General features: G+C 64.2%; 108 protein-coding genes, 1 tRNA gene and 1 pseudogene (1 of these 110 only partly in view). 83 read left to right on the forward strand and 27 right to left on the reverse strand.

Annotated elements, in window-relative coordinates; translation table 11 throughout:
* The 3 genes in view from nirB to P6U30_RS15520 are tightly spaced (at most 10 nt apart) and all read left to right on the forward strand, a layout consistent with a single transcriptional unit that may run on beyond the window.
* Positions 1-2,217 carry the 3' portion of a nitrite reductase large subunit NirB gene (gene nirB, locus P6U30_RS15510; RefSeq protein WP_407169828.1) on the forward strand. The gene continues 243 nt to the left of window position 1, outside the view, so 2,217 of the gene's 2,460 nt are visible here — the last part of the coding sequence; its start codon lies beyond the left edge, outside the window; it ends in the stop codon at positions 2,215-2,217.
* Entirely contained in the window at positions 2,214-2,543 is a 330-nt protein-coding gene (nirD, locus tag P6U30_RS15515; protein WP_407169829.1) for a nitrite reductase small subunit NirD, read from the forward strand. Before nirB ends, nirD begins: the two co-directional genes overlap by 4 nt.
* Before the next feature lie 10 nt (positions 2,544-2,553).
* Positions 2,554-5,217 carry a molybdopterin-dependent oxidoreductase gene (locus P6U30_RS15520; protein ID WP_407169830.1) on the forward strand — a complete coding sequence of 888 codons (2,664 nt, stop codon included), beginning with the start codon at positions 2,554-2,556 and terminating at the stop codon, positions 5,215-5,217.
* A gap of 103 nt (positions 5,218-5,320) precedes the next feature.
* Here the strand turns inward: P6U30_RS15520 and P6U30_RS15525 are convergent, their stop codons facing one another.
* The gene (locus tag P6U30_RS15525) at positions 5,321-5,578 is read right to left on the reverse strand and encodes a hypothetical protein (protein ID WP_407169831.1); all 258 of its coding nucleotides are present in this window, start codon (positions 5,576-5,578) and stop codon (positions 5,321-5,323) included.
* Positions 5,579-5,830: 252 nt separating this feature from the next.
* Between P6U30_RS15525 and P6U30_RS15530 the strand changes: the two genes are divergently transcribed.
* A complete protein-coding gene (locus P6U30_RS15530; RefSeq protein ID WP_407169832.1) occupies positions 5,831-7,057 on the forward strand; it encodes a CaiB/BaiF CoA transferase family protein in 1,227 nt (408 codons plus the stop codon).
* Between the two features lie 242 nt (positions 7,058-7,299).
* Positions 7,300-7,695 carry a RidA family protein gene (locus tag P6U30_RS15535; protein ID WP_407169833.1) on the forward strand — a complete coding sequence of 132 codons (396 nt, stop codon included), beginning with the start codon at positions 7,300-7,302 and terminating at the stop codon, positions 7,693-7,695.
* Between the two features lie 110 nt (positions 7,696-7,805).
* On the opposite strand, the gene P6U30_RS15540 is transcribed toward P6U30_RS15535, so the two are convergent.
* Positions 7,806-8,501 (reverse strand): TetR/AcrR family transcriptional regulator, encoded by a 696-nt coding sequence (locus P6U30_RS15540; protein WP_407169834.1) that lies wholly within the window; start codon positions 8,499-8,501, stop codon positions 7,806-7,808.
* A 294-nt stretch (positions 8,502-8,795) separates the two neighbouring features.
* Here P6U30_RS15540 and P6U30_RS15545 point away from each other — a divergent pair, with 294 nt between their 5' ends.
* The 3 genes from P6U30_RS15545 to P6U30_RS15555 all read left to right on the forward strand — a co-directional run bounded on the left by P6U30_RS15545 (position 8,796) and on the right by P6U30_RS15555 (position 12,422).
* Positions 8,796-10,028, forward strand: a complete 1,233-nt coding sequence (locus tag P6U30_RS15545; protein ID WP_407169835.1) for an acyl-CoA dehydrogenase family protein — start codon at positions 8,796-8,798, stop codon at positions 10,026-10,028.
* Between the two features lie 165 nt (positions 10,029-10,193).
* Positions 10,194-11,252, forward strand: a complete 1,059-nt coding sequence (locus P6U30_RS15550; RefSeq protein WP_407169836.1) for a phosphotransferase family protein — start codon at positions 10,194-10,196, stop codon at positions 11,250-11,252.
* A 303-nt stretch (positions 11,253-11,555) separates the two neighbouring features.
* Positions 11,556-12,422: a DMT family transporter gene (locus P6U30_RS15555; RefSeq protein WP_407169837.1), complete on the forward strand. Its 867-nt coding sequence runs from the start codon at positions 11,556-11,558 to the stop codon at positions 12,420-12,422.
* 141 nt (positions 12,423-12,563) lie between these two features.
* On the opposite strand, the gene P6U30_RS15560 is transcribed toward P6U30_RS15555, so the two are convergent.
* Positions 12,564-13,316: an SDR family NAD(P)-dependent oxidoreductase gene (locus P6U30_RS15560; RefSeq protein WP_407169838.1), complete on the reverse strand. Its 753-nt coding sequence runs from the start codon at positions 13,314-13,316 to the stop codon at positions 12,564-12,566.
* A gap of 98 nt (positions 13,317-13,414) precedes the next feature.
* On the opposite strand from P6U30_RS15560, the gene P6U30_RS15565 reads away from it, so the two are divergent.
* On the forward strand, positions 13,415-13,732 hold the full coding sequence (locus P6U30_RS15565; RefSeq protein WP_407169839.1) for an ArsR/SmtB family transcription factor: 318 nt from the start codon (positions 13,415-13,417) through the stop codon (positions 13,730-13,732).
* Positions 13,733-13,775: 43 nt separating this feature from the next.
* On the opposite strand, the gene argE is transcribed toward P6U30_RS15565, so the two are convergent.
* Together argE and P6U30_RS15575 are read right to left on the reverse strand one after the other, a co-directional pair.
* Positions 13,776-14,945: an acetylornithine deacetylase gene (gene argE, locus P6U30_RS15570; protein WP_407169840.1), complete on the reverse strand. Its 1,170-nt coding sequence runs from the start codon at positions 14,943-14,945 to the stop codon at positions 13,776-13,778.
* 441 nt (positions 14,946-15,386) lie between these two features.
* Positions 15,387-16,172 (reverse strand): SDR family NAD(P)-dependent oxidoreductase, encoded by a 786-nt coding sequence (locus P6U30_RS15575; protein WP_407169842.1) that lies wholly within the window; start codon positions 16,170-16,172, stop codon positions 15,387-15,389.
* A gap of 137 nt (positions 16,173-16,309) precedes the next feature.
* Here P6U30_RS15575 and P6U30_RS15580 point away from each other — a divergent pair, with 137 nt between their 5' ends.
* The gene (locus tag P6U30_RS15580; protein ID WP_407169843.1) at positions 16,310-17,017 is read left to right on the forward strand and encodes a histidine phosphatase family protein; all 708 of its coding nucleotides are present in this window, start codon (positions 16,310-16,312) and stop codon (positions 17,015-17,017) included.
* 73 nt (positions 17,018-17,090) lie between these two features.
* Positions 17,091-17,858 carry an SDR family NAD(P)-dependent oxidoreductase gene (locus P6U30_RS15585; RefSeq protein ID WP_280977333.1) on the forward strand — a complete coding sequence of 256 codons (768 nt, stop codon included), beginning with the start codon at positions 17,091-17,093 and terminating at the stop codon, positions 17,856-17,858.
* A 168-nt stretch (positions 17,859-18,026) separates the two neighbouring features.
* Here the strand turns inward: P6U30_RS15585 and P6U30_RS15590 are convergent, their stop codons facing one another.
* A complete protein-coding gene (locus P6U30_RS15590) occupies positions 18,027-19,250 on the reverse strand; it encodes a serine hydrolase domain-containing protein (protein ID WP_407169844.1) in 1,224 nt (407 codons plus the stop codon).
* A 172-nt stretch (positions 19,251-19,422) separates the two neighbouring features.
* Between P6U30_RS15590 and P6U30_RS15595 the strand changes: the two genes are divergently transcribed.
* Positions 19,423-19,498 (forward strand) — tRNA-Trp (locus P6U30_RS15595).
* Positions 19,499-19,562: 64 nt separating this feature from the next.
* Here P6U30_RS15595 and P6U30_RS15600 read toward each other — a convergent pair.
* Positions 19,563-20,768: an ABC transporter substrate-binding protein gene (locus P6U30_RS15600; protein WP_407169845.1), complete on the reverse strand. Its 1,206-nt coding sequence runs from the start codon at positions 20,766-20,768 to the stop codon at positions 19,563-19,565.
* A gap of 174 nt (positions 20,769-20,942) precedes the next feature.
* Between P6U30_RS15600 and P6U30_RS15605 the strand changes: the two genes are divergently transcribed.
* Together P6U30_RS15605 and P6U30_RS15610 are read left to right on the forward strand one after the other, a co-directional pair.
* Positions 20,943-21,707: a FadR/GntR family transcriptional regulator gene (locus P6U30_RS15605; protein ID WP_407169846.1), complete on the forward strand. Its 765-nt coding sequence runs from the start codon at positions 20,943-20,945 to the stop codon at positions 21,705-21,707.
* A 52-nt stretch (positions 21,708-21,759) separates the two neighbouring features.
* Positions 21,760-23,373, forward strand: a complete 1,614-nt coding sequence (locus P6U30_RS15610) for an acyl-CoA synthetase (RefSeq protein WP_407169847.1) — start codon at positions 21,760-21,762, stop codon at positions 23,371-23,373.
* Positions 23,374-23,378: 5 nt separating this feature from the next.
* Here P6U30_RS15610 and P6U30_RS15615 read toward each other — a convergent pair whose 3' ends face one another.
* On the reverse strand, positions 23,379-24,287 hold the full coding sequence (locus P6U30_RS15615) for a DUF3313 domain-containing protein (protein ID WP_407169848.1): 909 nt from the start codon (positions 24,285-24,287) through the stop codon (positions 23,379-23,381).
* Between the two features lie 206 nt (positions 24,288-24,493).
* Between P6U30_RS15615 and P6U30_RS15620 the strand changes: the two genes are divergently transcribed.
* The 12 genes from P6U30_RS15620 to P6U30_RS15675 all read left to right on the forward strand — a co-directional run bounded on the left by P6U30_RS15620 (position 24,494) and on the right by P6U30_RS15675 (position 43,948).
* Positions 24,494-25,240, forward strand: a complete 747-nt coding sequence (locus tag P6U30_RS15620) for a response regulator (RefSeq protein WP_407169849.1) — start codon at positions 24,494-24,496, stop codon at positions 25,238-25,240.
* Entirely contained in the window at positions 25,240-26,574 is a 1,335-nt protein-coding gene (locus P6U30_RS15625) for an ATP-binding protein (protein ID WP_407169850.1), read from the forward strand. Before P6U30_RS15620 ends, P6U30_RS15625 begins: the two co-directional genes overlap by 1 nt.
* Positions 26,575-26,912: 338 nt before the next feature.
* Positions 26,913-27,104, forward strand: a complete 192-nt coding sequence (gene secE, locus P6U30_RS15630) for a preprotein translocase subunit SecE (protein ID WP_407151920.1) — start codon at positions 26,913-26,915, stop codon at positions 27,102-27,104.
* A 20-nt stretch (positions 27,105-27,124) separates the two neighbouring features.
* Positions 27,125-27,658, forward strand: coding sequence for a transcription termination/antitermination protein NusG (nusG, locus tag P6U30_RS15635; protein ID WP_016840553.1), 534 nt, complete (start codon positions 27,125-27,127; stop codon positions 27,656-27,658).
* A 128-nt stretch (positions 27,659-27,786) separates the two neighbouring features.
* Positions 27,787-28,215, forward strand: coding sequence for a 50S ribosomal protein L11 (gene rplK, locus P6U30_RS15640; RefSeq protein ID WP_027583240.1), 429 nt, complete (start codon positions 27,787-27,789; stop codon positions 28,213-28,215).
* 6 nt (positions 28,216-28,221) lie between these two features.
* A complete protein-coding gene (gene rplA / locus P6U30_RS15645; RefSeq protein ID WP_407151921.1) occupies positions 28,222-28,914 on the forward strand; it encodes a 50S ribosomal protein L1 in 693 nt (230 codons plus the stop codon).
* A 614-nt stretch (positions 28,915-29,528) separates the two neighbouring features.
* A complete protein-coding gene (rplJ, locus tag P6U30_RS15650) occupies positions 29,529-30,047 on the forward strand; it encodes a 50S ribosomal protein L10 (protein ID WP_407151922.1) in 519 nt (172 codons plus the stop codon).
* A 54-nt stretch (positions 30,048-30,101) separates the two neighbouring features.
* Positions 30,102-30,479, forward strand: coding sequence for a 50S ribosomal protein L7/L12 (gene rplL / locus P6U30_RS15655; RefSeq protein WP_016847588.1), 378 nt, complete (start codon positions 30,102-30,104; stop codon positions 30,477-30,479).
* A gap of 555 nt (positions 30,480-31,034) precedes the next feature.
* Positions 31,035-35,153 (forward strand): DNA-directed RNA polymerase subunit beta, encoded by a 4,119-nt coding sequence (gene rpoB, locus P6U30_RS15660; RefSeq protein ID WP_407169851.1) that lies wholly within the window; start codon positions 31,035-31,037, stop codon positions 35,151-35,153.
* A 127-nt stretch (positions 35,154-35,280) separates the two neighbouring features.
* Positions 35,281-39,483, forward strand: a complete 4,203-nt coding sequence (gene rpoC / locus P6U30_RS15665; RefSeq protein WP_407151924.1) for a DNA-directed RNA polymerase subunit beta' — start codon at positions 35,281-35,283, stop codon at positions 39,481-39,483.
* A 181-nt stretch (positions 39,484-39,664) separates the two neighbouring features.
* On the forward strand, positions 39,665-41,722 hold the full coding sequence (locus P6U30_RS15670) for an FAD-dependent oxidoreductase (protein WP_407169852.1): 2,058 nt from the start codon (positions 39,665-39,667) through the stop codon (positions 41,720-41,722).
* Between the two features lie 207 nt (positions 41,723-41,929).
* Positions 41,930-43,948: an ABC transporter ATP-binding protein gene (locus P6U30_RS15675; RefSeq protein ID WP_407169853.1), complete on the forward strand. Its 2,019-nt coding sequence runs from the start codon at positions 41,930-41,932 to the stop codon at positions 43,946-43,948.
* A gap of 158 nt (positions 43,949-44,106) precedes the next feature.
* Here P6U30_RS15675 and P6U30_RS15680 read toward each other — a convergent pair whose 3' ends face one another.
* On the reverse strand, positions 44,107-45,294 hold the full coding sequence (locus tag P6U30_RS15680; protein ID WP_407169854.1) for an FAD-dependent oxidoreductase: 1,188 nt from the start codon (positions 45,292-45,294) through the stop codon (positions 44,107-44,109).
* A 692-nt stretch (positions 45,295-45,986) separates the two neighbouring features.
* On the opposite strand from P6U30_RS15680, the gene rpsL reads away from it, so the two are divergent.
* From rpsL to P6U30_RS15845, 33 genes and pseudogenes are all read left to right on the forward strand, one after another.
* On the forward strand, positions 45,987-46,358 hold the full coding sequence (rpsL, locus tag P6U30_RS15685) for a 30S ribosomal protein S12 (protein ID WP_006611834.1): 372 nt from the start codon (positions 45,987-45,989) through the stop codon (positions 46,356-46,358).
* A gap of 15 nt (positions 46,359-46,373) precedes the next feature.
* Entirely contained in the window at positions 46,374-46,844 is a 471-nt protein-coding gene (gene rpsG, locus P6U30_RS15690) for a 30S ribosomal protein S7 (protein WP_280977347.1), read from the forward strand.
* A 30-nt stretch (positions 46,845-46,874) separates the two neighbouring features.
* Positions 46,875-48,947: an elongation factor G gene (gene fusA / locus P6U30_RS15695; RefSeq protein ID WP_407169855.1), complete on the forward strand. Its 2,073-nt coding sequence runs from the start codon at positions 46,875-46,877 to the stop codon at positions 48,945-48,947.
* A 39-nt stretch (positions 48,948-48,986) separates the two neighbouring features.
* The gene (tuf, locus tag P6U30_RS15700) at positions 48,987-50,177 is read left to right on the forward strand and encodes an elongation factor Tu (RefSeq protein WP_407151929.1); all 1,191 of its coding nucleotides are present in this window, start codon (positions 48,987-48,989) and stop codon (positions 50,175-50,177) included.
* An 86-nt stretch (positions 50,178-50,263) separates the two neighbouring features.
* Positions 50,264-50,572, forward strand: coding sequence for a 30S ribosomal protein S10 (gene rpsJ, locus P6U30_RS15705; protein ID WP_002712302.1), 309 nt, complete (start codon positions 50,264-50,266; stop codon positions 50,570-50,572).
* 54 nt (positions 50,573-50,626) lie between these two features.
* On the forward strand, positions 50,627-51,346 hold the full coding sequence (gene rplC, locus P6U30_RS15710) for a 50S ribosomal protein L3 (RefSeq protein ID WP_407151930.1): 720 nt from the start codon (positions 50,627-50,629) through the stop codon (positions 51,344-51,346).
* A gap of 1 nt (position 51,347) precedes the next feature.
* Positions 51,348-51,968, forward strand: a complete 621-nt coding sequence (gene rplD, locus P6U30_RS15715; RefSeq protein ID WP_407151931.1) for a 50S ribosomal protein L4 — start codon at positions 51,348-51,350, stop codon at positions 51,966-51,968.
* Positions 51,965-52,264 (forward strand): 50S ribosomal protein L23, encoded by a 300-nt coding sequence (locus tag P6U30_RS15720; protein WP_044538543.1) that lies wholly within the window; start codon positions 51,965-51,967, stop codon positions 52,262-52,264. The genes rplD and P6U30_RS15720 overlap by 4 nt, the downstream gene beginning before the upstream one ends.
* A 12-nt stretch (positions 52,265-52,276) precedes the next feature.
* Positions 52,277-53,110 carry a 50S ribosomal protein L2 gene (gene rplB / locus P6U30_RS15725; protein WP_407151932.1) on the forward strand — a complete coding sequence of 278 codons (834 nt, stop codon included), beginning with the start codon at positions 52,277-52,279 and terminating at the stop codon, positions 53,108-53,110.
* 12 nt (positions 53,111-53,122) lie between these two features.
* Positions 53,123-53,401, forward strand: a complete 279-nt coding sequence (gene rpsS, locus P6U30_RS15730; protein WP_008136357.1) for a 30S ribosomal protein S19 — start codon at positions 53,123-53,125, stop codon at positions 53,399-53,401.
* Between the two features lie 10 nt (positions 53,402-53,411).
* Positions 53,412-53,798: a 50S ribosomal protein L22 gene (gene rplV, locus P6U30_RS15735; RefSeq protein ID WP_280977354.1), complete on the forward strand. Its 387-nt coding sequence runs from the start codon at positions 53,412-53,414 to the stop codon at positions 53,796-53,798.
* 17 nt (positions 53,799-53,815) lie between these two features.
* On the forward strand, positions 53,816-54,520 hold the full coding sequence (gene rpsC / locus P6U30_RS15740) for a 30S ribosomal protein S3 (RefSeq protein ID WP_280977355.1): 705 nt from the start codon (positions 53,816-53,818) through the stop codon (positions 54,518-54,520).
* A gap of 30 nt (positions 54,521-54,550) precedes the next feature.
* Positions 54,551-54,964: a 50S ribosomal protein L16 gene (rplP, locus tag P6U30_RS15745; RefSeq protein ID WP_407169856.1), complete on the forward strand. Its 414-nt coding sequence runs from the start codon at positions 54,551-54,553 to the stop codon at positions 54,962-54,964.
* A 5-nt stretch (positions 54,965-54,969) separates the two neighbouring features.
* A complete protein-coding gene (gene rpmC / locus P6U30_RS15750) occupies positions 54,970-55,176 on the forward strand; it encodes a 50S ribosomal protein L29 (protein WP_407151933.1) in 207 nt (68 codons plus the stop codon).
* A 10-nt stretch (positions 55,177-55,186) separates the two neighbouring features.
* Complete coding sequence (rpsQ, locus tag P6U30_RS15755; protein ID WP_407169857.1) at positions 55,187-55,435, forward strand: 30S ribosomal protein S17; 249 nt, start codon at positions 55,187-55,189, stop codon at positions 55,433-55,435.
* Positions 55,436-55,510: 75 nt separating this feature from the next.
* Positions 55,511-55,879 (forward strand): 50S ribosomal protein L14, encoded by a 369-nt coding sequence (gene rplN, locus P6U30_RS15760; protein WP_006611848.1) that lies wholly within the window; start codon positions 55,511-55,513, stop codon positions 55,877-55,879.
* Entirely contained in the window at positions 55,879-56,193 is a 315-nt protein-coding gene (gene rplX, locus P6U30_RS15765) for a 50S ribosomal protein L24 (protein ID WP_407169858.1), read from the forward strand. Before rplN ends, rplX begins: the two co-directional genes overlap by 1 nt.
* Complete coding sequence (gene rplE / locus P6U30_RS15770; RefSeq protein ID WP_407169859.1) at positions 56,186-56,743, forward strand: 50S ribosomal protein L5; 558 nt, start codon at positions 56,186-56,188, stop codon at positions 56,741-56,743. Before rplX ends, rplE begins: the two co-directional genes overlap by 8 nt.
* Before the next feature lie 46 nt (positions 56,744-56,789).
* Entirely contained in the window at positions 56,790-57,095 is a 306-nt protein-coding gene (rpsN, locus tag P6U30_RS15775) for a 30S ribosomal protein S14 (protein ID WP_280977360.1), read from the forward strand.
* Between the two features lie 15 nt (positions 57,096-57,110).
* Complete coding sequence (rpsH, locus tag P6U30_RS15780; RefSeq protein ID WP_280977361.1) at positions 57,111-57,509, forward strand: 30S ribosomal protein S8; 399 nt, start codon at positions 57,111-57,113, stop codon at positions 57,507-57,509.
* Positions 57,510-57,524: 15 nt separating this feature from the next.
* Positions 57,525-58,058 (forward strand): 50S ribosomal protein L6, encoded by a 534-nt coding sequence (gene rplF / locus P6U30_RS15785; RefSeq protein WP_407151936.1) that lies wholly within the window; start codon positions 57,525-57,527, stop codon positions 58,056-58,058.
* 11 nt (positions 58,059-58,069) lie between these two features.
* Positions 58,070-58,429, forward strand: a complete 360-nt coding sequence (rplR, locus tag P6U30_RS15790) for a 50S ribosomal protein L18 (protein WP_407151937.1) — start codon at positions 58,070-58,072, stop codon at positions 58,427-58,429.
* Between the two features lie 57 nt (positions 58,430-58,486).
* Entirely contained in the window at positions 58,487-59,062 is a 576-nt protein-coding gene (rpsE, locus tag P6U30_RS15795) for a 30S ribosomal protein S5 (RefSeq protein ID WP_016843761.1), read from the forward strand.
* 39 nt (positions 59,063-59,101) lie between these two features.
* Positions 59,102-59,293: a 50S ribosomal protein L30 gene (rpmD, locus tag P6U30_RS15800; protein ID WP_028335461.1), complete on the forward strand. Its 192-nt coding sequence runs from the start codon at positions 59,102-59,104 to the stop codon at positions 59,291-59,293.
* 22 nt (positions 59,294-59,315) lie between these two features.
* Positions 59,316-59,804: a 50S ribosomal protein L15 gene (gene rplO / locus P6U30_RS15805; protein ID WP_407151938.1), complete on the forward strand. Its 489-nt coding sequence runs from the start codon at positions 59,316-59,318 to the stop codon at positions 59,802-59,804.
* 161 nt (positions 59,805-59,965) lie between these two features.
* Complete coding sequence (secY, locus tag P6U30_RS15810) at positions 59,966-61,297, forward strand: preprotein translocase subunit SecY (RefSeq protein ID WP_407169860.1); 1,332 nt, start codon at positions 59,966-59,968, stop codon at positions 61,295-61,297.
* A 76-nt stretch (positions 61,298-61,373) separates the two neighbouring features.
* Positions 61,374-62,237: an adenylate kinase gene (locus P6U30_RS15815; protein ID WP_407170462.1), complete on the forward strand. Its 864-nt coding sequence runs from the start codon at positions 61,374-61,376 to the stop codon at positions 62,235-62,237.
* A gap of 190 nt (positions 62,238-62,427) precedes the next feature.
* Positions 62,428-62,796, forward strand: coding sequence for a 30S ribosomal protein S13 (gene rpsM, locus P6U30_RS15820; protein ID WP_137483446.1), 369 nt, complete (start codon positions 62,428-62,430; stop codon positions 62,794-62,796).
* Positions 62,797-62,919: 123 nt separating this feature from the next.
* The gene (gene rpsK / locus P6U30_RS15825; protein ID WP_006021048.1) at positions 62,920-63,309 is read left to right on the forward strand and encodes a 30S ribosomal protein S11; all 390 of its coding nucleotides are present in this window, start codon (positions 62,920-62,922) and stop codon (positions 63,307-63,309) included.
* A 101-nt stretch (positions 63,310-63,410) separates the two neighbouring features.
* Positions 63,411-64,442 carry a DNA-directed RNA polymerase subunit alpha gene (locus P6U30_RS15830; protein ID WP_407169861.1) on the forward strand — a complete coding sequence of 344 codons (1,032 nt, stop codon included), beginning with the start codon at positions 63,411-63,413 and terminating at the stop codon, positions 64,440-64,442.
* 140 nt (positions 64,443-64,582) lie between these two features.
* Positions 64,583-64,999, forward strand: coding sequence for a 50S ribosomal protein L17 (rplQ, locus tag P6U30_RS15835; RefSeq protein WP_280977368.1), 417 nt, complete (start codon positions 64,583-64,585; stop codon positions 64,997-64,999).
* Between the two features lie 135 nt (positions 65,000-65,134).
* On the forward strand, positions 65,135-65,929 hold the full coding sequence (locus tag P6U30_RS15840) for an SDR family NAD(P)-dependent oxidoreductase (protein ID WP_407169862.1): 795 nt from the start codon (positions 65,135-65,137) through the stop codon (positions 65,927-65,929).
* 6 nt (positions 65,930-65,935) lie between these two features.
* Positions 65,936-66,228, forward strand: a pseudogene (locus P6U30_RS15845) (DUF1330 domain-containing protein).
* Positions 66,229-66,268: 40 nt separating this feature from the next.
* On the opposite strand, the gene P6U30_RS15850 reads toward P6U30_RS15845, so the two are convergent.
* The 4 genes from P6U30_RS15850 to P6U30_RS15865 all read right to left on the reverse strand — a co-directional run bounded on the left by P6U30_RS15850 (position 66,269) and on the right by P6U30_RS15865 (position 71,413).
* Positions 66,269-67,396: a hypothetical protein gene (locus P6U30_RS15850; protein WP_407169863.1), complete on the reverse strand. Its 1,128-nt coding sequence runs from the start codon at positions 67,394-67,396 to the stop codon at positions 66,269-66,271.
* 71 nt (positions 67,397-67,467) lie between these two features.
* A complete protein-coding gene (locus tag P6U30_RS15855) occupies positions 67,468-68,547 on the reverse strand; it encodes a phosphotransferase (protein ID WP_407169864.1) in 1,080 nt (359 codons plus the stop codon).
* Positions 68,548-68,893: 346 nt separating this feature from the next.
* On the reverse strand, positions 68,894-70,225 hold the full coding sequence (locus tag P6U30_RS15860) for an IS1182 family transposase (RefSeq protein ID WP_407165344.1): 1,332 nt from the start codon (positions 70,223-70,225) through the stop codon (positions 68,894-68,896).
* A gap of 174 nt (positions 70,226-70,399) precedes the next feature.
* Positions 70,400-71,413 carry a zinc-binding alcohol dehydrogenase family protein gene (locus tag P6U30_RS15865; RefSeq protein WP_407169865.1) on the reverse strand — a complete coding sequence of 338 codons (1,014 nt, stop codon included), beginning with the start codon at positions 71,411-71,413 and terminating at the stop codon, positions 70,400-70,402.
* A 120-nt stretch (positions 71,414-71,533) separates the two neighbouring features.
* Between P6U30_RS15865 and P6U30_RS15870 the strand changes: the two genes are divergently transcribed.
* Positions 71,534-71,911 (forward strand): winged helix-turn-helix transcriptional regulator, encoded by a 378-nt coding sequence (locus P6U30_RS15870; RefSeq protein ID WP_407169866.1) that lies wholly within the window; start codon positions 71,534-71,536, stop codon positions 71,909-71,911.
* 84 nt (positions 71,912-71,995) lie between these two features.
* Here P6U30_RS15870 and P6U30_RS15875 read toward each other — a convergent pair whose 3' ends face one another.
* Positions 71,996-73,588, reverse strand: coding sequence for an OprO/OprP family phosphate-selective porin (locus P6U30_RS15875; protein ID WP_407169867.1), 1,593 nt, complete (start codon positions 73,586-73,588; stop codon positions 71,996-71,998).
* Positions 73,589-73,895: 307 nt separating this feature from the next.
* On the opposite strand from P6U30_RS15875, the gene P6U30_RS15880 reads away from it, so the two are divergent.
* Both P6U30_RS15880 and P6U30_RS15885 read left to right on the forward strand, forming a co-directional pair.
* The gene (locus P6U30_RS15880) at positions 73,896-75,308 is read left to right on the forward strand and encodes a DegQ family serine endoprotease (RefSeq protein WP_407169868.1); all 1,413 of its coding nucleotides are present in this window, start codon (positions 73,896-73,898) and stop codon (positions 75,306-75,308) included.
* A complete protein-coding gene (locus tag P6U30_RS15885) occupies positions 75,305-76,639 on the forward strand; it encodes a replication-associated recombination protein A (protein WP_407169869.1) in 1,335 nt (444 codons plus the stop codon). Before P6U30_RS15880 ends, P6U30_RS15885 begins: the two co-directional genes overlap by 4 nt.
* A gap of 557 nt (positions 76,640-77,196) precedes the next feature.
* Here the strand turns inward: P6U30_RS15885 and P6U30_RS15890 are convergent.
* The gene (locus P6U30_RS15890) at positions 77,197-78,135 is read right to left on the reverse strand and encodes an alpha/beta hydrolase (RefSeq protein WP_407169870.1); all 939 of its coding nucleotides are present in this window, start codon (positions 78,133-78,135) and stop codon (positions 77,197-77,199) included.
* Positions 78,136-78,267: 132 nt separating this feature from the next.
* On the opposite strand from P6U30_RS15890, the gene P6U30_RS15895 reads away from it, so the two are divergent.
* From P6U30_RS15895 to P6U30_RS15905, 3 genes are all read left to right on the forward strand, one after another.
* The gene (locus P6U30_RS15895) at positions 78,268-79,542 is read left to right on the forward strand and encodes an RluA family pseudouridine synthase (protein WP_407169871.1); all 1,275 of its coding nucleotides are present in this window, start codon (positions 78,268-78,270) and stop codon (positions 79,540-79,542) included.
* A gap of 131 nt (positions 79,543-79,673) precedes the next feature.
* On the forward strand, positions 79,674-80,894 hold the full coding sequence (locus P6U30_RS15900; RefSeq protein ID WP_407169872.1) for an amidohydrolase family protein: 1,221 nt from the start codon (positions 79,674-79,676) through the stop codon (positions 80,892-80,894).
* Positions 80,895-80,952: 58 nt separating this feature from the next.
* Positions 80,953-81,264 carry a hypothetical protein gene (locus P6U30_RS15905; protein ID WP_407169873.1) on the forward strand — a complete coding sequence of 104 codons (312 nt, stop codon included), beginning with the start codon at positions 80,953-80,955 and terminating at the stop codon, positions 81,262-81,264.
* Positions 81,265-81,433: 169 nt separating this feature from the next.
* Here P6U30_RS15905 and P6U30_RS15910 read toward each other — a convergent pair whose 3' ends face one another.
* Positions 81,434-81,643: a hypothetical protein gene (locus P6U30_RS15910; protein WP_407169874.1), complete on the reverse strand. Its 210-nt coding sequence runs from the start codon at positions 81,641-81,643 to the stop codon at positions 81,434-81,436.
* A gap of 403 nt (positions 81,644-82,046) precedes the next feature.
* On the opposite strand from P6U30_RS15910, the gene glsA reads away from it, so the two are divergent.
* The 8 genes from glsA to blaOXA all read left to right on the forward strand — a co-directional run bounded on the left by glsA (position 82,047) and on the right by blaOXA (position 90,698).
* Entirely contained in the window at positions 82,047-83,045 is a 999-nt protein-coding gene (glsA, locus tag P6U30_RS15915) for a glutaminase A (RefSeq protein WP_407169875.1), read from the forward strand.
* 72 nt (positions 83,046-83,117) lie between these two features.
* The gene (locus P6U30_RS15920) at positions 83,118-84,770 is read left to right on the forward strand and encodes an MFS transporter (protein WP_407169876.1); all 1,653 of its coding nucleotides are present in this window, start codon (positions 83,118-83,120) and stop codon (positions 84,768-84,770) included.
* 80 nt (positions 84,771-84,850) lie between these two features.
* Positions 84,851-85,414 carry an HdeD family acid-resistance protein gene (locus tag P6U30_RS15925; RefSeq protein WP_407169877.1) on the forward strand — a complete coding sequence of 188 codons (564 nt, stop codon included), beginning with the start codon at positions 84,851-84,853 and terminating at the stop codon, positions 85,412-85,414.
* Between the two features lie 114 nt (positions 85,415-85,528).
* Positions 85,529-86,893, forward strand: a complete 1,365-nt coding sequence (locus P6U30_RS15930) for an amidohydrolase family protein (RefSeq protein ID WP_407169878.1) — start codon at positions 85,529-85,531, stop codon at positions 86,891-86,893.
* 212 nt (positions 86,894-87,105) lie between these two features.
* Positions 87,106-87,891 carry an ATP12 family chaperone protein gene (locus P6U30_RS15935; RefSeq protein ID WP_407169879.1) on the forward strand — a complete coding sequence of 262 codons (786 nt, stop codon included), beginning with the start codon at positions 87,106-87,108 and terminating at the stop codon, positions 87,889-87,891.
* Positions 87,892-87,954: 63 nt separating this feature from the next.
* On the forward strand, positions 87,955-89,553 hold the full coding sequence (locus tag P6U30_RS15940) for a flagellar hook-length control protein FliK (protein WP_407169880.1): 1,599 nt from the start codon (positions 87,955-87,957) through the stop codon (positions 89,551-89,553).
* Entirely contained in the window at positions 89,550-89,813 is a 264-nt protein-coding gene (locus tag P6U30_RS15945) for an EscU/YscU/HrcU family type III secretion system export apparatus switch protein (RefSeq protein ID WP_407169881.1), read from the forward strand. Before P6U30_RS15940 ends, P6U30_RS15945 begins: the two co-directional genes overlap by 4 nt.
* 72 nt (positions 89,814-89,885) lie before the next feature.
* Entirely contained in the window at positions 89,886-90,698 is an 813-nt protein-coding gene (blaOXA, locus tag P6U30_RS15950) for a class D beta-lactamase (RefSeq protein WP_407170463.1), read from the forward strand.
* 6 nt (positions 90,699-90,704) lie between these two features.
* Here blaOXA and P6U30_RS15955 read toward each other — a convergent pair whose 3' ends face one another.
* Complete coding sequence (locus P6U30_RS15955; protein ID WP_407169882.1) at positions 90,705-91,196, reverse strand: hypothetical protein; 492 nt, start codon at positions 91,194-91,196, stop codon at positions 90,705-90,707.
* Positions 91,197-91,298: 102 nt separating this feature from the next.
* Positions 91,299-92,654, reverse strand: coding sequence for a PLP-dependent aminotransferase family protein (locus tag P6U30_RS15960; protein ID WP_407170464.1), 1,356 nt, complete (start codon positions 92,652-92,654; stop codon positions 91,299-91,301).
* Between the two features lie 369 nt (positions 92,655-93,023).
* Between P6U30_RS15960 and P6U30_RS15965 the strand changes: the two genes are divergently transcribed.
* Positions 93,024-93,920, forward strand: a complete 897-nt coding sequence (locus P6U30_RS15965; RefSeq protein WP_407169883.1) for a DMT family transporter — start codon at positions 93,024-93,026, stop codon at positions 93,918-93,920.
* A 142-nt stretch (positions 93,921-94,062) separates the two neighbouring features.
* On the opposite strand, the gene P6U30_RS15970 is transcribed toward P6U30_RS15965, so the two are convergent.
* Both P6U30_RS15970 and P6U30_RS15975 read right to left on the reverse strand, forming a co-directional pair.
* A complete protein-coding gene (locus P6U30_RS15970; RefSeq protein ID WP_407169884.1) occupies positions 94,063-95,064 on the reverse strand; it encodes a dienelactone hydrolase family protein in 1,002 nt (333 codons plus the stop codon).
* Positions 95,065-95,123: 59 nt separating this feature from the next.
* The gene (locus tag P6U30_RS15975) at positions 95,124-95,534 is read right to left on the reverse strand and encodes a DUF4260 domain-containing protein (protein ID WP_407151972.1); all 411 of its coding nucleotides are present in this window, start codon (positions 95,532-95,534) and stop codon (positions 95,124-95,126) included.
* A 187-nt stretch (positions 95,535-95,721) separates the two neighbouring features.
* Here P6U30_RS15975 and P6U30_RS15980 point away from each other — a divergent pair, with 187 nt between their 5' ends.
* Positions 95,722-97,254, forward strand: coding sequence for an acyl-CoA carboxylase subunit beta (locus P6U30_RS15980; protein ID WP_407151973.1), 1,533 nt, complete (start codon positions 95,722-95,724; stop codon positions 97,252-97,254).
* Between the two features lie 101 nt (positions 97,255-97,355).
* Positions 97,356-97,706, forward strand: a complete 351-nt coding sequence (locus P6U30_RS15985) for a hypothetical protein (protein ID WP_407169885.1) — start codon at positions 97,356-97,358, stop codon at positions 97,704-97,706.
* A 146-nt stretch (positions 97,707-97,852) separates the two neighbouring features.
* On the opposite strand, the gene P6U30_RS15990 is transcribed toward P6U30_RS15985, so the two are convergent.
* Positions 97,853-98,314 (reverse strand): VOC family protein, encoded by a 462-nt coding sequence (locus P6U30_RS15990; protein WP_407169886.1) that lies wholly within the window; start codon positions 98,312-98,314, stop codon positions 97,853-97,855.
* 368 nt (positions 98,315-98,682) lie between these two features.
* Between P6U30_RS15990 and P6U30_RS15995 the strand changes: the two genes are divergently transcribed.
* Positions 98,683-100,014 (forward strand): IS1182 family transposase, encoded by a 1,332-nt coding sequence (locus tag P6U30_RS15995; RefSeq protein ID WP_407165344.1) that lies wholly within the window; start codon positions 98,683-98,685, stop codon positions 100,012-100,014.
* A 175-nt stretch (positions 100,015-100,189) separates the two neighbouring features.
* Here the strand turns inward: P6U30_RS15995 and P6U30_RS16000 are convergent, their stop codons facing one another.
* Positions 100,190-101,428, reverse strand: a complete 1,239-nt coding sequence (locus P6U30_RS16000) for a glycerophosphodiester phosphodiesterase family protein (protein ID WP_407169887.1) — start codon at positions 101,426-101,428, stop codon at positions 100,190-100,192.
* A gap of 124 nt (positions 101,429-101,552) precedes the next feature.
* Between P6U30_RS16000 and P6U30_RS16005 the strand changes: the two genes are divergently transcribed.
* A complete protein-coding gene (locus tag P6U30_RS16005; RefSeq protein WP_407169888.1) occupies positions 101,553-101,870 on the forward strand; it encodes a hypothetical protein in 318 nt (105 codons plus the stop codon).
* A gap of 97 nt (positions 101,871-101,967) precedes the next feature.
* On the opposite strand, the gene P6U30_RS16010 is transcribed toward P6U30_RS16005, so the two are convergent.
* From P6U30_RS16010 to P6U30_RS16020, 3 genes are all read right to left on the reverse strand, one after another.
* Positions 101,968-102,216, reverse strand: a complete 249-nt coding sequence (locus P6U30_RS16010; protein ID WP_407169889.1) for a GCG_CRPN prefix-to-repeats domain-containing protein — start codon at positions 102,214-102,216, stop codon at positions 101,968-101,970.
* A gap of 154 nt (positions 102,217-102,370) precedes the next feature.
* Positions 102,371-103,378 (reverse strand): alpha/beta fold hydrolase, encoded by a 1,008-nt coding sequence (locus P6U30_RS16015; RefSeq protein WP_407169890.1) that lies wholly within the window; start codon positions 103,376-103,378, stop codon positions 102,371-102,373.
* A gap of 67 nt (positions 103,379-103,445) precedes the next feature.
* Positions 103,446-104,141: an ArsR/SmtB family transcription factor gene (locus tag P6U30_RS16020; RefSeq protein WP_407151981.1), complete on the reverse strand. Its 696-nt coding sequence runs from the start codon at positions 104,139-104,141 to the stop codon at positions 103,446-103,448.
* Positions 104,142-104,268: 127 nt separating this feature from the next.
* Here P6U30_RS16020 and P6U30_RS16025 point away from each other — a divergent pair, with 127 nt between their 5' ends.
* From P6U30_RS16025 to P6U30_RS16035, 3 genes are all read left to right on the forward strand, one after another.
* Positions 104,269-104,577 carry an NIPSNAP family protein gene (locus P6U30_RS16025; protein WP_407169891.1) on the forward strand — a complete coding sequence of 103 codons (309 nt, stop codon included), beginning with the start codon at positions 104,269-104,271 and terminating at the stop codon, positions 104,575-104,577.
* Between the two features lie 31 nt (positions 104,578-104,608).
* A complete protein-coding gene (locus tag P6U30_RS16030; RefSeq protein WP_407169892.1) occupies positions 104,609-104,959 on the forward strand; it encodes an antibiotic biosynthesis monooxygenase family protein in 351 nt (116 codons plus the stop codon).
* Positions 104,960-105,055: 96 nt separating this feature from the next.
* Positions 105,056-105,871: an oxaloacetate decarboxylase gene (locus P6U30_RS16035; protein WP_407169893.1), complete on the forward strand. Its 816-nt coding sequence runs from the start codon at positions 105,056-105,058 to the stop codon at positions 105,869-105,871.
* 61 nt (positions 105,872-105,932) lie between these two features.
* Here P6U30_RS16035 and P6U30_RS16040 read toward each other — a convergent pair whose 3' ends face one another.
* Complete coding sequence (locus tag P6U30_RS16040) at positions 105,933-106,358, reverse strand: hypothetical protein (protein WP_407169894.1); 426 nt, start codon at positions 106,356-106,358, stop codon at positions 105,933-105,935.
* Between the two features lie 147 nt (positions 106,359-106,505).
* On the opposite strand from P6U30_RS16040, the gene P6U30_RS16045 reads away from it, so the two are divergent.
* Positions 106,506-107,147 (forward strand): trimeric intracellular cation channel family protein, encoded by a 642-nt coding sequence (locus P6U30_RS16045; RefSeq protein WP_407169895.1) that lies wholly within the window; start codon positions 106,506-106,508, stop codon positions 107,145-107,147.
* Positions 107,148-107,151: 4 nt separating this feature from the next.
* On the opposite strand, the gene P6U30_RS16050 is transcribed toward P6U30_RS16045, so the two are convergent.
* A complete protein-coding gene (locus P6U30_RS16050) occupies positions 107,152-108,378 on the reverse strand; it encodes a cytochrome c (RefSeq protein WP_407169896.1) in 1,227 nt (408 codons plus the stop codon).
* A gap of 234 nt (positions 108,379-108,612) precedes the next feature.
* On the opposite strand from P6U30_RS16050, the gene P6U30_RS16055 reads away from it, so the two are divergent.
* A complete protein-coding gene (locus P6U30_RS16055; protein ID WP_407169897.1) occupies positions 108,613-112,104 on the forward strand; it encodes an indolepyruvate ferredoxin oxidoreductase family protein in 3,492 nt (1,163 codons plus the stop codon).
* Positions 112,105-112,326 lie beyond the last annotated feature (222 nt).

Below are 112,326 nucleotides of genomic sequence, written 5' to 3' on the forward strand. Positions count from 1 at the left end.
AAGGGCGAGACGGTCGCGATGATCGATCGTCGCACCTGCGAGGTCGTCACCGAGGCCGGCGATCGCGTTCCCTACGACCGCCTGCTGATCGCGACGGGCTCAAATCCGATCATGCTGCCGCTGCCCGGCAAGGATCTCCCGGGCGTGATCGGCTTCCGCGACATCTACGATGTCGATCGCATGATCAAGGCCTCGACCGACTATCGCAATGCCGTCGTGATCGGCGGCGGCCTGCTGGGCCTCGAAGCCGCCAACGGGCTGATGAAGCGCGGCATGAACGTCACGGTCGTGCATCTGCTCGATACGCTGATGGAGCGCCAGCTCGATCCGGTCGCCGGCGGACTATTGCGCAAGTCGCTGGAAGAGCGCGGCATGGTGTTCAAGATGCCGGCGCAGACGCAGGCGATCCTGGGCGAGGACCGCGTCACCGGCGTGCGCTTCGCCGACGGCACCGAGCTGCCGGCCGATCTCGTCGTGATGGCGGTCGGCATCCGGCCGAACTTCGAGCTGGCGAAGAAGGCCGGGCTCTATTGCGAGCGGGGCATCGTCGTCTCCGATACCATGCAGACCTATGACGGCCGCATCTATGCGGTCGGCGAATGCGTGCAGCACCGCCGCCAGACCTACGGTCTGGTCGCGCCGCTGTTCGACCAGGCCAAGGTCTGCGCCAACCACCTCGCGATGAAGGGCTTTGCCACCTATGACGGCTCGGTCACCTCGACCAAGCTGAAGGTCACCGGCATCGACCTGTTCTCAGCCGGCGACTTCGCGCCGGGGCCGGACAAGGAGGAGATCGTGCTGCAGGACGCCAATCGCGGCGTCTACAAGCGCATCATCCTGAAGGACAAGAAGATCGTCGGCGCCGTGCTCTATGGCGACACCATCGACGGCCCCTGGTACTTCCAGCATCTGCGCGACGGCACCGACGTCTCGCACATGCGCGAGCGCCTGGTGTTCGGCGCCGCCAATCTCGGCGATGGCGGCGTCAGCGGCCAGAGCTCGGTTGCGGCGATGAGCGACGAGACCGAGATCTGCGGCTGCAACGGCGTCTGCAAGGGCACGATCGTCAAGGCGATCACCGACAAGAAGCTGTTCACGCTCGACGACGTCCGCGCCCATACCAAGGCGTCGTCGTCCTGCGGCTCCTGCACGGGCCTTGTGGAGCAGGTGCTGGCGTTCACGCTCGGCGGCGATTACTCGGCGGCGCCGAAGGTCAAGCCGCTGTGCAAATGCACCGATCACAGCCACGATGATGTTCGCCGCGTCATTGTCGAGCAGCAGCTCAAGACCATTCCCGCAGTGATGCGCTTCATGGAGTGGAAGACGCTGAACGGCTGCCATTCCTGCCGCCCGGCGCTGAACTACTATCTGCTCGCGACCTGGCCCGGCGAATACCGCGACGACCAGCAGTCGCGCTTCATCAACGAGCGCGTCCACGCCAACATCCAGAAGGACGGCACCTATTCGGTGGTGCCGCGGATGTGGGGCGGCGTCACTACGCCGAGCGAGCTGCGCGCCATCGCCGACGTCGCCGAGAAGTTCAACATCCCGACGGTGAAGGTCACCGGCGGCCAGCGCATCGACCTGCTCGGCGTCAAGAAGGAGGATCTGCCGGCGGTGTGGGCCGATCTGAACGACGCCGGCATGGTGTCGGGTCACGCCTACGCCAAGGGACTGCGCACGGTGAAGACCTGCGTCGGTTCGGAATGGTGTCGCTTCGGCACCCAGGACTCCACCGGCCTCGGCATCAAGCTCGAGAAGTTCATGTGGGGCTCCTGGACGCCGGCCAAGGTCAAGCTCGCGGTCTCCGGCTGTCCGCGCAACTGCGCGGAGGCGACCTGCAAGGACGTCGGCGTGGTCTGCGTCGACTCCGGTTACGAGATTCACTTCGCCGGCGCCGCCGGGCTGCACATCAAGGGTACCGAGTTCCTGACCAAGGTCGAGACCGAGGATGAGGCGCTCGAGGTGATCGTGGCGTTGACCCAGCTCTACCGCGAGGAGGGCTGGTATCTCGAGCGGATGTACAAATGGTGCGACCGTGTCGGGCTTGAGCAGATCAGGAAGCGCGTCGTCGACGACGTTACGAATCGCAAGGCGCTGTTCGGACGCTTCGCCTACTCGCAGCAGTTCGCGCAGACCGACCCGTGGGCCGAGCGCGCCAGCCGCGGCGTCGACCGCAACGAATTCGCACCGCTTGCCGAATTGGAGATCGCATGACCGGCTGGATTGAAATCGGCGCGCTGGACGAGATTCCGCGGCTCGGCTCACGGGTGGTCCGCACGCCTCATGGCAACATCGCGGTGTTTCGCACCGAGAGCGACGAGGTGTTCGCGCTCGACGACCGCTGCCCGCACAAGGGCGGGCCGCTGTCGCAGGGCATCGTGCACAACAAGCGGGTGACCTGTCCGCTGCACAATTTTGTCATCGAGCTGGCGAGCGGGCAGGCGGTGGCGCCCGACGAGGGCTGCACGCACACGCATCCGGCCAAGGTCGAGAACGGCGTGGTGTGGCTTTCGATCAGGCAGCCGGCGGCGGTGAGCTGAGCGACAGGCGATGTCGACCAAGACCACGTGCCCCTATTGCGGCGTCGGCTGTGGCGTCGTCGCGCGCAAGGATGCCGACGGCAGCGTCCGCGTCGAGGGGGACCCGCAGCATCCGGCGAATTTCGGCCGGCTCTGCAGCAAGGGCTCGGCGCTTGCCGAGACCATCGGTCTTGAAGGGCGGCTGCTCGAGCCGCTGATCGGCGGCGCGCCGGCGACCTGGGACGACGCGCTCGACCATGTCGCTGGCGGCTTCGGCCGGATCATCCGGGAGCACGGGCCCGGTGCGGTGGCGTTCTACGTCTCGGGCCAGCTCCTGACCGAGGACTATTACGTCATCAACAAGCTCGCCAAGGGCTTTGTCGGCACCGCCAACATCGACACCAATTCGCGGCTCTGCATGGCCTCGAGCGTCGCCGGGCACAAGCGCGCGTTCGGCAGCGACACCGTGCCGGGCTGCTACGAGGATCTCGAGCAGGCCGATCTGTTGGTGCTGGTCGGCTCCAACGCGGCCTGGTGTCACCCGATCCTGTATCAGCGCATGCTGGCGGCCAAGGAGAAGAACCCGGCCTGCAAGATCGTGGTGATCGATCCGCGCCGCACCGCGACCTGCGAGGGCGCCGATCTGCATCTGCCGTTGCGCTCCGGCAGCGACTCCGTGCTGTTCAACGGGCTGTTCGCGTACCTCGCCGGCAGCAACGCGGTCGATCGCAGCTTTGTCGGCAATTGCACGACGGGCATCGTCGATGCCCTCAAGCAGGTGGCAGGCCAGACCCTGGCGCAGACCGCTGCGACCTGCGGCCTGACCGAAGGCGCGGTCGGGCTGTTCTTCGACTGGTTCACCAGGACCGAGCGCGTCGTCACGCTCTATTCGCAAGGCATCAACCAGTCGAGCAGCGGCGTCGACAAAGTCAACGCCATCATCAATTGCCATCTGTTGACGGGACGGATCGGCCGTCCCGGCATGGGGCCGTTCTCGCTCACCGGCCAGCCCAACGCGATGGGCGGCCGCGAGGTCGGCGGCCTTGCCAACCAGCTTGCCGCGCATATGGAGCTCGAGAAGCCCGAGCATCGCGAGAAGGTGCAGCGGTTCTGGCGCGCGCCTGTCCTCGCGGAGAAGGGTGGACTGAAGGCGGTCGACATGTTCGACGCCATCGCCGACAAGCGCATCAAGGCGGTCTGGATCATCTCGACCAATCCGGTCGTCAGCCTGCCTGATGCGGACCGCGTGCGCGCTGCACTCGAAGCGTGCGAGCTCGTCGTGGTCAGCGACTGCATGCGCGACACCGACACCACGCGCTATGCCGACGTGCTGCTGCCCGCGCTAGCGTGGGGTGAAAAGGACGGCACCGTCACCAACTCCGAGCGCCGCATCTCGCGGCAGCGGCCGTTCTTGCCGGCGCCGGGCAAGGCGCGCGCCGACTGGCGGATCATCTGCGACGTCGCGAGCCGCATGGGCTATTCCGGCTTCGACTACGCTTCCGTCGCCGAAGTGTTCCGCGAGCACGCCGCGCTATCCGGCTTCGAGAACGAGGGGACGCGGGATTTCGACATCTCGGCGCTGGCGACGCTCGATAACGGCGGTTACGCCGCTCTGGCGCCCGTGCAGTGGCCGGTGACATCAGATCATCCGGCCGGCACGGCGCGGATGTTCGACACCCAAAAATTCTTCACGCCCGACCGCAAGGCCCGCTTCATCCCGGTGGCGCCGCGCCCGGCGGGCAACCCGACCAGCCGCGACTATCCGCTGGTGCTCAACACCGGCCGCGTCCGCGACCAGTGGCACACCATGACGCGGACCGGAAAGACGGCGCGGCTGCTGTCGCACATCTTCGAGCCCTATGCCGAATTCCACCCCGAGGACGCGCGTCTCGCCGGCCTGCAGCACGAGGGTCTCACGCGGTTGACGAGCCCGTGGGGCGAGATGATCGCCCGCGTCGTGGTCAGTGCCGACCAGCGCCGCGGCTGCGTGTTCGTGCCGATGCACTGGAACGAAGAGTTCGCCGGAGCAGGGCGCGTCAACGCGCTGGTCAATCCGGTGGTCGATCCGCTGTCGGGGCAGCCGGAATCCAAACACACGCCAGTCAAGGCCGATCCCTACGCGCCGAAATGGCATGCCTTCATCCTGAGCCGCAACGCGATCAGGCGTCCCGCGACCGGCTATTGGGTTCACGGCAAGGCCGGCGATTGCTGGCGGCTGGAACTGACCGGCGATGCGCGCCCGGAGAGCTGGCGCGACTGGGCGCGGGCGCAGCTCGGCCTCGAAGGGGTCGAGATCGAATGGATCGCCTATCGCGATCCGGCAGCGGGACGGTTCCGCTACGCGGCGGTACGCGACGGCAGGCTGGAAGGGTGCGTGTTCATCGCGCCCGACCACACGCTGCCGTCGCGGGCGTGGCTGGCCGGGCTGTTCGCGGAAGCGCAACTGTCGGCCAATGCGCGGATGTCGCTGCTGGCCGGACGGCCGTTCGGGGCAGGCGAGGACAAGGGGCCGATCGTCTGCTCGTGCTTCGGCGTCGGGCAGCACCAGATCACCGACGAGATCAGAAAGGGCGCCGACAGCGTCGCGGCCGTCGGCCGCAGCCTGAAGGCCGGCACCAATTGCGGCGGCTGCAAGCCCGAGATCAGCAAGCTGATCGGCGCCAGCGCGCCGCCGCGGCAGGCGATCGCGTCGTAGGCCTAGAGCATGATCCGGAAAAGTGTGAAGCGGTTTTCCGAAAAGATCATGCTCAAACAAGGAGCTAAAGCGCGATGACGATTCGCCCCAATCTCATCGCGCTTTAGCAGCCGCGGCAGATGCTCTTCAGCTTGCTGTTGAGCAGGCGATCCTCCTCGTCCGAGGCCGCGTTGATGTAAGGATCGTCGGCGTGGCGCTTATCGGCGGCAAACGCCCCGGCACCGGCTGCGCCGCCGCCGTGCATGCGATGCAAATGGCGCCCGCCGTGTCCGACTCCGTGCCCACCGCCGCGTGCGTCGGCCGCCGCCGTCGAGCCCGCCAGCACGGTCAGTGCCAGCGCCATCATCGTGATCGTCTGCATATCCGGCCTCCTTGCGGCGCCAAAATACCGTTGAAGGTGCCAAAACCGTGTCGGCTTCTTTCACAATTTCGCGCGGCGGCAATCAGCGGTCAGTTCCCGCACAGCGCCGCCGGGATCCGGCACGTAGGCCGCGAGCGGATGGCTTCATGCCGACAATGCAGTGCTCGCCGCGCCAAAATGGTGTATCGGCAAGCTCGGCCGCGCGCGGGCAGAGGTCCGGCGCCGCACAATCAACATCTTGGAGGAAAGTTCATGTCGGCTCTGCCACTCTCGGGCATCAAGATTCTCGACCTGACGCGGGTGCTCGCGGGCCCGCTGTCGGCCCAGATGCTGGCGGATCTCGGCGCCGAGGTGATCAAGATCGAGCGGCCCGGCGGCGGCGACGACGCCCGCGCCTTCGGCCCGCCTTACCTGACCGATCCCGAAGGCAAGCAGAACAACAACAATTCGTTCTATCTCTGCGCCAACCGCAACAAGAAGTCGGTCACCGTCAACATTGCCAAGCCCGAAGGGCAGGAGATCATCCGCGAGCTGGCAAAATCGGCTGACGTCATGATGGAGAACTACAAGGTCGGCGATCTCAAGCGTTACGGCCTCGACTACGAAACCATCAAGAAGCTCAACCCCGGCATCATCTATTGCTCCGTGACCGGCTTCGGCCAGACCGGCCCCTATGCCCCGCGCGCCGGCTACGACGCGATCCTGCAGGCGATGGGTGGGCTGATGAGCGTCACCGGCCATATCGACGGCGAGCCCGGCGAGGGCCCGATGAAGGTCGGCCCCTCGATCGTCGACTACATGACCGGCATGAATACCTCGATCGGAATTCTGTCGGCGCTGTATCATCGCGACGCCAATGGCGGGGAAGGGCAGCACATCGACGTCTGCCTGTTCGACACCGTGATCGCCTCGCTGTCGCATTGGTTGCAGATCTACCTCGTCAACGGCAAGACCCCGCCGCGCCGCGGCACCTGGGGCAATGGCGGCATGCCGGCCGGCGTGTTCCGCTGCACCGACGGCGAATTGATGCTGGTGGTCGGCAATGACGGCCAGTTCCAGCGCACATGCGCCGTGCTCGGCGAGCCCGAGCTCGCCAACGACAAGCGCTTCATCAAGAACAACGACCGCGTCGTGCACGGCAAGGAGATCATGGCGATCTTCGCCGGCCTGTTCCTGAAGAGGCCGGTTGCGTACTGGCTCGAAAAGCTCGAGGAGGCCGGTGTGCCGTCCGGGCCGATCAACAATTTCGAGCAGGTGTTCAGCGATCCGCACGTGCAGTCGCGCGGCATGCGGGTCAAGGTCAACCATCCGTTCGAGCCGAACCTGTCGCTGATCCGCAACGCGCTGACCTTCTCCGGCACGCCGATCACCGACTACCGCGCCCCGCCGCTGCTCGGAGCCAACACCGACGAGGTGCTGGCGACAATCGGTTATGACGCAGCCAGGGTGGAAAAGCTGAAGGCGCAGGGGGTCCTGTAAGCCGAGCTGGCGACACGTGTAGCACGCTTTCCGTCATCCTGAGGAGGCCGCAGCGCGGCCGTCTCGAAGGATCGACGGCCACCAGCCGGGCCGTTCATCCTTCGAGGCTCGCTCCGCTCGCGCCTCAGGATGACGGTTAGACGGCGATGCTGCCCCCTGATACACTTCGACCATCATCGAACCATCATTGACATCAACCTGCTAGTTTGGCGCGATCGATCCTCTTATCGAAAGTGTCAATCATGAAACGAGAAGTGGTCCGCGTCGAACCGATCTCGACTTGGCTGGAGCGCTGGAAGGCGCCGGCTTCCGCGGTGACGTGTGCCGGCAACATGATCTTCGTCTCCGGCCTGCCGCCATTCGATCCAGCAACCGGCGGGATCGCCGTTGGTAGCACGATCGAGCGGCAAAGCGAGCTCGTCATGGAGCAGCTCAAGCAGTGCCTCGCGGCAGCCGGTGCCTCGCTCGACAATGTGATGAAGTGCAACGTGTTCTGCACCTCGGCCGAGCACTTCGCCACGTTCAACGCGATCTACAGGACGTACTTTCCGAATGATCTGCCGGCGCGGATCTTCGTCTGCATCCCGGAATGGACCGGGCCGTTCGACGTCGAGATCGACTGCATCGCGATGGCGTGACGGCGCTGCTTGAACTCGGCGTGCCGGCCGCTTGACCTCTCCCCACCGGGGAGAGGTGACGAGCTCGCGGCGAGGCGTCAATCGCCGCGTACCGTGCGTGCGGGTGCGCTTCACAGGTCCTGCCGCGTCAGGCGTCCGTGCATGGCGGCTGGTCGCGCGGGCGGCGGCGCGACGGCTGCGGGCTGGCCCATCGACAGCGCCATCACGGTGACCGCGACCACGCGGTCGATGATGGCCTGCACGTCGTCGAGGTCGCATTTGCCTTCGGAGAGCCGTAGCAGGCGTTCCTTCTCGCGGATCGTGTGATGGGCCATCGCCAGCGCAAAGTGCAGACCCCAATAGAGCTCGGTGTCCTCGCGGCCGGGCATCGCGCGGCGCATTGCCGCTGCGAATTTGCGCAAGTGATCGACCTCGCGGTTCTTGATGCGCCGGATCGGCGGCACTGATTCAATCGACGCCCGGATCATGAAGCGGGCCGCCGTCGAGCCCTCGCGATCGGGGCCGAGGCAGCCGCGCAACGTCGGGCCGACGAGGGCGCGCATGATGTCCTCGATTGAGGCGCGTCCGCCGCCTCTTTCCTCCGCCGCCTTCAGCTCATTGAGACGTTCGCGGTTGGTCTGGATGCTGCGGGTAACGAACAGCTCCGCGATCAATTCGTCCTTGGATCCGAAATGGTAATTCACTGCCGCAAGGTTGACGTTCGCCTCCGCGACGATGTCGCGTAGCGTGACGTCGCCGAAGCCGCGGTCGGCATAGAGCCGCTCGGCGGCGGCGAGAATGGCGGATCGGGTCTGATCGCTGGCCATGGCCTGGAGCCTTTCCGTCATTCCGGGGCGACGCGGAGCATCGAACCTAGAATCTCGCGCTATGACCTCTGGATTCCGGGTTCAGCTCTGCGGGCTGCCCCGGAACGACAAAGGCGAGGTTGCATTTCAAACATTTGTATGAAACTATCGTTTGAAGAGCCGGAAATGTCAATCCGCCGATGTCGCGGCTGGCGTTCTGGCACACCACGATCGCGATCCCGCGAACGTCCTTGCGGCGTGCGGGCGCGGGGTGGACAGTGCGGCCCAAAGTCTAGGAACAACGAGGAGCGTCCCATGGATTTCACGATGTCGGCCCGGCAGAAGGAATGGCTCGAGCGCGTGCAGGCCTTCATGAAGGACCACGTCCGTCCCGCGGTGCCGATCTACGAGAAGCAGGATGCCGAGGGCCCGCGCTGGAAGGTGATCCCGGTCCTCGAGGAGCTGAAGAAGAAGGCGAAGGCCGAAGGCCTCTGGAACATGTTCATGCCGCCGTCCTCGCATGAGGACGATGAATTCCACGGCGCGGGATTGACCAATCTCGAATACGCGTTGCTGTCGGAGGAGATGGGGCACATCTCCTGGGCGTCCGAAGTGTTCAACTGCTCGGCACCCGATACCGGCAACATGGAAGTGTTCATCCGCTACGGCACCAAGGAGCAGAAGCGCAAATGGCTGCGCCCGCTGATGGACGGCGAGATCCGCTCCGCCTTCCTGATGACCGAGCCCGCCGTGGCCTCGTCCGACGCCACCAACATCGAAACCCGCATCGAGAAGGACGGTGACCACTACGTCATCAACGGACGCAAGTGGTGGTCGTCGGGCGTCGGTGATCCGCGCTGCAAGATCGCGATCCTGATGGGCAAGACCGATCCGAGCGCCGCCAAGCACCAGCAGCAGTCGCAGATCCTGGTGCCGCTCGACACCCCCGGCATCAAGGTCGAGAAGATGCTGCCGGTGTTCGGCTTCGACGATGCGCCGCACGGCCACGCCCAGGTGCTGCTGGAGAACGTCCGTGTGCCGAAGGAAAACATCCTGCTCGGCGAAGGCCGCGGCTTCGAGATCGCGCAGGGCCGTCTCGGCCCGGGCCGCATCCATCACTGCATGCGCACCATCGGCCAGGCCGAGGAGGCGCTGGAGAAGATGGTGAAGCGGCTCGCCTCGCGCACCGCGTTCGGCAAGAAGATCATCGAGCATTCGGTCTGGGAGCAGCGCATCGGCGAGGCCCGCACCGACATCGAGATGAACCGCCTGCTCTGCCTCAAGGCCGCCGACATGATGGACAAGGTCGGCAACAAGACTGCACAGCTCGAGATCGCGATGATCAAGGTCGCAGCCCCCAACATGGCGCTGAAGATCATCGACCAGGCGATCCAGGCCTTCGGTGGCGGCGGCGTGTCCGACGACGCCGGGCTGGCGCGCGCCTATGCGCATATCCGCACGCTCCGTCTCGCTGACGGTCCTGACGAGGTGCACAATCGCGCCATTGCCAGACTTGAGCTTCGGAAGTATGCAAACACGTCGCACTGAGTTTGCTGCGTCGTAAATGCTTACCCCTCATCCTGAGGAGCCCGCGAATAGCGGGCGTCTCGAAGGATGCAGGCCGATCCGCGCTCCTCATCACGAGGGGATGACGGACTGAACCAACGGGAGCGCCTGCTGGCGCTCTCCAAGAACAGTTGAGGGAGCGTCACCGTGGCGGACGGCGTCAGGAAGGACGAGGAATTTTCCGGGACAAGGGAAGTCGAGGAGCGTCATCGTATCAACGAGGCGAATCTCGACGCCTGGATGCAGGACAACGTCGAAGGTTATCAGGGGCCGCTCAAGGTCCTGCAATTCAAGGGCGGTCAGTCCAATCCGACCTACAAGCTTGAGACACCCGGCCGCAGCTACGTGATGCGCCGCAAGCCGTTCGGTAAATTGTTGCCGTCGGCGCACGCGGTCGACCGCGAGTTCCGCGTCATCGCCGCCCTCGGCAAGCAGAACTTTCCGGTCGCGAAAGCGTATGCGCTGTGCACCGACGATGCCGTGATCGGCGCGGCCTTCTACATCATGTCGATGGAAGAGGGGCGGGTATTCTGGGATCCGACGCTGCCGAGCCAGCCGCCGGAGGCGCGCCGGAAGATCTTCACCAGCAAGATCGAGACGCTGGCGAAGCTTCATCTGTTCAATCCGGAAGCGATCGGACTCGCCGATTTCGGCAAGCCGGGAAATTATTTCGCGCGGCAGGTCGATCGCTGGACCAAGCAATACCGCGCGTCCGAGACGCAATATATCGAGGAGTTCGAGAAGCTCGCCGAGTGGCTGCCGAAGACCGTACCGGTGCAGCAGCGCGTCTCGATCGTGCATGGCGACTATCGCCTCGACAACATGATCTTCCATGCCACGGAGCCGCGCGTACAGGCGGTGCTCGATTGGGAGCTGTCGACGCTCGGCGATCCCATGGCCGACTTCACCTATCTGTTGATGCAGTGGACCATGCCGGGGCTGGCTGGCGCCGATCTCGAGGCATTGAACATTCCAAGCCAGGACGAGGCTGCCGAGATCTACTGCAACGTGACCGGCATCCCGGTGCCTGATCTCAACTGGTATTTCTCCTACAACCTGTTCCGCCTTGCGGGCATCACGCAAGGTATTGCCGGCCGCGTGCGCGACGGCACCGCGTCGAACGCCAAGGCCCTCGAGTCGGCCAAGCGCACCGTGCCGCTGTCGAAGGCGTCATGGGAATACGCGCAGAAAGCCGGTGCGCGGTAGCAATTGAGCGGCGCGATCCTGAACAGGGGCGCGCCGTTTTCTTTTAACCTCGCCCCGCCTGCGGGGAGAGGTCGGATCGCATCGTTGGATGCGATCCGGGTGAGGGAGGCTCTCCGCGAGTTCGTCTTTCACCGACTTTGCCGAGGCAGGCCCTCTCCCCGCAGCGGGGCGAGGGAGCAAATCCCATCGCGACTGATCGCCTTGCTGTCGGCAGCGCAAATCCTTCGGTAAGTGCGTTCCAGCCGGACTCTCATCTTGCACCTCTCCTCAAACCTTCGCGGCAGCCTGTTCATGGCAGCGGCCATGGCCAGTTTCACGATGAACGACACCATCACCAAGGCAGTGTCGGCGGAGCTCAACATCGGGGAAATCCTGGTCGTCCGTGGCGGGTTCGCGATCGTGCTGATCACGGCGCTCGCTTTCCATCGCAAGGCGCTGCGCAGCTTTCGGACGCTGCTGATCTGGCCGGTCGGCTTGCGGGTCGTCGGCGAGATCGGCGGCACGCTGACCTATCTCGCGGCGATCGCGCAGATCCCGCTTGCGAATGCCTCCGCGATCTTCCAGGCGCTGCCGCTGGTCATCACGCTTGGCGCGGCGCTGGTGTTCGGTGAGCCGGTCGGTTGGCGGCGCTGGATCGCGATCGCGGCCGGCTTCATCGGCGTGCTGGTGATCGTCCGTCCGGGCGCGGAAGGCTTCAGCCAGGCCGCGCTGCTGGCGCTGGCCTCGGTCGGCTTCTGCGCGGTGCGCGATCTTGCGACGCGCCGCATCCCGAAGGAACTGCCGACCCTGTTCATCACGCTGCTGACCACCGTGACGGTCAGCACGGCAGGCGCCGTGATCCTGTTTCCACTCGGCGGCTGGAAGCCGCCGTCCGGCCACGCAACGGGCCTTCTCGCGCTCGCCGCGGTGCTGATCCTGATCGGCTATCAATGCATCATCGTGTCGCTGCGCACGGGCGATATCTCGGCGGTGGCGCCGTTCCGCTATCTCGCGTTGCTGTGGGCGATGCTGACGGGCTATCTCGTGTTCAGTCACAAGCCTGACAGTCCGATGCTCGCCGGCGCCGCGATCATCGTGACATCAGGTCTCTACGCGCTCTATCGCGAGCGCAAACGCGACAAGCTGCGTCCCGCCGCGACCGGTCCCGGCCAGCCGCCGGACGGGCTGTGATCCATCCGCGAAGCGATACCCGGGGAGCGGTCCCGCTACACAATTGGCGCGGCTCAGGAGGGCGGATGCGCGCGGCGTCATCCGCCCTCCGTCCATCAGAACGTCATGGCCCGATACTTGGGCATGATGAAAACAGCCACCTCAGTGAAGGCCGCCCGTGACGTGCAACGTTTCACCGGTGACGTAGGAGGCGTCGTCCGAGGCGAAGAAAGCCACGGCTGCTGCGATCTCCTCGACCTTGCCAATCCGCGCCAGCGGCGTGACGGACTCGATCCACTTGCGCATATCGCCCTCGGAGAGGCCGGCAGAAACGACACCTTCGGTCGCGATCATGCCGGGGTTCACGGTATTGACGCGGATCTTGCGCGGCGCCAGTTCCTTCGACAGCACCGAGGAGATCGCGTCCACTGCGGCTTTGGTCGCGGTGTAGACGGCAGTGTTCGGCGGTGCGATCGTCGACACGCCGGAACTGATATTGACGATGCTGCCGCCGGCCGCATTGAAGTGCCGCGCGGCTTCCTGCGAAACCAGCAGCAGGCCAAGCACATTGAGATCGAAATGCTTGTGGAAGTGCTCGGCGGTGATGCCGTCAAGCGGCGCGAATTCGTAGATGCCGGCGTTGTTGACCAAGATATCGATCGGGCCAAACGCCTTGGTGGTCTCGGCTACCACCGACTTCACGAGTCTGGCGTCGGTGAGATTGCCGTGGACGGCGATGGCTTTGCCGCCCTTGCTGGTGATCGCATCCACGACACGCTCGGCCGCCTGTTTGCTGGCGCTGTAGTTGACGGCAACCTTGGCCCCTTCCGCGGCGAGGCGGATCGCGATTTCGGCGCCGATGCCCTTTGACGCGCCAGTTACCAGCGCCACTTTGCCTTCGAGTTTCTTGGTCATCTTGTTCTCCATGCCCGCGCGGCGGACGCGCAGTTCATTCAGTAGTTCAGTAATAGTGAACTATTGAAGCGGTTCAAGGGCAGGGCTATATATTTGTCATGGTGCAATTCGTTCACCCGTCGCGTGAGGACATCACATTGGCCGGGGTGCTGGCAGCGCTCGCAGACCCGATGCGGCTCAAGATCGTCAAAAGTCTGCTTGAACGGAACGATTGCATGTCGTGTACGGCGGCTGCGCCGTGTCCCGAGATGGCCAAATCGACTCTGTCGAACCACTTCCGCGTCTTGCGGGAAGCCGGTTTGATTCGAACCACGAAAAAAGGCGTCGAGCACCGCAATGTGGTGCGCGAAGCCGATATCAACGCGCGCTTTCCCAAATTGCTGAAGACGATTCTGGGTTACCCGGAAAGCGCGTAGGGCGGATCCGCCGAAGCCGTACTCCGCCCTCCGGATTTGCGGTTCATTTTGCGCAATGCGCGATGAGCCGCGCGACGAAGTCACCGCAAGCCTCGAGCTGCGACATCTCGACGAATTCATCCGGCGTATGCGCCTGCGCGATTCCGCCGGGGCCGACCACCACCGACGGCACGCCGGCCATGCTGACGAACAGGCCCGCTTCGGTGCCGAACGCGACCTTGGCGTGGTCGTTGCGGCCGGCAAGCTGCTTGGCGAACGTGACGAAGGGATCGCTGGCTGGCGTATCGAGGGCAGGGTAGTCGAGGATCTCCTCGAAATCGATGCCGCATTCCGGATGGCGCTTGCGCATCGCAGGCTCGATCTCGGCCTTGGCCCAGCCGACGATCGCATCGGTGACCTGCTTGGACTCGCGGATGCCGATGCCGCGGCACTCGAATTCCACCATGCAATGGTCGGGCACGATGTTCAGCGCCGCGCCGCCATGCACGATGCTGGTCAGCAGGGTGGTGTGGGGCATGTCGTACAGCTCATCGCGGTCGCCTTCCGCGGCGAGCCGTTCGGCGCGACGGCGGATCTCGGTAATCAGTTCCGCCGCATATTCGATGGCGTTGACGCCGTCGGGCGCAATCGAGGAATGGCGGGCCAGCCCGCGGAACGTGGCGCGAACGCCGTGCTTGCCCTTGTGTCCGACGATCACCTGCATTTGGGTCGGCTCGCCGACGAAGCAGCCGAGCGGCTTCACCTTCTTGCGGCTGACCTCGCGCAGCATCGGGCGCACGCCGACGCAGCCGATCTCCTCGTCATAGGAGATCGCAAGGTGGATCGGGGTCTTCAGTCCGGCGCCAAGCATCTCCGGAACCATGGCCAGGCAGACCGCGACAAAGCCCTTCATGTCGGTGGTGCCGCGACCATAGAGCCGACCATCACGCTCGACGAGCTCGAACGGATTGTGGGTCCAGTCCTGTCCCGCAACCGGTACCACGTCGGTATGTCCCGACAGCACCAGGCCGGGCTTGTCCTCGGGGCCGATGGTGACCCACAACGAGGCCTTCTGCCCGGTTTCGTCCACGATCCGCTCAGCGCTGACGCCGAGCGAGGCGAGATAGCTTTCGATATGGGCGATCAGTGGCAGATTCGAGCGGTCGCTGACGGTGTCGAAGGCGACGAGGTCGGCCAGCAGTTTGCGGATACGGTCGGGGCGTTGGCTTGGCATGGTGCGGCTCATTGGCAGAAACTGAGATTGTACCACTTTGAAGGCATTGAGTTGCCCGACAGGTCAAGCCCCCGCGCAAAAATATTTCGGTTTTAACGAAATCAAATTCCTGCCCCCGGTGCTATTTTTATTGCACCGGCCCACGGCTGCGATCGGCCCCCGGCTTTCCCTGCGCCCTCTCTTCAAGAGAGCGCGGAACGAGATGCAAAGCTCGGACGATTCACGTCGCGAGATCGCGGATGTATGACTCCGAGCGCTCCAAACACTCGCTGTCGTCCCTGCGAAAGCAGGGACCCATAACCACGAATGTTTGTTGCTGCGCGAAGCTGGAACGACAGCCCCGTTCACAACACCGGCCGCGGAGTATGGGTCCCTGCTTTCGCCGGGACGACGGTGGTGGATGGGGCAGCATCGCAGACGACGGGTTGGAGGCTTTGGTTGCTAAACCGGCCTGCCCGTATATGGCATCGAAGCGGTGAGGCCGCCGTCGACCGGGATGGCCTGGCCGTTGACGTAGGATGCTTCGTCGCTTGCCAGGAACAGGCCCATCGCGGCGAGCTCGTGGGGCTGGCCGGCACGCTTCAGCGGATTGAGCTGGCCGATCTTGTCGGAGGTGCCGCGTTCCTTGGCGCGGTCGAAGACGGGTTTCGTCATCCCGGTTTCGATCAGGCCGGGGCAGACCGCGTTGATGCGCACGCCGGTGCCGGAGAGCGAGTAGGCGGTGGTCTGCACCAGGCTGATGACGCCGGCCTTGCTGGCGCCGTAAGGATGGCCGCTGGCGCCGGCCTTCAGACCTGCGACCGAGGCCGTGCAGATGATCGAGCCAAAGCCCTGCTTGGTCATGTGCGGGATCGAGTGCTTGATGGCGAGGAACGGGCCGATCAGGTTGACGCGCAGCACTTCCTGCCAATGCTCCACGGTCTGGTCGGCGAGTGGCACCAGGCCGCCGCTGACGCCGGCATTAGCCCAGATCGCATCGAGCTTGCCGTATTTCGTGACCGCCTTGTCGATGAAGGCTCTCACGTCAGCCTCGGAGCCTGCATCGGCCGTCACGGCCTCGACGGTGCCGCCGGCATCGCGCACGAGCTTTGCGGTTTCATTGACCCCGACGGTGCGATCGACCGCAATCAGCCTGGCGCCTTCCTTGGTGAACAGCAAAGATGCGGCGCGGCCGATGCCGCTTCCCGCTCCGGTGATGATGACGGATTTGCCTTCGAGGCGGCCCATGCGCTTCTCCCTGGTGGCGTGATCCGTGGCGCCTGCCGCGCGACGGAATTCAAACAAGATTTCAAACGTCCGAAGCACTTGAGACGATGTGCGGCGTGACGTACAGCGACGTGGGACACTATTGAAGGGCTCATCCGATGTCCAACCCAGACAAGTCCAACGTGACCGTGACGCGGTGGTGGTGGGTGCGCCACGCGCCGGTGCGCAGCGACGGCGGCAACATCTACGGCCAAGCCGATATCGAGTGCGATACCGGTGACACGGAAGTGTTCGAAGCGGTCGCAAAAATCCTGCCGCGCAATGCGGTGTGGTACTCGAGCAATTTGAAGCGCACGCATCAGACGGCGGAAGCGATCTGGGCCGCCGACTTTCCGAAACCGGAGAGCATGACGCAGGAGCGCGACTTCGCCGAGCAGCATCTCGGCCAGTGGCAGGGCATGAACCGCACCGCGCTGCTCGCCAGCCGTCCGCCCGGCAATGCCTGGTTCGCCGACGTCAACGAGCCGGCGCCCGGCGGCGAGAGTTTCATGGACCTCTACACGCGCGTCTGTCGCGCGATCGTTCGCATCAACGCGAAGGAATCGGGCAAGGATGTGATTGCGGTCGGTCATGGCGGTGTGATCAGAGCCGCGGTGGGTCTTGCGCTCGGCGGGCAGCCGGAGCGGGGGCTGTCCTTCGACATCGACAATGTCTCGGTGACGCGGCTCGATCACATCGCCGCACCGGGCTTTTCCACGTGGCGGCTGCCGATGGTGAATCAGCAGCCCTGGATCGCCGATCCCAGGCACGCCGCGATGCATCAGCCGTCCGGGCCGGAAGTCAGACCAGCGGGCAAGCTTGCGTGATGCCGCTATCGCAACACCTCAACGCTGCTTAAGCTCGACGCAGAATTCAAAATCTTAGATCTGGGAGAGAAACATGACCTTGTTCGACATGAAGGGGAAAGTCGCCGTCATCACCGGTTCGACACGCGGCATCGGACGCGCCATTGCCGAGCGCATGGCCGAGCACGGCGCCAAAGTCGTGATCTCCTCGCGCAAGGCCGATGTCTGCGATCAGGTCGCAAAGGAGATCAACGAGACCTACGGCAAGGGCACCGCGGTTGCGATCGCTGCCAACATCTCCTCGAAGGAAAACCTGCAAAACCTCGTCGACGAGAGCAACCGCGCCTTCGGCAAGATCGACGTGCTGGTCTGCAATGCCGCGTCGAACCCGTATTACGGTCCGCTTGCCGGCATCTCCGATGATCAGTTCCGCAAGATTCTCGACAACAACATCGTGGCCAACAACTGGCTGATCTCGATGGTGGTGCCGCAGATGATCGAGCGCAAGGACGGCTCCATCATCATCGTGTCCTCGATCGGCGGCCTGAAGGGTTCGACCATCCTCGGCGCCTACGCGATCTCCAAGGCCGCCGATATGCAGCTCGCGCGTAACCTCGCCTGCGAGTACGGCAAGCACAATATCCGGGTCAACTGCATCGCCCCCGGCCTGATCAAGACCGATTTCGCCAAGGCGCTGTGGGACAATCCGGACAATCTGAAGGCCTCGACCTCGCGCTCGCCGCTGCTGCGGATCGGCGTGCCGGACGAGATCGCAGGCGCGGCCGTGTTCCTGGGCTCGCGCGCGGGGGACTTCATGACCGGCCAGACCATGGTAATCGACGGCGGCGCGACGATTAGCTGACGCCGACGTTGGTGCGCAAAGCGCGCCATACACTCAACTGGTCATCACCCGCGAAGGCGGGTGATCCAGTACGCGGAGACGCCTCGGTTTATCACGACCGACACGGCGCACTGTCATGCCCCGCCTGCGCGCGACATGACAGTGTCGGATGGGGCGGCAGTGCCGAACTCACTCCACCGCCGCATACACGCCGTTGCGCACCAGCGAGCGGAAATGTTCGCGCTGGCCGGGACCCTGCATCATGAAGACCGCGATCAGGTCCTCGCTCGGGTCGATCCAGAAGAACGTGCCGGCCATGCCGCTCCAGAAGAACTGGCCGACCGAGCCGGAGAACGGCGCCATGCCCTGCTGCATGCGCACGGCGAAGCCGAGGCCGAAGCTGTGGCCGGGGGATACCAGCGTGCCCTGGATCTTGACATCGGAACCGAGATGATCCGACGCCATCAGCTCGAGTGTCTTGCGGCCGATGATCCTGGTGCCGTCGAGCGAACCACGGTTCAGCAGCATCTGCGCGAAGCGCGCGTAGTCCATCGTGGTCGAGACCAGGCCGCCGCCGCCGGATTCCATCGCCGGCTTCTCCAGCATGTTGAAGAGCTGCACCTTCTCGTTGGTCCAGGGATCGTTCGCAAAGGCCTCGGCGAGCCGGCCGGCGTTGGCTTCGGGTGTGTGGAACGCGGTCTCGGTCATCTGCAGCGGAGCAAGGATGCGTTCGGTCAGGAACGCGCTGAGCGTCTTGCCGCTGACGACCTCGATGATACGGCCGAGGATGTCGGTGGAGCGGCTGTAGTTCCACTCGGCGCCGGGCTGGCAGACCAGCGGCATGCCAGCGAGCATCGTGGCGTGCTCGGCATTGGTGATCTTGCGGCTGCGCAGCCGCGACTGCTGGTAAAGCTGCTGCACCAGGCCGTTGCCGGTGTGGTCATAGGTCAGCCCGGAGGTGTGGCGGAGCAGGTCCTGGATCGTCATCTGCCGCTTGGCCGGAACCAGCTCGAGCTTGCCGTCGCGCTCGACGCCGACCTTGGTCTCGGCAAATTCCGGGATGAATTTCGCGACGGGGTCGCTGAGCAGGAAGTGACCGTCTTCCAGCAGCATCATGATGCCGACCGAGACGATCGGCTTGGTCATCGAGAAGATGCGGAAGATGGTGTCATGCGCCATCGGCGCGGAGGCCGCCGGGCTTTGCCGGCCGATCGCGTCGAACCAGCCGATCTGGCTGCGCCGTGCCACCAGCACCGTGACACCGGGCGTGTTGCCCTTGTCGACCTCGCGCTTGAAGGTGTCCGACATCGCCTGCAGCCGCGCGCTCGACAGCCCGATTGATTCGGGCTTGGTGAGGGGGAGGGACGGGGTCTTGGGGCTGGCGACGCGTTGCGTGGCGGTTTGAGCGTTCATGGTCTCTCCCTGTGCTCTTGTGATTGTTGCGGCGGGGTGCCGGCGAGGGGTGATCGCCGAAGTCTGGCGCAGAAGTTCTGCATTGAACAGGAGGTTCACCGCTTCGCCCTTGCAAAGCGGCCATGCCCTGTGCTTGAAACGGCGCGAACCGGCGGCGACGCCGGTTCCCCGCAGGAGTGTAGCTCAATTGGTAGAGCACCGGTCTCCAAAACCGGGGGTTGGGAGTTCGAGCCTCTCCACTCCTGCCAGCCTTTACCGAACAATTTGAAAGAGTTGGCCGAGGTCCCGGACCCCGGCCATGATCTTTTTCGCTCACTTGATGAGCGGGCAGCCGCCGTCCTTCAGCGGGCGGAAGGCCTGGTCGCCGGGCACCTCGGCGAGCACCTTGTAGTAGTCCCACGGTCCCTTCGATTCCTCGGGCTTCTTCACCTCGAACAGGAACATCGAGTGCACCATGCGGCCGTCCTCGCGGACCACGCCGTTGTCGGTGAAGGCGTCGCGGACCGGGGTCTCGCGCATCTTGGCGAGCACCGGCTTGGTGTCCCTGGTGCCGGCGGCCTTCACGGCATTGAGGTAGTGCAGCGTGGCGCTGTAGGTCGCGGCCTGGTTCATGGTCGGCATCCGCTTCATGCGCTCGGAGAAGCGCTTGCCGAAGGCGCGGGTGCGGTCGTTGAGATCCCAATAGTAGGCCTCGGTGATGATCAGGCCCTGCGCCAGCTTCAGCCCGAGGCTGTGGATGTCGGAGATGAACATCACGATACCGGCGAGATTCTGCCCGCCCGCGACGATGCCGAACTCGGCCGCCTGCTTGATGGTGTTGATGGTGTCAGCGCCGCCATTGGCCATCCCGATGATCTTGGCCTTCGAGGCCTGGGCCTGCAGCAGGAAGGACGAGAAGTCCGGCGTGTTGAGCGGGTGCCGTGCGCTGCCGATCACCTTACCGCCGGCGGCGCGGACCACATCGCCGGTGTCGCGCTCGATCGAATGGCCGAACAGGTAATCGGCGGTGATGAAGAACCAGGTGTCGCCGCCGTTCTTCACGATCGCGCTGCCGACGGTGTGGGCGTTGGCGTAGGTGTCGTAGGTCCAGTGCAGCGTGTAGGGCGAGCAGGACTTTCCGGTGATGTCGGAACTCGCGGCGTCCGTCACGATCATGATCTTCTCGAACTGCTTCGACATCTCCATGCCGGCGAGCGCGGTCGCCGATGTCGGCATGTCGATGATCATGTCGACACCCTCGGCCTCGTACCATTTGCGGGTGATGGTGGCGGCGACGTCGGCCTTGTTGAGCGGGTCGGCGGTGACCATCTCGATCGGCTTGCCGAACATCGAGCCGCCGAAATCCTCGATCGCCATCTTGGTGGCCTCGACGTTCCCGGCGCCGCCGATGTCGGAATAGACCGATTGGAAATCGGTCAGCACGCCGATCTTGAGCGGCGCCTGCTGCGCAAGCGCCGGGCCCGCCAGCGCTGCGGCGAGCAGGCCGGCTGCGGACAGACGAGTGACGATGGATTTCATGACGTGATGCCTCCCGAAGGTGTCTTATCGGTTTGTCCGACAAAGCTAGATTTGAGCCGTTTGGGAGTCAATTCACGGTGCCATACTGCGACAATTCGGCCGAACTGGCGCCATTTGACGCTCCTGGAGCGTTCGCCTATCCTTTGTCGGACAAGCAACAAACGGGAGCCCAAGGTGCCCGCCACGCCGCTCTTCCGGCGCATCGATGTCGCGCCGGCCTACCAGAAGGTCGCCGACGCGATCGAACGGGAAATCGTCAACGGCCGGATCAAGCCGGGCGAACCGATCGGCACCGAGCAGCAGCTCGTCGAGCAATTCGGAGTCAATCGCTCGACGGTGCGCGAAGGCATTCGCGTGCTGGAGGAGGGCGGGCTGATCCGGCGTGATTCCAGCCGCCGGCTGCAGGCCTGCCTGCCGCGCTACAACAAGCTCGCAACGCGGCTGTCGCGTGCGCTGATCCTGCACGAGGTGACGTTCCGCGAATTGTTCGAGGCTTCGATGACGCTGGAGGTCGCGAGCGTCGAAGGCGCGGTGGAGCGCGCGACCGAGGAAAACATCGCCGAGCTCGCCGGCAATCTCGCGCGCAGCGCCGAGGTGGTGGGCGATCCCGCAGCGCTTGCCGAGCTCGATGCGGAATTCCACGTGCTGATGGCGAAGGCCTCGCAGAACCGCGTGCTCCAGCTTGCCCGCGAGCCGGCGGCGCAACTGTTCTTTCCGACCACCGAGATGATCGTCGCCGGCGTGCCCGAGGGCGGCGCCCGCCTCGTCGAAGCGCACGGTCATCTGCTGGATGCGATCAAGCGGCGCGACAAGGAAGCCGGCGTCGTCTGGACGCGGCGGCATTTGCAAGACTGGCGGCGCGGCTTCGAGAAGATCGCGTCGCTCGATCGCTCGGTCGAGCACATGTACATGGAGCACGCCTACGCAGCCCGACAGTAGGCGGCGGGACAAATCAGAACAACGACAACAAGCACATTCGGGAGGGACACAAATGAGTGGAGATATCGCAGCAACCATCCGGGGCGCCCGCGAGCACAGCATCGGCGACCTCTTGCGCCGGTCCGCGCGGCGCTATCCAAGCAAGACGGCGCTGATCTGCGGCGAGGTGACGTGGACCTTCGCGGAGATGGACGCGATCTGCAACCGGCTGGCGCGCGGCTTGCTCGGGCTCGGCATTGCAAAGGGCGATCGTGTGGCCGTGCTGTCGCGCAACTCGCATGCCTTCGCGGCGTTGCGCTTCGCCGTGGCGCGGATCGGCGCCATCCTGGTGCCGATCAACTTCATGCTGAACCCGGACGAGATCAACTTCATCCTCGCCAATTCGGGCGCGAAGCTGCTCGCGGTCGGGCCGGACTTTGTCGATACCGCGCGCGCCGCGGCCGCCAAGGGCTCCGCCGTCGAAACGCTGATCTGGCTGCCGGGTGAGGACCCTGCCGCAGCGCCTGAGGGCATCAAGACCTTCGACGGCCTGTTGCACAGCGACGCCTCCACGCCCGATGCATCGGTCGACAGTCGCGACCCCGCACAGATCATCTACACCAGCGGCACCGAATCGCTGCCGAAGGGGGCCATCCTCACCCATGAAGCCGTGATGTGGCAGTATGTCAGTTGCATCATCGATGGCGGCATGGCGACCGACGACAACGTGCTGCACGCGTTGCCGCTCTATCATTGCGCGCAGCTCGACGTCTTCCTGGGACCCGCGATCTATCTCGGGGCCACTAGCCTGATCACCGGCAAGCCGGTGGCTGACCACATCCTGGCGCTGATCGCAGCCCACAAGATCAATGCGTTCTTCGCGCCGCCGACGATCTGGATCGCGATGCTGCGCTCGCCCGGGTTCGATCGCACCGATCTATCGACGCTGCGCAAGGGTTACTACGGCGCCTCGATCATGCCGGTCGAGGTATTGCTCGAGTTGCAGCGCCGGCTGCCCGACGTGAAGTTCTGGAATTTCTACGGCCAGACCGAGATTGCGCCGCTCGCAACCGTGCTGACGCCGGAGGATCAGTTGCCGAAGGCCGGTTCGGCCGGCAAGCCCGCCATCAATGTCGAGACGCGGGTGGTCAATCCTGACATGACCGACGTCAAGGTGGGCGAAGTCGGCGAGATCGTGCACCGTTCGCCGCATCTGCTCTCCGGCTACTACAACGATCCGGTCAAGACCGCGGCGGCATTCGCAGGCGGCTGGTTCCACTCCGGCGATCTCGCGACCGTCGACGCCGACGGCTACATCACCGTCGTCGACCGCGTGAAGGACATGATCAAGAGCGGCGGCGAGAATGTCGCAAGCCGCGAGGTCGAGGAGATGATCTACCGGTTGCCCGCGGTGTCGGAGGTGGCGGTGGTCGGGCTGCCCGATCCGCGCTGGATCGAGGCGGTGACGGCGATCGTCGTGGTCAAGGCCGGCGCGAGCCTCGACGAGGACGCCGTCATCAAGCACTGCGCCGGCGCGATGGCGCATTTCAAGGTGCCGAAGCGGGTCATCTTCGTCGACAGCCTGCCGAAGAACCCGAGCGGCAAGCTGCTCAAGCGCGAGCTGCGCCAGCGCTATGTCGGCAGCGCCACGCTCGACCAGGCCGTGCAGAAGAGCTTTGCCGGATAAGCCGGCTATTGGCTGGCCGTCGCCGGCGCCTTGTCCGACCATTCCGGCGGCAGGCCAAGCTTGCCGGCGGCCATGCCGATCAGGCCGGGGTTGCGGCCGAACACCTCGCAGGCGGCGTATTTCGGCTTGCCGCCGAGCGTGGCGCCGATCTTGTCGAATGAGGGCAATTCCGGCGGCTTGCCGAATGGCGTCGCACCGGTGACGACGAGCTTGCTGAAATCGTCGCTGAAGGAGGAAGCGAGATCGTAGGCGTCGGCGGCGCTCGAAACCCTTGGCGAGTTGGTGAAGGAATTCGCGCCGCGTGCCCAGACCATCGCCGCCTGTTGGCGGCTGGTCGGATCGCGCGCCTCGGCCTCAACGGTCAGGCTACCGAGACCGATCGGCAACCGCGGTATCGGTACGGGGACGTTGGCGCTCAGTGCGGTCGGCAGAAAGCCGATGACCTTGGAGGCGCCTGCGGCGACCTCGTCGGTGGGCGCTGCCTGGGTGACGAGCGCGTGCACGGTCAGATCAGCGGGCTGATCGGGAGCAACGACCTCGAGCCGATCGCTGAGGCCGATGCAGAGCGAGCGGTCGATCGCGTTGGCGACGAGGTGCCGCTGCTCTTGCGACAGCGTCGGCGAGGCCGACTGCGAGAAGCTCGTCGGCATGATCCGCACCGTCTTCGCGGCAAGCACGTCGTCCTTGTTGACGTGAACCAGCGATTTCGCCAGCAGCCCGTCGGACGGGGTCAGCTTGTCGTAGGATGCCAGTGACCCGCCTTTGGTCATCGGTGCGCTGGCGCAGCCCGACAACAACGCAACCGCGACTGCGGCACCGGCGAACGAGGATGGCCGATTGTACCGGCGATCGAGCCGCACCTGGTCCGTGCCCTGCGCATCAGCCGCAGCGCCCGGCAGAAATTCGACTTTCATGAAACCCCTCGAACGACCGCTCACCCCAAAAACGATCGCGTGTCACGGTAGAGCAGGGCCGCCGAGGTCGGGATTAAGAGATATTAAGTCAGATGTAGCGCGCGAAACCGCGCGACCTATTTGAGCCACATTTGGCCGCGCACGCTTAACAAAACGCTATATTTGCGTGGCTGCGCATCTGCGGCAGATGCCTCTAAAATGCCGTGATGCAAATCCTGGAATATGACCTCGTGGCTTTCCCCGTCACCAACGCGCGCATTCTCTGCGTCGAGGACGATGCCGATATCGCGCACATGCTGGCCGAGGTGCTGGAGGACAACGGCTTCAGACCGGTCCTGGTCGGTTCGGCCGTCGAGATGGATATGCTGCTCAAGCGCGAGAGCTTCGATCTGATCGTGCTCGACGTGATGCTGCCGGGCGAGGACGGGCTGAGCATCTGCCGACGCCTGCGCATATCGTCCTCGATTCCCATCATCATGCTGACGGCGCGGAGCGAGGACATCGACCGCATCCTCGGCCTCGAGCTCGGCGCCGACGACTATGTCACCAAGCCGTTCAATTCGCGCGAGCTGGTGGCGCGCATCCGCGCGCTGTTGCGGCGGGTCGAGAGCGGCGCTGCATCGCGCTCGCGGCCGCGCCCTTTGACCTTCGCCGGATGGCGCATCAATCCGACCACGCGTGAACTGCATGACCCCGCAGGCGTCCGCATCACGCTGACCGGGGCCGAGTTCGACCTGCTGCTGGCGTTTTGCCGCAATCCGGGTCAGGTGCTGTCGCGCGAGCAATTGATGGAGCAGGCCTTCGGCGGCCTGATCGCATCGGTCGAGCGCAGCGTCGACGTTCATATCAGCCGCATCAGGCAGAAGATCGAGCCGGATCCGAAGGACCGCTCGATGATCAAGACGGTGCGGCTCGGCGGATACGTGTTCACGCCGGCAGTCGAGCAAATCTGATGGGATGGACGCAACGGCTGATGCCGCGCCGCATCGCCGCGCAACTCACGAGCCTCGTCGCGCTCTCGGAACTGATCGGCGTCACGCTCGCAGCGGCGACCGTGATTTTTCTGTTCGACGCTCCCTCGGTCACCGACACACAGAAGTTCCTGGCGGGGCGGGTCGCGGAGCTCACGCTGCTGCTGCGTTCCGCGAAGACGCCGACCGACGCGGATGAACTGCTGGCGGCAGCCAGACGCGGCGGTCTCGACGTCAGGCGCGTCGCCTTGGGCGAACTCGTGCCGCGAACAGCCGGTGACATGCGATCGTTTTCCATGCGCGCGTTTCGGCAGCTCGCGGCCGAGCCGGGAATTGAATTGCTGGAGGGGCTCCGCCACCCGGCAGGCTCGTCGTCGCAGGTGGTCGTGAAGCTCGACGACGGCCACGCCTTGATGGCCGACGTCACGGTCAAAGGCGGCTTTTGGTCCTTTCTGGTCCGCCCGGCGGCCGCGGGCGCGATCATCGTGCTGATGTCCATGGTGCTGCTGTCGATTTATGCGGTGCGCTGGGTGATCGCGCCGCTGGCCGAGGTCGCGCGCGCGGCGACCTCGTTCGGCCGCTCGCCGCGGGCTGCCGAGGTGCTGCGCCGCCGCGGTCCGCTGGAAATCGCCCAGGTCGCGGACGCGCTCAACGACATGCGTACGCGTATCGCAGCGCTGCTCGACGACCGCACCCGCATGCTGGCTGCGATCAGTCATGACCTGCGGACGCCGCTGACGCGACTGAGGTTGCGCTCGGAGCGCGTCAGCGAAGATACCCTGCGCACGGCGATGCTGGCCGATATCGCCAAGATGACCCGCATGATCAACGAGACGCTGGAGTATCTGCGCGAGGATGCCCGCTTGGAGGCGGTCTCGTGCATCGACCTGCCGAGCTTCCTGCAGACCATCTGTTCGGATTTCGCCGACATGGGCCACGCGGTATCCTATGCCGGGCCGGTACGGCTGCCCTATGTCTGTCGGCCCCGTGCGCTGTCGCGCGCCGTCACCAACATCGTCGAGAATGCGGTCAAGCACGGCAGCACGATCATGGTGGCGCTGCGGCCCACGGCGTCCGACCACATCGAGATCGAGGTGGCTGACGACGGACCCGGCATCCCGGCGGCGCTGCACGACAAGGTGTTCGAGCCCTTCTTCAAGGCCGACAGCGCACGGCAGGAGGGCGGCTTCGGGCTGGGGCTGTCGATTGCACAAGATATTGCCAAGCGCCATGGCGGCAGCATCGCACTGAGGCCGCGGGAGCCGAGTGGCTTGCTCGTCTCGATGCTGCTGCCGCCAAAACCCGTCCTGGTCTAGGCGCGACGAGAGGGGCGACGATGATCTCGGCAGGACGTCGGGATATCGCCGGGCGCCGGCTAAGCCCTTGATTTGGAGAGGCCAACACCCGATCGGCCCGAGCCGGGCAGGCGCCCGGTGCGTCCCCGCCGACCTTGACGTTTGGCCGGTCCCGCAGTAGATAGCCCGAACTCGCAGCCGGCCCGCTTTGATGGCGGATATCCGGCGCGGCCTAATTCCCCGAACAATCGAGCTCGTTCATCGGCTCAACCTTCCAAACGAGGGCTGGGTCCTCAACATCGGCTGTTCGGATTCCTTGAAGCTTTGCAAATCGTTCGGTGACGGACGCGGATCTCACGATGGCTTTCAGCCCGTTCAAATTCCTGCAGGAAGTGCGCTCGGAGACCGCCAAGGTCACCTGGCCGACGCGCCGCGAGACGACCATCACCACCATTATGGTGTTCGTGATGGTGGCGCTGGCCTCGATCTTCTTTTTCGCCGCGGATCAGATCATCCGCTACCTGATCACCATGATACTGGGCATCCACTGATGAGCATCGGAACTCAATTGATGGACAAGCGCTGGTACATCGTCCACGCCTATTCGAACTTCGAGAAGAAGGTCGCGGAGTCGATCCGCGAGCAGGCCAAGCAGCGCGGCCTGGAGGAGCTGTTCGAGCAGGTTCTGGTGCCGACCGAAAAGGTCACCGAGGTGCGCCGCGGCCGCAAGATTGACGCAGAGCGCAAGTTCTTCCCGGGCTACGTGCTGGTGAAGATGAAGTTGACCGACGAGGCGTTCCATCTAATCAAGAACACCCCGAAGGTGACCGGCTTCCTCGGCGCCGAAAACAAGCCGATGCCGATCTCGGAGGCCGAGGCCATGCGTATCCTGCATCAGGTGCAGGAGGGCGTGGAGCGGCCGAAGGCGTCGGTGTCGTTCGAAATCGGCGAGAACGTACGCGTGGCCGATGGCCCGTTCGCGTCGTTCTCGGGCGTGGTGGAAGAAATCGACGAGGCGCGCTCGCGCGTGAAGGTCGCGGTGTCGATCTTCGGCCGCGCCACGCCGGTCGAACTGGAATTCGGTCAGGTCGAAAAGGTGGTCTGACCGGACGGCGCGGGGTATATGCCTCGCGTCAGCAAAGGCCGTGGGAGGCGGGAGGTGGTCGCCAGCCCCTTCAACCGAACCACGGAACCTGAAACCGCCGGCACCGTCCGGCACAACAGGAGTGATAAATGGCAAAGAAAGTGACCGGATACCTGAAGCTTCAGGTCCCGGCCGGTGCGGCGAACCCGTCGCCCCCGATCGGTCCCGCGCTTGGTCAGCGCGGTCTCAACATCATGGAGTTCTGCAAGGCGTTCAACGCGCAGACCCAGAAGGAAGAGAAGAACACCCCGATTCCGGTGATCATCACCATCTATGCGGACCGTTCCTTCACTTTCGAGATGAAGACGCCGCCGATGTCCTACTTCCTCAAGCAGGCGGCCAAGATCCAGTCCGGCTCGAAGGCGCCGGGCCGTGACAAGGCCGGTCAGGTGACCAAGGCGCAGGTGCGCGAGATCGCCGAGAAGAAGATGAAGGACTTGAATTGCGACACCGTCGAAGCGGCCATGAAGATGGTCGAGGGCTCGGCCCGCTCGATGGGTCTGGAAGTTGCGGGGTAAGGCGCCATGTCAATCGGAAAGCGTTTGAAGAAAGCCCGCGAAGGTATTGATCGCGAGAAGCTTTACCCGCTCGCGGATGCCATCAAGATGGTCAAGGAGCGCGCCAAGTCGAAGTTCGACGAGACGATCGAGATCGCGATCAATCTCGGCGTCGATCCGCGCCACGCCGATCAGATGGTCCGCGGCGTCGTGAACCTGCCCAATGGAACCGGCCGTACGCTCCGCGTCGGCGTGTTCGCGCGCGGCGCCAAGGCTGAGGAAGCCAAGGCCGCCGGTGCCGACGTCGTCGGCGCCGAAGATCTGGTCGAGAAGGTGCAGGGCGGCACGATCGATTTCGACCGCTGTATCGCCACCCCCGACATGATGCCGCTGGTCGGTCGCCTCGGTAAGGTGCTGGGTCCGCGCGGCATGATGCCGAACCCGAAGATCGGCACCGTGACCATGGACGTCACCAGCGCCGTGAAGGGTGCCAAGGGCGGCTCGGTCGAATTCCGCGTCGAGAAGGCCGGCATCGTGCAGGCCGGCATCGGCAAGGCCTCGTTCTCCGAGGACAAGCTGGTCGAGAACGTCAAGGCGCTCGCCGATGCGGTCGCCAAGGCGAAGCCGGCAGGCTCCAAGGGCACCTATATCCAGCGCGTGGCGGTTTCCTCCACCATGGGCCCGGGCGTGAAGGTCGAGCCGGGTACGATCCTCGGCTAAGATCTTTCCAAGTCATGCGATAAAGCGGGGCGGAATTGGGCAACCGGTTCCGCCCTTTGTTTTGGCGCGTGAGGCCAATTCGAACTGGTCTGAATTTTGCTCTTGGCAAGTCGGACGAGACTCGCTAAATACCGCGCTTCCGGGCGTGCCAGCGGTTGCTGGCATGTCCGTGCTCGCATTCCGAAAACCCGAGACGATAGGAGACCATTCCTTTCCGCATGCCCGCAAGGACGTCGAGAGGAAGGGACCCCGTCGCTTCAAACGGAACGTGAGCAGGGGCGTTCGGCAGAGCCGAATCGCCTCGATCCTGTCCGAGACTGCAGGCGCCAGCGAGAACTTCGTGTTTTCAACGGCTTAATCGCATGGCCTGCATAGACGGGTGAAGACCGGATTTCGCATTCCAGTTCGCGATCGCCTCGCGGCTGGGCGCTGATTTGGTTCGAACCTCGACAGCCCATGGCCGCAAGGTCCTGGGAGGGCAGGCTTCTAGAACGTCGTCTTGCCCGGCATGTCCGAAGGGCTCACGCCCGACGGATCAGGTTTTGGGTGGGACGATGGGTGCAACCCGGCGGTCCTGTCCTCGCGGAAAGGCCGCCAACCGGAGAGAGCTTGCTGTGGAACGAGCGGCAAAAAAAGAGGCGGTCGAACAGCTCAACGAGGTCTTCAAGACCACGAGCGTCGCGATCGTTGCTCATTATTCCGGCCTCACCGTCGCCCAGATGCAGAAGCTGCGCATGCAGATGAAGCAGGCGGGCGCGTCGGTAAAGGTCTCGAAGAACCGTCTCGCCAAAATTGCTCTTGAAGGCACTGACGTCGCTTCCATCGGCTCCCTGCTGAAGGGGCCGACCGTGATCGCAACTTCCAACGATCCGGTCGCGGCGCCAAAGGTTGCCATCGAATTCGCTAAGGCGAACGAGAAGTTCGTCATCCTCGGCGGCTCGATGGGTAAAACCGTCCTGAATGTCGACAGCGTGAAGGCGCTCGCCTCATTGCCGTCGCTCGACGAACTGCGCGGCAAGCTTGTCGGCCTCATCCAGGCGCCGGCGACCAAGCTCGCTCAGCTCTCCAACGCGCCCGCGGCCAAGCTCGCACGCGTCATTCAGGCTCATGCCTCAAAGGGCGAAGCGGCCTGACCCCTTCGCTAATCTCAAACCTGGTTCGAACCAAACGTTTAAGGAAACTGATCAATGGCTGACTTGCAGAAAATCGTCGACGACCTCTCGAGCCTCACCGTGCTCGAAGCGGCCGAACTCGCCAAGCTCCTCGAAGAAAAGTGGGGCGTGTCCGCCGCTGCCGCCGTTGCGGTGGCCGGTCCGGCCGCCGGCGGCGCTGCTGCCGCTCCGGCTGAAGAGAAGACCGACTTCACCGTCGTGCTGGCTGCCGCCGGCGACAAGAAGATCGAGGTCATCAAGGAAGTCCGCGCTATCACCGGCCTGGGCCTGAAGGAAGCCAAGGACCTCGTCGAAGGCGCTCCGAAGCCGCTCAAGGAAGGCGTCAACAAGGAAGAAGCCGACAAGATCAAGGCCCAGCTCGAGAAGGCTGGCGCCAAGGTCGAACTCAAGTAACCGCTGGTTATCTGGGCGAAATCCCGGGCGCGCGACAGCGGGCCCGGGTCTGCCCGAACGGGGCGCGAGAGCCGGGTTCCGGTCATGGCGGCACGGGCGGAGCAGGGACGAGCACTGCAGAACCCGGGAGCGCGGTCAGCGCCCCGGATCGTGCAAACGGCATGCGACGGATTGCCGCGTGGCGTAGTGGACACAAGAAAGTGTGGGGAATCGTAGACTTAACCCTCGAATCTCCATTATTGCCTACCCATATCGGGTCGGCAGCGGAAAAACACGGTCGGCGGCGGGAGCGGCAGGGTCTCCCGGCGGAAGCCGTTGGGAGACAGTCAGATTTCGGGCTTTTTCAGTCCGTGAAGCGGAAGGTTTGGACGAGCGGGTGCAGGCATGCGCCCCGCGCGTCGTTTTGCGTTTTGAAGGCCGCCGGTCCGGGTTGGGGATTTAATTCCTGAATTTGGGCTTCGTTCCTTCGAGGCGATTCGAAATTCAACCCGGGGGCGATGGCAGTCGCGTCCCGGAAGGTTCGCCCCACAAAGGCGACGAAAATGAGAGGCCACGATGGCGCAGCAGACATTCACCGGTCGCAAACGCGTACGCAAGTTTTTTGGTCACATCAAGGAAGTCGCAGAGATGCCGAACCTCATCGAGGTTCAGAAGGCGTCCTATGACCAGTTCCTGATGGTGGACGAGCCGGCCGGCGGTCGCCCGGACGAGGGCCTGCAGGCTGTGTTCCGCTCGGTGTTTCCAATCTCGGATTTCTCCGGCACCTCGATGCTCGAATTCGTCCGCTACGAGTTCGAGCCGCCGAAGTATGACGTCGACGAGTGCCGTCAGCGCGGCATGACCTTTGCTGCGCCGCTCAAGGTGACGCTGCGCCTGATCGTGTTCGATATCGATGAGGAAACCGGCGCCAAGTCGGTGAAGGACATCAAGGAGCAGGACGTCTACATGGGCGACATCCCGCTCATGACGATGAACGGCACCTTCGTCGTCAACGGCACCGAGCGCGTCATCGTCTCGCAGATGCACCGTTCGCCCGGCGTGTTCTTCGACCACGACAAGGGCAAGACCCATTCGTCCGGCAAGTTGCTGTTTGCCGCGCGCGTGATTCCGTATCGCGGCTCCTGGCTCGACATCGAGTTCGACGCCAAGGACATCGTGTTCGCGCGCATCGACCGCCGCCGCAAGATTCCCGTGACCTCGCTGATGTACGCGCTCGGTCTCGACGGCGAGCAGATCCTCTCGACCTTCTACAAGAAGATCACCTACAAGCGGACCAAGGACGGATGGCGCGTGCCGTTCGACGCCAACCGCTTCCGCGGCTATTCGACCGTCAACGACCTGATCGACGCCGACACCGGCAAGGTGGTGCTCGAGGCCGGCAAGAAGCTGACCGTGCGCCAGGCGCGTCAGCTTCAGGAGAAGGGCCTGAAGGCGCTGCGGATGGCGGACGAGGAACTGGTCGGCAATTATCTTGCCGAGGACCTCGTCAATCCGAAGACCGGCGAGATCTACGCCGAGGCCGGCGAGGAGATCACCGACAAGTCGCTCAAGGTGCTGAACGAGCAGGGCTACAAGGACCTGCCGCTGCTCGACATCGACCACGTCAATGTCGGCGCCTACATCCGCAACACGCTTTCGGCCGACAAGAACATGACGCGCGAGGACGCGCTGTTCGACATCTACCGCGTGATGCGTCCGGGCGAGCCGCCGACGCTGGACTCGGCGCAGGCCATGTTCCAGTCGCTGTTCTTCGATTCCGAGCGCTACGACCTGTCCGCGGTCGGCCGCGTCAAGATGAACATGCGCCTCGAGCTCGATGCGCCTGACACCCATCGCACGCTGCGCAAGGAAGACATCCTGGCGGTCATCAAGACGCTGGTCGACCTGCGCGACGGCAAGGGCGAGATCGACGACATCGACCATCTCGGCAACCGTCGTGTGCGCTCGGTCGGCGAGCTCATGGAGAACCAGTACCGGATCGGTCTGCTCCGCATGGAGCGCGCGATCAAGGAGCGCATGTCGAGCGTCGACATCGACACCGTGATGCCGCAGGACCTGATCAACGCCAAGCCCGCGGCCGCCGCGGTGCGCGAGTTCTTCGGCTCCTCGCAGCTCTCGCAGTTCATGGACCAGACCAACCCGCTGTCGGAGATCACCCACAAGCGGCGCCTGTCGGCGCTTGGCCCGGGCGGTCTGACCCGCGAGCGTGCCGGCTTCGAGGTCCGCGACGTGCATCCGACGCATTACGGCCGTATCTGCCCGATCGAGACGCCGGAAGGTCCGAACATCGGTCTGATCAACTCGCTGGCGACGTTCGCGCGCGTCAACAAGTACGGCTTCGTCGAGACGCCCTATCGCAAGATCAAGGACGGCCGGGTCACCGACGAGGTGGTCTACCTCTCGGCGATGGAAGAGGGCCGCTATCGCGTCGCGCAGGCCAACGTGCCGCTCGATGCCAAGGGGCGCTTCACGGAAGACCTGATCGTCTGCCGTCACGCCGGCGAAGTGCTGCCGATCACGCCCGACAAGGTCGACTACATGGACGTGTCGCCGAAGCAGCTCGTTTCGGTCGCCGCGGCCCTGATCCCGTTCCTCGAGAACGACGACGCCAACCGCGCTCTGATGGGCTCGAACATGCAGCGCCAGGCGGTGCCGCTGGTTCGCGCCGAGGCGCCGTTCGTCGGCACCGGCATGGAAGGCGTGGTGGCCCGTGACTCGGGTGCCGCGATCGCCGCGCGCCGTTCCGGCGTGGTCGACCAGATCGACGCCACCCGCGTCGTGATCCGCGCCACCGAGGATCTCGATCCGACCAAGTCGGGCGTCGATATCTACCGGCTGATGAAGTACCAGCGCTCCAACCAGTCGACCTGCATCAACCAGCGTCCGCTGGTGAAGGTCGGCGACATCGTCAAGAAGGGCGACATCATCGCCGACGGTCCGTCGACCGATCTCGGCGAGCTCGCCCTCGGCCGCAACGTGCTGGTCGCGTTCATGCCGTGGAACGGCTACAACTTCGAAGACTCGATCCTGCTCTCCGAGCGGATCGTGAAAGACGACGTCTTCACCTCGATCCACATCGAGGAGTTCGAGGTGATGGCCCGCGATACCAAGCTCGGGCCTGAGGAAATCACCCGCGACATTCCGAACGTCTCGGAAGAAGCGCTGAAGAACCTCGACGAAGCCGGTATCGTCTACATCGGTGCGGAAGTCCGCGCCGGCGACATCCTGGTCGGCAAGATCACGCCGAAGGGCGAGAGCCCGATGACGCCGGAAGAGAAGCTGCTCCGCGCCATCTTCGGCGAGAAGGCCTCCGACGTCCGCGACACCTCGCTTCGTGTTCCTCCCGGTGTGCAGGGCACGATCGTGGAAGTCCGCGTGTTCAACCGCCACGGCGTCGACAAGGACGAGCGTGCGCTGGCGATCGAGCGCGAGGAGATCGAGCGTCTGGCCAAGGACCGCGACGACGAGCAGGCGATCCTGGACCGCAACGTCTACAATCGCCTTGCCGAGCTCCTGGAGAACCGCCAGGGCATCGCCGGCCCGAAGGGCTTCAAGAAGGATACCAAGATCACCCGCGCGGTGCTCGACGAGTATCCGAAGTCGCAGTGGTGGCTGTTCGCCTCGCCGAACGACAAGCTGATGGCCGAGATCGAGGCCATGCGGAAGCAGTACGACGAGTCGAAGAAGGGCCTCGAGCAGCGCTTCCTCGACAAGGTCGAGAAGCTGCAGCGCGGTGACGAATTGCCGCCCGGCGTGATGAAGATGGTCAAGGTCTTCGTCGCGGTGAAGCGCAAGATCCAGCCCGGCGACAAGATGGCCGGCCGTCACGGCAACAAGGGTGTGGTGTCGAAGATCGTTCCGATCGAGGACATGCCGTTCCTCGAGGACGGCACCCACGCCGACATCGTGCTGAACCCGCTCGGCGTGCCGTCGCGCATGAACGTCGGCCAGATCCTGGAGACGCATCTGGGCTGGGCCTGCGCCGGCCTCGGCAAGCGCATCGGTCAGACCATCGACGCCTACTATCACAAGCAGGATCTCAAGCCGCTGCGCGAGACCCTGAAGAAGATCTACGGCGAAGATGAAACCATCAAGTCGCTGAACGACAACGAGCTGGTCGAGCTCGGCCGCAATCTGAGCCACGGCGTGCCGATCGCCACTCCGGTGTTCGACGGCGCCAAGGAGACCGACATCGAGGAGATGCTGAAGCTTGCCGGCTTCGACGCCTCCGGCCAGTCGACCGTCTATGACGGCCGTACCGGCGATGCGTTCGATCGCAAGGTGACGATGGGCTACATCTACATGCTCAAGCTGCACCACCTGGTGGACGACAAGATCCACGCGCGTTCGATCGGTCCGTACTCGCTCGTCACCCAGCAGCCGCTGGGCGGCAAGGCGCAGTTCGGCGGCCAGCGTTTCGGCGAAATGGAGGTCTGGGCGCTCGAAGCCTACGGCGCCGCCTACACGCTGCAGGAAATGCTGACGGTGAAATCGGACGACGTCGCCGGCCGTACCAAGGTGTACGAGGCGATCGTGCGCGGCGACGACACTTTCGAGGCCGGTATTCCGGAATCGTTCAACGTGCTGGTCAAGGAAATGCGCTCGCTCGGCCTCAACGTCGACCTGCACAATTCCAAGATGGGACCGGCGCCGACGTCGGAAGCGGCCGAGTAACGCTGCGATCTATGCCCGGCGCGACAGCGCCGGGCCTTCGCACTCCGCTCGGACGTTGAGCGGGGCGCGGGCCGAATAAAAGTTTCGAATTTGCTGCCGGTGACGATCGGCACGCGAGGAGAAGACCATGAACCAAGAGATTATGAATCTTTTCAATCCGACGACGCCGGCCCAGGTCTTCGACCAGATCCGGATCTCGATCGCGTCTCCGGAGAAGATTCTGTCGTGGTCCTACGGCGAGATCAAGAAGCCGGAGACCATCAACTACCGCACGTTCAAGCCGGAGCGTGACGGCCTGTTCTGCGCGCGCATCTTCGGTCCGATCAAGGACTACGAGTGCTTGTGCGGCAAGTACAAGCGGATGAAGTACAAGGGCATCATCTGCGAAAAGTGCTCGGTCGAGGTGACGCTGTCGCGCGTCCGGCGCGAGCGCATGGGCCACATCGAGCTGGCCGCACCGGTCGCCCACATCTGGTTCCTGAAGTCGCTGCCGTCGCGCATCGGTCTGCTGCTCGACATGACGCTGAAGGATCTCGAGCGGATCCTCTACTTCGAATACTACGTCGTGCTCGAGCCGGGTCTGACCGCGCTGAAGGACCGTCAGCTCCTGTCGGAAGACGAGTATCTGAAGGCGCAGGACGAGTACGGCCAGGATTCCTTCACCGCCATGATCGGCGCGGAGGCGATCCGCGAGCTGCTCAAGGGGCTCGACCTCGACAAGCTCGAGGCGCAGTTGCGCGCTGAGATGGCGGAGACCGATTCCGACATCAAGCACAAGAAGCTCGCCAAGCGTCTGAAGATCGTCGAGGCGTTCCGCGTCTCCGGCAACAAGCCGGAATGGATGATCATGACGGTCGTGCCGGTGATCCCGCCGGACCTGCGTCCGCTGGTGCCGCTCGACGGCGGCCGGTTCGCGACCTCGGACCTCAACGATCTCTATCGCCGCGTCATCAACCGCAACAACCGCTTGAAGCGGCTGATGGAGCTGCGCGCACCCGACATCATCATCCGCAACGAAAAGCGCATGCTGCAGGAGGCCGTCGACGCACTGTTCGACAACGGCCGCCGCGGCCGCGTCATCACGGGCGCCAACAAGCGTCCGCTGAAGTCGCTCGCCGACATGCTGAAGGGCAAGCAGGGCCGGTTCCGCCAGAACCTGCTCGGCAAGCGCGTCGACTATTCGGGCCGTTCGGTGATCGTGGTCGGTCCCGAGCTGCGCCTGCATCAGTGCGGCCTGCCGAAGAAGATGGCGCTCGAGCTGTTCAAGCCGTTCATCTATTCGCGGCTCGACGCCAAGGGCCTCTCCACCACGGTGAAGCAGGCCAAGAAGCTGGTCGAGAAGGAGCGTCCGGAGGTCTGGGATATCCTCGATGAGGTGATCCGCGAGCATCCGGTGCTGCTCAACCGCGCGCCGACGTTGCATCGTCTGGGCATCCAGGCGTTCGAGCCGGTGCTGATCGAGGGCAAGGCGATCCAACTGCATCCTTTGGTCTGCGCCGCCTTCAACGCCGACTTCGACGGCGACCAGATGGCTGTGCACGTTCCGCTGTCGCTCGAAGCGCAGCTCGAAGCGCGCGTCCTGATGATGTCGACCAACAACATCCTGCATCCCGCGAACGGCCAGCCGATCATCGTGCCGTCGCAGGACATCGTGCTTGGTCTGTACTACGTCTCGATCATGCGTGAGGGTCTGCCCGGCGAGGGCAAGATCTTCGGCGACATGGCCGAGCTCGAGCATGCGCTGCACTCGAAGGTCATCCACCTCCACACCAAGATCAAGTATCGGTGGGAGGGGCTCGGCGAGGACGGCAAGCCGTCCAAGCGCTGGATCGAGACCACTGCGGGCCGCATCATGCTCGGCAATCTGCTGCCGAAGCACTCGAAGATCTCGTACGACATCATCAACAAGTTGATGACCAAGCGCGAGATCTCCGGCGTCATCGACCAGGTCTATCGTCACTGCGGCCAGAAGGAGACGGTGATCTTCTGCGACCGCATCATGGCGCTCGGCTTCTACAACGCGTTCAAGGCCGGCATCTCGTTCGGCAAGGACGACATGGTCGTGCCGCACGGCAAGTGGAAGATCGTCGATACGACCCGTACGCTGGCGAAGGATTTCGAGCAGCAGTACAACGACGGTCTGATCACCCACGGCGAGAAGTACAACAAGGTCGTCGACGCCTGGTCGAAGGCGACCGAAGAGATCGCCAAGGCGATGATGAAGGAAATCTCCGCCACCAAGAAGACGGCGAGCGGAGCCGACGCCGACATCAACTCGATCTACATGATGGCGCACTCCGGTGCGCGTGGTTCGCCGGCGCAGATGCGCCAGCTCGCCGGCATGCGCGGCCTGATGGCCAAGCCGTCGGGCGAGATCATCGAGACGCCGATCATCTCCAACTTCAAGGAAGGTCTGTCGGTGCTCGAGTACTTCAACTCGACCCACGGCGCCCGCAAGGGCCTCGCGGACACCGCGTTGAAGACCGCGAACTCGGGTTACCTGACCCGCCGTCTGGTCGACGTCGCGCAGGACTGCATCATCACGCAGTCCGATTGCGGCACCACGCTCGGCATCAAGATGCGCGCCATCGTCGACGCCGGCACGGTCGTTGCCTCGCTCGGCTCGCGCATCCTGGGCCGCGTGGCCTGCGATGACGTGCGCGATCCCGCCACCAACAACGTGATCGTCAAGCGCGACACGCTGATGGAGGAGAGCCATGTCGACGCGATCCAGCAGGCCGGCATCCAGGAGGTGAAGATCCGCTCGGCGCTGACCTGCGAGCTGATCAACGGCATCTGCGGCAAGTGCTACGGCCGCGATCTGGCCCGCGGCACCCCGGTCAACCACGGTGAGGCCGTCGGCGTCATCGCGGCGCAGTCGATCGGCGAGCCGGGCACCCAGCTCACGATGCGCACGTTCCACATCGGCGGCGCGGCGCAGCTCAACGAGCAGTCGTTCGTCGAGTCGAACTTCGACGGCAAGATCGTGATCAAGAACAAGGCAATCGCCCGCAACAGCGAAGGCCACCTGATCGCGATGGTGCGCAACATGGTCGTTGCGATCGTCGATGCCGACGGCGCCGAGCGTGCGACCCACCGTATCCAGTACGGTTCGCGCATGCACGTCGACGAAGGCGACACGGTCAAGCGCGGCCAGCGCATCGCCGAGTGGGATCCCTACACCCGCCCGGTGCTGACCGAAGTCGAGGGCACGATCGGGTTCGAGGACCTCGTCGAGGGCCAGTCGATCTCGGAAACGCTCGACGAGTCCACCGGTATCGCCAAGCGCGTGGTCATCGACTGGCGCACGACGCGCGGCGGCTCGGACCTGCGTCCGGCCATCGTGGTCAAGGGCAAGGATGGCAAGGTGATGAAGCTCGCGCGTGGCGGCGATGCCCGCTACATGCTGTCGGTCGACGCCATTCTGTCGGTCGACATCGGCGCGAAGGTCATGCCCGGCGACATCCTGGCGCGTATCTCGACCGAGAGCGCCAAGACGCGCGACATCACCGGCGGTCTGCCGCGGGTGGCGGAACTGTTCGAGGCTCGCAAGCCGAAGGACGCGGCGATCATCGCGGAGACCGCGGGCACGATCCGTTTCGGCCGCGACTACAAGAACAAGCGCCGCATCTCGATCGAGCCGTTGGACAAGACCGAGGAGCCGCGCGAGTACCTGATCCCGAAGGGCAAGCACATCCACCTTCAGGACGGCGATATCGTCGAAAAGGGCGACTTCATCGTCGAAGGCAACCCGGCACCGCACGACATCCTGGCGATCAAGGGCATCGAGGAGCTCGCTGCCTATCTGGTCAACGAAATCCAGGAGGTCTACCGGCTGCAGGGCGTGCTCATCAACGACAAGCACATCGAGGTGATTGTCCGTCAGATGTTGCAGAAGGTGGAGATCACCGATCAGGGCGACACCGACATGATCTCGGGCGAGCAGGTCGACAAGATCGAGTTCGACGCGCTCAACACCAAGGCCAAGGAGGAGGGCAAGAAGCCCGCCACGGGTACGCCGGTTCTGCTCGGCATCACCAAGGCGAGCTTGCAGACCCGCTCCTTCTTCTCGGCGGCATCGTTCCAGGAGACCACGCGCGTGCTCACTGAAGCTGCCGTCAATGGCAAGGTGGACCCGCTCGAAGGCCTCAAGGAGAACGTCATTGTCGGCCGCCTGATCCCGGCCGGCACCGGCGCCTCGATGGCGCGGATCCGCGAAGTCGCAATGAAGCGCGACAAGCTGATCCTCGACGAGCGCGAGAAGCAGCAGGCGGCGATCGTGCCGACGGCCCCGGAAGCGGAGCCGCTGGCGCTGCCGCCGGCCGAATAAGGGCCCGCAGAACTACGGTAACAAACGAGAAGGCCGGCTTTGCGCCGGCCTTTTTGCTGCTTTCTTTCGGTGCTGCGGTGCAGGAACGCACTTTGTTCATCTTTCCTTCAGGCAGAAAAGTGCTTTTGCTAGGCTGACTTAGACCGGCTGCTTTGCAGTTTCCGGAGACGACGGAATCCTCATGCTTGACTTGGCTATCGTTGGCGGCGGCCCCGGGGGGCTGATGAGCGCCTGGTATTTGAAGCGTAAGCTCGGCGACCTCTGCCGCGTCACGATCTTCGAGGCGTCGAACCGGCTCGGCGGCAAGATTCTCACGCGCAAATTCGAGTCCGCGCCCGCGACATACGAGGCCGGCGTTGCCGAGATCTACGACTACTCGATGACGGGGCCGGATCCGCTGCGCGACCTGATCCAGCATTTCGGACTGCAGACGATTCCGATGGACGCCGAGCAGGTGCAGCTCGACGGCGAGCTGCTCGCCGATGTCGCGGGCATGCGCCGCAAATACGGCGCAAAGACCGCGGCCGCGATCGAGGCGTTCCGCAAGCGCTGCACCGAGCTGGTGTCGCCGATCGAATATTACGAGGGCGTTGGCGCTCACGACAACGAGCACCCATGGGCCTACAAGACCGCCGAGCAGGTGCTCGACGAGGAAGTCGAGGACGACACCGCCAAGCGCTTCTTCAAGGTGATGGCGCGATCCGACATCGCGACCGAGAGCCACAACACCAACGGCCTCAATGCGCTGAAGAACTATGTGATGGACGTCGACGGCTATATCGGCCTGTACTCGATCCAGAACGGCAACGAGCAGTTGATCGACTGCCTGCGTTCGGAAGTCGACGCCGACATCCAGCTCAATCACCGCGTCCTCAAGGTCGGCAAGACCGCAAGCGGCCGCTACCAGCTCAACATGATGAACGGCAAGGGGCCGGAGACGCGCGACTTCGACCTGGTGCTGGTCTGCCTGCCGCATTCCTGGCTCGCGACCATGCGCTGGGACGGCGAGGCGCTGCGCCGGTCGATGGTCAAGCATGTCGCGTATTTCGACCGTCCGGCGCACTATCTGCGGGTTTCGATCCTGTTCGACGAGCCGTTCTGGGGCGAGAAGATCCCGGGCGCCTGGTTCATGTCGGAAGCGTTCGGCGGCTGCTGCGTCTACAATGAGGGCGCGCGCCACGACGTCGGCAGGCACGGCGTGCTGAACTGGCTGATCGCGGGCTCCGATGCGCTCGCCTTCGCCAATCTCAGCGACCAGGAGCTGATCGACGCCGCGTTGAAGTCGTTGCCGGCCTCGCTCGGCAATGCGCGCGAGCATTTCCTGGAAGGCAAGATCCACCGCTGGCTGTCGTCGGTCAACGCGCTGCCTGGCGGCCTGCCGGTGCGCGATATCATGACCAATCACCGTCCCGAGCCGAAAGAGCATCCGGGCATCGTGGTGGTCGGTGACTATCTGTTCGATTCGACGTTGAACGGGCTGCTCGACTCCTCGGACGCCGCCACCGACATCGTCGTCACCGAGATGATGCGGCTGCGCCGCGCCCGCGCACAGGCGGACGCGACATTGTCCGACAAGATCGACCGCAGCTACTTCGACAACTATCGCGGCGCCGGCCCGTACAGCGATGCCTGGCGCCAATTCAGCGATCCCGATTATCTGATCGATCTGATCAAGACAGTGTGGGGCCGGGCCAAGGGCTACAAGCTGCTGATCGCCGGTTCCGCCAGCGGCGAGCTCGTCGGCGCGTTGCGCGACCGCGGCGTCGACGCCTGGGGCATCGAGAACAACCGCTACATCCATGGCAAGACGCCGAAGGCGCTGAAGAAGTACAACAAGCTCGGTTCGGTCGCCGACCTGCCGTTCAAGGCCGATGAGTTCGACTTCGTGTTCGAGACCAGCCTCTGTCATCTCGGCGAGAAGCAAGTGTCGCGTGCGGTGCGCGAGCTCAACCGGGTGGTGAAGACCGGCCTCGTGTTCGGCTCGGTGACCTCGGACATGGCGCCGGCGGTGATCGACCGCTACGACCTGCTGCGAGGCGTGAAGAAGCTCGGCACGTGGTGGGAATGGTCGGAGCTGTTCTTCAGCAACGGGTTCGACCTCGCGATGCATCGCCGCGACTGCACCGATGCGTTGTGGGCGCTGACGCTCGCTGCCAACAAGGGGCCGGGGCAGTGGTACGCCGACTCCGACAGCCTGCGCTATTCCTTCTTCGACAAAGTCGACGCCGACGAGGATTAGCTGGAATGGGCGCGAGCAGGCATCTCGCGTCAACAAACCGTTAAGGTGCAGCGGTGGTCCTGCCGAATCCGTGGGGGCGCCGCACTACACGTTGATTGCCCCAAACGCTTTGCCGAACTGGTCCTGATCGCATAGGATCGCCGCCGCAGCATTGCCGCTGCGATTTGGATTTGCGGTCATGCCGGCCGTGGAGCATCGGTTGGTTTCATGGCGCCAAAGTCTCCCGCATCCGACACCCCCAAACTGCTCGATCCCGACGATCCCGAGCTGAAGAAGAAGCTCGCGGTTGCGTCCGGCGCGACTGCGCCGAACTCGTCGAAGCCGACCGCCGCGCCGGTGCAGGACGATGACGACGAGGAGGATGACGACGACGAGCTCGACCTCGACGATGATGATGACGACGAGGAATTGGCGGTCTTCACTGCCAAGGAAGCCGCCGGCGCGCTCTCCACGATCTTCGCCTTCGTCAAGCCGATCCTGGCGAGCTACAAGAAGCCGTTCGCGTTCGTTACCATCGGCGTGCTGGTCGAGACGTTGTTCAACGTCATCATGCCGCTCAGCCTCAAGTTCCTGATCGACGACGCGCTCGGCGAGGAGGATTTCGGGGCGCTTTACAAGATTCTCGGAGTGCTTGCGGTCGCGGGCATCGTCACCTCGATCATCGCGGTGTGGTACGAGCGCTGGGATGCGCGGCTCGCCGCCGGCATCATTGCCGACGTGCGGACGCGGCTGTTCGAGCATGTCCAGAACCTGCCGTCGGCCTATTTCGCGCGCACCAAGCGTGGCGAGATTCTCTCTCGCTTCTCGATCGACCTCTCGGCGTTCGAGGGCTCGATCAAGAGCTTTGCCAACAGCGCGGCGCTGCCGTTGTTCGAATTGGTCGCCGGCATCATCCTGATGCTGTTCCTGAGCTGGCAGCTCGCGGCCGTCGCGCTGCTGATCTTTCCGATTACCCTGATCGGCCCGCGCATCCTGACGCCGAAGGCGGTGCAGGCGAATTACGAGCAGAAGCTGAACGAGGCAGCGCTGCTCGGGACGGTGCAGGAGAACGTGGCCGCGCAGGCGGTGGTGAAGGCATTCAACCTGCAGCGCCGGGCGCTCGGCTGGTTCACCCTGCGCAACCGCGACGTCAGGGCGAAGGCGGCCTCCGCCATGTTCCTGTCGACCATGGTGGAGCGCACCGTCACCATCGCAGTGCTGCTGCTGCACCTCGTGGTGCTGGCGATCGGCGCCTATCTGGCGACCAAGGGGCAGATCACCGTCGGGACCTTCGTGACCTTCGAGAGCGCGTTCTGGGAGGTGTCGTACAACATCGCCCATCTCATGCATTTCATTCCGGTGTCGATCCAGTCGGCGGCGGCCGTCCAGCACATCCAGGAGCTGCTCGACGAGCCGACCCGGGGCGCCGACCGTCCCGGCGCCCCCGATCTGCCGCGCATCACCAGCGACATCAGCTTCGACCACGTGACGTTCAAATACGAGGGTGCGCTGACGCCGGTGCTCGACAATCTCAGCCTCAAGCTCAGGGCCGGCAAGAGCGTCGCGATCGTCGGCCCCAGCGGATCCGGCAAGAGCACGCTGCTCAACCTGATCTTGCGGCTCTATGTGCCGGACGAAGGCCGCGTCGCCATCGACGGCGTCGACATCCGCAAGGTGACGCGGGAATCGCTGCGGGCGAACATGGCGATCGTGTTCCAGGAGAACATGCTGTTCAACATGTCGATCCGCGAGAACATCCGGCTCGGCAAGGAAGGAGCAACGGACGCGGAGGTCGAGGACGCCGCGAGGAAGGCCGAGATCCACCGCTACATCATGAGCCTGCCGCAGAAATACGACACACCGGTCGGCGAGCGCGGTGACACGCTGTCCGGCGGCCAGCGCCAACGCATCGCGATCGCGCGCGCGATCATCCGCAATCCCTCCGTGCTGCTGCTCGACGAGGCGACCTCGGCGCTCGACCAGACCACGGAGGCCGCGATCAACCGCACGCTGCTCAAGGTCGCCAAGGGCCGCACCATGATCTGGTCGACGCACCGCCTGACCTCGGTGGTCGAAATGGACGAGATCATCGTGATCTCGGGCGGCAGGGCGATCGAGCGCGGCTCGCATGCCGAGTTGCTCGCCAGGAACGGCGTCTACCGCAAGCTCTGGGACGACCAGGGACACGCGCTGCATAGCGCGGACGATGACGACGATAATGAGGACGAGGACGACGACGAGGAGTGATCCGACCGTCGTTGCCGCAGGTCGTGCGCGCAGATCAGCCGAGCCGGCCGCGCTGCGATTGTCCGCCGATCGCGCCGCGTTCGGGGCGGACGGACCCGTTCGGCAGCCGTTCTGCGGATCGCGTAGCGGATGGAGGCGGGCGCCAGCTCGGTTGTCAGCTACTGCGGCGCCTGCGCGACCGCCTGCGCCACCGCCGCCCGGCCGTCGCCGCTGCGCAGCCACCGAAGCCGGCCTTTGGCAAAATGGGCGAGAAAGCGCGCCCAACGCTGAGCACGCCAATAAAGCCCGGGGTCGATCGACACCGAGCGGAACGAGAACGCCTTGGCGTTTGACCAGGCATCGCATGCCGTCTTGAGCGGATCGTCGTAATAGGTTGCGATCTTGTCCGCACCCATGCCGCAGGTCGCGAGCCAGGCCGGGATGTGAACGCTGCAGAGTTGCACGACGTCGGTGAACACCTTGTCGGTTCCGGTGCCGCTGACCGGGCAGGTGGCCGCGAAGGCATCGCCGACCAGCACAATGCCGGCCTGTCGATAGCCGGTGCTGACATAGAGGTCGGTGGGCCTGACCCTGACGTCGCCGGAGACATCGAACTCGCCGGTGATCCGGCGCAACCGCGGTAGCGCGGCATTGAGTGCCTCGACCGGATTGTGCCGCATCGCGCGCAGCCAGGGATCGTCGGCCTGGCGATAGGTGAAGAGGTTGGCGCGCATCCGGTCGTCGATCGGAAACAGCGTCAGGTAGGGGATGCGGTCGCTTGGCCGCTCCGAGAAATAAGTCATCGCCGCGAACGGGAAGGCGGAACGTCCGACCGGCACGAGATCGAAGCCGAATGAGATGGAGTGGCAGGGGCTGGTGATCTCGCGTCCGATGCCGAGGCTATGGCGCAGGCCGACGTTCAGTCCATTGGCGAGCACCACGAGCCGTGCCGAGATCGTGTCGCCGTTGGAAAGCGTTACCGTTTGGCGTTCGGCGCTGGTCCTGACAGCGACGACCTTGTCGCAGATAAATTCCGCCGGTCCGGCGATTTCGGCACGGATCGCCGCGATCAGCGCATCGTACATGATACCGAACTGCTGGTTCGGGGGAGTGTCGAGCAGGCGGCCGAACCGCGCGATCCAGTTCTCGCCGCTCCGGGTCGCCGAGCGCAGCACTGATTCTGCGAATCCCGTCGCGGCGAATCGCTGCAGTTGCTCAACTCCGCCGAGCTTCTCGACGCGGAAATCGAACGGATAGGTCTCGTGCGGGTCGATCAGGATGTTCGGAATCCCGGCGCGCCCGAGCATGGCCGCCGCGGTCGACCCCGCGAGGCCTCCTCCGATGATCGCAATGTCGGTGTGCCGCATGAAGGGGTACCGGGACGACAGAACCCGCTTTTTGCGCCGCGAATAGCAAAGGAAATCTTAGTTTTGCGGCCAACGCCGGTACCCCGATCGGGGAATAATTGTTTCTGATTATATTATACCCGGATAAAATATGATTCAGTCGACGCGCCCGAAGGTGACGTGGAGGCGGGGAGTTGTCATAATCCGGCCTGCACGCGAGCGCGGAGGAAATGCGAAATCCGCAGGCGCCAGAGGCGTTTCTTTGATTATCGTTTTGCTTGACTTCACTATCTCGCGCTTATACAAGGCGGCCACTTAACGACAGGCGGTGAGCAACGCCAGCGTCGGAACGGAACACCCCCTAACTCCTGATCCAGGAGGCTGGCGGGCACCAACCTCGACGAATGCCGCTCAAACGCTGTCGAAGATAGCTAGGCAATGCCAGGACGATTTTAGTTCTCTTGAGCAAGTCCTCTTGAGAGTGAATTCGGATGCATGACCTCGGTGGCGGGCTGAACGGCGAACGCTGAGCAGTTCTTTATCGCGGTCCTCTGTGGCGTCGATGCGCTTTCCGCTCAGCGATGAGTGGTTGGCGCGATTTCGTTTTGCGTGGGTGTTTGTTCCGCGCTGGACGGGCCGTACGGGATGGCTGATCCCGAGAAGAATTTGCGGGGCCATTGAAGGTTTCGCGCGAACTAAAGGGTGAAGGCTGCATGCCGACGATCAACCAGCTGATCGCTAATCCACGTGAAGTGCAGAAGTCGCGCAAGAAGGTGCCGGCGCTGCAGCAGTCGCCGCAGAAGCGCGGCGTTTGCACGCGCGTCTACACCACGACCCCGAAGAAGCCGAACTCGGCGCTTCGTAAGGTTGCCAAGGTGCGTCTGACCAATGGCTTCGAGGTGATCGGCTACATCCCGGGTGAGGGCCATAACCTGCAGGAGCACTCGGTGGTCATGATCCGCGGCGGCCGCGTCAAGGACTTGCCGGGCGTGCGCTACCATATCCTCCGCGGCGTGCTGGATACCCAGGGCGTCAAGAACCGTAAGCAGCGCCGTTCGAAGTACGGCGCGAAGCGTCCGAAGTAAGCGGGAAACGATCAGATGTCGCGTCGCCATTCTGCTGAGAAGCGTGAAGTTCTTCCCGATCCGAAGTTCGGGAACATCGTCATTACGAAGTTCATGAACTCGGTGATGTACGCCGGGAAGAAGTCGGTTGCCGAAAACATCGTCTACGGTGCGCTCGGCATGATCGAGGCCAAGACCAAGCAGAACCCGCTCGGCGTGTTCGAGCAGGCGCTCGAGAACGTGATGCCGACCATCGAGGTTCGCTCCCGCCGCGTCGGCGGCGCGACCTACCAGGTGCCGGTCGAAGTCCGTTCGGTGCGCCGCCAGGCGCTCGGCATCCGCTGGCTGATCTCGGCCGCGCGCGAGCGCAACGAGAAGACCATGACGGAGCGGCTCTCGGCGGAGTTGCTGGACGCGTCGAACAATCGCGGGAACGCCGTCAAGAAGCGTGAAGACGTGCACCGGATGGCGGAAGCCAACCGCGCCTTCTCGCACTATCGCTGGTAAGGCGAATAACGGAATCTAAGGAACAGTCTCATGCCCCGCCAACATGCCATCGAGGACTACCGCAACTTCGGTATCATGGCGCATATCGACGCCGGCAAGACCACGACCACCGAGCGCATCCTCTATTACACCGGCAAGAGCCACAAGATCGGCGAAGTGCACGAAGGTGCCGCGACGATGGACTGGATGGAGCAGGAGCAGGAGCGTGGCATCACGATCACCTCGGCTGCGACCACCGCGTTCTGGAACGGCAAGCGCCTGAACATCATCGACACCCCCGGCCACGTCGACTTCACCATTGAGGTCGAGCGTTCGCTGCGCGTGCTCGACGGCGCCGTTTGCGTCCTCGACTCCAACCAGGGCGTCGAGCCGCAGACCGAGACCGTGTGGCGTCAGGGCGACAAGTACAAGGTGCCGCGTATCGTCTTCGCCAACAAGATGGACAAGACCGGCGCCGACTTCTTCAAGTGCCTGTCCGATATCGTCGACCGCCTCGGTGCCAAGCCGATCGCGATCCAGCTTCCGATCGGTGCCGAGAACAACTTCAAGGGTCTCGTCGACCTCGTGAAGATGCAGGGCGTCATCTGGAACGATGAATCGCTCGGCGCCAAGTTCGACTATGTCGACATCCCGGCCGATCTCGTCGACCAGGCCAAGGAATATCGCGAGAAGATGGTGGAGGCCGCCGTCGAGCTCGACGACGACGCCATGGCCGCTTACCTCGACGGCAAGGAGCCGGACGAGGCGACGCTGAAGCGGTTGATCCGCAAGGCGGTGCTGACCGGCGCATTCTATCCGGTGCTGTGCGGTTCCGCGTTCAAGAACAAGGGCGTGCAGCCGCTGCTCGACGCCGTCGTCGACTATCTGCCGTCGCCGCTGGACGTGCCCGCGATCAAGGGCACCGACGACCGCGGCAACGAGGTCGTGCGCAAGGCAGACGACAAGGAGCCGCTCTCGCTGCTCGCGTTCAAGATCATGGACGACCCGTTCGTCGGCACCATCACCTTCTGCCGCATCTATTCCGGCATTCTGCAGTCGGGCACCGGCGTGGTGAACTCGACCCGCGAGAAGAAGGAGCGTATCGGGCGCATGCTGCTGATGCATGCGAATAACCGCGAAGACATCAAGGAAGCCTATGCCGGCGACATCGTCGCGCTGGCAGGCCTGAAGGAAGCGCGCACCGGTGACACGCTGTGCGATCCGACCCATCAGGTCATCCTCGAGAAGATGGAATTCCCGGAGCCGGTGATCGAGATCGCGATCGAGCCGAAGTCGAAGGCCGACCAGGAGAAGCTGGGCGTGGCGCTCGCCAAGCTCGCCGCGGAGGATCCGTCCTTCCGCGTGTCGACCGATCACGAGTCCGGCCAGACCATCCTCAAGGGCATGGGCGAGCTCCATCTCGACATCAAGGTCGACATCCTCAAGCGCACCTACAAGGTCGACGCCAATATCGGCGCGCCGCAGGTGGCGTTCCGCGAGCGTGTCACCAAGCGGGTCGAGCACAGCTATACGCACAAGAAGCAGACCGGCGGTACCGGACAGTTTGCTGCCGTGACGCTGATCGTCGAGCCGAACGAAGCCGGCAAGGGCTACGAGTTCGAGTCGAAGATCGTCGGCGGCGCGGTGCCGAAGGAATACATCCCCGGCGTCGAAAAGGGTCTGGAGAGCGTGCTGTCCTCGGGCGTGGTCGCCGGCTTCCCGGTGGTCGACGTCAAGGTGCAGTTGATCGACGGCAAGTTCCACGACGTCGACTCGTCGGCGCTGGCCTTCGAAATCGCCACGCGCGCCTGCTTCCGCGAGGCGCTGCAGATGGGCAAGTCTGTTCTGCTCGAGCCGATCATGAAGGTCGAGGTCGTGACCCCGGAAGACTACACCGGTTCGGTCATCGGCGACCTGAATTCGCGGCGCGGCCAGATCCAGGGCCAAGACATGCGCGGCAACGCCAACGTCATCAATGCGATGGTGCCGCTCATGAACATGTTCGGTTACGTGAACAACCTGCGCTCGATGAGCCAGGGTCGCGCGACCTTCACCATGCAGTTCGATCACTACGCCGAAGCCCCGGCGAACGTGTCGGCTGAAGTCCAGAAGAAGTTTGCCTGATTGTCGTTGACGGCAGTCAACGATTGAACGGAGAGTCAAATGGCCAAAGCAAAATTCGAACGTACCAAACCGCACTGCAACATCGGCACCATCGGTCACGTCGACCATGGCAAGACCTCGCTGACCGCAGCGATTACCAAGGTGCTAGCAGAAACCGGCGGTGCAACGTTCACCGCCTACGACCAGATCGACAAGGCGCCGGAAGAGAAGGCGCGCGGCATCACCATCTCGACCGCGCACGTCGAGTACGAGACGACCAACCGTCACTATGCCCACGTCGACTGCCCCGGCCACGCCGACTACGTGAAGAACATGATCACCGGCGCTGCCCAGATGGACGGTGCGATCCTGGTCGTGTCGGCCGCTGACGGCCCGATGCCGCAGACCCGCGAGCACATCCTGCTCGCCCGCCAGGTCGGCGTGCCCGCGCTCGTCGTGTTCCTCAACAAGTGCGACATGGTCGACGATCCGGAGCTGCTCGAGCTCGTCGAGCTCGAAGTCCGCGAGCTGCTCTCGAAGTACGAATTCCCGGGCGACAAGATCCCGATCATCAAGGGTTCGGCGCTCGCCGCCCTCGAAGACAAGGACAAGAAGCTCGGCCACGATGCCATCCTCGAGCTGATGCGCAATGTCGACGAGTACATTCCGCAGCCGGAGCGTCCGGTCGACCAGCCGTTCCTGATGCCGGTTGAAGACGTGTTCTCGATCTCGGGCCGTGGCACCGTGGTCACCGGTCGTGTCGAACGCGGCATCGTCAAGGTTGGCGACGAAATCGAAATCGTCGGCATCCGCGAGACCCAGAAGACCATCGTCACCGGCGTCGAAATGTTCCGCAAGCTGCTCGATCAGGGCCAGGCTGGCGACAACATCGGTGCGCTGCTCCGCGGCACCAAGCGCGAGGAAGTCGAGCGCGGTCAGGTGCTGTGCAAGCCCGGTTCGGTCAAGCCGCACACCAAGTTCAAGGCTGAGGCCTACATCCTCACCAAGGAAGAGGGCGGTCGTCACACTCCGTTCTTCACGAACTACCGTCCGCAGTTCTACTTCCGCACCACCGACGTGACCGGCGTCGTGCACCTGCCGGAAGGCACCGAGATGGTGATGCCGGGTGACAACATCGCGATGGAAGTGCACCTGATCGTGCCGATCGCGATGGAAGAGAAGCTGCGCTTCGCGATCCGCGAAGGCGGCCGCACCGTCGGCGCCGGCGTCGTCGCCGCGATCATCGAGTAAGAACGCGAATAGGGAATGGCGAGTAGCGGGTGGATCACTCCATTCGCTATTCGCTACTCGCCACTCACTAAAGAAAGAATACGGCAATGAACGGCCAAAACATTCGCATCCGTCTCAAGGCGTTCGACCATCGAATCCTCGATACGTCGACCCGTGAGATCGTGAACACGGCGAAGCGCACCGGTGCGCAGGTTCGCGGACCCATTCCGCTGCCGACCCGCATCGAGAAGTTTACCGTCAACCGTTCGCCGCACGTTGACAAGAAGAGCCGCGAGCAATTCGAGATGCGCACCCACAAGCGCCTTCTCGACATTGTCGACCCGACCCCGCAGACCGTCGATGCGCTGATGAAGCTCGACCTGGCCGCCGGTGTCGACGTCGAGATCAAGCTCTAAGGATTTGGATTTTTACGTCCGCCGCTTGCGGACAGAAAGACAGGAAGCACGCCGATGCGCTCCGGAGTGATCGCACAAAAGGTCGGGATGACGCGGGTCTTTACAGAGGCCGGCGAGCATATCCCTGTGACCGTGCTGAAGCTGGGCAACTGCCAGGTGTTGGGCCACCGCACGACCGAGAAGAACGGCTACGTCGCCCTTCAGCTCGGCGCCGGCACCCGCAAGACCGTGTACATGCCCAAGGCCGAACGCGGCCAGTTCGCGGTCGCCAAGGTCGAGCCCAAGCGCAAGGTCGCCGAGTTCCGCGTGTCCGAGGACTCGCTGATCCCGGTGGGCGCGGAAATCCAGGCGGACCATTTCGTGGTCGGCCAGTTTGTCGACGTGACCGGCACCTCGGTCGGTAAGGGTTTTGCCGGCGGTATGAAGCGCTGGAACTTCGGCGGTCTGCGCGCCACCCACGGCGTGTCGATCTCGCACCGTTCGATCGGTTCGACCGGTGGTCGTCAGGATCCCGGCAAGACCTGGAAGAACAAGAAGATGCCCGGTCACATGGGCGTCGATCGCATCACCACGCTCAATCTGCGCGTGGTGCAGACCGACGTCGAGCGCGGCCTGATCCTCGTCGAAGGTGCCGTCCCCGGCTCCAAGGGCGGCTGGATCTCGGTGCGCGACGCGGTGAAGAAGCCGCTGCCGAAGGAAGCCCCGAAGCCCGGCAAGTTCAAGGTTGCCGGCGGCGAAGCTGCCGAGGCTGCGGCCGAGAAGGAGGGCGCGTGAGATGGAACTGAAAGTCACGACCCTTGAAGGCAAGGACGCCGGATCGGTTCAGCTCTCGGACGCGATCTTCGGTCTCGAGCCCCGCGCCGACATCATCCAGCGCTGCGTGCAGTGGCAGCTCAACAAGCGCCAGGCCGGCACCCACAAGGCCAAGGGCCGCGCCGAGATCTGGCGCACCGGCAAGAAGATGTACAAGCAGAAGGGCACCGGCGGCGCCCGTCACGGCTCGGCGCGCGTGCCGCAGTTCCGCGGCGGTGGCCGTGCATTCGGTCCGGTCGTTCGCTCGCATGCGACCGATTTGCCGAAGAAGGTGCGTGCGCTCGCGCTGAAGCATGCGCTGTCGGCCAAGGCCAAGGACGGCGGGCTTGTCGTGATCGACAGCGCGGCGGTCAAGGAAGCCAAGACCAAGGCGCTGCTCGGTCACTTCTCCGGCCTCGGGCTCACCAACGCGCTGATCATCGACGGCGCGGAGCTGAATGCCGGTTTCGCGACCGCGGCCCGCAACATCCCGAACATCGACGTGCTGCCCATCCAGGGCATCAACGTCTACGACATTCTCCGCCGCCAGAAGCTGGTGCTGACCAAGGCTGCGGTTGATGCGCTGGAGGCGCGCTTCAAATGAAGAATATTGATCCGCGCCACTACGATGTGATCGTCGCTCCTGTCGTGACTGAAAAGGCGACGCTTGCCTCCGAGCACAACAAGGTGCTGTTCAAGGTCTCCGGCAAGGCCACCAAGCCGCAGATCAAGGAAGCGATCGAGAAGCTGTTCGACGTCAAGGTGAAGAGCGTCAACACCCTCGTTCGCAAGGGCAAGACCAAGGTGTTCCGCGGCAATCTCGGCTCGCAGTCGGATACCAAGCGCGCGATCGTGACCCTGGAAGAGGGCCACCGGATCGACGTGACTACCGGACTATAAGGCGCAACGACGATGGCATTGAAAACCTACAATCCCACGACGCCGGGCCAGCGCCAGCTGGTCATGGTCGATCGTTCGGCGCTCTACAAGGGCAAGCCGGTGAAGACGCTGACCGAGGGCAAGCTCGGCAAGGGCGGCCGCAACAACACCGGCCGCATCACCGTGCGCTTCCGCGGTGGCGGCCACAAGAAGGCCTACCGCACCGTCGACTTCCGCCGTGACAAGGTGGACGTGCCGGCGACCGTGGAGCGGCTGGAATATGATCCGAACCGCACCGCGTTCATTGCGCTGATCAAGTACCAGGACGGCGAGCAGGCCTACATCCTGGCGCCGCAGCGTCTGGCGGCGGGCGACACGGTCGTCGCCGGCAACTATGTCGACGTGAAGCCCGGCAACGTCATGCCGCTCGGCAACATGCCGGTCGGCACGATCGTGCACAATATCGAGCTGAAGATCGGCAAGGGCGGGCAGCTCGCGCGCTCGGCCGGTACCTACGCTCAGATCGTCGGCCGCGACCAGGACTACGTGATCATCCGTCTGAACTCGGGCGAGCAGCGTCTGGTGCATGGCCGTTGCCGCGGCACGATCGGCGCGGTCTCGAACCCGGATCACATGAACATCTCGATCGGCAAGGCCGGTCGGACCCGCTGGCTCGGCTGGCGTCCGCACAACCGCGGCGTCGTCATGAACCCGATCGATCACCCGCACGGCGGTGGTGAAGGTCGTACCTCGGGCGGTCGTCACCCGGTTACTCCGTGGGGCAAGCCGACCAAGGGCAAGAAGACCCGCACCAACAAGTCGACCAACAAATTCATTCTCCTAAGCCGCCACAAGCGGAAGAAGTAAGGAACGCCGGACATGGTTCGTTCAGTCTGGAAAGGCCCGTTCGTCGAAGGCTCTCTGCTCAAGAAGGCAGATGCCGCGCGCGCGTCCGGCCGTCACGACGTCATCAAGATCTGGAGCCGCCGCTCGACCATCCTGCCGCAGTTCGTCGGCCTGACGTTCGGCGTCTACAACGGCCAGAAGCATGTGCCGGTCGCGGTCAACGAGGAAATGGTGGGTCACAAGTTCGGCGAGTTCTCGCCGACCCGGACCTTCCACGGCCATTCGGGCGACAAGAAAGCCAAGAAGGCTTGAGGAATAGACGATGAGCAAACCAAAGCGCGAACGTAGCCTCGCGGACAATGAGGCCAAGGCCGTCGCCCGCATGCTGCGCGTCAGCCCGCAGAAGCTCAACCTGGTGGCGCAGCTAATCCGCGGCCGCAAGGCGTCTGCTGCGCTCGCCGACCTGCAGTTCTCGCGCAAGCGGATCGCGGTCGACGTCAAGAAGTGCCTGGAATCGGCGATCGCGAACGCCGAGAACAACCATGACCTCGATGTCGACGATCTCGTCGTTGCCGAGGCGCATGTCGGCAATGGTCTCGTGATGAAGCGCTTTGCGCCGCGTGGTCGTGGCCGTTCGGGCCGTGTGTACAAACCGTTCTCGCACCTGACCATCGTGGTTCGTCAGGTCGAGGCCGAGGCAAGCGCTTAAGGGCGCAGGAGAAGACGATGGGTCAAAAGATCAATCCAATCGGGCTGCGTCTCGGCATCAACCGGACCTGGGATTCCCGTTGGTTCGCCGGCAAGCAGGAATACGGCAAGCTGCTGCACGAGGACGTCAAGATCCGCGAGATCCTGCACAAGGAGCTCAAGCAGGCGGCTGTGGCGCGCATCGTGATCGAGCGTCCGCACAAGAAGTGCCGCGTGACGATCCACTCGGCGCGTCCGGGCGTGGTGATCGGCAAGAAGGGCGCCGACATCGACAAGCTGCGCAAGAAGGTCGCCGACATCACCTCGTCCGACGTCGTGATCAATATCGTCGAAATCCGCAAGCCGGAGCTCGACGCGACCCTGGTCGCCGAATCGATCGCCCAGCAGCTCGAGCGCCGCGTTGCGTTCCGCCGCGCCATGAAGCGCGCCGTGCAGTCGGCGATGCGCCTTGGTGCCGAAGGCATCCGCATCAACTGCTCGGGCCGTCTTGGCGGCGCTGAAATCGCGCGCATGGAGTGGTACCGCGAGGGCCGCGTGCCGCTGCACACGCTGCGCGCCGACGTCGACTACGGCGTTGCCACCGCGTTCACGACCTTCGGCACCTGTGGCGTCAAGGTCTGGATCTTCAAGGGCGAGATCCTCGAGCACGATCCGATGGCCCAGGACAAGAAGATGGCCGAAGGCGACACCCCGCGTTCGCGCCGCGATGCGGCCGCCGCTTGAGGCAAAGCAGGAATTTGAGGGCTTAAAGCCATGATGCAACCTAAGAAAACGAAGTTCCGGAAGGCGCATAAGGGCCGTATCCACGGCGTTGCGACCTCTGGCGCGACGTTGGCGTTCGGCCAGTTCGGCCTGAAGGCGATGGAGCCTGAGCGCGTCACCGCCCGCCAGATCGAAGCCGCCCGCCGCGCGCTGACCCGTCACATGAAGCGCGCCGGCCGGGTCTGGATCCGCGTGTTTCCGGACGTACCGGTGTCGAAGAAGCCTGCCGAAGTCCGCATGGGCTCCGGCAAGGGTTCGCCGGAATTGTGGGTGGTCCGCGTCAAGCCGGGCCGCGTGATGTTCGAAATCGACGGCGTGCCGGTGCAGACCGCGAAGGAAGCGCTGTCGCTCGCCGCCGCCAAGCTGCCGATCAAGACGCGCTTCGTCGCGCGCATTGCGGAGTAATCGCCATGGCCGAGATGAAAGTTGAAGACATTCGCGCGATGAGCGACGACCAGCGGGAAGATGCGATCCTCAACCTGAAGAAGGAGCGCTTCAACCTCCGCTTCCAGCGCGCCACCGGTCAGCTGGAGAACACATCGCGGATGCGGGAAGCCCGCCGCGACATCGCCCGTATCAAGACCATCGCTGCCGAGCAGCGCGCGAAGAAGAAGTAAGGGGCCAGCTATGCCGAAACGTACTCTGCAGGGCGTGGTCGTCAGCGACAAGCAAGCCAAGACGGTGGTGGTGCGCGTCGATCGCCGTTTCACCCATCCGATCTACAAGAAGACGATCCGCCGTTCCAAGAACTACCACGCGCACGACGAGGACAGCCAGTTCAAGCCGGGTGACGTGGTCTGGATCGAGGAATCGAAGCCGATCTCGAAGCTGAAGCGCTGGACCGTGGTCCGGGGCGAACACAAGAAAACGGCCTGATTGCTTCGGCCTAGCCGAGGAATTTCAGGGAAATTTTGAGCGCGCTAAAGCGCAGAAAGAGGACGAGGTGCATCAATGATTCAGATGCAGACCAACCTCGACGTGGCCGATAATTCAGGCGCACGCCGTGTCATGTGCATCAAGGTGCTTGGAGGCTCCAAGCGTCGCTATGCCACCGTGGGCGACATTATCGTTGTGTCGATCAAGGAAGCCATTCCGCGTGGCAAGGTGAAGAAGGGCGACGTAATGAAGGCCGTCGTGGTGCGGGTCCGCAAGGACATCCGCCGCGCCGACGGTTCGGTCATCCGTTTCGACCGCAACGCCGCCGTGCTGATCAACAACCAGTCGGAGCCGGTCGGCACCCGTATCTTCGGGCCGGTGCCGCGCGAGCTTCGCGCCAAGAACCACATGAAGATCATTTCGCTCGCGCCGGAGGTGCTGTGATGGCTGCCAAGATCCGCAAAGGCGACAAGGTGATGGTGCTCACCGGCCGCGACAAGGGTCGCACCGGCGAGGTGTTCGAGGTGCGTCCGGACGAGAACAAGGCTCTCGTCCGCGGCATCAACATGGTGAAGCGTCACCAGAAGCAGACCCAGTCCCAGGAGGGCGGCATCATCTCCAAGGAGGCGCCGATCCACCTGTCGAACATTGCGTATGTCGGCAAGGACGGAAAGCCGACCCGCATCGGGTTCAAGATTCATGCCGATGGCAAGAAGGTTCGTGTTGCCAAGAGCTCGGGAGCAGAGATCGATGGCTGATACCGCTTACGTGCCGCGCCTCCGCGCGGAGTATGACAAGAAGATCCGCGGCATGATGACCGAGAAATTCGGCTATGCGAACGTGATGCAGGTTCCGCGCCTGGACAAGGTCGTGCTGAACATGGGCGTCGGTGACTCCGTCAACGACCGCAAGAAGGCCGAGACCGCCGCTGCCGAGCTGACCCTGATCGCCGGCCAGAAGGCGATCGTGACCTATTCGCGCGTCGCGATCGCGACCTTCAAGCTGCGTGAGAACCAGCCGATCGGTTGCAAGGTCACGCTGCGCAAGGCCCATATGTACGAGTTCATCGACCGCCTGGTGAACGTGGCGCTGCCCCGCGTCCGTGACTTCCGCGGCCTGAACCCGAAGAGCTTCGACGGCCGCGGCAACTATTCGCTCGGCATCAAGGAGCACATCATTTTCCCCGAGATCGACTTCGACAAGGTCTCGGAAGCGCGTGGCATGGACATCACGGTCTGCACCACCGCCAAGAACGACGACGAGGCGCGCGCCTTGTTGACCGCTTTCAATTTCCCGTTCCGGCAGTGAGTAGCTGAGACAAAGCCACTCAAACGCGGATACCCAGGAGCCAAGCATGGCAAAGAAGAGTTCAGTCGAGAAGAACAACCGGCGCAAGCGGATGGCGAAGAACGCCGCTCCGCGCCGCGAGAAGCTGAAGGCGATCATCGCCGACAAGACCAAGCCGATGGAAGAGCGCTTCGCGGCGACGCTGAAGCTCGCCGAGATGCCGCGCAACTCGTCGCCGACGCGCATCCGCAACCGCTGCGAGCTGACCGGGCGCCCGCGCTCGAACTATCGCAAGAACAAGCTGTCGCGCATCGCGCTGCGTGAACTCGGCTCCAAGGGCCTGGTTCCCGGGCTTGTGAAGTCGAGCTGGTAAGGGAGGGTCGGAACCATGTCTACGCACGATCCGATCTCCGATCTCATCACCCGCATCCGCAATGCGCAGATGCGCTCGAAGTCCAAGGTCTCGAGCCCCGGCTCGAAGATGCGTGCCAACGTGCTCGAGGTGCTGAAGGCCGAGGGTTACATCCGCGGCTACGCCAGCGTCGAGCATGCGAGCGGCCGCAGCGAGCTCGAGATCGAGCTGAAGTATTTCGACGGCGAGCCCGTCATCCGCGAGATCGAGCGGGTGTCGAAGCCGGGCCGCCGCGTTTACGCCTCGGTGAAGAACCTGCCGCGCGTGAACAACGGTCTCGGCATTTCGGTGTTGTCGACGCCGAAGGGAATTATGGCCGACCACGAGGCGCGCGAGGCGAACGTGGGCGGCGAAGTTCTCTTCACGGTGTTCTGAGGAAGGAATTTTACGATGTCACGTATCGGCAAGCGGCCGGTGACGATCCCGTCGGGTGTGACGGCGACTGTCGAGGGCCAGACGGTAAAGGTGAAGGGGCCGAAGGGCCAGCTTCAGTTCGTCGTGCATGACGACGTCGAGGTGAAGTTCGACAACAGCCAGATCAAGGTCGCTCCGCGCGTCAAGACCAACCGCGCACAGGCGATGTACGGCACCGCGCGCGCGCAGGTGGCCAATCTCGTCGAGGGCGTCACCAAGGGCTTCGAGAAGAAGCTCGAGATCACCGGCGTCGGCTACCGCGCCGCGATGCAGGGCAAGAACCTGCAGCTCGCGCTCGGCTACAGCCACGACGTGGTCTATGCGATCCCGGAAGGCATCACCATCGCGGTGCCGAAGCCGACCGAGATCACGATCACCGGCAACGATCCGCAGCGTGTCGGCCAGGTGGCCGCGGAGATCCGCGCCTACCGTCCGCCGGAGCCCTACAAGGGCAAGGGCGTGAAGTACGCCAACGAATTCATCTTCCGCAAGGAAGGCAAGAAGAAGTAACGGAGCCGGTCATGTCACTCAAGGTTACGAATGCCCGGCGCAAGCAGCGCGTGCGCCTTGCGCTTCGCCGCTCGGCAGGCGGCCGTCCGCGGCTGTCGGTGTTCCGCTCGTCGAAGCACATCTACGCCCAGGTCATCGACGACCAGAAGGGCGAGACGCTGGCGTCCGCCTCGTCGCTGGAGAAGACGATGCGCGACTCCGGCAAGACCGGCGCCGACATCGATGCGGCGAAGGCGGTCGGCAAGCTCCTGGCGGAGCGTGCGGCGCAGAAGGGTGTCAAGGAAGTCGTGTTCGATCGCGGCGCCTACATCTATCACGGGCGCGTCAAGGCGCTCGCGGATGCGGCGCGCGAAGGCGGATTGAGCTTCTAAACGAATCGAACGATTACGAGGAAAGAGGCGCAGGCCTCCTAGAGATTGGAAAACACCATGGCAGGTGAACGCGAACGCGGCGGACGCGAACGGAGCAGGGAGCGCGAGGAGCGCGACAGCGAGTTCGTCGACAAGCTCGTCCACATCAATCGCGTGGCGAAGGTCGTGAAGGGCGGCAAGCGCTTCGGCTTTGCGGCGCTGGTCGTGATCGGCGACCAGAAGGGCCGGGTCGGTTTCGGCCACGGCAAGGCGCGCGAAGTTCCCGAGGCGATCCGCAAGGCGACCGAGTCGGCCAAGCGGAACCTGACGCGCGTCGCGCTGCGCGAAGGTCGCACGCTACACCACGACATCGCCGGCCGTCACGGCGCCGGCCGCGTCTATCTGCGCGCCGCTCCGGCCGGTACCGGCATCATCGCCGGTGGCCCGATGCGCGCGGTGTTCGAGACGCTCGGCATCCAGGACGTGGTGGCGAAGTCGATCGGCTCGTCGAATCCCTACAACATGGTCCGCGCAACCTTCGACGCGCTGAAGCATCAGGATTCGCCGCGCTCGGTGGCAGCCCGCCGCAACATCAAGGTCTCCACCCTGCAGTCGCGCCGCGTCGGCGGCGACGCCGAAGTGGTGGCGGAATAACCCGCGCGGGAAACCAGCGCGCTATTTGGAGTTATTGTCATGGCCAAGGCCAGCAAGACGATCAAGGTCGAGCAGATCGGCAGCGCAATCCGCCGCCATCACTCGCAGCGTTCGACGCTGATCGGCCTCAAGCTCAACAAGATCGGCCGGGTCGCTGAACTGCAGGACACCCCTGAAGTTCGCGGCATGATCAGCAAGGTCCAGCATCTCGTCCGCGTCGTCGGCGAGTAAGCAAGATATAAGGAGAAGGGCGATGAAGCTCAGCGATATCGCCGACAACGCCGGCGCCCGCAAGAAGCGGATGCGTGTCGGCCGTGGCATCGGTTCCGGCAAGGGCAAGACTTCGGGCCGCGGCGGCAAGGGCCAGACCGCGCGTTCGGGCGTCCGCATCAAGGGGTTCGAAGGCGGCCAGATGCCGATGCATCGCCGTCTGCCCAAGCGCGGCTTCAACAACATCTTCAAGCTCGACTTCGCCGAGATCAATCTCGACCGTCTGCAGGAAGCGATCGACAACAAGCTGGTCGATACGTCTGCGACCGTGAACGCAGAATCGCTGGTGAAGGCCGGCGTGCTGCGTCGCGCCAAGGACGGCCTGCGGCTGCTCGGCCGCGGCGAGATCAAGGCCAAGCTGACCATCGAGGTGCATGGCGCCTCCAAGTCGGCCATTGCCGCCGTCGAGAAGGCTGGCGGCTCGGTCAAGATCCTTGCCCCCGCCAAGAAGGAAGAAGGCGAGGCGGCGTAACATCTGCGTCATTGCCCGCGCCAGACGCGGGCGATCCGCAGATCGAATGATGGACTTATCGCGGCCGAGCACCAGATAATGTCCGGTGTCTGCCGACCACCCCGGGGAGAACTGTTCTCTTGGGGGCGTCGGCGAAAGGGGGCTCCGGGAGAAGCCGAAACATGGTCTCAGCAGCCGAACAACTTGCAGCAAACCTCAATTTCGGAGCTCTGGCGAAGGCTGACGAGCTGAAGAAGCGCATCTGGTTCACCCTGGGTGCGCTGCTTGTTTATCGGCTGGGGACCTATATCCCGCTGCCCGGCATCGATCCCAACATCTGGGAACAGGTGTTCCGCACCCAGGCCGGCGGCATCCTCGGCATGTTCAACATGTTCGCCGGCGGCGGCATCCACCGCATGGCGATCTTCGCGCTGAACATCATGCCGTACATCTCGGCATCGATCATCATCCAGCTCCTCACCACCGTTTCGCCGCAGCTCGAGGCCCTGAAGAAGGAAGGCGAGGCGGGCCGCAAGACGCTGAACCAGTACACCCGCTACCTCACGGTGATCCTGGCCCTTTTCCAGTCCTACGGCATCGCGGTTGGCCTCGAAGGCGCCGGCAATGTCGTCAGCGACCCCGGCCTGTTCTTCCGCCTCTCGACCGCGATCACGCTGACCGGCGGCACCATGTTCCTGATGTGGCTCGGCGAGCAGATCACCTCGCGCGGCATCGGCAACGGTATCTCGCTGATCATCCTGTCCGGCATCGTCGCCGAGCTGCCGTCGGCGCTCGCCAACATGCTCGAACTCGGCCGCCAGGGCGCGATGTCAACCGGCCTGATCCTGATCGTCATCGTGATGGCGGTCGCGGTGATCGCCTTCATCGTGTTCATGGAGCGGGCGCAGCGCCGGCTGCTGATCCAGTATCCGAAGCGCCAGGTCGGCAACAAGATGTTCGAGGGCCAGTCCTCGCATCTGCCGCTCAAGCTCAACACCTCGGGCGTGATTCCGCCGATCTTCGCCTCGTCGCTGCTGCTGCTGCCGACCACGGTCGCAAACTTCAACGCGGGCAAAGGGCCGGAATGGTTCCAGTGGATCACCACCCAGCTCGGCCATGGTCGGCCGCTGTTCCTGATCCTTTATCTCGCGCTGATCGTGTTCTTCGCGTTCTTCTACACCGCGATCGTGTTCAACCCGACCGAGACCGCCGACAATCTGAAGAAGCATGGCGGTTTCATTCCGGGCATCCGGCCCGGCGAACGCACCGCCGAATATATCGACTACGTGCTGTCGCGGATCACGGTGCTCGGCGCGATCTATCTTGCTATCGTCTGTCTGATTCCGGAGATTCTGATTTCCTACGCCTCGGTGCCGTTCTACTTTGGTGGCACGTCGCTCTTGATCGTCGTCAGCGTGACGATGGATACCGTGGCGCAGGTTCAGGGTTATCTGCTCGCCCATCAGTATGAAGGGCTGATCAGGAAGTCGAAGCTCAGGGGTCGTCGCCGCTGATCGGGGTGCGTGGCGGTACCAAACTCAAAACTCGGGTGTGCGGCTCGCGTTCACCTGGCCGGGGGGCGAATTAGTCATGAGATTGATCCTTTTGGGGCCGCCGGGCTCGGGCAAGGGGACCCAGGCGCAGCGGCTGGTCCATAAGCACGGCATCGTGCAGCTCTCGACCGGCGAGATGCTGCGCGCGGCGGTGGCCGCCGGCACGCCGATCGGGCTGCAGGCCAAGGAGATCATGGCCAATGGCGGCCTGGTGCCCGACGAGGTCGTGGTCGGGATCATCGCCGACCGCATCGAACAGCCCGACGCCAAGAAGGGTTTCATCCTGGATGGCTTCCCGCGCACGGTTCCGCAGGCCCACGCGCTCGACGAACTGCTCAGGAAGAAGCATCTCAAGCTCGACGCGGTCGTCGAACTGCGCGTGAACGAGAGCGCGCTGCTGGACCGAGTTGAGAAGCGTGCCGAGGAGACCCGGGCGCGCGGGGAGGAGGTCCGGCTCGACGATACGCCGGAAGTGTTGACCAAGCGCCTCGCGCAGTACCGATCGCTGACGGAGCCGCTGATTCACTATTACTCGGAGCGGCGGAAGCTCCTGACCGTCGATGGCATGATGACCATCGAGCACGTCACCCGGGAGATCAACCGGATCCTGACCGCGATCGGCGCGCTGGAACCGAAGGCTGCCGAATCGGCCAAATCCACCGCCGCGGCGGCTAAGAAGCCCGCCAAGCCGGCTGCGAGGCCCGCCAAGAAGGCTGCGGCGACGTCCAGGGCAGCCAAAAAGGCCGCCAAGGGCGCCAAAAAGACCGCCAAACCGGCCCGGAAGGCTGCCAAGGTCGCCAAGAAGGCCAAAAAGGTGGCCAAGGCCAAGGCTGCCGGGAAGGGCAGGAAAACCGCCAAGAAGGCAGCAAAAAAGCTCACGAAAAAGCGAGCTAAGCGTTAGGAGCGGTTGACGAAACCGACATGAATCCTTTAATAAGCCCCGCATCCAAGTCGGATAGTTTATGACGATGCCGGGCCCCAAAGGACATGAGGGGAAGGGCGTCGTGTTCGCGTTTGTGGACACCTTGCCCGCGAAAGCAAGAACTTGAGAAGCCCGTATCCGTGATGGATCGGCGACAGGAGAGAAGTCCGTGGCCCGTATTGCCGGCGTCAACATTCCCACCAACAAGCGCGTGCTGATCGCGCTTCAGTACATCCATGGCATCGGCCAGAAGAACGCCGCCGACATCATGGAGAAGGTCAAGATTCCGCTGGACCGTCGCGTCAACCAGTTGACCGACCAGGAAGTCCTGCAGATCCGCGAAGTCATCGACCGCGACTATTTGGTTGAGGGCGACCTCCGTCGCGAGGTTGGCATCAACATCAAGCGTCTGATGGACCTCGGCTGCTATCGCGGCCTGCGCCATCGCCGCGGTCTGCCGGTGCGCGGCCAGCGGACCCACACCAATGCGCGTACGCGCAAGGGGCCGGCCAAGGCGATCGCCGGCAAGAAGAAGTAATTTGGCGAATAGCGAACAAAGGGCGGCGAATAGGTCCTATTCGCTGCCCGCCGTTCGCTCATCGCTTTTTAGGTGTAGCCGCTGGCGTTACGGCGGCGTCTGAGATCACAGGAAAGGTTAGAAATGGGCAAGGAAGCCACCCGCGTACGCCGCCGCGAACGCAAGAACATCGCCTCCGGCATCGCGCACGTGAATTCGTCGTTCAACAACACGACCATCACCATCACCGACGCGCAGGGCAACACGATCGCCTGGTCGTCGGCGGGCACCATGGGCTTCAAGGGCTCGCGCAAATCGACACCCTATGCCGCGCAGGTCGCGGCGGAAGACGTCTCCAAGAAGGCGCAGGAGCACGGCATGCGCACGCTGGAGGTTGAAGTGGCCGGTCCAGGTTCGGGCCGGGAGTCGGCGCTCCGTGCGCTGCAGGCTGCGGGCTTCACCGTCACCTCGATCCGCGACGTGACCACGATCCCGCACAATGGCTGCCGCCCGCGCAAGCGCCGGCGTGTTTGATTGAAATCGCGGGCGGCCCGGCCGCTCGCGATCGTTTTTGGAATTGACCGCGCGGACTGTTCCGCGATCTCCAACGCCAGGCTCGTCCATTCGACTGGCACATGGGTGAAACAGTGACGATCCAGAAAAATTGGCAAGAACTCATTCGACCGAACAAGCTGCAGGTGACGCCGGGCTCGGACGCGTCCCGGTTCGCCACCGTCGTCGCCGAGCCGCTCGAGCGTGGCTTCGGCCAGACGCTCGGTAACGCGCTGCGCCGCATCCTGTTGTCCTCGCTGCAGGGCGCGGCGGTGCAGTCGGTGCACATCGACGGCGTTCTGCACGAGTTCTCCTCGATCGCTGGCGTTCGTGAGGACGTCACCGACATCGTGCTCAACATCAAGGACATCTCGATCAAGATGCAGGGCGAAGGCCCGAAGCGTATGGTCGTGAAGAAGCAGGGCCCGGGCGCGGTCACCGCCGGCGACATCCAGACCGTCGGGGACGTCACCGTCCTCAACCCCGAGCTGCAGCTCTGCACGCTGGACGACGGCGCCGAGATCCGCATGGAGTTCACGGTCACGACCGGCAAGGGCTACGTCGCCGCCGAGCGCAACCGTCCCGAGGATGCGCCGATCGGCCTGATCCCGGTCGACAGCCTGTTCTCGCCGGTCCGCAAGGTCTCCTACAAGGTCGAGAACACCCGTGAGGGTCAGATCCTCGACTACGACAAGCTGACCATGACGATCGAGACCAACGGCGCGATCTCGCCGGAGGACGCGGTGGCCTATGCCGCGCGCATCCTGCAGGATCAGCTCAACGTGTTCGTCAACTTCGAGGAGCCGCGCAAGGAAGTCGCGCAGGAGATCATCCCCGATCTCGCCTTCAATCCGGCGTTCCTCAAGAAGGTCGACGAGCTCGAGCTGTCGGTGCGCTCGGCAAACTGCCTGAAGAACGACAACATCGTCTACATCGGCGATCTCGTGCAGAAGTCGGAAGCGGAAATGCTCCGCACTCCGAACTTCGGCCGCAAGTCGCTGAACGAGATCAAGGAAGTGCTGGCCCAGATGGGTCTGCATCTCGGCATGGAAGTGCCGGGCTGGCCGCCGGAGAACATCGACGAGCTCGCCAAGCGCTTCGAGGATCACTACTGAGCGAATAGCGATTAGGGAATAGCGAATGGAAGCCATTCGCCATTCACTATTCGCTACTCGCGTCTTGGGCGAACGCAGGAAGCCCACCTGGGAAACTTGTCGCTGAACCACCGCGACAGAATTGAAAAAGGAATAAGTCAATGCGTCACGGCAAGGTTCATCGGAAGCTCAACCGCACCGCCGAGCATCGGCGTGCGATGTTCGCCAACATGGCGGCCGCGCTGATCAAGCACGAGCAGATCGTCACCACGCTGCCGAAGGCCAAGGAGCTGCGGCCGATCGTCGAGAAGCTCGTCACCCTCGGCAAGAAGGGCGGTCTGGCGCTGCGCCGTCAGGCGATCTCCGAGCTGCGCGACGTCGACCAGGTCAAGAAGCTGTTCGACACGCTGGCGCCCCGCTACAAGGATCGCCAGGGCGGCTACACCCGCATCATCAAGGCCGGCTTCCGCTACGGCGACAACGCGGCGATGGCCGTGATCGAGTTCGTCGATCGCGACGTCGATGCCAAGGGCCAGGACTCCGGCCCGACGCAGGAGAAGGAAGCCGAGGCGGCGTAAGCTCGCCTCGAGCCAAGGTTTCGAAAGCGGCGCCTTCGGGCGCCGTTTTTTTGTGAGTCTGTCGTTCCCGCATCCGGCTTGCGGCAACGCGCGAGCACGCAAATATCTCCTGCACGGCAGACTGGAGATCTTCCAATGAAAATCGACCTTTCCGGGAAGACGGCGCTGGTGACCGGCTCGACTGCAGGCATCGGCAATGCGATCGCAAGGGGCCTCGCAGGGACGGGGGCGGATGTCATCATCAACGGCCGCGGCCAGGCCAAGGTCGATGCCGCCGTTGCGGCGATCGCAAAGGCGGTGCCGGGCGGCAAGGTGCGCGGCATCGCCGCCGACGTCTCGACCGCCGCCGGCTGCAAGGCGCTGCTCGCAGCCGTGCCCGAGGTCGATATCCTCGTCAATAACGCCGGCATCTTCGAGCCGAAGGACTTCTTCGACATTCCCGACGAGGATTGGGATCGCTTCTTCGACGTCAACGTGATGTCGGGCGTGCGGCTGTCGCGCGGCTACATGCAGGGGATGCTGAAGCGCAATTGGGGCCGTATCGTCTTCATCTCCTCGGAATCCGGTCTCAACATCCCGACCGAGATGATCCACTACGGCATGACCAAGACCGCGCAGCTTGCGATCGCCCGCGAGCTCGCGCAATTGACCAAAGGCGCGGCCGTCACGGTCAACTCCGTGCTGCCCGGGCCGACCATGTCGGAGGGGGTGGGGGCGTTCGTCAAGGATCTGGCGAAGCAGAACGGCCAGTCGGTCGATGACGCGGCTTCCAGTTTCGTCAAGCAGCACCGGCCGACCTCGCTGCTGCAGCGCCTGGCCAGCACCGAAGAGATCGCCAACCTCGTGGTCTACGTCTGCTCGAAACAGGCATCGGCGACCAACGGCGCCGCGCTCCGCGCCGAAGGCGGTATCGTCAACACCATCGCGTGAGGACGCATGCCGGCCTATGCGATTTCCGAAGTCGAGATGCGGGACCCAGTCGCGTTCGAGGCTTATCGCTCGCTGGCGGCAAGCACCATCGCGCAATATGGCGGCCGTTACATCGTGCGTGGCGGCGCGGCCGAAGTGGTCGAGGGCGGTCCATCGCCGAAGGCCATCGTCATCGTCGAATTTCCGACGATGGCGATCTTGCGCGAATGGTACGCATCACCCGAATATGCCGCGGCGCTGAAACTGCGGGCGCGCTGGAGCGGCGGCTGATCTTCGTCGAGGGCGTACTGCCAGTTTGAGACGGACGTCCGTAAGCGGGAGTCCCGCTATATCGCAGCGCTAGCCTTTGGCTCCATCGAGGAAATCGCTGAAGCCGGCGGGACGGTAGGGGCCGAAGCACAATTGCTCCAGGACTCCGATCCCGGTCTGGTCGCCCTGGCGCGCGCGGACCACCTGCTGCACGTGCACGTTCTCGCGGGCCAGCGGATCGAGCGTCGTGGGATCGAACGATTCGCCGCCGACCTCCAGCTCGCCCTTCCACATGCCCTGGCCCCATTGCGGATGACCGTAGCCAAGGCCCTTCATCTGGAATTTGAGGATCGGGTCGAGCGCGATGGTGCTCGTCTGGCCGTCGATGTCGACGAGGTCGATCTCGGCATGTCGTGCCAGCCGTGTGTTCTGAACGTATTCCACGCGGTGGCGTGCGGTCGCCATACGGCGATCACGTCCGTCGACGACGCCGGGGATCTCAGCTTCGCTCGAATAGAGCGGCGCGGTAAAGCCTTCGCGGACCAGCGCTTCGCCACGCGTCCCATCGAAAAAGATGGCGTGCGATATGTGATCGTCCCAGAACAGCGGCGCCCAGAGGAAGAACACGCTCGGCGGCGGCATCGGTGCGCCTCCGATATCCCGTTCGCCGACGCTGCGAACGCCCCAGGAGCGATCCTTGGTGCCGTAGCACGATCGATCATCCACCTTGATCTCGCCATCGGGATGGCGAACGACACCGCGCCAGCGGCCGAACTGGTCGAACCGGGTCGAGTCCATGACGCGACGGTCGCCCGACCAAAGCGTCTGCCGCGCTTCCTGGATCGCCGCCGTGCGCGCGGAGAACGTCAGGTCGCACGCCAGGCCGGTCGCATTGTCGTCAAGCACGACGCGGGTCCGCAACATCGGTTCGATAATTTCCAGCCGGAACGGACCAACCTGCATGTCAGTTCGTTCGATCGGAGCGCGCCGCGAACCGAAAAAGCAGTGTTGTCGTCCCCCGCGTTCCACCACGCTGAAGGCGCAATCGAGAATCCTGCGGTGCGGATAGATCGCGATGCCGATCCCGAAATAATAGGCGCCGTCGGCCGTGTAGCCGTTGAACCAGGTTCGATCATAGACATTGCGGTCGCTGGTGAACGGAACCGCAATCGGTTCTGGCGTCTGGTGGATTGGGAAGTCGTCAAGTTTGTTGAGCACGCGGATCCCCTTCGATGTGTTCTTGTCGGGCGTGTTTCCTCACGCGGACCGTATCAGCGTCGTTGGACGCTCTAATCCTGCCAGAATCCGAAACTGTCGTGGTCCAGCGCCTGCGCGCAGGCGCCTTCCGTCATCTTCAGGAAAAGAGCGTCGCCGCGCTCTGAGCGCTGGACGCTGAGAGCGGAGACCACGCCCATCATGATCCCATGCAAGGTGTAGCGGCGATAATCCCGCCAGCAATGATCCCAGTCATAGCCTCGTACGCCGCGACGGATCAGCTCCGCATGATAGAACTGCACCAGATCGAGTTCGTGAAGTCGCCGTTCGGACGGATCAATGCCGGCCGACAGAAAATAGCTGACGTCAACGATGCCTGGACCGACCGTCAGCGTCTGCCAATCCAGCGTCGCCATCGGCTGGGTATTGCCCCGCACGTCAAACAGGATGTTGTCGAGCCTGAAGTCGGCATGTTGCAGAGTGCGCGGCGTCGACCTATCCGATTGGTAGCGCGGCATCGCATCCGGAAGCCGGTCGATGAGATCGAGGAATTCCGGCTCGATCACACCGCGATATCGATCCTTGTAGTGACCGATGATGGCGGGCAACGTGGCGCGGAAATCCTTTCGCTTGCCTGCGGCAACTGCAAAACAAGGCACCGCGTCCAGGGTCGGATCGCCCCATCGCGGCGCATGCAAGGCGGCGGCTTCGGCCATCGCCGTCTGGCAGTCCGCGATCGAGCATCCGGCGAGCTGGTCGCCTTGGCGTGCGGGCGCCAGATCCTCCAGGATCAATGTGAAGTCGTCCGTCGCCGGATCGATCTCGGCGAGGATCGGTCGCGGGGTGTGAATGGCGACCGTGCTCGCCAGCTCGCGATAGAACGCGACCTCGCGAAGATAGAGCATGTGCGCGGACCCGGAGCGTCGGCTGTCGGGATTTGCAGCGGGGAATTTGCCGATAACGGTGGCGGGCGCTTGCGGCTGATCTTCGTCATAGGTCAGACGAAATCGATAACTGTCTCCGACGAGACCATTGCCGACCGGCTTGCAGGCGAGATCGACGACCCGCGCTTGGCGGATCATGCCGGCTTTGCGCAATGCCCGCGTCATCCAGTCCGGATCGATCCGTGACGGATCGGCCGTGAGCAAACTCATCGGCTTCCTCCCATCCCCGCAAGGGGTCACCGCCGCTCCAGCCGCTTCTTGCGTCGGCCGGATTTAGAACGGGGTGATCGTGCCGGAATATATACAGGCTATGTCGTGCGCTTGGCAAAACTATGGGCCGGTCCGCAGGCTGCTGTCGCATATGCCGCCTTGGGCGGCTGCGCACGTCCTCGGCCTCGTGGTTCGAGACGCGCCGCATGCGGCGCTCCTCACCATGAGGGTCTACCATTGTGCCGCAACACTAGACCTCATCCTGAGAGGCTGTGAATCTAATTGAAGGTTGGCAGCTTTAGCGGAGAGGGACTGCGGCGGGCAGAGGCTAGCGGTGATTGTTTGATTAGGCGGCGGCCTGCAGCAGGCGGTGTCCGGCCAGGATGTTGTTGGTGAGGGCGAACCAGCGCAGCACCGTTTGGACCTTTTCGAGGCCGCGGACCATAAACCGCTGCAGGCCCCAGTTGCGGAAGCGGGCGTTGATGCACTCTGCCTGGACGCGACGCCTGTAGACTGACTTGCCGTGCGGGCTTCTCATGCGGACGCGCCAGGCGGCGACACCCGGTCCATCCCTGTCGCTCGGCTGATAGGGATCGCGCCGATGCTTGCTGCGTGAAGGTGGCCCGTAGATTTTGATCCCGCGGCCAGCCGCCCACTCGGTATCGTCATTCTTGTTGAAGCCGCCATCGACCAGATGGCGCTTCGGCCATCGGCCATAGCGGCGGTTGATCTTGTCCAGCATCGGCCGGGCCAGGCCGCGGTCGGAACCGACCGTTGTGACGTCGGTGACGAGCACGATCTGACCACCGGCGGCAGTGGAGAGCTGGCAATTGTAGGCGGGACGGAAGCCACCATCGGCCATCTTCATGACGCGAGCATCGGGATCAGTGGTGGAGGCGCGCGGTTCCTTCTGCTTCTCGACCTGCTTCTTGTTGGTCGTGCTGCGCCGTTCGCGCTCGGCCTCGATCTCGGCCAGCTTCTTCAGCGCCGAGGCCACACGCGCCTCGCGTTCACGTGCGGCCCGTTCCTCGGCCGCAACGATCCGCCGGTTGCTGGCTTGCGGATCGTCAGTGGCTTCTTCCTTCAACTGGCGGATCAGCCGTTGCGCCTTGCGCAGCTCTTTGTGAAGCTTCTTGCGGCGACGGAACGATTTGGTCCCAGCCGACGCACGCACCCGGACCCCGTCCTGTGCCACCTCATCCAGGTCGATGACCCCGGCCACCGACAGGCTGGCGACAGTGTCGCTCAACAGCCGATCCAGAAGCTCCGGATGCGCCGTGCGGAAGTCGGCCAAGCCGTGATAGTTGACGCTGACCCCGCCGCACAGCCACCGATAGACGTCGTGGCTCTCACATAACCGCGCCAGCGCCCGCGCGCTGCCAACGCCCTCGCTCGTCGCATAAAGCCATAGCGCCAGCAAAAGCCGCGGGCTCGCCGGCGCCTGTCCCGGCGTGTGGGTGCGGGCTCTGATCGCCTCTTCAAGCTCCTGCAGATCAAGTTTCTCAACGTAGGCCCAGATCACCCGCACCGGGTGGTCGGCAGCCACCAATGCCTCTAGATCGACCGCCCGAAGTTCGATCTGATCGCGCACCGGCTCTCGCATCCGCGGCTCGCCCGCATCGTTCGCACGTGCTCGTGTCTGCTGCGGAAGATCCGAAAAGAGTTCATCGCCGGACATCGTTGCACCTCTCCAGTGTCCACAATCAGGAATCACTGCAAGCGTGCAAACTCAATCAAAATCTGCACAAAGATTCACAGGCTCTGAGGAGGCCGCAACGCGGCCGTCTCGAAGGATGGGCCACAGGGCGTTTTTCTCCCAAGTGCGATTGCCCTAGGCAGCTTCCGAAGTGTCCTACCAGCCCTCCAGCACGATCTTGCCGCGCGACTTGCCGCTTTCGAGCAGCGCGTGGGCGCGCTTGAGGTTGGCGGCGTTGATGGTGCCGAAGGTTTGGTCGAGGGTGGTGCGCAGCACGCCCTTGTCGATCAGGTCCGAGACGTCATTGAGCAGATGATTCTGCGCGATCATGTCAGGCGTCTGGAACGAGGAGCGCGTGAACATCGATTCCCAGTGCACCGATACCGCCTTGCCCTTGAACACCGCGACGTTGAACTCCGGCGGATCGTCGATCAGGCCGAACTTGCCCTGCGGCGCGATGAAGTCGGCGATCGCCTTGTAGTGCTGATCGGTGAAGGTGAGGCTGGCGACCAGCCCGACCGGCGGCAGCTTCAGCTTCTCGATCTGCTCCTTCATCGGCTTGGCATGATCGATCACCGCATGCGCGCCGAGATCGAGGCACCATTTCGCGGACTCCGGGCGCGCCGCGGTCGCCACCACGGTGAGGCCGGTAAGACGGCGCGCGAGCTGGACCAGGATCGAGCCGACGCCGCCGGCGCCGCCCATGATGAGGAGTGTGCGCGGATCGAGGCTCTTGCCCGGCACCGCGCCGAGCCGATCGAACAGCAATTCCCATGCAGTGATCGAGGTCAGCGGCAGCGCCGCGGCCTGCGCGAATGACAGGGATTTGGGCTTCCTGCCGACGATGCGCTCGTCGACCAGGTGAAATTCCGAATTGGTGCCCTGGCGCTGAATCGATCCGGCATAGAACACCTCGTCGCCCGGCTTGAACAGGCTAACGTCGGGGCCGACCGCGTCGACCACTCCGGCTGCATCGAAGCCGAGGATCTTGTATTCGCCAGCGGGCGGCGCCGCGCGCTTGCGGACCTTATAGTCGACCGGGTTGGCCGAGATCGCCTTCACCGCGACGCGGATGTCGTGACCCTTCGGCTCCGGCTTTGCGGTTTCGAAATCAACGAGCGAATCCGCCGCCTCGATCGGCAGCGATTTTTGGTATCCGACGGCTTTCATGCCCTGTCTCCATTGGTGACGGCGATTGCCTGCTGCTTAACTGTCGCGCTGGCCTCCACTTGGCAAGTACTGTAAATTCAGGGAACTAGTCCCCGTTTGGATACTATTGGGAATAATCCGATGAAACGGCAGAATTTCGCACGCCGGCCGGGCTGCGCGGTCGAGACGGCGCTCGACCTGATCGACGGCAAATGGAAAGGCGTGATCCTGTTTCATCTACAGGCCGGCACCCAGCGCTTCGGCGAGTTACGGCGGCGGATGCCCGGCATCACCCAGCGCATGCTGACCAAGCAATTGCGCGCGCTCGAGGACGACGGTCTCGTGATCCGCAAGGTCTATGCCGAGGTGCCGCCGCGGGTCGAGTACACGCTGTCCGAACTCGGCGAGAGCCTGCGCCCGGTGATCGATATCCTCAAGGCATGGGGCGAGAGCCACCAGGAGCGGTTGTCCTGTGCGCCGGCGCCGGAGGTGTCGAGGAAACCGAAGCGCGCGGCCTGAGCCGCGCAAGAGATCAGAGCGAAAGCCGGGAGCAGGGTGCGGCTCCCGGCTTTCGCGACGATGATCGCCAGCGATCACGCCGTGTCAGAACGCGACCTGCGTGCGCATCGCCACGGCGTCGAACTTCGAGCCGACGTCGGCGGGCGAGGTGGGCGATGCTTGCCTGGCGACGTTGCCATGCAGGTAGTCCAGCATGAAGCGGATGTTGCCGTTGACGTACCAGTTCAGCGCGGCGGTGTAGACGGTCTGCCGTCCGCCCGCGATGCCGGTTGCCGATCCGATCTGGTCATTCAGGTCGATCGTGCTGATGCGCCCGGCGATTTCCCAGGCACCCCAGCCGCCGCCGTCGAGCGAGAACGGGTGCGCGGGTTTGACACCGTTATAGGCTGCGGCGGAAGCGTTGTAGGTATGCGTCTCGCCGGTCAGCACGTAGCCGGCTTGCGCGTAGCCGCCCTGGAATTTCAGGCTCGGCGCACCGATCGGCGGCAGGCCGGTGTTTGCGCCACGATCGACATTGAACCAGAAATACTCGCCCTGCAGGATCAGCGGGCCATAGGTCGCGGCTGCTTCGACACTGTAGACCTGCGCCCCCGACGCGTTGGCGATCGCGCCGGTGGTCGCCAGCACGGTCGGATCGATGCGCAGTTCGGGCCGATCGCTGAGCGTGACCGTCTGCGCCTGCGTCACCAGATTCCGCGCCGGCTGGATCAGCCATTCCGCGTCGACGCCGATATGCACCGAGTAGTCGTGGCCGCTGATCGGGTTGCCGGCGATGCGGGCGACTGCGCCATATTGCTCGGTGCTTCCGGCCGGCGAGGTGCTGGACGCGGAGTGGATCGCACCCGTGGTCGGTCCGGTGACATAGCCGCCGATCCAGAGCTGGTCGTTCCACCAGCGGGTGCCGACGGTCGAACGGAAGTCGCCGGCCGCGATGTTGGTCGCGACGACGCCGGCCGAAGCGCGCTCCATGAACAGGATATCGTTGGAGCTCGTGGCTTCGTCGAGCGTGTAGGGCAGGTCCATGATGCCGCCCTCGATCGCCATCTTGCCGCCGAACGGTTTGAGGCCGGTGTAGCTCAGATAGGCGTTCTCGACGCCGGAGACGCCGCCGCCCGGCAACGATCCCGGCGCTGAGCCGCCGAAGCCATCCGAAGAGCCGCCGAAGTCGTAGATCAGTGCGTAATTCCAGTCGCTGAGGAACTTGCCGATGATGCCGATGCGCGCGCGGCGGACATTCTCGCCGCTGTCCAGTTTTTGCGGCGATGTCCCCACGGAATTGGGACGATAGTCGTAGCCTCCGACATCCCAGTGCAAGCGGCTCGTGATCGCGATGCAGTTCTGTTCGTCCGCGGTGCAGATCGTCGGCCGGTTGTTCGGCATCGACACCACGGCGCCGGACGGCGCGGTCGGCCCCTTGACCGGAATGGCCGCATTGGCGTTCGCGACGCTCGATGCCTTTGCATCTGCCGCCTTCGCATGCGCATTCGCGGCGGCCGCCGTCGCCGCGTTCGCGTTGCTCTGCTTCTGCAGCTTGTCGATCTTCTGCTCCAGCATGCGGAGCTGCTGCTTGAGCAGCGCGATCTCCGCATCGCTATTGGCCGTTTCCGAATGTGCCGGCGAGCTGGCGAGGGCTCCCGCCATGCCGAGCGCGATTGCACCCAACCTTGTCGCACCCATCTTACGCTCCCCTGTTGAGATGAAGTCCCCACTCACTGAGCAGAGTCCTAGGAGCGTATCGTGACTGACGCACGACAGCGCCGTCCGGGCTTGCAGTTCCGCTTGTCGTATGTCTGCAACAAGCAGCGCAGTGAGATGACGACAATCATAGGAGCTTGGCGGCCTGCATCAACGTGTCCCGAACCGGTTTTGCACCGTTCGGTTGGGCGACGGACCCCATCGACGAGGCGCCAGATATTGGACCGGATACCCTTCAATTGCCGTACGAACACGCCTATATTCCGGCGTTTTTCCGCAAGAGGTGAGAATGCTCCGATTCATCCGCTTTGCCGCTATCCCCGTCCTGTACGCGCTGGCCTTTACGGCCAGCCTTGGCCCCGCCGGGGCGCAGGAGCGTCGCGTCCCGTCCTCGCAGGCGGAGCTGCAGCTCTCCTACGCGCCGATCGTGCAGCGGGTGCAGCCGGCGGTGGTCAATGTCTACGCGGCCAAGATGGTGCAGAACCGCAATCCGTTCCTCGACGATCCGATCTTCCGCCGCTTCTTCGGCGTGCCGGGCCAGCAGCCCGAGCAGATGCAGCGCTCGCTCGGCTCCGGCGTGATGGTCGATGCCTCGGGTCTCGTCGTCACAAACAATCACGTGATCGAGGGCGCCGACCAGGTGAAGATCTCGCTTGCCGACAAGCGCGAATACGAGGCCGAGATCGTGCTGAAGGACAGCCGCACCGACCTTGCGGTGCTTCGGCTGAAGGACACCAACAAGGAGAAATTCGCGACGCTCGACTTCGCGAATTCCGACCAGTTGCAGGTCGGCGACGTCGTGCTCGCGATCGGCAACCCGTTCGGCGTCGGTCAGACCGTCACGCACGGCATCATCTCCGCGCTGGCGCGCACCCAGGTCGGCATCACGGATTACCAATTCTTCATTCAGACTGATGCCGCGATCAATCCCGGCAATTCAGGCGGTGCGCTGGTCGACATGACCGGCCGGCTCGCCGGCATCAACACCGCCATCTTCTCGCGCTCCGGCGGCTCGCAGGGCATCGGCTTTGCGATTCCCGCCAACATGGTGCGCGTGGTGGTGGCCTCGGCCAAGAGCGGCGGCAAGGCGGTGAAGCGACCGTGGCTCGGCGCGCGCCTGCAGGCGGTGACGCCCGAGATCGCCGAGACGCTGGGGCTCAAGCTGCCGTCCGGCGCGCTCGTCGCCAACGTCGCGCCAAGCAGCCCGGCGGCCAAGGCGGGGCTGAAGCTGTCCGATCTGATCGTCGCGATCGACGGTACGCCCATCGACGATCCCAATGCGTTCGACTATCGCTTCGCGACCCGTCCGCTCGGTGGCACCGCGGAGATCGACGTGCAGCGCGGCGGCAAGCCGGTCAAGCTCACCGTGCCGCTGGAGACCGCGCCCGACACCAACCGCGACGAGATCGTGCTGACCGCGCGCTCGCCGTTCCAGGGTGCCAGGGTCGCCAACATCTCGCCGGCGTTGGCCGATGAGCTGCATCTCGACGCGGGCGCCGAGGGTGTCGTGGTGACCGAACTCGCCGATGACGGTACGGCGGCCAATGTCGGCTTCCAGAAGGGCGATATCATCCTTGCGGTCAACAACCAGAAGATCGCGCGGACCAGCGACCTCGAGAAGGCGTCGAAGACGGGCACGCGGGTCTGGCGGATCACGCTGGTGCGCGCCGGCCAGCAAATCAACGTGACGCTTGGCGGATGAGCCCGAAGCAACCACGCGAGACGTCCAATCTGTTCGCTGCGGCGGGAATGGAGCAGGATGCGCCGCATCCGCTCCCGGACAGGCTGCGGCCGCGGACACTTGCCGATGTCGTCGGCCAGGATCACATCCTCGGTCCCGACGGTGCGTTGACGCGCATGCTGGAGACGCGCACGCTGGGCTCGCTGGTGTTCTGGGGACCGCCCGGCACCGGCAAGACCACTGTGGCGCGGCTGCTCGCTGATGCCACCGAGCTGCATTTCGAGCAGATTTCGGCGGTGTTCTCCGGCGTCGCCGACCTCAAGAAGGTGTTCGACGCCGCGCGCGCCCGCCGCGAGACCGGCAAGGGCACGCTGCTGTTCGTCGATGAGGTGCATCGCTTCAATCGTGCGCAGCAGGATTCCTTCCTGCCCGTGATGGAGGACGGCACGGTGGTGCTGGTCGGTGCCACCACCGAGAATCCATCGTTCGAGCTCAACGCGGCGCTGCTGTCACGCGCGCGCGTGCTGGTGTTTCACTCGCTCGACGCAGCCGCGATCGAAAAACTGTTCGCCAATGCCGAGAAGGTCGAGGGCAGGAAGCTGCCGCTCGATGCCGAGGCGCGCGCCGTGCTGGTGCGGATGGCCGACGGCGACGGCCGCGCATCGCTCACGCTCGCCGAAGAGGTCTGGCGCGCCGCGCGCAAGGGCGAGGTGTTCAACGCCGCGCAGTTGCAGGACATCCTGCAACGCCGTGCGCCGATCTACGACAAGTCGGCCGATGGTCACTACAATCTGATCTCGGCGCTGCACAAGTCGGTGCGCGGCTCCGATCCCGACGCCGCGCTGTATTATCTGGCGCGCATGTTCGATGCCGGCGAGGACCCGCTGTTCCTGGCGCGGCGCGTGGTGCGCATGGCGGTGGAGGATATCGGGCTCGCCGATCCGCAGGCGCTGGTGATCTGCAACGCCGCGAAGGATGCTTATGATTTCCTCGGTTCGCCCGAGGGCGAGCTCGCGATCGCGCAGGCCGTGATCTATCTCGCCACCGCGCCGAAATCGAACGCGGCCTACACCGCGTTCGGGGCTGCGATGCAAACCGCCAAGCAGGGCGGCTCGCTGCTGCCGCCGAGACATATCCTCAACTCGCCGACCAAGCTGATGAAATCTGAGGGCTACGGCTCCGGCTATCAATACGACCACGACATGCCCGATGCCTTCTCCGGCCAGGACTATTTCCCGGAAGCGCTGGGGCGCCAGACCTTCTACGATCCGCCCGATCGCGGCTTCGAGCGCGAGATCCGCAAGCGGCTGGATTACTGGGCGCGGCTCCGGAAAGAGCGGGGCGGCGGCTAGTCTTACTGCGTCACAAGCCCCGTAACCCTCATGGTGAGGAGCGCGGAACGCGCGTCTCGAACCATGAGGCCCCATCTATGGCCTACATCCTTCGAGACGCCCGCTTCGCGGTCTCCTCAGGAGGAGGTACAGCACTTATGACGCAGTAAGACGAGAGCAGGATGAGATGAGGCTGCGGCCGCGAATAAAGGCGGCGCTCCCTTTCCCGCCTGCGGCGCGAAAGCGTCAGTAGCGCAAGCCCGCAAATACCAAATGCGACAGGCCTTGCGGAGAGGACCACTTATGCAATTTCGGAATATTAGAAGAATATCCCTGAGTTGCCCGACGCGTCAAGTTGCTTGGTCGAACGTTGCTTGGTCGAACGCCGGCCGCCGCCGGCTACTTTGCATGGGGTTGTTTTCGACATTTTGGTCGCGCCCGCTGCGACGGCCCCATAAGTTCATGTTACTCCAAAGTGCGATCAGTGTTGGTTGAATCGGGTTCACCTCGTCCCGTTGGGGAGAGGTGAACTGTCGACGCTGTTCCAGCTCAACCTAATCTCATCAGGCTTGGGCGCCTCACTTCCCGTTCTTCACGAATTCCAGCACCTGGTCGGTCAGCCGCGTCTCCGTCGTGTTGATGGAATAGACCTCCGACATGTGGCTGTGTTGCGGCAGCATGAACGTGCGGGCGCAGCCGCTCGGTCGCTTGCAGGTGGCCTGCTTCAACAGCTCGAACTGCTCGACAAAGCGTGGCGGATCGAGCTCGGCCGCAGCGACCATGAATGGGATCGGGCTTGCGACCAGGCCCTGCAACGAGGAGCGCTCGGCGTAACGCGACGGATCGGAGCCGTAATAGGCGAGCTCGGCATCGCCGGCCGGAGACGCCGTCAGATCGTAGATGCCCGACAGCATGATCGCGCCGGCAAGGCCGCCGCCTTTGACCTTGTGGAATTCGGGGTGGGAGACATAGCTCGCGACGTGGACCGCACCGGCCGAGTGGCCCATCAGGAAGATGCGTGAACCATCGCCGCCGCGCTCGCCGATCTTCTCCGAGACCCATTGCACGATCGTCCCCATGTCCTCAGCGCCGGCCGGCCACGGGAAGGCGGGCGCCAGGCGGTAAGTGGCGTTGACGCCGACGAAGCCGTTCTTCACCGCCCACAGCATGATGTTGTCGTAGAACGGACTGCCCGGATTGCGCTTGTTGCCCGTGACGAAGCCGCCGCCGTGGACGAAGATCAGCACTGGCCGCGGCGGCGATGCTGCCTCCGGCGTGAACACATCGAGCAGATGCCGGTCGGCAGGACCGTATTTGACGTCGCGCTCGATTTTGACGCCCTGATAGGGCTCCTTCTGCTGCAGCGGCGCGAAGAGCGCGGCGGTCTTGGGCGGATCGACCACGCGGCCGAGTTCCAGCAGCTTCCAGGCCAGGTCGTCCGGCATCGGGCTCTGGGCCAGCGCCACGCCCGGGATCATCATGGCCGCCGTCGCCAAAGCCGATAGTGTCAGTCTCATCGCAAGGCTTCCCCTCGATTGCCGCATCCGGCCGAACATCGCCGATGTAGCGCTGGATTTACACCGATTTCGCCGTGACGATTCGGGGCATTTGCGCTACGCACAATGCAGGTCTGGAGCCGAAAAATCATCATGAGCCGCCGCATCAAGAGAACGATATCGCCGGGCGATCGCGCCAAGGACCGCAGCAAGGACCGATCCAAGGACCGCGCCAAGGATCGCGGCAAGGATCGGACGATCGGTGGGCCCGGACAGCGCAGCCGCAAGCCGGACGAGCGCAAGGCGAGCGACCGCCCGCCGGCGCACCGCGCGCCGGCCAAGCCGCCGCGCTTTACCGAGCCGCGCCGCGATCGGCAGGAGCAGCCGAAGTCCGCCGTTTCCAGGCCCGCAAAGAGCGAGAGCGAGCTGCCGTTACCAACCAAGGTGCAGACTGTCGCGGTGACGGCGGACGAAAGCGGCATGCGGGTCGACCGCTTCCTCGAGGCGCGGTTTCCGGGCCTGTCGTTCTCGCATATCCAGCGCATCGTCCGCAAAGGCGAGCTCAGGGTCAACGGCAAGCGCGCCGATTCTAAGGACCGGCTGGAGCAGGGGCAGAGTGTGCGCATTCCGCCGTTGCGGCTCGACGCGCCTAAGGCGGCGGGCGTGCTGTCCGAGGCTCAAACCAGGACCTTGCAGGCGCTCAAAGAGATGACCCTCTACGAGGACGACGACGTGCTGGTGCTGAACAAGCCGGCGGGGCTCGCCGTGCAGGGAGGCTCCGGCATGACGCGCCATGTCGACCAGATGCTGGAGGTGATGCGCGATACCAAGGGGCAGAAGCCGCGCCTGGTGCATCGCCTCGACAGGGAAACGTCCGGCTGCCTTCTGGTCGCCAAGACGCGCTTTGCCGCGACACATCTGACTGGCGCTTTCCGTTCGCGCTCCGCGCGCAAGATCTACTGGGCGCTGGTCGCCGGCGTGCCGAAGCCGAAGCAGGGCCGGATCTCGACCTATCTCGCCAAGGAGGAGAGTGAGGAGGACACCATCATGCGGATCGCGGCGCATGGCGACGAGGGCGCCAGTCACGCGGTGACCTACTATGCTGTGGTCGAGACCTCGGCGCAGAAGCTCGCCTGGGTCTCGCTGAAGCCGGTGACCGGCCGGACGCATCAACTGCGCGCGCATATGGCGCATATCGATCACGCGATCGTCGGCGATCCCAAATATTTCAACAAGGAGAACTGGGCGCTGCCCGGCGGTCTGCAGAACCGCCTGCATCTGCTCGCCCGCCGCATCGTGATCCCGCATCCGCGCGGCGGCGTAATCGACGCCACCGCACCGCTGCCGCCGCACATGCAGCAGTCCTGGAATCTGCTCGGGCTCGAGTCCGACCGGTTCGATCCGATCGAGAACGCACCCGAGGAATGATCGGCGCTCGGCACCGGCGTTGAATATGCCTTCGCCGACCGCAACGACGATCAAAGCGGTGTCGGACGTCGCGGCTATCATGCCACGCGCCGGCATCGGCCGGCGTGCGTTCATGATCGAAAGGGTTGCGTATGACCAGGATCTTGCTCCGCATGGCGCTGCTCGCCGGGCTGCTTGGCTCGGCCGCCGTCACGGTAACGGCTCACGCCGAAACGGTCGTGCTCCGCGGCGGCAATCTCTACGCGTCGCCCGACGTGGCTCCATTGCCGGATGCCCTGGTCGTGATGACCGACGGCGTCATCAGCGCGGTCGGCAAGGCGAGCGACATGCCGGTGCCCACGGATGCGCAGGTGATCGATTGCAGCGGCAAGACGATCGTCGCGGGTTTCTGGAACAGTCACGTCCATTTCACGCAAGGCATCTGGCACAACGCCGGCGCCGTGGCCGCGGCGCCATTGACCGAGCATATGCAGGAGATGCTGACGCGATGGGGCTTTACGACGGTATGGGATCTCGGCTCGGATCCGAGGGACACGCTGGCGCTGCGCCGGCGCATTGCCGCGAGTGAAGTCGCTGGCCCCAATATCTTCCTCGTCGGCAGCATCTTCCCGAGGGATGGCCATCCGGCCTATCTGCCGGCGGAGATGCAATTGCCCGAGGCGTCGACGCCGGACGAGGCCACGCAGCTTGCGCGCACCTACATGAACCTCAAGCTCGACGGCCTGAAACTGTTCACCGGTGTCTACAAGGGAAACAAGCCCGTCGTGAACATGGACCCTGCCGTTGCCAAGGCCGCCGTCGATGTGGCGCATGCGCAGGGCAAGCCGGTGTTTGCCCATCCGCAGAACAAGACCGGTGTCGAGACGGTCATCACGGCGGGTGTCGACGTGCTCGCGCACACCGTCCCGAGCGAAAGCGGCTATACCGCGGAGCAGCTCGCGCATTTCAAGGCGCAGGGCGTCGCACTGATTCCGACCCTGTCGCTGTTTACGACTGTCGTCCTCGATCCCGCCATGACGAACCGTTTACTTGCGGCAACCGTCAATCAGCTCAAGCAGTTTTCCGAGAACGGCGGACCGGTTCTGTTTGGCACCGATGTGGGATTCACGACGCTTTATGACACCACGAAGGAATATGAGCTGATGCACCGCGCGCTGTCGGAGCGTCAGATCCTGGCGGCGCTGACGACAAATCCGGCGCAATATTTCAAGGCCGCGAAGAAGGGCCGGGTAGAACAGGGATTCGACGCCGATGTGGTCGTGCTCGACGGTGATCCGCTGAGCGACGTCTACAATCTCGCAAAAGTGGCGTACACGATCCGCGCCGGTCACGTGATCTATCAGAAACCGTGACGGCAGAGCACGCGACCCTTGACTTGAAGCGCCGCCGGAAAATGACCACATTCCGCTTATGAAACGCGTGCTGATCATGACCTGTGCGGCGATCTGGATGGTCGGTGCGTCCGGTGTGCTTGCGCAAACCATTCCGCCGGGCGGCTCGATCTTCAATCCGCCGCCACCGAGGCCTCCGCCGCCGCCCCGGATCGAGGTGCCGGCAATCCCCAAGATGGATGCGCTGCCCACCCGGCCGAGCGTCCGCTCCACTGGCCGCGCATCGTTTGGCGACCGCATGAGCCGATGCATGGACGAGGCCGCGGCCGGCAGCGGCTTGAGCCAGGCCGAGCGCGCTGCCTATGCGAGGTCGTGCGCCAACCTCGATTAGGCGTGAACTGTTGAGCACGCCTTGCCGGCGCAGCCGAGGCATATCCGCATGACGGTTGGCCGCCTGGTCGTGGCCACGTGAATGTGGCGTCATTGCCCGGCAGACCGCGACACCGATACTCCGCGACGACACCAAGCTTACGGCGATTCGAACGAGCGGAAGCGGCGGCCTATCCGAGCGAGCTATCCTGATTACGTCTTACGATCTTGAGCGTGAGCAGGACTGCTCCGACGATAAGGAGCAGCAGGCCGATGACCAGCGTCCCGGTGGATTCGAATGTTGCGCCGACGGCGGTCAGCAAGCAGCCAAGGATGATTGCGACAAGCCCGCCAAGCTTCTTTGCCAGCAGAAGCTGTCCGTCGCTCGCGTGCGCTACCATGATCAACCTCACTCTTTGAGTGACGCGGCCGGCGAGCCCGGTTGCCTGGGCGAGTGACAGGCCCGCATCCGCAGGGTGCAATCGTACACTCGCGCACCCACCATGGAAATCCTTCGTTGTGCGCTCTTTTGATTCAATTGCGCTCCTGACGATTGGGACAATTCTGCTTACCTGGCAGCACGAGGGAACAGGGCGCGGGATTGACACGACGATATTCCCACGCCGACAGGTGGAACCGCGGGATGCGCCATGCACCGCGACGCATTTGTCGCAAAATGCTTCAACGCGCAGGCGCCGCAGCCCGGTGAGCACGGTCGTTGACAGCGTCACGTTTTGAGTGCCTACTTCCGATGCTGATAATGGACTTAAGCCCGCAGAGGTTGAGTCTGGGAAGGAGGAGCCGATGTGGCCGCCTTCGATCGCTGAACAAGCGGAACGGCCTTACATCTCGACGGGGCATCTGCCCGATCCCGAGATGGTGCAGAGGCTGGTGTCCGAAGCCCATCAGCGCTTCAAGTCGAACAACGAGGGCAACAATTCGCAGGTCTATCCGGCCCTCGCGAGAGTGCCGAGCGAGTTGTTCGGCGTCTGCGTGGCCGGGACCAGCGGGCGCATCTATGGCGCCGGCGACATCGACCACGAATTCTCGATCATGAGCGTATCGAAGCCCTTCGTGTTCGCGCTGGTGTGCGAGAGCATCGGCCCAGAAGAGGCTCGCGCACGGCTGGGCGCGAATGCGACGGGGCTCCCGTTCAATTCACTGGCGGCCGTCGAGCAGGGCGGGGGACGCACCAACCCGATGGTCAACGCCGGCGCGATCGCGGCCACAAGCCTCGTGCCTGGCAGCAGCGCGGAAGAGCAATGGCGGTCCATTCACGACGGGCTGTCGCGCTTCGCGGGCCGTAGGCTTCCGCTCAATGAGGAAGTCTATGCGTCGGCATCGAAGACGAATTTCCGCAATCGAAGCATTGCCCGGCTGCTGGAGAGCTATGACCGGATCTACTGCGACGCCAAGCAGGCGACCGATCTCTACACCCGGCAGTGTTCCCTGAATGTGAGCGCCAGGGATCTGGCCGTGATGGGGGCGACGCTGGCCGACGGCGGAGTCAATCCGGTCACCAGGCAGCGCGTGGTCGATGCGGCGGTCTGCCACTATGCGCTGGCGGTCATGGTCACCGCCGGACTGTATGAGACGTCGGGCGACTGGCTGTACGACATCGGCCTGCCGGGAAAGAGCGGCATCGGCGGTGGCATCGTCGCGGTGTCTCCCGGAAAAGGTGGTTTCGGTACCTTCGCGCCGCCGCTGGACGCGGCCGGCAACAGCGTGCGCGGGCAGCTCGCCGCGAAATTCCTGTCGCAACGGCTGGGCATGGACCTGTTCGTGTCTCAGCCGGACGAGTGAGCCAAGTGCTCGAGTGAGCGATCTACCCGTAGCCGAACCGATCGCAAGGCCGAAAGCAGATTGGAGGACGCGATGGCAACGCAAGCAATCTCAATCGGCGACGTTCATCAGGAAGAGCGCGCATCATGGGTGCCGATGGTCGCGATTGCGCTCGGTCAGATGATCATGTCGTTCAACGTTGCGTCGCTTCCAGTCGCCATGGGAGGCATGGTGGCGAGCTTCGGGGTGCCGCCGACCACGGTGGCGACCGGTATCGTGGCCTATTCCATGCTCGTCGCCGGGTTCGTGATGCTGGGCGCGAAGCTCGCGCAAAGGTTCGGGGCGGTGCAGGTCTTTCGCGCCGCCGTCGTGCTGTTCCTGATATCGCAGATCACGATGACGTTCAGCCCCACGGCCGCCGTCATGATTGTCGCGCAAGGGCTTTGCGGCGCCGCGGGGGCCGTCATCGTGCCATCACTTGTTGCCCTGATTGCCGAGAATTATGCCGGGCGCCAGCAGGCGACCGCCCTGGGCGCGCTGGGCTCGGCGCGGGCTGCTGCTGGCGTGCTGGCATTCGTGGTCGGTGGGTTGCTCGGAACCTATATCGGCTGGCGACCCGCGTTCGGAATTCTCATCATCGCCTCGGCGATAGCTTTCGCCCTGAGCTTCCGCTTGCGGGCCGACCGCGGCCGTCCGGATGTTCAGATCGATCTGATCGGTGTTGTTCTCGCCGCGACCGCGATCATTTTTATCAGCTTCGGGTTCAATAATCTGAACGGGTGGGGCGTGCTCGTGGCAACGCCTAACGCGCCGTTCGATCTGCTGGGCGCTTCGCCGGCACCGATCCTGATCGTGCTCGGCATCGTGCTCGGGCAGGCATTCCTGACGTGGACGCATCGCCAGCAGGCCGCGGGGAAGACGCCGCTGCTCGCGCTCGAGGTGATCGACTCGCCGGAGGAGAGATGCGCGGTCTACGCGCTGTTCGCCGTCGTGGCGCTCGAAGCCGCACTGAATTTCACCGTGCCGCTGTACATCCAGATCGTGCAGGGACGTTCACCGATTGCGACCGCGATTGCGATGATGCCCTTCAATCTGACCGTCTTTGTCGCGGCGATGCTGATCGTCAATGTCTATGACAAATTGACACCGCGCCAGATCGGACGCTTCGGCTTTGGCCTCTGCACCATCGCGCTGTTGTGGCTTGCGTTCGTCGTCCGCAACGATTGGAGCGAGATCCCCGTTCTGCTGGGGCTGGTGCTGTTCGGCATTGGTCAGGGCTCGCTGGTGACGTTGCTGTTCAATGTTCTGGTCACCGCCTCGCCCAAGGAGCTTGCCGGGGACGTCGGGTCATTGCGCGGGACCACGCAGAATCTGGCGGCTGCGGTCGGTACCGCGGTTGCAGGAGCTCTTCTTGTCGGGCTCTTGAGCACGATCGCACTCGGCAAGATCGCGGCGAGCCCGGTGCTGACCAAGGAGCTCCAGAGCCAGGTCGATCTCGGCAATATCACCTTCGTCAGCAACGACCGGTTGCGCAGCGTGCTGGAAGGTACGACCGGAACGCCGCAGCAGGTCGAGGAAGCCGTTCGGGTCAACACCGAGGCGCGGCTGCGCGCGTTGAAGATTGGACTGCTGATCATGGCCGGGCTTGCGCTGCTTGCGGTTATTCCCGCCGGGCGGCTGCCGAACTACCGGCCGGGAGAGATACCGGGCGATGAAGCAGCAAACGAGGGCGAGCGATCGGGCTGATCAGGTGGAGGGCTCCGCCGGGCAACGATTCCCTGGACATGGCGAAGCACGGCATGGCCGCTCGAGATCGGGAGACCAACATGACAACTTATGAGAACAGCTCCAATATGCTCCGCGGCCTGCCCACACCGCCACTCTGGGTGTGTGTTCTGCTCGGTATCGTCATGGTGCTTGCGGGCCTTGTCGTCCTGGGAGACGTCGCGCTGTTCACCGTGATCAGCGCGATCTTTATCGGCTGGACGGCCATCGTCGCCGGCGCCTTCGAGATCCTGCACGCCTTCTGGACGAAGGGGTGGGGCGGCTTCGTATGGCAACTTGTGCTCGGAGCCCTCTATCTTGCATTCGGAATCGTCCTGCTGAGCCAGCCGGTGACGAGTGCGCTGATCCTGACTTACGTGCTTGGTCTGTTGCTCTTGCTGTCCGGGATCGTGCGCCTGCTGGTCGGCATCGGGCATTGGCAGCAGTCCGGCTGGATCATGGTGGCGTCCGGCGTCTTCGGCGTTTTGGCGGGGCTCATCATCCTGACCGGATTTCCGGCCACCGGACTGTGGGTGCTCGGGTTGCTGCTCGGGATCGACCTGCTGTCACACGGCATCGGATGGCTGACCTATGCCTTGCAGCCTGCCGCCAGAACCGCCGGTTAGGTACTCGATCCATCAGCGAGCGGCAGAACGCTCACGCAGCAGCAGAAAATCAGATCGGTCCTGTGTGCACAGCGAGACCTATGTCGAACCCGGCGCGCCTGGCGGAGAGTGGACATGTCAGCTTCGAGAACGTCAGGCTTCAGGATCACTGCGCTGATCGCGTCGATTGGGCTAGGCCTCCTGACTTCGCTGCCGGGGCAGGCTGAACAGGACTCCGGGATCCTGTTCCAGAACGTCCGCATCTTCGATGGGAAGCATGGTGCGCTCTCCGCTCCGTCCAACGTGCTGGTCCGGAACCACAAGATCGAGACGATTTCGACTGACGCGATTACGACCGATGCGCAAGTGATTGCCGGCGATGGACGGGTGCTGATGCCGGGTCTGATCGACGCGCATTGGCATGCGATGCTGGTGCGTCCGACGCCGGCGGCCGCGATCTCAGACGACGTCGGCTACATGAACCTGCTCGCGGCGGCGGAGGCCACGGCCACGCTCATGCGGGGCTTCACCACCGTTCGCGACATGGGCGGACCGAGCTTTGGGCTCAAGCGGGCAATCGACGAGGACCTCGTCGCAGGACCTCGCATCTACCCATCCGGTGCCATCATCACCATCACCGGCGGACATGGCGACTTCCGCCAGCTTTCCGAACTGCCGAGGACGATCGGTGGCATGCTCAGCCGCATGGAGAGAATAGGCGGCAGCATGGTCGCGGACAGCCCGGACGAGGTCCGCGTGCGTGCCCGCGAGCAGCTCATGCAAGGCGCCTCGCAGGTCAAGCTCACCGCCGGCGGTGGAGTCGCATCGCCATTCAGCCCGCTCGACGTATCGACGTTCACTGAAGCTGAGCTACATGCCGCGGTGGAAGCGGCCGAGAATTGGGGGACCTATGTCGCTGTCCACGCGTATACGCCGGTTGCGATCCAGCGATCGATCGCCGCGGGTGTGAAATGTATCGAACACGGTCACCTGATGGACGATGCGACAGCGCGCATGATGGCTGAGAAGGGAATATGGCTGAGCACCCAACCCTTCGTCGATCTGGCCGGCGCCAGTGCCCTCGGGCCTGCGGAGCAGGACAAGATGCGACAGGTCGTAGCGGGCACCGACAGGGTCTACGGCTTTGCGAAGAAGTACAAACTGAAGACGGCATTCGGGACCGACGTCCTGTTCTCGAAAGCGCTGGCCGATCGCCAGGGAGCCATGCTGACCACCCTTACGCGATGGTATACGCCGGCCGAAGCGCTCATCATGGCGACTTCGGAGAATGCCGAATTGCTCGATATGTCGGGACCTCGAAATCCGTATCCGGGCAGGCTGGGCGTGGTGGAGGAAGGTGCGCTGGCCGATCTTCTGTTGGTCGATGGCAATCCAATCGACAACATCAAGCTTGTGGAGGACCCGGCAAAGAATTTCCTGGTCATCATGAAGGACGGAAAGGTCTACAAGAATCTTCTCGTCGGCGACCGGAGCCGATAGCCCATGACGAGGCAGCGGGCCGCGTGCCCGCGGGATCGCGCGTTGCGGATCCACGATTCCAGCGAACGGAACCGGCGTCGGCCGCGGCCGCGCGAGCCCAAACGACGAATTCAAGGCCTGCGAGGATTTTGGCGCATCCCATCAGCTTTATTTGCCGGCGTCCCTGACATATCTTGCAGGCAAATCCCTCGGAACCAAAGCCGGCCGGCGCGATGCGCGAACTCTTTGACGAAGTTGCAGGACAATCCCAGTTCGATCCGCAGGAGGCGGTGCGGCGTCATACCCGTGCGCCCCAGCGTAAACGCTTCTATGAGAGCGCCGGTGTCGCGGAGGCCGACGGCGGATTTTCAGTTGCGCTCGACGGCCGGCCGATCCGCTCGCCCTCGGGCAAGCCGATCGTCGTGCCGACGCGTGCGATCGCCGACACGGTCGCGGCCGAGTGGAATGCGCAGGGCGAGACCATCGATCCCCTGACCATGCCGCTGACGCGCTTTGCCAACAGCGTCGTCGAGGGAGTGATCGATCGCGTCGACGAGGTGTCCGAAGACGCCGCGAAATTTCTCGGCAGCGACATGCTGTTCTATCGTGCCGGTCATCCCGAGGCATTGGTGGCGCGCGAAGCTGCGCATTGGGACCCGGTCATGTTCTGGGCCGCCGACACGCTCGGTGCCCATTTCATCCTCGCCGAGGGGATCATGCATGTCGGCCAGCCCGCCGCCGCGATCGCGGCGGCGCGGAGTGCCTTTCCGGCTGATCCATGGTCGGTCGCCGCGGTTCATGTGGTGACGACGCTGACCGGCTCGGCGCTATTGGCGTTGGCGCTGGCGCATGGCTTTCGCGACGAGGACCAGGTCTGGGCCGCCGCGCATGTCGACGAGGACTGGAACATCGAGAAGTGGGGCATCGATGAGGAGGTCGCCGCGCGGCGCGCAGCCCGGCTGGTCGATTTCAAGGCCGCGGCGAGTATTCTCCAAGCGCTGAGGCCGGCCGGCGGTTAACGAGTGGTTTAGGGCGCTCGGCTAGCCTGCCGCACGATCTTACCGGCCGGCCGAGACCCCGACATGGCAACCACCATCAACCCCGTGCTGCCGGTGCCCGTGCCCCAGGCTGCGGGGAGCGTTGCGCCGGACCTCACCCTGCAAGCGGGCAATGTGGTCAACGCTCAGGTGCTGAAGGTGCTGTCCGCCGATCTGGTGCGGATCGCGATCGCGAGCCTGTCGATCGACGTGCAGTCCGAAGTGCCGCTGCAGCAGGGCCAAACCCTGCAGCTTGCCGTCTTGAACACGCAGGACGGCGTTCGCCTGCAAGTGATCGGATCGGGTGAGGAGGCAGTCGGCGCATCGGTCGATGCGGCGAAGCTGTCGCCGGCCGTGGCGGCCGACGTTGGCACCACATCGCAGCCGAATGCTACACCGCCCCGGACCGTGCTGACGCCGCTCGAGCGTGTCGCCGTCACGGCAGCCGTGCAGAGCGCTGCGACGGCGCAGAACAGCCAGGGCCCGCTGTTTGCCAATCTGGCCGCAATCGCATCGGCCAATCTGCCGCCGAAGCTGCAAGCGGCGATCGCGCAGGTATTGGCGCAACAGACGAGCCTCGACGACAATCTCAGCGGCGACGCGGTCAAGGCCGCGTTCCAGAAATCCGGCGTGCTGTTCGAGGCCTCACTGGCCTTGGGCGCGGCGCCGCCCACAGGTCACGTGCCCGACCTCAAGGCCGCCCTGATCGTGCTGCGCCAGACCTTGCAATCGTCGCTTGGATCCAGCGATGCTGCCCGCGCGCCCTCCGCGCCGGTGGCTCAGGAGGCGCCGCTGTCGAACCTTGGATCAGCGCCAGACCTGGTGCCGCCGGCCGCGCCCGACTTCGACGTGCAGGAGATCCTGTTGCCGCAGGCGCGCGTGCCGGTCGCGGAGGATCTCGCACCTGGCGGTGCGCGCCTTGTCGGTGCGCTTGCCGACGCGCTCGACGCCGGTCCGTCACCAGGTGGCGCGCTCAATCTGCTTCAGGAGGCCCTGCATGAGCTCGATGGTCCGGCCCGGCCTGGCGCTGGTCCACCGGACATGCAAACCGGCGACATCGCGCGCACCAACACACCGCCGCCGCCGTTCCGCGGCGGGCTGCCGGCGGCGCAGGCCGTGGCCGCGCCATCGATCGCGCCAGACGCGCCGCTTGCGACCGTTGCGCACCGCTTGATGGAAAACACCGATGCCGCACTTGCGCGGCAGACGCTGCTGCAGGTCGCGTCGCTGCCGGACCGGGGCGACGCCCTGCGCGCGCAGATCGATGCGATAACGCCGCGCTGGAATTTCGAAATCCCGTTCCTGACCCCGCAGGGCACGGCGATGGCGCAGTTCGAGATTTCCCGCGATGGCGGCAGCGAGGCCGCCGAGGCGGCCAGGCGGGTGTGGCGGGCGCGCTTCACGCTCGACGTCGAGCCGGCGGGGCCGGTGCACGCGCTGGTCTCCCTGAGCGGCGAGCGTACATCGGTGCGAATGTGGGCGGAACGGCCGTCAACCGTGGCGCGGTTGCGCGACGGCGCCGCCGAGTTGAGCCAGGCACTCGCCAGGGCCGAGCTCACGCCCGGCGAGATCGAGATCCGCGACGGCGTGCCGCCGCAAGCAGCACCCGCGCGCGCCGGCCATTTCCTGGATCGGGCGCTATGAGCGACGTCAAGTCCCAGCTCGCGGTCGCCCTGCATTACGATCACTCCGGCGCGCCCCGCGTCGTCGCCAAGGGCAGGGGCACGATCGGCGCCAAGATCATCGAGGTCGCGAAGGCCCATGACATCCCGATCGAGGAGAACGAGGTGCTGGCCGGCGCACTCTCCAATGTCGAACTCGGCGACGAGATTCCGGCTGAGCTCTACAAGGCGGTCGCCGAGGTGCTGATCTTCGTGCTGCGTCTGTCGGGCCGGGTGAGATAAGCCCATTGCCATCCTTTGACCACGATGGCATCAACCATCGTGGTCAGCGTCAAGAACTGTTCAGGGCCCGCCGTGATCAATCGCCGCCATGCGCTCGGTCTCCTCGCCGCAGCTAGCACGCTGCCATCGCGCAGCTTCGCCAACGTGTCCTACCAGCGCAGCGAGTTTCGCGAGGATCTCGCGCGGCGGTTCTTCGATCTCGGCACCGTCGGCACGTTCGTCGGCTACAAGGTCGAGGACTACCTGATCATCGCGAGCGACAAGAACCGGTCGGGCGAGGGCAAGCTGCCGGCCTCGACCTTCAAGATCCCGAACTCGCTGATCGCGCTCGAGACCGGCGTGGTGCAGGACCCCGACAAGGACGTGTTCAAGTGGGACGGCGTGACCCGCAGCATCGCCGCCTGGAACAAGGATCACACGCTGCGCTCGGCGATCGCGGTGTCGGCATTCCCGGTCTATCAGGAGATCGCGCGCCGGATCGGTGAGGAGCGCATGAAGACATATGTCGACATGCTCGACTATGGCAATCGCGACATCGGCGGCGGCATCGACCAGTTCTGGGTGTCCGGCAATTTGCGGATCGATCCGATCCAGCAGGTCGATTTCGTCGACCGGCTGCGCCGCGGCGTGCTTCCGGTGTCCAAGCGCAGTCAGGAGCTGGTGCGCGACATTCTCCCGGTGACCAAGGTCGGCGATGCCGTGATCCGCGCCAAGACCGGGTTGACCGACAAGGCGCACGGCTCGCTCGGCTGGTTGGTCGGCTGGGTCGAGAAGGGCGATGCGGTGACGGTGTTCGCGATGAACATGGACTGCAAGACGCAGGCGCAGATCGACGCGCGAATGAGCGTGACGCAGCAATGCCTCACCGATATCGTCGCGATCTGACGGGCCCTAGTGCCGCGTGAGCGAGAGTGAAACCGCTCTTATGCTGCTGTTCGGCTCTGGTCGGATCGACACGGATTGTCTGCTGCCGCGTGTCGTCAGCGACAGATTGGCGGAGAAATTATTACCGCGTGCGGCAGCTTCGACGTGATCGCCGGCTGCGCGTCCCGAAATGGTTCCGGATGCATTGCGGCTCGCTTCGGTCCATTGGCCGGAGATTGCGCCGCCACGATATTCAACCTCGCTGGCCAGATCGAAATTATAGCTCTCGCTGGCGCATCTGAGCGACAAGCGAAGCTCGGCGCCGGCCCCGGCGACGTTGTAGTTCGCCCGGCAGCGCAGCCGTTCTTGCATGCCATCCGACGTGGTCAGGACGCCGCCGCCGGACCATGAGCCGGCCATGGCAAGGAAGGGCGAGGCGGGTGCGGCTTGCGGGGACGGGGCGGACACGCACATTGACAGCAGCACCAGGCTGGCCCCGGCGAGTGTGGATCGAGACATCTTTGGCCTCCTCTGACGATGGATGCCCATCAACGCAGCAGGGTTCCAAAGGTTCTCAGCGGCCGCGCCGATGTAGGTTCCGCGACGACCGCCGAGGGCGAATTAGCGCCGGATCGCTCGCTGCAGCGCCGCCATCACCTTCGGGTCGCGGCATTGTGCGACGTTGAAGCGCATGAAGGCGGCGGCCGATTGCGAGGCGCTGAACACATTGCCCGGCGCGAGCACGACATTGTCTGCCAGCGCCGCGCGCGCCACGTCGGCGGAGTCGCAGCCTGCGGGCAGGCGGCACCACAGATAGAAGCCGCCGCGCGGCATCAGCCATGGCGCAATGCCAAGCCGCTGCAGCCTGTCGCCGACGTCGCGGCGGGCGCGCGCCAACCGTCGCCGCAGCTCCTCGACATGCTTGCGATAGAAGCCGCTGGCGAGCACGCTTCCGATGATCTCGGTGGCGACCGCGCTCGGGCCGCCGAAGCCGGTGGCGACTTGCAGATCGACCAGGTCCTCGATCCAGTCGGCGCGCGCGGCGATATAGCCGCAGCGCACCGAGGCCGACAGCGTCTTGGAGAAACTGCCGATCCGGATCACGCGGTTGAGCCCATCAAGCGCAGCCAGCCGCGCCGACGGTTCAGGCTCGAAATCGGCGAAGATGTCGTCCTCGACGATCGTCAGGTCGTAGGTCGCGGCGGCGTTCAACAGCCGGTGCGCGGTCTGCGGCGACAGCGTCGCGCCGGTCGGGTTATGCAGCGCCGAGTTGGTAACATAGAGGCGCGGCCGCTCGGCGGCGACGACTGCCTCGAAGCGCGCGACATCAGGACCCGACGGCGTGTAAGGCACGCTGACGATTTTGACTTGATGCGCGCGGAGCAGGGCACGGAAGTTGAAGTAGCAGGGATCGTCGACCAGCACGGTATCGCCCGGGCGCAGCAGGAAGCGGCAGATCAGATCGATCGCCTGCGTGCCGGAGGCGGTCAGCAGCAATTGCTCGGCCGGCAGCTCCAGTCCTTCGTCGGCGAAGCGGGCCATCAGGATCCGGCGCAGCGTGAGCGAGCCGCGGGTGGCGCCGTAGTCCGAGAGCGCGGCGTCCTCGGCCCGCGCCAGACTGCGCAGGGCGCGGCGCAGTGCCTCTATCGGCATCCAGTCGGCCGGCAGCCAGCCGCAGCCCGGCTTCAGCGTGGCGCCGTCGCTATCGAGCGACTGCCGCGACACCCAGAACGGATCGACGGCGCGGTCGCGCTGCGGCTGGTCCTTCGCCAGCGCCAGCGGCGGCAGCGCGGTGGCCGAGACGTAAAAGCCGGACCCGGGCCTCGCCCGGATCAGGCCCTCGGCGACCAGCCGGTCATATGCTTCGACCACGGTGGAGGGCGACACGCCCATGCTCGCCGCGAAGCTCCTGATCGAGGGCAGTCGATCGTCGGCGACCAGCGCACGGCTCGCCACTCTGGCGCGGATCGCATTCATCACGTCGGCGGTCCGCGTCGCCTTGCTGCGGTCGAACGGTTGCTGCAAGTGTATGCCTACCTTCACCCATACAGTTTGGCAGTATTGTACTGATCTGTAAGTGCCTTGGCCAGCCCGCGGTGGTTATGTTCGCCGCAAAGAGCAGGATGAGATTCGATTGAACCGGTCCAGCGGCACACTCGCTGCACCTCTCCCGCTTGCGGGGGAGGTCGCATTGCATCGGAGATGCAATGCGGGTGGGGGCTCTTTCCATCACGAAGAGCGTTCCTTGTGGAGATACCCCCACCCCAACCCTCCCCCGCAAGCGGGAGAGGGGGCGCCGCGTGCTCGTGGTTCGACCTATCTCACCCGCGCGGAAAGCGAGGTGCGATGACCGATTCGAGAGTGGTGTCGGGCGAGGCGATGAGCAGGGTGTCGCTCGACGGCTGGGGCAGCGGCATGCTCGGCGTAATCATCTTCAGCGGCTCGCTGCCGGCGACGCGGGTTGCGGTCGCCGGCTTTTCGCCGCTGTTCCTCACCGCGGCGCGCGCCCTGATCGCGGCGGTGCTGGGGGCGGCACTGCTCGCGGTGCTGCGGCAGTCGTGGCCGAAGCGTGAGGATCTGGTGTCGCTCACGATCACCGCGCTTGGGGTCGTGCTCGGCTTTCCGCTGCTGACAGCGCTCGCGCTTCAGCACATCACCTCGGCGCATTCGATCGTCTTCATCGGCCTGCTGCCGCTGTCGACCGCGATCTTCGGCGTGCTGCGCGGCGGCGAGCGGCCGAAGCCGCTGTTCTGGCTGTTCTCCTGCCTCGGCAGCGCCACTGTGGCGGCATTCGCGATCTCGAACGGCGGAGCCGCCTCGCTGACCGGGGACCTTTTGATGGTCGCCGCCATCATCGTCTGCGGTCTCGGCTACGCCGAAGGCGCGACGCTGTCGCGCCGGCTCGGCGGCTGGCAGGTGATCTCGTGGGCGCTGGTGCTCTCGGCGCCGCCGGTGCTCGTGTTGACGATCGCAACGCTGCCTTCGAGCTGGGACGGCATCGGCGTTCCGGCCTGGCTCGGGCTCGCCTATGTCTCTGTCTTCAGCATGCTGGTCGGCTTCGTATTCTGGTATCGTGGGCTTGCGCTCGGCGGCATCGCCAGCGTCGGCCAGTTGCAACTGCTGCAACCGTTCTTCGGCCTCGCGCTGGCCGGCTTGCTGCTGCACGAAGAGGTGCCGTGGACGATGATCGCGGCGACCGCGCTGGTCGTCGCCTGTGTCGTGTTCGCGCGAAGGTTCGCGTGACTTGCTCACCTCTCCCGCTTGTGGGTGGGGGCTCTTTCCATACGAAGGATCTCTCTTCGTGGAGACACCCCCACCCCAACCCTCCCCCGCAAGCGGGAGAGGGAGCTCACCGCCTTTTGTGACTACCAATTCGCTCTCGCGGCTACCCCAGCCCAAACAGCGTCTGCAGGAAGTCGCTGACCGCCTTGCGCGCCTCGATCGCGGTGGTCGGATTGCCGCCGACATGCGGGCCGCGCTCGACGCAGGCATCCTTGTAGCTGAACGGCTCCTGCGTTGCCGCGTTCATCAAGACGCCGCCTTCGCCTTCCCTGATGGTGCAGTGGCGGACGGTTTGCGAGGTGGTTGCTTCCACCACCGTGTTGTTGCCGAGCAGGCCGGAATCGAAGCCGTGCGCGGAATCCGGATATTCGGTCAGCGCCACGTCGCGCTTGGCCTCTTTGAGGCGCGCGACATAGGCCTTGCAGCTCGCCACCGGATTATAGTCGTCTGGCGTTCCGTGGAAGATCCGGATCGGACGCGCTGCGACTTCGGTGTCGGCCAAATAGCTGGTCGAGCAATCCGGATAGAACGGGATATAGGCCGCGAACTGCACGCCGGACTTGTTCCAGAGCTTGTTGAAGCGGTCGAGGCTCGCATAGAGCGCCGCCTGTCCGCCGCGCGAGAACCCCATCAGCGCGATGCGATCAGGATCGACCCGCGGGTGCTTCGCCAAGATCTCCAGCGAGCGGTAGATGTCGACGATCAGATTGAGCCGGCCGAGCAGCGCCTGGTTCGGGCCGGTCGCGGTCAGGCCGCGGCCGGAGAAGCCGTCGATTACGAAGGTCGAGATTCCCATGCCGTTGAACTGGCGCACCCAGGCGTCCATCCCGCTGCCGACGCCGCTCGAGCCGTGCATCAGCACCACGACCGGCAGCCGGCCGCTGCCTTGCGCGATCCTGAGTTCGCCACCGACCGTGACCGGCTTGCCGTTGCTGTCGCCGGTCAGGAATTGCTGGTCGGAGATCGTCAGCGAGGGAATGGCGTAGATCTCGGTGCGGGCGGCAATCTCCTTCGGGATCTGCTGCGCGCTGGTCTCGATGCAGGTGAACAGCACGGCGCAGCAAAAGAGGATGGCCGTCGCGGCCAGGCGCCAGTCTGTCAGCATCGGATGCCCCCGGAAAAGTCTGCGGTTCGCCCTTGGCGCGCGACTACAGCAAGCGTCCGTCAGCCTGTCAATTTGTCCTTCCCGATCCGCCCGAGATGGGTGAAGCCGAAGCCTCTGGAATATTTCAGCCCGTAGCCGAGCGCGCGGTCGATCCCGATATGGGCGAGCCAGATCATCGCGATCGAGAGCACCAGCGGCTCGGCGCTGGCGAAGCCCAGCGTCATCAGCGCCACCGGCGCCAGATAGGCATGGGCCGCGTTATAGACGATGGCGCCGACCCGGGGGCCGGCGAGATAGGCGGCGAAGCTCAAGTCGGGCACCAGGAAGAGCAGGACATAGACTAGCCACGAGCCCTCCCATTGCGCGTAGAGCACGGTCATCCCCAGGAACAGCACCAGGCCCTCCAGCCGGAGCAGGGTGCGCACCCCGCCGGTCGGTGCGCCGGTCTCGGCCTCGGTCGTTTCGGTCATTGCCATCTCCCCAGATATCGGAAAATCCTACCGTTTTTGCGCCCCAACCCGCCCATAAGGCGGTTTCCGGTTACGAAACGGCCGTGCTAAAGCGTCTCCGGGCGAAGTGGGAACCGGTTCGCATCAAGACAATACGTCGGCACCATCCCGCAAACGGTGGTCCAGTAGCTAATACGGGCGGAAGCAGATGAAAGATATCCTCGATACCCTCGAAGAACGGCGCGCCGGCGCCAAGCTTGGCGGCGGCGAGAAGCGCATCGAGGCGCAGCACGCCCGCGGCAAGCTGACCGCGCGCGAGCGGATCGAGCTTCTGCTGGACAAGGGGTCGTTCGAGGAATTCGACATGTTCGTCGAGCACCGCTCGATCGAGTTCGGCATGGAGAAGACCAAGATCCCCGGCGACGGCGTCGTCACCGGCTGGGGCACGGTCAACGGCCGCAAGACCTTCGTCTTCGCCAAGGACTTCACCGTGTTCGGCGGCTCGCTGTCGGAAACCCACGCGCTGAAGATCACCAAGCTGCAGGACATGGCGATGAAGGCGAGGGCGCCGATCATCGGCCTCTATGACGCCGGCGGCGCGCGCATCCAGGAGGGCGTCGCAGCGCTCGCAGGCTATTCCTACGTGTTCCGCCGCAATGTCATCGCCTCGGGCGTGATCCCGCAGATCTCCGTCATCATGGGCCCCTGCGCCGGCGGCGACGTCTATTCGCCCGCGATGACCGACTTCATCTTCATGGTGAAGAACACCAGCTACATGTTCGTCACCGGCCCGGACGTGGTGAAGACCGTCACCAACGAGGTGGTGACCGCGGAGGAGCTCGGCGGCGCCTCGGTGCACGCCACCCGCTCCTCGATCGCCGACGGCGCGTTCGAGAACGACGTCGATGCTCTCTTGCAGATGCGCCGCCTGATCGACTTCCTGCCATCCAACAACACCGACGGCGTGCCGGAATGGCCGAGCTTTGACGATGTCGGCCGCCTCGACATGTCCTTGGACACGCTGATCCCCGACAATCCGAACAAGCCCTACGACATGAAGGAGCTGATCCTGAAGGTCGTCGACGAGGGCGACTTCTTCGAGATCTCGGAAACCTTCGCCAAGAATATCGTCACCGGCTTCGGCCGCATCGCCGGGCGCACCGTCGGCTTCGTCGCCAACCAGCCGATGGTGCTGGCCGGCGTGCTCGACAGCGATGCCTCGCGCAAGGCCGCGCGGTTCGTGCGGTTCTGCGATGCCTTCAACATCCCGATCGTTACCTTTGTCGACGTGCCGGGCTTCCTGCCGGGCACCGCGCAGGAATATGGCGGCCTGATCAAGCACGGCGCCAAGCTGCTGTTCGCCTATTCGCAGTGCACGGTGCCGCTCGTCACCATCATCACCCGCAAGGCCTATGGCGGCGCCTTCGACGTCATGGCGTCGAAGGAGATCGGCGCCGACATGAACTACGCCTGGCCGACCGCGCAGATCGCGGTGATGGGCGCCAAGGGCGCGGTGGAGATCATCTTTCGCTCGGACATCGGCGACCCCGACAAGATCGCCGCGCGCACCAAGGAATACGAAGACCGCTTCCTGTCCCCCTTCATCGCCGCCGAGCGCGGCTATATCGACGACGTGATCATGCCGCATTCAACCAGGCGGCGGATCGCGCGTGCGCTGGCGATGCTGAAGGACAAGAAGGTGGAAATCCCTGCGAAGAAGCACGACAATTTGCCGTTGTAGCGGTGTCGTAGAGTGGGTTAGCGACACGTAACCCACCACCTTCGCTCCAAGCGATCTGCGGCGGGTTACGGCTTCGCCTAAGCCGCCTTAAGAGCTTGAACATGACGATCGAAGACGAGCCGACCGACGAGATTTCAGAGCTCGAAGAGCGGATCGAGGACCTCGCCGAGATCGCCGAGCGATGCCGGCGGATCATTCTGGGGTCTAAGGTCGCAATCGCGGGCGGGTTCGTGCTGTTGATTGTCGCGATACTCGGCCTGCTTGGAGATAGTCCGGCCGCAGCACTCGGAGCGATTGCGCTCGTGCTCGGCGGCATCGTGTCGCTTGGATCGAACGTCAGCACGCTGCGGCAGACCGAGGCCGCGATCAGTGTCGCCGAGGCGCGCCGAGCGCGCCTGATCGGCAGCATCGACCTTCGCGTGGTCCACGATGCGCCACTGAAGCTGATCTGATGCGCGGACCTACGCGGAGGCGTAACCCGGACAAGCGCAGCGATATCCGGGGACGCTCCATCAGCGCAGCATGGCTCACCCGCATAGCGCTCCGCTCATGCGGGTTACGCGGCTGGCAATTCCCCCTGCGACGGCCACGCCTTCGCCTAGGCCGCCTTGTGTTGTTGCTTCATGAAGTTCGCCGCTCGCTTCTTGAGTTCGGCCGGCGGCACGTCCTCGATATGTGTGCCGATATGCCAGTGGTTGCCGGCCGGGTCCTTCACGCCGCCGCTGCGGTCCCCATAGAATTGATCCGCGGGTTCCATCAACGATGTGGCGCCGGCCTTGAGCGCCATCTGATAGACCGCATCGACGTTGGGCACGTAGAGATACAGCATGGTTGACGTAGCCTGGGCACGCTCCGAGGAGTCGGCGATCATCACGATCGAGTTTCCTATCTTGAACTCCGCATGCATGACCTTGCCATCGGGGCGCATCATCGGCTCGAAGACCGGTTGAGCTCCGAACGCCTCTTTCATGAAGCTGATGATTTTCTCCGCGCCATCGACGACGAGATAGGGCGTGACGGTGTGGAATCCCTCGGGAACCGGCTTGACTTGTGTTGCCATGGTTGTCTCCTCTGGTTGCTTGATCCACGCAAGTCGACCCAGCCCGCCTTCTTGTTTTGGTTGGATTGTCTATCCGTTCTTTGAACAAAGTATGACCGCCATTGTGCCGCGCTGGACGGATTGACCAGGGGCGGTCGATGGCCGAGGCGCGTGGATGGCCTGCGACAAATCAATCCGACGGGCAAGATTCCGCTTCCGTCGTCGGGCAACTCAGCATTACGACTCCGCGCGTCTCGGCTGGTGGCCGTGCATCCTTCGAGACGCGTGCAGGAGCGCGCTCCTCAGAGCCTGTGAATCTTTGTGCAGATTTTGATTGAGTTTGCACGCTTGCAGTGATTCCTGATTGTGGACACTGGAGAGGTGCAACGATGTCCGGCGATGAACTCTTTTCGGATCTTCCGCAGCAGACACGAGCACGTGCGAACGATGCGGGCGAGCCGCGGATGCGAGAGCCGGTGCGCGATCAGATCGAACTTCGGGCGGTCGATCTAGAGGCATTGGTGGCTGCCGACCACCCGGTGCGGGTGATCTGGGCCTACGTTGAGAAACTTGATCTGCAGGAGCTTGAAGAGGCGATCAGAGCCCGCACCCACACGCCGGGACAGGCGCCGGCGAGCCCGCGGCTTTTGCTGGCGCTATGGCTTTATGCGACGAGCGAGGGCGTTGGCAGCGCGCGGGCGCTGGCGCGGTTATGTGAGAGCCACGACGTCTATCGGTGGCTGTGCGGCGGGGTCAGCGTCAACTATCACGGCTTGGCCGACTTCCGCACGGCGCATCCGGAGCTTCTGGATCGGCTGTTGAGCGACACTGTCGCCAGCCTGTCGGTGGCCGGGGTCATCGACCTGGATGAGGTGGCACAGGACGGGGTCCGGGTGCGTGCGTCGGCTGGGACCAAATCGTTCCGTCGCCGCAAGAAGCTTCACAAAGAGCTGCGCAAGGCGCAACGGCTGATCCGCCAGTTGAAGGAAGAAGCCACTGACGATCCGCAAGCCAGCAACCGGCGGATCGTTGCGGCCGAGGAACGGGCCGCACGTGAACGCGAGGCGCGTGTGGCCTCGGCGCTGAAGAAGCTGGCCGAGATCGAGGCCGAGCGCGAACGGCGCAGCACGACCAACAAGAAGCAGGTCGAGAAGCAGAAGGAACCGCGCGCCTCCACCACTGATCCCGATGCTCGCGTCATGAAGATGGCCGATGGTGGCTTCCGTCCCGCCTACAATTGCCAGCTCTCCACTGCCGCCGGTGGTCAGATCGTGCTCGTCACCGACGTCACAACGGTCGGTTCCGACCGCGGCCTGGCCCGGCCGATGCTGGACAAGATCAACCGCCGCTATGGCCGATGGCCGAAGCGCCATCTGGTCGATGGCGGCTTCAACAAGAATGACGATACCGAGTGGGCGGCTGGCCGCGGGATCAAAATCTACGGGCCACCTTCACGCAGCAAGCATCGGCGCGATCCCTATCAGCCGAGCGACAGGGATGGACCGGGTGTCGCCGCCTGGCGCGTCCGCATGAGAAGCCCGCACGGCAAGTCAGTCTACAGGCGTCGCGTCCAGGCAGAGTGCATCAACGCCCGCTTCCGCAACTGGGGCCTGCAGCGGTTTATGGTCCGCGGCCTCGAAAAGGTCCAAACGGTGCTGCGCTGGTTCGCCCTCACCAACAACATCCTGGCCGGACACCGCCTGCTGCAGGCCGCCGCCTAATCAAACAATCACCGCTAGCCTCTGCCCGCCGCAGTCCCTCTCCGCTAAAGCTGCCAACCTTCAATTAGATTCACAGCCTCTCAGGATGACGGTATCGACAGCAGCCGCGCGGCCCTGGCTCGGCGCCCGTGGCACGTAGCCGTATTCGCCAACGCCTTGTCGGCGCGGCCAACCCTCACTTCATCCCCATGCAGTTCGCATAGAACGTCGTCGTCGCCGGCCAGTCGGAGAACATCGCGCGGACGCCGACCTGCTTTGCCAGCACGTCGAGCACGGTCAGGGTGTCGCCATCGCGGTCGATCGCTGCCTTCACCGACTTGTGGTAGAACCCGCCGCCCTTGTTGAGCGGCCCGTCGCGCTCCAGCGACCAGCCGATCAGATCGAGGCCCGCGGCCTTCGCGGCCCTGGCGTAGGCGGAGGGGACGATCTCGCCCTTGTCGTTCAACGCCAGCATCGCGTAGATCGGCGGCCCCAGGATTGCGACGCCCGAGGCCTTCAATTCCGCCATCGAGGGCTTCCAGGTCTCGGGCCGGTTGGGGTCGAGACCGCTGCGTTCCTCCAGGTAGATCGCCTGCTTCGCAAAATCCGGTTCGGTCTTCACCCAATAGAGGATGTCATTCAGATTGAAGCTCTGCGGAAACACGTCGCTCGCGGGGATGCCGGCGGCCTTGTAGGCGGCGAGCATTTGCGTCGCGTATTTTTCCTGGGTGTAGTCGCCGTCGAACGGCATCGGCACTTCCGGCGCCTTCAATTCGGGGACGAACTTCGCGCCCAGGCTTTTGATCAGTGCGATGCTCTCGTCATGCGTCATCATGGTGCCGGTGGTGGCATAGAGATCGGTGCGCCAGCGCGGCGTGCCGCTCTGATAGTCTTCCGCCGTCGTCGCATTCGGATTGAAGCCGTCCATCTTCGCGGTCAGCCGCTTGAATTCGGCGAGCGTGATGTCTGACGTGCAGCACTTCGCGGAGGCCTTCTTGCCGGTTAAGGGATCGGCCGGGCTGAACGGCTGCGAGCACTTCGCGGCAAGGTCCGGTACGGTCAGGATGTTGGTCGTGCTCTGCAGGTCGCATTGCGAATGACGGCAGACCAGTTGGCGGTCCTTCGTGAAGGTGACGTCGCACTCGATCACGCCGGCGCCCATGCGCGCCGCGGCAAGATAGGATTCCCGGCTGTGCTCGGGAAACTGGAGCGCCGCGCCGCGGTGGCCGATCGAGAAGTCGGTCCTGTGGAACGGGCCGGTGCATTGGCTCAGGGCGCGCTTCAGCGGCCCATCCTTCATCTTGTCGACCAGATAGAACGGCCGCGGCCCGATCTGCGCCTCGCGCGGCAACACGATCTCGTCGGCCGCGACCGGCAGGGCGGGGCAGGTCGCCAGCAACATGGCGAACAGGGCGGTGCGATGGCGGGCAGGCATGGGTGGTCTCCGCGAACAGGCGTTGTCAGGATGCGGATATATCATGGAGCATGCGGCGGCTGCGTGAACCAGCGCCATAAGCGTCGCCACGCATGCGCAACGAAACAAACTGTGGAGGAGCCCAATGCCTGCTGCCTATTTCGTCGTCCGCGCCACAGTCACGGATGCCGCCAAGCGGCCTGCCTTCGACGCGTGGTATTCGCGCGAGCATCTGCCTGACGCGATGAAGTCCTTCGGGGCGCAGCGCGCCTGGCGGTGCTGGAGCCTGAGCGATCCGTCGCTGCACCAGGCGACGTATCAGTTCGCGGACCAGGCGGCGCTGGAGCGCGCGGCGAGCAGCGATCACATGAAGCGGCTGGTTGACGATTTCAACCGCGACTGGCCGGAGGTGACGCGCACGCGCGATCTGTTGCTGCTTGCGGAGGAGGTGACGGCGACATGATGTTCATGTGATGTGATGCCGCTGCCCCTGCATGACGGATGTCGCAAAAGAAAAACCCCGCGCGAGGCGGGGTTTGGTTGATCGTATCGTGCCGCGATCAGATCGGGCGGCAGCGGCCGTAACGCCAGACGAAGCCGTAGGGGCAAACACGTGCACGCGGCGCCACCACAACCGGCGGCCTCACGACGACGGGGCCCGGAGCGACCACGACGGGGCCGCGATTCCTGACGCAACCGCCGTAAGGACCGCGATGCCAGCCGGGGCCGCAACCGCCAGCGGCCTCAGCCGCGCTCATTCCGGCGAACGCGGTCGTGACCAAAATTGCTGCTGCAAAAAGATATTTCATGTCGTCTCCTTCGATATGGGCCGCAGCCAGCGGCCCGCAACAATCATTCAGTCCCGATTCGCCGAGCCGGATCATTGCAGAACCCGTGCCCTCTGTCGCCAACCGTAACGCGCGGGGCTGAATGCGACATGAACATTGCAACTCGCTTGCTGCGTCAGTGCGCCGCAAGGAAGCTCAGCAACAATTCGTCATACTTCGCGGGCGCTTCGAGAAAGACCAGGTGCCCGGTATTCGGAATCACCTCGGCGCGCGCGTTCTGCATCTTCGCCGCCAGTGCCTTGGCGAGATCGGCGTTCTGTCCCATCTTCGGACGCAGCGCTTCCGGAGCGTTCGGCCGGCCCGGCGCGTTGTGGTCGTCGGCGCCCATGATGAACAGCGTCGGCTGCGTGAGCAGCGGTATCTCGTGCACGACGGGCTCGCGATAGATCATCTGGGCGGAGGCGACGAACGCGTGCAGCCAGCGCGGATATTCGGCGCTGCCCTTGATGTTGAACCGCGCATCGATGAACGGCGTCACCTGGTCCGGCGGCAGCTTCAGCGCATAATTGGCCTCGAGCTGCTTGCGATAGCCCTCCGCGGTCAGCTTGTCTTCGTGCTCGAGGATCTTCTCGGTCGGCGTCGGCGGCACGTAGAGCCGGTAGTCCTCAAGCCCGATCGGCGCGGTCAACACCAGATGATTGACGCGATCGGGATAGGCGCGGGCGATGCGCACCGCGACCATGCCGCCCATCGAATGCGCGACGACGTCGGCCTTGGCGATCTGCAGATGATCGAGCAGCGTCATCGTGTTGCGCGCGAGATTGTCGAAATGCAGGTCGCCTTGCGGCTTCGAAGATTTGCCGAAGCCGACCTGATCCGGCACCACGGCGCGATAGCCGGCATCGGTCAGCGTCTTGATGACGGGTGCCCAGTAGCTGGAGGGAAAGTTGCGGCCGTGCAGCAGCACCACGGTACGTCCGTTCGGCTGCGCGGGCGCGACGTCCATATAGGCCATCCGCAACTGCTCGCCGTCATTGACCAGCGGCAGCATGTGGACGGGGTAGGGATAAGGGAAGCCTTCGAGCCCGATGCCGTAGGGCTCGCGCTCGGCAGCGGAGGCGGGCGCGAAAGGCAAGGCGAGCAGAGCGGCGAACAGCGCCGCGGCAAAGGGACGATGATTCATGGAAGGCTCCGGAAGCGATGTCACGCGTTCGTGCGGGCCGGCCTGGCGCGCGAGCGAACGCGCGCCGTTATTCGCCCGCCCCGAACAGCGCTGCAAATCGCTTTTCGCCGTTTCGCGAAAAATTGACCACGCGGCTGCCCGGCGTCGCGTCGCGCGCGGCCCACTTCAGTTCCGTGAAACGGTCCATGATGGCGGCGCCCAATGTGCCTGCGAGATGGTGCCGTCGCTCGCTCCAGTCGAGGCAGGCCTTGCACACCGGACGGCGCGGATGCGTCAGCGCGTCGGCGTCGATCTGCAGCTCCTCGGCCATGAAGCGCTTGCCGTCGCCGGTGAGCTCGATCGCCTGCTTGGTCTGGCGGATCAGCTTCTGCCGCTTCATGCTGTCGAGCATCTGCACGCCGAGGTCGCCCGCGAGATGGTCGTAGCAGACCCGCGCGCGGCGCAGCGCCGGATCCTTCGGACCAGTGCGCACGCGCATGTGGCCGGCACGGGCTGCGATCCCTTGCAGGCCTTCGAGCACGTCGGCGACATCGGGATCGGTGAGGCGGTAATAGCGGTGGCGGCCCTGCTTCTCCGGCTCGACCAGCCCGCCGGCCTCGAGCTTCGCCAGATGCGAGCTCGCCGTCTGCGGCGTGATGCCGGCCTCCTGCGCCAGCTCACTCGCGGTCAGCGCGCGACCGGTCATCAGCGCGGTCAGCATGTTGCAGCGTGCGGGATCGCCCACGAGGGCGGCAATCCTGGAGATGTCGGGTCCTGCTTTCATAGTTCGATGTTAGCCGAAGCATCGACGTTGAGCAAGCCGCTAGTGTTTTGCAATGTCGCCGTTGCGAGGACCCATACGGAGCGCGACCGGTTGGCTCTGCAATGGCGGAAACCATTGGAGGTTCCCTATGACCATCACCGTCTTCATCCGCTACCAGCTCGATCCATTCAAACGGGCGATGTTCGAGGAGTATTCGCGGAACTGGCTGTCGATCATCCCGCGCTGCGGCGGCGACCTGATCGGCTACTGGATGCCGCACGAGGGCACCAACAATGTCGCATTCGCGCTGATCTCGTTCGAAAGCCTTGCCGCCTATGAGGCCTACCGGGCGCGGCTGCGCACCGACGAGGAGGGCGTCGCGAACTTCAATTTCGCGGAAGAAAACAGGTTCATCCTGGCGGAGGAGAGGACCTTTCTGCGCAAGGTCGCGCTATAGTGCCGCCAACACAATAAGTGCGGAGCCACCCATGATCGCCGTGATCTTCGAAGTCTGGCCGAAGCCGGAGCACCGGCAGCAATATTTCGACCTGGCGGCTGCGTTGAAGCCGATCCTGCAGGAGATTGACGGCTTCATCTCGGTGGAACGGTTCGAGAGCATCACCGAGAAAGGCAAGTTCGTGTCGCTGTCGTTCTTCCGCGACGAGGCGGCGGTCGAAGCGTGGCGCAATACGGTCGAGCATCGCCGCACCCAGGCCAAGGGCCGCGCGCAGATCTTCGAGAATTATCGCCTGCGCGTCGCCAGCGTGATCAGGGATTACGGCATGAACGAGCGTGATCAAGCGCCGAAGGATAGCCGCGCAGTTCACGAGGCGCGGTAACGAGCTATCAGGCGAGGCGCCTCCTGTTCGCAGCTCTGGCGCGCACAAGCGCGCGTGCCTATCTCTGCGCGGCCAACCAGGCATAGGGAGAAGACAATGCTGCTGACAACTGCTGACAAACGAGCTGCCTTCAAGAAGCTACATGAGAGCGGGTGCTTCATCATCCCGAACCCGTTTGATGTCGGCAGCGGCCGCGCATTACAACATCTCGGCTTCAAGGCGCTGGCATCGACCAGCGCAGGCTTTGCCTGGACGATCGGTCGGGCCGACAACCGCGTCACGGTCGACGACGTCTGCACCCATCTGACGGCGCTGTGTGCGGCCGTCGATATTCCCGTCAACGCGGATTATGAGGGTGGCTTCGCGGTCGAGCCCGACAGCGTCGCGGCCAATGTCGCGCGCGGTGTGAAGACCGGCGTCGCCGGGCTGTCGATCGAGGACTCCACGGGAGACGCGGCCAAGCCGCTGTTCGACTTCACGCTCGCGGTGGAGCGCATCAAAGCGGCGCGCAAGGCGATCGACGCCGACAACAGCGGCGTCTTGCTCACCGGGCGCTGCGAGGCATTCCTGTGGGGTCAACAGGACATCAAGCTGGTGATCGAACGGCTGCAGGCCTACTCGAACGCTGGGGCCGATGTTCTCTATGCGCCGGGCATCAAGACCAAGGATGACATCGCGGCGGTCGTAAAGGCGGTGGCGCCGAAGCCGGTCAATCTTCTGATTGGCGCACCGGGTCTGTCGTTGCAGGAGGCCGGCGACCTCGGCGTACGCCGGATCAGCGTCGGCGGCTCGCTGGCACGGATGGCCTGGGCCGGGGTGATGAAGGCCGCCAAGGAGATGGCCGAGAAGGGTACCTTCACCGAGTTCGCCAACGGCTATCCCGGCGGCGAGCTGAACAAGATGTTCAAGTGATCGGGCGCAAACAAAAAGCAGCGGGCCGATGAGGTCCGCTGCTTGGTCATTCTCCGTCCGCTCAATAGCTGTTCTTGTTGCCCTCCGAGCCGTCGTTCTGCTGGCCGGTCGGCTGGTTGGCAGAGGGGTTTGTGGGCTGCGCCGGCGCCGCTCCTGTGGTCATGCCGGGCTGGCTGTTCGGCTTCGGCGTCACGTCACGCATGCCCGGAGGCGCCGTGGCCGGATTGCCCGAGTTCTGTTGTGCGGTCTGCGTGGGCGGTGTCGTGCCTGCCTGGTTCACCGACGTGTTGTTCAGTCCATAGAACAGCGCGCCCAGCACCACGGCGACCGCGACGGCGAACATGGCAACCTTGGTGCCGCTGACCGGACCTTCTCCGAGTTCCGGATCCGGCTGCACCTCGTTGTCCAGACTGTTGAAGCGCGCCTGGCGACGGAGTTCCTCATCGGTCGGGTCGGCGCGCCGCGGATCGTTGGGATCGTAGGTCATTAATTGTTCCTCCGTTAGCACCCCAAAACTAAACGCAGGAGACAATGGCTGGCGTCTCAGGATGTTCCGCGCCAATGTTGCAACCGGTTCATGATGGAACCGCTGATTCCCGTTCCCCGATGCAGGATTTGATAAGGTCTTTTCCCGATGTGGACCCTGCTGCCCACCGATTCAGTGCTGCACGCACTCTCATTCATAGCGGTTGCGGCGCAGTCGATGACCGCGGCGCTGGCCGCGGGCAAGCGCAGCATGGATTGGGCCGGCGTCTGTATGCTCGCGGCCGTCACGGCGCTTGGCGGTGGCACCATTCGCGATGTGCTGCTCGGCCATTACCCGCTGCTCTGGGTCGCGCATCCGATCTATCTTGCGATCGCGGTGGTTGCGGCCTTCGTCACCATCGTGCTGGCGCGGCTGGTGCACCGCCTCAACCTCGCATTCCTCGTGCTCGATGCGATCGGGCTCGTGGTGCTGACGATGGCCGGCTGCGATATCGCCTGGCAGGTCGACGCCTCGCTGCCGATCGTGATCGTCTCCGGCATGATCACGGGCTGCGCCGGCGGCGTGCTGCGCGACATTCTCTGCAACGAGGTGCCGCTGTTGTTTCGCAGCGAGCTCTACGCCAGCGTCTCCGTCGTCACCGGCTTGTTCTATGCGACTGCGTTCGGCCTGGAGGTGAACGACCAGCTCTGGACCCTGCTGACATTCGCGCTCGGCTTGACGCTGCGCCTGCTCGCGATCCGCTTCAAATGGGAGATGCCGAAATTCGTATTCGATCACGAGGAGCGGTGAGGACCTATTTCGCCTGCCGCGCTTTCACGACGTCGTCCGCCGTCACCGCCGGCGCGGCATTGCCCCAGGAATTGCGGATATAGGTCGCGACATCGGCGATCTGCTGGTCGGTCAGCTTCGGATAGGACGGCATCGAGCCGGCGTTCGGCGCCCGCGGCGTGGTCACGGTCTGCGCGCCGTCGAGGATGATGCGCAGCGTGCTCGCAGGGTTGGCCGATTGCAGGTTGGCGTTGCCGGGCAGCGGCGGATAGACCCGCGGTGAGCCCGAACCATCGAGTTCGTGGCAGGAGACGCAGGCCCCACGGTAGATCTGCTCGCCGTCGCTCATCTGCGCGGCCGGGGGTGGGCTGACTTCAGGCTCCGGCGCGCCGGCCGGCAGGCCCTTGAGATAGACCGCGATCGCGCGCAGGTCGGCGTCGCTCATCTTCGAAGTGGAATTGACGACCACCTCCGACATCAGCGGACCGGCATGGCTGCGCCCGTTGCGGCCGCTCTGCAGATATTCGACGATATCGTCGACGCTCCAGGACTTCAGCCCGCTGCGACCAGCCCCATCGAGCCTCGGCGCGAACATGCCCTGGACCATGTTGCCGCCGAACGCCTGATCGTTCCGGTCGGCGCCGAAAACGTTCTTCGGCGTGTGGCAGGCGCCGCAATGAGCGAGACCCTCGACGAGATAGCGCCCGCGATTCCATTGCGGGCTCTTGCCCTGGTCCGGCTGGATGATGCCGGGCGTGAAGAACAGGTAATCCCAGGCGCGCATCAGCACGCGGTAGTTCAACGGCCAGCGCAATTCCGGCGGCGGCGCCTTGTTGGCGACGGGGACGAGCGTCGCGAGATAAGCGCGGATCGCCAGCATGTCGTCGCGGATCAGCTTGGTGAAATAAGGGTAGGGAAACGCCGGGTAATAATGCGCGCCGTCCGGCGAGACACCAGTGCGCAGCGCGCGCAGGAAGTCATCGTCGCTCCAGCCGCCGATGCCGGTATCGCGGTCGGGCGTCAAATTCGGCGAGAAAACAGCGCCGAACGGCGTGTCGACCCGCTTGCCGCCGGCAAAGGGCTTGGCGGGGTCGGCGGTGTGGCAGCTCGCGCAATCGCCCGCGATCGCCAGGGCCTTGCCGCGGGCCACCGTGTCGTCGGACGGCTCGGCCCGGCATTCGCGCGCCGCGAACGCACCGCACAACAGCAGGGTCGCCAGAATCACTGCCGTCGTTCGACGTCGCTGCCCCATCCTTGCACCGTCCGCTTCGCGAGCCGCGTTACGCCATTTCGCGGCAGACCCGTCCTGCGACAGAAACCGAAACGGCGCTCCGATATTCCCGGCACGAAATTGCGATTTTTGAATGCCGAGCTTCCTTACTCAGAATTGTGCTGCGCGCCGCGAAAAATCCGACATAGACTGGCTCTAACCAGCTCGGATGACTAGCTAAAAGTCGGTCGTCGCGACCAGCGAAAAGAGGGCTAAATGGGAATCAACCAAGGGCCTATCAGCCTCGACCAGAAATACACCCAGGACACCGGCCACGTCTTCCTGACCGGCATCCAGGCGTTGGTCCGCCTGCCGATGGCGCAGATCAGGCGCGATCGCGCCGCCGGCCTCAACACCGCAGGGTTCATCTCCGGTTATCGCGGATCCCCCCTCGGCGGCTACGACCAGCAGCTATTCGCCGCCCGCAAGCATCTCGAGCAGTACAACATCAAGTTCCAGCCCGGCGTGAACGAGGACCTTGCGGCCACCGCGATCTGGGGCTCGCAGCAGCTCGGGCTGTCGCCCGGCGCCAAGTATGATGGCGCCGTCGGCATTTGGTACGGCAAGGGCCCCGGCGTCGATCGCTGCGGCGACGTATTCCGGCACGGCAATGCCGCCGGCTCGGCCAAGCATGGCGGGGTGCTCTGCCTTGCCGGCGACGACCACGGCGCAAAATCCTCCACCGTCCCGCATCAGTCCGACCACGCCTTCATCTCCGCGCTGATGCCTTATCTCTATCCCTCCAGCATCCATGAAATGATCGAGATGGGCCTGTTGGGTATCGCGATGTCGCGTTACTCCGGCTGCTGGGTCGGCATGAAGGTGATCACCGAGACGGTCGAGACCACGGCCGAGATCGACCTCACCGATGAGATGACGCCGTTCGTGATCCCGACCGATTTCGAACTGCCGCCGGGCGGGCTGAACATCCGCTGGCCGGACGATCGTTTCGAGCAGGACCGCCGGCTGCAGGACTACAAGGGCTTTGCCGCGATCGCCTTTGCCCGCGCCAACCGGGTCAACCGCGTCACCATGGATTCGCCCAACGCGCGCTACGGCATCATGGCCTCGGGCAAGAGCTACGAGGACATCCGTCAGGCGCTGCGCGAGCTCGGCATCACGCCAGAGATCGCCGCCAAGATCGGCATCCGCCTCTACAAGATCGGCATGCCCTGGCCGCTGGAGCCGGAAGGCGTCCGCAATTTCGCGGTCGGCCTCGAGGAGATCTTCATCGTCGAGGAACGCCGCGAGATCGTCGAGAACCAGGTCAAGCAGGAGCTGTTCAACTGGCGCGACGACGTCCGCCCGCGCATCGTCGGCAAGATGGACGATCACGACAAGCGCTTTCTCACCTTCGCTGCCGAGCTCAGCGTCGCCTCATTGGCGAGCTCGCTGACCGAGCGACTTCTTCGACTTAATCTCAATCCTGAAATTGCCGAGATGCTGCGCGCCAAAGCCGACTGGTTCAACGGCCGGCAGTCGACGCAGATGCAGGCGACCGCGCCGGTCACCCGTGTGCCGTATTTCTGCTCGGGCTGCCCGCACAATACCTCGACCAAGGTGCCGGAAGGCAGCCGCGCGCTCGCCGGCATCGGCTGCCATTTCATGGCGCTGTGGATGAACCGCTCGACCGAGACCTTCACCCATATGGGCGGCGAGGGCGTGCCGTGGGTCGGCATCGCGCCGTTCACCAACGAGAACCATATCTTCGCCAATCTCGGCGACGGCACCTATTTCCATTCGGGCATTCTCGCGATCCGCCAGGCGATCGCCTCCAAGGCCAACATCACCTACAAGATCCTCTACAACGACGCGGTGGCGATGACCGGCGGCCAGCGCCACGACGGCGACCTCTCGCCGCAGCAGATCACACACCAGCTCCACGCCGAAGGCATCCGCGAGATCTATCTGGTCTCGGAAAATCCCGATGCCTATCCGGCCGACACGATCGCGCCCGGCGTCAAGCTCTATCATCGCGACGAGCTCGAAAACGTCATGAAGATGTGCCGCGAGTACAAGGGCACGTCGGCGATCGTATTCGTGCAGACCTGTGCCGCCGAGAAGCGCCGCCGCCGCAAGCGCGGCCTGATGGAGGACCCGCAGCGCCGCGTGCTGATCAATCCGGCGGTCTGCGAAGGCTGCGGCGACTGCTCGGTGCAGTCGAACTGCATCTCGGTCGAACCGCTGGAGACCGAGCTTGGGCGCAAGCGCACCATCAACCAGTCGACCTGCAACAAGGACTATTCCTGCGTGAAGGGTTTTTGCCCGTCCTTCGTCACCGTGGACGGCGGCAAGCTCAGGCGGCGCGCACCGCCCGATCTCGGCTCGATCGGCGATCTGCCGGAGCCGGCATCGAAGCCTCCGCTCGACCGGCCCTACAACATCGCGGTCGGCGGCGTCGGCGGCACCGGCGTGCTGACGATCGGCGCCTTGCTCGGCATGGCCGCTCACATCGAGGGCAAGGCCAGCATGATCCTCGACATGTCCGGCCTTGCGCAGAAGGGCGGGGCGGTGCTGAGCCACGTCCGGCTCTCCGAGCACACCGCAGACGTGACCTGCTCGCGGATCGTGACCGGCACGGCCGATCTCGTGCTCGCCGCCGACGAGGTGGTGGCGGCTTCGAAGGACACCATCACGCTATGCGATGCGAGCCGCACCGTCGGCATCATCAACAGCCATGTGATCCCGACCGCGGATTTCATCCTGAACCGCGATTTCAACTTCCAGACCCGTAAGGTCAACAGCGTGCTGGAGACCGAGCTGCGCACGGACTCCACCTTCTTCGACTTCACCAAGCCGGCCGAGGCACTGCTCGGCGACAGCATCGCCACCAACATCATGATGCTGGGATTCGCCTATCAACGCGGCTTGCTGCCGCTGTCGGCCGAGGCGATCGAGAAGGCGATCGAGGTCAACGGCGTCTCGATCAAGATGAACACGCAGGCGTTCGAACTGGGCCGGCTCGCCGCCGCTGATCCAGCTCGCCTCGCCGCGATGCTGAAGGATCAGGACGACGTCGTGCCGCCGAAGACGCTGGAGGCGATGTCGCTCGACGAAATCGTCACCCATCGGATGGCGCTGTTGACCGGCTACCAGAGCTCGCGCCTGGCGAAACGCTACCGCAAGCTGGTCGACCAGGTCCGCGAGGCCGCGGCCAAGGGCGGTTATGGCGAGGCGCTGCCGCGCGCGGTCGCAATCAACTACGCCAAGCTGCTTGCCTACAAGGACGAGTACGAGGTGGCGCGCCTGTTCACGGACGGTCATTTCGAGAAGCAGTTGCGCGACCAGTTCGAGGGCGAGTTCAAGTTCAGCTTCAATCTCGCGCCGCCGATCCTCGGCGGCGGGCTCGATGCGCAGGGCCGGCCGAAGAAGCGCGCGTTCGGCGCCTGGATGATGTCCGTCTTCAAGGTGCTCGCGAAATTCCGCTTCCTGCGCGGCACGCCGCTCGACATCTTCGGCTACAATGCCGATCGCAAGCTCGAGCGCGATTTGATTGCAGGCTATGAGAAGGACGTCGCGACAGTGCTCGGCCTTCTGTCGCCGCTCAATCACGACATCGCGGTCGAACTGCTCTCGCTGCCCGATCGTATCAGGGGCTACGGCCCGGTGAAGGAGAAGGCGATCAAGGAGGCAAAGGTTCGCTACGCGCAACTCGCAGCCGACCTCGCCAACCCACCGCCGGCACCACGACAGGTGGCGGCGGAGTAGGCTCGCCAAGCTCTCGATGTCGTCCCGGCGAAAGCCGGGACCCATTACCACCGCAGTTCGTTGTTGCACAACGCTAGGACCACAGCACCATCTACCAACACGATCCTGTGGTTATGGGTCCCGGCTTTCGCCGGGACGACGAATGAGCTTGCAGATACGAGTCTCGCCTGACGGAATATTTCCGCGCTTGCCAAGGTCGCGCGAGCAGTTCAGAAAAACGCT

It is taken from the genome of Bradyrhizobium sp. ORS 111 (genome assembly GCF_045571485.1).
Taxonomy (GTDB): Bacteria; Pseudomonadota; Alphaproteobacteria; order Rhizobiales; family Xanthobacteraceae; genus Bradyrhizobium.

What these genes read in the sequence shown, in the direction of transcription:
- rplN (WP_006611848.1), top strand. Translation starts at nt 55,511, where the DNA reads ATGATTCAGATGCAGACCAACCTCGACGTGGCCGATAATTCAGGCGCA.
- P6U30_RS16005 (WP_407169888.1), top strand. Translation starts at nt 101,553, where the DNA reads ATGCCTGCTGCCTATTTCGTCGTCCGCGCCACAGTCACGGATGCCGCC.
- P6U30_RS15545 (WP_407169835.1), top strand. Translation starts at nt 8,796, where the DNA reads ATGGATTTCACGATGTCGGCCCGGCAGAAGGAATGGCTCGAGCGCGTG.
- rplE (WP_407169859.1), top strand. Translation starts at nt 56,186, where the DNA reads ATGGCTGATACCGCTTACGTGCCGCGCCTCCGCGCGGAGTATGACAAG.
- P6U30_RS16015 (WP_407169890.1), bottom strand. Translation starts at nt 103,378, where the DNA reads ATGAATCATCGTCCCTTTGCCGCGGCGCTGTTCGCCGCTCTGCTCGCC.
- P6U30_RS16045 (WP_407169895.1), top strand. Translation starts at nt 106,506, where the DNA reads ATGTGGACCCTGCTGCCCACCGATTCAGTGCTGCACGCACTCTCATTC.
- rpsN (WP_280977360.1), top strand. Translation starts at nt 56,790, where the DNA reads ATGGCAAAGAAGAGTTCAGTCGAGAAGAACAACCGGCGCAAGCGGATG.
- P6U30_RS15830 (WP_407169861.1), top strand. Translation starts at nt 63,411, where the DNA reads ATGGGTGAAACAGTGACGATCCAGAAAAATTGGCAAGAACTCATTCGA.
- P6U30_RS15875 (WP_407169867.1), bottom strand. Translation starts at nt 73,588, where the DNA reads ATGGGTGCGACAAGGTTGGGTGCAATCGCGCTCGGCATGGCGGGAGCC.
- rpsJ (WP_002712302.1), top strand. Translation starts at nt 50,264, where the DNA reads ATGAACGGCCAAAACATTCGCATCCGTCTCAAGGCGTTCGACCATCGA.
- argE (WP_407169840.1), bottom strand. Translation starts at nt 14,945, where the DNA reads ATGCCAAGCCAACGCCCCGACCGTATCCGCAAACTGCTGGCCGACCTC.
- P6U30_RS15525 (WP_407169831.1), bottom strand. Translation starts at nt 5,578, where the DNA reads ATGCAGACGATCACGATGATGGCGCTGGCACTGACCGTGCTGGCGGGC.
- rplK (WP_027583240.1), top strand. Translation starts at nt 27,787, where the DNA reads ATGGCAAAGAAAGTGACCGGATACCTGAAGCTTCAGGTCCCGGCCGGT.
- rpsQ (WP_407169857.1), top strand. Translation starts at nt 55,187, where the DNA reads ATGCCGAAACGTACTCTGCAGGGCGTGGTCGTCAGCGACAAGCAAGCC.
- P6U30_RS15895 (WP_407169871.1), top strand. Translation starts at nt 78,268, where the DNA reads ATGAGCCGCCGCATCAAGAGAACGATATCGCCGGGCGATCGCGCCAAG.
- P6U30_RS15575 (WP_407169842.1), bottom strand. Translation starts at nt 16,172, where the DNA reads ATGGGCCGCCTCGAAGGCAAATCCGTCATCATCACCGGAGCGGGAAGC.
- rplV (WP_280977354.1), top strand. Translation starts at nt 53,412, where the DNA reads ATGAGCAAACCAAAGCGCGAACGTAGCCTCGCGGACAATGAGGCCAAG.
- P6U30_RS15590 (WP_407169844.1), bottom strand. Translation starts at nt 19,250, where the DNA reads ATGAACGCTCAAACCGCCACGCAACGCGTCGCCAGCCCCAAGACCCCG.
- rplP (WP_407169856.1), top strand. Translation starts at nt 54,551, where the DNA reads ATGATGCAACCTAAGAAAACGAAGTTCCGGAAGGCGCATAAGGGCCGT.
- P6U30_RS15885 (WP_407169869.1), top strand. Translation starts at nt 75,305, where the DNA reads ATGAGCCCGAAGCAACCACGCGAGACGTCCAATCTGTTCGCTGCGGCG.
- secY (WP_407169860.1), top strand. Translation starts at nt 59,966, where the DNA reads ATGGTCTCAGCAGCCGAACAACTTGCAGCAAACCTCAATTTCGGAGCT.
- P6U30_RS15815 (WP_407170462.1), top strand. Translation starts at nt 61,374, where the DNA reads ATGAGATTGATCCTTTTGGGGCCGCCGGGCTCGGGCAAGGGGACCCAG.
- rpsG (WP_280977347.1), top strand. Translation starts at nt 46,374, where the DNA reads ATGTCGCGTCGCCATTCTGCTGAGAAGCGTGAAGTTCTTCCCGATCCG.
- P6U30_RS15925 (WP_407169877.1), top strand. Translation starts at nt 84,851, where the DNA reads ATGACAACTTATGAGAACAGCTCCAATATGCTCCGCGGCCTGCCCACA.
- P6U30_RS15965 (WP_407169883.1), top strand. Translation starts at nt 93,024, where the DNA reads ATGACCGATTCGAGAGTGGTGTCGGGCGAGGCGATGAGCAGGGTGTCG.
- P6U30_RS15940 (WP_407169880.1), top strand. Translation starts at nt 87,955, where the DNA reads ATGGCAACCACCATCAACCCCGTGCTGCCGGTGCCCGTGCCCCAGGCT.
- P6U30_RS15580 (WP_407169843.1), top strand. Translation starts at nt 16,310, where the DNA reads ATGTCCAACCCAGACAAGTCCAACGTGACCGTGACGCGGTGGTGGTGG.
- P6U30_RS15855 (WP_407169864.1), bottom strand. Translation starts at nt 68,547, where the DNA reads ATGAGTTTGCTCACGGCCGATCCGTCACGGATCGATCCGGACTGGATG.
- P6U30_RS15840 (WP_407169862.1), top strand. Translation starts at nt 65,135, where the DNA reads ATGAAAATCGACCTTTCCGGGAAGACGGCGCTGGTGACCGGCTCGACT.
- P6U30_RS15610 (WP_407169847.1), top strand. Translation starts at nt 21,760, where the DNA reads ATGAGTGGAGATATCGCAGCAACCATCCGGGGCGCCCGCGAGCACAGC.
- P6U30_RS15880 (WP_407169868.1), top strand. Translation starts at nt 73,896, where the DNA reads ATGCTCCGATTCATCCGCTTTGCCGCTATCCCCGTCCTGTACGCGCTG.
- P6U30_RS16050 (WP_407169896.1), bottom strand. Translation starts at nt 108,378, where the DNA reads ATGGGGCAGCGACGTCGAACGACGGCAGTGATTCTGGCGACCCTGCTG.
- P6U30_RS15600 (WP_407169845.1), bottom strand. Translation starts at nt 20,768, where the DNA reads ATGAAATCCATCGTCACTCGTCTGTCCGCAGCCGGCCTGCTCGCCGCA.
- nirD (WP_407169829.1), top strand. Translation starts at nt 2,214, where the DNA reads ATGACCGGCTGGATTGAAATCGGCGCGCTGGACGAGATTCCGCGGCTC.
- P6U30_RS15535 (WP_407169833.1), top strand. Translation starts at nt 7,300, where the DNA reads ATGAAACGAGAAGTGGTCCGCGTCGAACCGATCTCGACTTGGCTGGAG.
- P6U30_RS15720 (WP_044538543.1), top strand. Translation starts at nt 51,965, where the DNA reads ATGAAGAATATTGATCCGCGCCACTACGATGTGATCGTCGCTCCTGTC.
- P6U30_RS15920 (WP_407169876.1), top strand. Translation starts at nt 83,118, where the DNA reads ATGGCAACGCAAGCAATCTCAATCGGCGACGTTCATCAGGAAGAGCGC.
- P6U30_RS15620 (WP_407169849.1), top strand. Translation starts at nt 24,494, where the DNA reads ATGCAAATCCTGGAATATGACCTCGTGGCTTTCCCCGTCACCAACGCG.
- rpmD (WP_028335461.1), top strand. Translation starts at nt 59,102, where the DNA reads ATGGCCAAGGCCAGCAAGACGATCAAGGTCGAGCAGATCGGCAGCGCA.
- P6U30_RS15985 (WP_407169885.1), top strand. Translation starts at nt 97,356, where the DNA reads ATGACGATCGAAGACGAGCCGACCGACGAGATTTCAGAGCTCGAAGAG.
- rpsC (WP_280977355.1), top strand. Translation starts at nt 53,816, where the DNA reads ATGGGTCAAAAGATCAATCCAATCGGGCTGCGTCTCGGCATCAACCGG.
- P6U30_RS15900 (WP_407169872.1), top strand. Translation starts at nt 79,674, where the DNA reads ATGACCAGGATCTTGCTCCGCATGGCGCTGCTCGCCGGGCTGCTTGGC.
- rplA (WP_407151921.1), top strand. Translation starts at nt 28,222, where the DNA reads ATGTCAATCGGAAAGCGTTTGAAGAAAGCCCGCGAAGGTATTGATCGC.
- P6U30_RS16035 (WP_407169893.1), top strand. Translation starts at nt 105,056, where the DNA reads ATGCTGCTGACAACTGCTGACAAACGAGCTGCCTTCAAGAAGCTACAT.
- P6U30_RS15540 (WP_407169834.1), bottom strand. Translation starts at nt 8,501, where the DNA reads ATGGCCAGCGATCAGACCCGATCCGCCATTCTCGCCGCCGCCGAGCGG.
- P6U30_RS16025 (WP_407169891.1), top strand. Translation starts at nt 104,269, where the DNA reads ATGACCATCACCGTCTTCATCCGCTACCAGCTCGATCCATTCAAACGG.
- rplF (WP_407151936.1), top strand. Translation starts at nt 57,525, where the DNA reads ATGTCACGTATCGGCAAGCGGCCGGTGACGATCCCGTCGGGTGTGACG.
- fusA (WP_407169855.1), top strand. Translation starts at nt 46,875, where the DNA reads ATGCCCCGCCAACATGCCATCGAGGACTACCGCAACTTCGGTATCATG.
- P6U30_RS15860 (WP_407165344.1), bottom strand. Translation starts at nt 70,225, where the DNA reads ATGTCCGGCGATGAACTCTTTTCGGATCTTCCGCAGCAGACACGAGCA.
- P6U30_RS15995 (WP_407165344.1), top strand. Translation starts at nt 98,683, where the DNA reads ATGTCCGGCGATGAACTCTTTTCGGATCTTCCGCAGCAGACACGAGCA.
- rplQ (WP_280977368.1), top strand. Translation starts at nt 64,583, where the DNA reads ATGCGTCACGGCAAGGTTCATCGGAAGCTCAACCGCACCGCCGAGCAT.
- P6U30_RS15530 (WP_407169832.1), top strand. Translation starts at nt 5,831, where the DNA reads ATGTCGGCTCTGCCACTCTCGGGCATCAAGATTCTCGACCTGACGCGG.
- P6U30_RS15975 (WP_407151972.1), bottom strand. Translation starts at nt 95,534, where the DNA reads ATGACCGAAACGACCGAGGCCGAGACCGGCGCACCGACCGGCGGGGTG.
- P6U30_RS15585 (WP_280977333.1), top strand. Translation starts at nt 17,091, where the DNA reads ATGACCTTGTTCGACATGAAGGGGAAAGTCGCCGTCATCACCGGTTCG.
- rplR (WP_407151937.1), top strand. Translation starts at nt 58,070, where the DNA reads ATGTCACTCAAGGTTACGAATGCCCGGCGCAAGCAGCGCGTGCGCCTT.
- P6U30_RS15520 (WP_407169830.1), top strand. Translation starts at nt 2,554, where the DNA reads ATGTCGACCAAGACCACGTGCCCCTATTGCGGCGTCGGCTGTGGCGTC.
- rpsK (WP_006021048.1), top strand. Translation starts at nt 62,920, where the DNA reads ATGGGCAAGGAAGCCACCCGCGTACGCCGCCGCGAACGCAAGAACATC.
- P6U30_RS15670 (WP_407169852.1), top strand. Translation starts at nt 39,665, where the DNA reads ATGCTTGACTTGGCTATCGTTGGCGGCGGCCCCGGGGGGCTGATGAGC.
- P6U30_RS15865 (WP_407169865.1), bottom strand. Translation starts at nt 71,413, where the DNA reads ATGAAAGCCGTCGGATACCAAAAATCGCTGCCGATCGAGGCGGCGGAT.
- P6U30_RS15960 (WP_407170464.1), bottom strand. Translation starts at nt 92,654, where the DNA reads ATGAATGCGATCCGCGCCAGAGTGGCGAGCCGTGCGCTGGTCGCCGAC.
- rplL (WP_016847588.1), top strand. Translation starts at nt 30,102, where the DNA reads ATGGCTGACTTGCAGAAAATCGTCGACGACCTCTCGAGCCTCACCGTG.
- P6U30_RS15945 (WP_407169881.1), top strand. Translation starts at nt 89,550, where the DNA reads ATGAGCGACGTCAAGTCCCAGCTCGCGGTCGCCCTGCATTACGATCAC.
- nusG (WP_016840553.1), top strand. Translation starts at nt 27,125, where the DNA reads ATGGACAAGCGCTGGTACATCGTCCACGCCTATTCGAACTTCGAGAAG.
- P6U30_RS15680 (WP_407169854.1), bottom strand. Translation starts at nt 45,294, where the DNA reads ATGCGGCACACCGACATTGCGATCATCGGAGGAGGCCTCGCGGGGTCG.
- rpsS (WP_008136357.1), top strand. Translation starts at nt 53,123, where the DNA reads ATGGTTCGTTCAGTCTGGAAAGGCCCGTTCGTCGAAGGCTCTCTGCTC.
- rplD (WP_407151931.1), top strand. Translation starts at nt 51,348, where the DNA reads ATGGAACTGAAAGTCACGACCCTTGAAGGCAAGGACGCCGGATCGGTT.
- P6U30_RS15955 (WP_407169882.1), bottom strand. Translation starts at nt 91,196, where the DNA reads ATGTCTCGATCCACACTCGCCGGGGCCAGCCTGGTGCTGCTGTCAATG.
- rpoB (WP_407169851.1), top strand. Translation starts at nt 31,035, where the DNA reads ATGGCGCAGCAGACATTCACCGGTCGCAAACGCGTACGCAAGTTTTTT.
- P6U30_RS16000 (WP_407169887.1), bottom strand. Translation starts at nt 101,428, where the DNA reads ATGCCTGCCCGCCATCGCACCGCCCTGTTCGCCATGTTGCTGGCGACC.
- P6U30_RS15675 (WP_407169853.1), top strand. Translation starts at nt 41,930, where the DNA reads ATGGCGCCAAAGTCTCCCGCATCCGACACCCCCAAACTGCTCGATCCC.
- P6U30_RS15560 (WP_407169838.1), bottom strand. Translation starts at nt 13,316, where the DNA reads ATGACCAAGAAACTCGAAGGCAAAGTGGCGCTGGTAACTGGCGCGTCA.
- rpsH (WP_280977361.1), top strand. Translation starts at nt 57,111, where the DNA reads ATGTCTACGCACGATCCGATCTCCGATCTCATCACCCGCATCCGCAAT.
- P6U30_RS15905 (WP_407169873.1), top strand. Translation starts at nt 80,953, where the DNA reads ATGAAACGCGTGCTGATCATGACCTGTGCGGCGATCTGGATGGTCGGT.
- P6U30_RS15930 (WP_407169878.1), top strand. Translation starts at nt 85,529, where the DNA reads ATGTCAGCTTCGAGAACGTCAGGCTTCAGGATCACTGCGCTGATCGCG.
- P6U30_RS16055 (WP_407169897.1), top strand. Translation starts at nt 108,613, where the DNA reads ATGGGAATCAACCAAGGGCCTATCAGCCTCGACCAGAAATACACCCAG.
- secE (WP_407151920.1), top strand. Translation starts at nt 26,913, where the DNA reads ATGGCTTTCAGCCCGTTCAAATTCCTGCAGGAAGTGCGCTCGGAGACC.
- P6U30_RS16040 (WP_407169894.1), bottom strand. Translation starts at nt 106,358, where the DNA reads ATGACCTACGATCCCAACGATCCGCGGCGCGCCGACCCGACCGATGAG.
- P6U30_RS15990 (WP_407169886.1), bottom strand. Translation starts at nt 98,314, where the DNA reads ATGGCAACACAAGTCAAGCCGGTTCCCGAGGGATTCCACACCGTCACG.
- rpoC (WP_407151924.1), top strand. Translation starts at nt 35,281, where the DNA reads ATGAACCAAGAGATTATGAATCTTTTCAATCCGACGACGCCGGCCCAG.
- tuf (WP_407151929.1), top strand. Translation starts at nt 48,987, where the DNA reads ATGGCCAAAGCAAAATTCGAACGTACCAAACCGCACTGCAACATCGGC.
- P6U30_RS16030 (WP_407169892.1), top strand. Translation starts at nt 104,609, where the DNA reads ATGATCGCCGTGATCTTCGAAGTCTGGCCGAAGCCGGAGCACCGGCAG.
- P6U30_RS15935 (WP_407169879.1), top strand. Translation starts at nt 87,106, where the DNA reads ATGCGCGAACTCTTTGACGAAGTTGCAGGACAATCCCAGTTCGATCCG.
- P6U30_RS16010 (WP_407169889.1), bottom strand. Translation starts at nt 102,216, where the DNA reads ATGAAATATCTTTTTGCAGCAGCAATTTTGGTCACGACCGCGTTCGCC.
- P6U30_RS15555 (WP_407169837.1), top strand. Translation starts at nt 11,556, where the DNA reads ATGGCCAGTTTCACGATGAACGACACCATCACCAAGGCAGTGTCGGCG.
- P6U30_RS15970 (WP_407169884.1), bottom strand. Translation starts at nt 95,064, where the DNA reads ATGCTGACAGACTGGCGCCTGGCCGCGACGGCCATCCTCTTTTGCTGC.
- rpmC (WP_407151933.1), top strand. Translation starts at nt 54,970, where the DNA reads ATGGCCGAGATGAAAGTTGAAGACATTCGCGCGATGAGCGACGACCAG.
- P6U30_RS15890 (WP_407169870.1), bottom strand. Translation starts at nt 78,135, where the DNA reads ATGAGACTGACACTATCGGCTTTGGCGACGGCGGCCATGATGATCCCG.
- P6U30_RS15910 (WP_407169874.1), bottom strand. Translation starts at nt 81,643, where the DNA reads ATGGTAGCGCACGCGAGCGACGGACAGCTTCTGCTGGCAAAGAAGCTT.
- rplO (WP_407151938.1), top strand. Translation starts at nt 59,316, where the DNA reads ATGAAGCTCAGCGATATCGCCGACAACGCCGGCGCCCGCAAGAAGCGG.
- rplX (WP_407169858.1), top strand. Translation starts at nt 55,879, where the DNA reads ATGGCTGCCAAGATCCGCAAAGGCGACAAGGTGATGGTGCTCACCGGC.
- P6U30_RS15980 (WP_407151973.1), top strand. Translation starts at nt 95,722, where the DNA reads ATGAAAGATATCCTCGATACCCTCGAAGAACGGCGCGCCGGCGCCAAG.
- P6U30_RS15615 (WP_407169848.1), bottom strand. Translation starts at nt 24,287, where the DNA reads ATGAAAGTCGAATTTCTGCCGGGCGCTGCGGCTGATGCGCAGGGCACG.
- P6U30_RS15565 (WP_407169839.1), top strand. Translation starts at nt 13,415, where the DNA reads ATGGTGCAATTCGTTCACCCGTCGCGTGAGGACATCACATTGGCCGGG.
- rpsE (WP_016843761.1), top strand. Translation starts at nt 58,487, where the DNA reads ATGGCAGGTGAACGCGAACGCGGCGGACGCGAACGGAGCAGGGAGCGC.
- rplB (WP_407151932.1), top strand. Translation starts at nt 52,277, where the DNA reads ATGGCATTGAAAACCTACAATCCCACGACGCCGGGCCAGCGCCAGCTG.
- rpsL (WP_006611834.1), top strand. Translation starts at nt 45,987, where the DNA reads ATGCCGACGATCAACCAGCTGATCGCTAATCCACGTGAAGTGCAGAAG.
- rplC (WP_407151930.1), top strand. Translation starts at nt 50,627, where the DNA reads ATGCGCTCCGGAGTGATCGCACAAAAGGTCGGGATGACGCGGGTCTTT.
- glsA (WP_407169875.1), top strand. Translation starts at nt 82,047, where the DNA reads ATGTGGCCGCCTTCGATCGCTGAACAAGCGGAACGGCCTTACATCTCG.
- P6U30_RS16020 (WP_407151981.1), bottom strand. Translation starts at nt 104,141, where the DNA reads ATGAAAGCAGGACCCGACATCTCCAGGATTGCCGCCCTCGTGGGCGAT.
- P6U30_RS15870 (WP_407169866.1), top strand. Translation starts at nt 71,534, where the DNA reads ATGAAACGGCAGAATTTCGCACGCCGGCCGGGCTGCGCGGTCGAGACG.
- P6U30_RS15625 (WP_407169850.1), top strand. Translation starts at nt 25,240, where the DNA reads ATGGGATGGACGCAACGGCTGATGCCGCGCCGCATCGCCGCGCAACTC.